82 protein-coding genes, 11 tRNA genes and 1 pseudogene (2 of these 94 cut by a window edge) are annotated in these 115,343 nt (G+C 63.0%); 35 read left to right on the forward strand and 59 right to left on the reverse strand.

From position 1 onward, the window contains the following. From Q8L25_RS25750 to Q8L25_RS25770, 5 genes are all read left to right on the forward strand, one after another. Positions 1 to 532, forward strand: the 3' portion of a protein-coding gene (locus tag Q8L25_RS25750) for a hypothetical protein (protein ID WP_308922106.1). Its footprint begins 359 nt before the window's first position; 532 of the gene's 891 nt are visible here — the last part of the coding sequence; its start codon lies beyond the left edge, outside the window; the stop codon is at positions 530 to 532. Between the two features lie 75 nt (positions 533 to 607). Further along, positions 608 to 1,786, forward strand: coding sequence for a class I SAM-dependent methyltransferase (locus Q8L25_RS25755; protein WP_308922107.1), 1,179 nt, complete (start codon positions 608 to 610; stop codon positions 1,784 to 1,786). Between the two features lie 46 nt (positions 1,787 to 1,832). Beyond that, positions 1,833 to 1,909, forward strand: a tRNA-Met gene (locus Q8L25_RS25760). Positions 1,910 to 2,014: 105 nt separating this feature from the next. Further along, entirely contained in the window at positions 2,015 to 2,563 is a 549-nt protein-coding gene (locus Q8L25_RS25765) for a hypothetical protein (RefSeq protein ID WP_308922108.1), read from the forward strand. Positions 2,564 to 2,569: 6 nt separating this feature from the next. Beyond that, positions 2,570 to 2,646: transfer RNA gene (locus tag Q8L25_RS25770), tRNA-Met, on the forward strand. A gap of 38 nt (positions 2,647 to 2,684) precedes the next feature. Here Q8L25_RS25770 and Q8L25_RS25775 read toward each other — a convergent pair. Further along, positions 2,685 to 3,365, reverse strand: coding sequence for a hypothetical protein (locus Q8L25_RS25775; protein WP_308922109.1), 681 nt, complete (start codon positions 3,363 to 3,365; stop codon positions 2,685 to 2,687). 178 nt (positions 3,366 to 3,543) lie between these two features. Between Q8L25_RS25775 and Q8L25_RS25780 the strand changes: the two genes are divergently transcribed. From Q8L25_RS25780 to Q8L25_RS25820, 9 genes are all read left to right on the forward strand, one after another. Further along, complete coding sequence (locus Q8L25_RS25780; RefSeq protein ID WP_308922110.1) at positions 3,544 to 4,062, forward strand: sigma-70 family RNA polymerase sigma factor; 519 nt, start codon at positions 3,544 to 3,546, stop codon at positions 4,060 to 4,062. Position 4,063: 1 nt separating this feature from the next. Then, positions 4,064 to 5,053, forward strand: a complete 990-nt coding sequence (locus tag Q8L25_RS25785; protein WP_308922111.1) for a FecR domain-containing protein — start codon at positions 4,064 to 4,066, stop codon at positions 5,051 to 5,053. Positions 5,054 to 5,163: 110 nt separating this feature from the next. Continuing rightward, on the forward strand, positions 5,164 to 7,656 hold the full coding sequence (locus Q8L25_RS25790) for a TonB-dependent siderophore receptor (RefSeq protein ID WP_308922112.1): 2,493 nt from the start codon (positions 5,164 to 5,166) through the stop codon (positions 7,654 to 7,656). A 118-nt stretch (positions 7,657 to 7,774) separates the two neighbouring features. Next, on the forward strand, positions 7,775 to 8,911 hold the full coding sequence (gene tssA, locus Q8L25_RS25795; RefSeq protein WP_308922113.1) for a type VI secretion system protein TssA: 1,137 nt from the start codon (positions 7,775 to 7,777) through the stop codon (positions 8,909 to 8,911). 11 nt (positions 8,912 to 8,922) lie between these two features. Continuing rightward, positions 8,923 to 9,201 (forward strand): DUF6150 family protein, encoded by a 279-nt coding sequence (locus Q8L25_RS25800; protein ID WP_308922114.1) that lies wholly within the window; start codon positions 8,923 to 8,925, stop codon positions 9,199 to 9,201. An 88-nt stretch (positions 9,202 to 9,289) separates the two neighbouring features. Continuing rightward, the gene (locus Q8L25_RS25805) at positions 9,290 to 10,942 is read left to right on the forward strand and encodes an acid phosphatase (protein ID WP_374694203.1); all 1,653 of its coding nucleotides are present in this window, start codon (positions 9,290 to 9,292) and stop codon (positions 10,940 to 10,942) included. Positions 10,943 to 11,159: 217 nt separating this feature from the next. After that, positions 11,160 to 11,399 carry a hypothetical protein gene (locus Q8L25_RS25810; RefSeq protein WP_308922115.1) on the forward strand — a complete coding sequence of 80 codons (240 nt, stop codon included), beginning with the start codon at positions 11,160 to 11,162 and terminating at the stop codon, positions 11,397 to 11,399. A 112-nt stretch (positions 11,400 to 11,511) separates the two neighbouring features. After that, entirely contained in the window at positions 11,512 to 12,942 is a 1,431-nt protein-coding gene (gene dbpA, locus Q8L25_RS25815; RefSeq protein WP_308922116.1) for an ATP-dependent RNA helicase DbpA, read from the forward strand. Positions 12,943 to 13,236: 294 nt separating this feature from the next. Continuing rightward, on the forward strand, positions 13,237 to 14,196 hold the full coding sequence (locus Q8L25_RS25820; protein WP_308922117.1) for an IS110 family transposase: 960 nt from the start codon (positions 13,237 to 13,239) through the stop codon (positions 14,194 to 14,196). A 41-nt stretch (positions 14,197 to 14,237) separates the two neighbouring features. Here Q8L25_RS25820 and cysS read toward each other — a convergent pair whose 3' ends face one another. Both cysS and Q8L25_RS25830 read right to left on the reverse strand, forming a co-directional pair. Then, positions 14,238 to 15,632, reverse strand: a complete 1,395-nt coding sequence (gene cysS / locus Q8L25_RS25825; protein WP_308922118.1) for a cysteine--tRNA ligase — start codon at positions 15,630 to 15,632, stop codon at positions 14,238 to 14,240. 233 nt (positions 15,633 to 15,865) lie between these two features. Continuing rightward, positions 15,866 to 17,104: an MFS transporter gene (locus tag Q8L25_RS25830; protein WP_308922119.1), complete on the reverse strand. Its 1,239-nt coding sequence runs from the start codon at positions 17,102 to 17,104 to the stop codon at positions 15,866 to 15,868. Between the two features lie 108 nt (positions 17,105 to 17,212). Here Q8L25_RS25830 and Q8L25_RS25835 point away from each other — a divergent pair, with 108 nt between their 5' ends. Then, the gene (locus Q8L25_RS25835) at positions 17,213 to 18,049 is read left to right on the forward strand and encodes a helix-turn-helix transcriptional regulator (protein WP_308922120.1); all 837 of its coding nucleotides are present in this window, start codon (positions 17,213 to 17,215) and stop codon (positions 18,047 to 18,049) included. 15 nt (positions 18,050 to 18,064) lie between these two features. Here the strand turns inward: Q8L25_RS25835 and Q8L25_RS25840 are convergent, their stop codons facing one another. The 8 genes from Q8L25_RS25840 to Q8L25_RS25875 form a co-directional block, all read right to left on the reverse strand. Next, positions 18,065 to 18,517, reverse strand: coding sequence for an Ivy family c-type lysozyme inhibitor (locus Q8L25_RS25840; protein WP_308922121.1), 453 nt, complete (start codon positions 18,515 to 18,517; stop codon positions 18,065 to 18,067). A gap of 92 nt (positions 18,518 to 18,609) precedes the next feature. Continuing rightward, positions 18,610 to 19,020 carry a hypothetical protein gene (locus tag Q8L25_RS25845; protein ID WP_308922122.1) on the reverse strand — a complete coding sequence of 137 codons (411 nt, stop codon included), beginning with the start codon at positions 19,018 to 19,020 and terminating at the stop codon, positions 18,610 to 18,612. 249 nt (positions 19,021 to 19,269) lie between these two features. Then, entirely contained in the window at positions 19,270 to 19,845 is a 576-nt protein-coding gene (locus Q8L25_RS25850; protein ID WP_034758247.1) for an elongation factor P, read from the reverse strand. A gap of 135 nt (positions 19,846 to 19,980) precedes the next feature. After that, positions 19,981 to 21,147 carry an elongation factor P maturation arginine rhamnosyltransferase EarP gene (earP, locus tag Q8L25_RS25855; protein ID WP_308922123.1) on the reverse strand — a complete coding sequence of 389 codons (1,167 nt, stop codon included), beginning with the start codon at positions 21,145 to 21,147 and terminating at the stop codon, positions 19,981 to 19,983. 81 nt (positions 21,148 to 21,228) lie between these two features. Next, a tRNA-Glu gene (locus Q8L25_RS25860) sits at positions 21,229 to 21,304 on the reverse strand. Positions 21,305 to 21,361: 57 nt separating this feature from the next. Further along, positions 21,362 to 21,437, reverse strand: a tRNA-Glu gene (locus Q8L25_RS25865). Between the two features lie 124 nt (positions 21,438 to 21,561). Then, positions 21,562 to 21,637, reverse strand: a tRNA-Glu gene (locus Q8L25_RS25870). Positions 21,638 to 21,766: 129 nt separating this feature from the next. Next, positions 21,767 to 22,297, reverse strand: coding sequence for a hypothetical protein (locus tag Q8L25_RS25875; RefSeq protein WP_308922124.1), 531 nt, complete (start codon positions 22,295 to 22,297; stop codon positions 21,767 to 21,769). A 450-nt stretch (positions 22,298 to 22,747) separates the two neighbouring features. Here Q8L25_RS25875 and Q8L25_RS25880 point away from each other — a divergent pair. After that, a pseudogene (locus Q8L25_RS25880) lies at positions 22,748 to 23,706 on the forward strand (IS110 family transposase). Positions 23,707 to 23,820: 114 nt separating this feature from the next. Here the strand turns inward: Q8L25_RS25880 and Q8L25_RS25885 are convergent. From Q8L25_RS25885 to Q8L25_RS25920, 8 genes are all read right to left on the reverse strand, one after another. Beyond that, positions 23,821 to 23,896, reverse strand: a tRNA-Ala gene (locus Q8L25_RS25885). Positions 23,897 to 23,974: 78 nt separating this feature from the next. Continuing rightward, a tRNA-Ala gene (locus Q8L25_RS25890) sits at positions 23,975 to 24,050 on the reverse strand. Between the two features lie 53 nt (positions 24,051 to 24,103). Beyond that, positions 24,104 to 24,179, reverse strand: a tRNA-Glu gene (locus Q8L25_RS25895). Positions 24,180 to 24,217: 38 nt separating this feature from the next. Next, a tRNA-Ala gene (locus tag Q8L25_RS25900) sits at positions 24,218 to 24,293 on the reverse strand. A 135-nt stretch (positions 24,294 to 24,428) separates the two neighbouring features. Beyond that, positions 24,429 to 24,504: transfer RNA gene (locus Q8L25_RS25905), tRNA-Glu, on the reverse strand. Positions 24,505 to 24,568: 64 nt separating this feature from the next. After that, positions 24,569 to 24,644, reverse strand: a tRNA-Ala gene (locus Q8L25_RS25910). 125 nt (positions 24,645 to 24,769) lie between these two features. Further along, positions 24,770 to 26,176: a glutamate--tRNA ligase gene (gene gltX / locus Q8L25_RS25915; protein WP_308922125.1), complete on the reverse strand. Its 1,407-nt coding sequence runs from the start codon at positions 26,174 to 26,176 to the stop codon at positions 24,770 to 24,772. Between the two features lie 81 nt (positions 26,177 to 26,257). Further along, positions 26,258 to 27,169, reverse strand: a complete 912-nt coding sequence (locus Q8L25_RS25920) for a LysR family transcriptional regulator (protein ID WP_308922126.1) — start codon at positions 27,167 to 27,169, stop codon at positions 26,258 to 26,260. A 102-nt stretch (positions 27,170 to 27,271) separates the two neighbouring features. Here Q8L25_RS25920 and lysA point away from each other — a divergent pair, with 102 nt between their 5' ends. Beyond that, a complete protein-coding gene (lysA, locus tag Q8L25_RS25925) occupies positions 27,272 to 28,510 on the forward strand; it encodes a diaminopimelate decarboxylase (RefSeq protein WP_308922127.1) in 1,239 nt (412 codons plus the stop codon). A 56-nt stretch (positions 28,511 to 28,566) separates the two neighbouring features. Next, the gene (locus tag Q8L25_RS25930) at positions 28,567 to 30,135 is read left to right on the forward strand and encodes a phospholipase D family protein (protein ID WP_308922128.1); all 1,569 of its coding nucleotides are present in this window, start codon (positions 28,567 to 28,569) and stop codon (positions 30,133 to 30,135) included. 58 nt (positions 30,136 to 30,193) lie between these two features. On the opposite strand, the gene Q8L25_RS25935 is transcribed toward Q8L25_RS25930, so the two are convergent. The 3 genes from Q8L25_RS25935 to apbC all read right to left on the reverse strand — a co-directional run bounded on the left by Q8L25_RS25935 (position 30,194) and on the right by apbC (position 35,586). Next, a complete protein-coding gene (locus Q8L25_RS25935) occupies positions 30,194 to 31,858 on the reverse strand; it encodes an alkaline phosphatase family protein (protein WP_308922129.1) in 1,665 nt (554 codons plus the stop codon). 138 nt (positions 31,859 to 31,996) lie between these two features. Continuing rightward, complete coding sequence (locus Q8L25_RS25940; RefSeq protein WP_308922130.1) at positions 31,997 to 34,159, reverse strand: TonB-dependent siderophore receptor; 2,163 nt, start codon at positions 34,157 to 34,159, stop codon at positions 31,997 to 31,999. 326 nt (positions 34,160 to 34,485) lie between these two features. Next, positions 34,486 to 35,586 carry an iron-sulfur cluster carrier protein ApbC gene (apbC, locus tag Q8L25_RS25945; RefSeq protein WP_308922131.1) on the reverse strand — a complete coding sequence of 367 codons (1,101 nt, stop codon included), beginning with the start codon at positions 35,584 to 35,586 and terminating at the stop codon, positions 34,486 to 34,488. Between the two features lie 170 nt (positions 35,587 to 35,756). Between apbC and metG the strand changes: the two genes are divergently transcribed. The 5 genes from metG to panC all read left to right on the forward strand — a co-directional run bounded on the left by metG (position 35,757) and on the right by panC (position 40,513). Beyond that, positions 35,757 to 37,925 (forward strand): methionine--tRNA ligase, encoded by a 2,169-nt coding sequence (gene metG, locus Q8L25_RS25950; RefSeq protein WP_308922132.1) that lies wholly within the window; start codon positions 35,757 to 35,759, stop codon positions 37,923 to 37,925. A 9-nt stretch (positions 37,926 to 37,934) separates the two neighbouring features. Then, on the forward strand, positions 37,935 to 38,414 hold the full coding sequence (locus Q8L25_RS25955; RefSeq protein WP_308922133.1) for a GNAT family N-acetyltransferase: 480 nt from the start codon (positions 37,935 to 37,937) through the stop codon (positions 38,412 to 38,414). A gap of 112 nt (positions 38,415 to 38,526) precedes the next feature. Next, positions 38,527 to 38,736 (forward strand): DUF3460 family protein, encoded by a 210-nt coding sequence (locus Q8L25_RS25960; protein WP_308922134.1) that lies wholly within the window; start codon positions 38,527 to 38,529, stop codon positions 38,734 to 38,736. A 20-nt stretch (positions 38,737 to 38,756) separates the two neighbouring features. Continuing rightward, positions 38,757 to 39,617, forward strand: coding sequence for a ScpA family protein (locus tag Q8L25_RS25965; RefSeq protein WP_308922135.1), 861 nt, complete (start codon positions 38,757 to 38,759; stop codon positions 39,615 to 39,617). A gap of 56 nt (positions 39,618 to 39,673) precedes the next feature. Then, positions 39,674 to 40,513: a pantoate--beta-alanine ligase gene (gene panC, locus Q8L25_RS25970; protein WP_308922136.1), complete on the forward strand. Its 840-nt coding sequence runs from the start codon at positions 39,674 to 39,676 to the stop codon at positions 40,511 to 40,513. Between the two features lie 340 nt (positions 40,514 to 40,853). Here panC and cheY read toward each other — a convergent pair whose 3' ends face one another. The 14 genes from cheY to flhD form a co-directional block, all read right to left on the reverse strand. Next, entirely contained in the window at positions 40,854 to 41,252 is a 399-nt protein-coding gene (gene cheY, locus Q8L25_RS25975) for a chemotaxis response regulator CheY (RefSeq protein WP_010396677.1), read from the reverse strand. Between the two features lie 157 nt (positions 41,253 to 41,409). Next, positions 41,410 to 42,489, reverse strand: a complete 1,080-nt coding sequence (locus Q8L25_RS25980) for a chemotaxis response regulator protein-glutamate methylesterase (RefSeq protein WP_308922137.1) — start codon at positions 42,487 to 42,489, stop codon at positions 41,410 to 41,412. Between the two features lie 44 nt (positions 42,490 to 42,533). Then, a complete protein-coding gene (gene cheD, locus Q8L25_RS25985) occupies positions 42,534 to 43,142 on the reverse strand; it encodes a chemoreceptor glutamine deamidase CheD (RefSeq protein ID WP_094444539.1) in 609 nt (202 codons plus the stop codon). Positions 43,143 to 43,150: 8 nt separating this feature from the next. Next, the gene (locus Q8L25_RS25990; protein WP_308922138.1) at positions 43,151 to 44,023 is read right to left on the reverse strand and encodes a CheR family methyltransferase; all 873 of its coding nucleotides are present in this window, start codon (positions 44,021 to 44,023) and stop codon (positions 43,151 to 43,153) included. 84 nt (positions 44,024 to 44,107) lie between these two features. After that, on the reverse strand, positions 44,108 to 45,838 hold the full coding sequence (locus Q8L25_RS25995; RefSeq protein WP_308922139.1) for a methyl-accepting chemotaxis protein: 1,731 nt from the start codon (positions 45,836 to 45,838) through the stop codon (positions 44,108 to 44,110). 157 nt (positions 45,839 to 45,995) lie between these two features. Next, complete coding sequence (locus Q8L25_RS26000) at positions 45,996 to 46,502, reverse strand: chemotaxis protein CheW (protein ID WP_065306418.1); 507 nt, start codon at positions 46,500 to 46,502, stop codon at positions 45,996 to 45,998. 27 nt (positions 46,503 to 46,529) lie between these two features. Then, positions 46,530 to 48,737, reverse strand: a complete 2,208-nt coding sequence (cheA, locus tag Q8L25_RS26005) for a chemotaxis protein CheA (protein ID WP_308922140.1) — start codon at positions 48,735 to 48,737, stop codon at positions 46,530 to 46,532. Between the two features lie 43 nt (positions 48,738 to 48,780). Beyond that, a complete protein-coding gene (locus Q8L25_RS26010) occupies positions 48,781 to 49,146 on the reverse strand; it encodes a response regulator (protein WP_065306416.1) in 366 nt (121 codons plus the stop codon). An 81-nt stretch (positions 49,147 to 49,227) separates the two neighbouring features. Then, positions 49,228 to 49,776, reverse strand: coding sequence for a chemotaxis protein (locus Q8L25_RS26015; RefSeq protein WP_308922141.1), 549 nt, complete (start codon positions 49,774 to 49,776; stop codon positions 49,228 to 49,230). A gap of 46 nt (positions 49,777 to 49,822) precedes the next feature. After that, positions 49,823 to 50,794, reverse strand: a complete 972-nt coding sequence (gene motB, locus Q8L25_RS26020) for a flagellar motor protein MotB (RefSeq protein ID WP_308922142.1) — start codon at positions 50,792 to 50,794, stop codon at positions 49,823 to 49,825. Between the two features lie 58 nt (positions 50,795 to 50,852). Then, the gene (motA, locus tag Q8L25_RS26025; RefSeq protein WP_308922143.1) at positions 50,853 to 51,713 is read right to left on the reverse strand and encodes a flagellar motor stator protein MotA; all 861 of its coding nucleotides are present in this window, start codon (positions 51,711 to 51,713) and stop codon (positions 50,853 to 50,855) included. 209 nt (positions 51,714 to 51,922) lie between these two features. Continuing rightward, complete coding sequence (locus Q8L25_RS26030) at positions 51,923 to 52,684, reverse strand: class I SAM-dependent methyltransferase (protein WP_308922144.1); 762 nt, start codon at positions 52,682 to 52,684, stop codon at positions 51,923 to 51,925. Positions 52,685 to 52,767: 83 nt separating this feature from the next. Then, positions 52,768 to 53,328 (reverse strand): flagellar transcriptional regulator FlhC, encoded by a 561-nt coding sequence (gene flhC, locus Q8L25_RS26035; RefSeq protein WP_308922145.1) that lies wholly within the window; start codon positions 53,326 to 53,328, stop codon positions 52,768 to 52,770. Positions 53,329 to 53,363: 35 nt separating this feature from the next. Continuing rightward, positions 53,364 to 53,681 (reverse strand): flagellar transcriptional regulator FlhD, encoded by a 318-nt coding sequence (flhD, locus tag Q8L25_RS26040; RefSeq protein WP_065306444.1) that lies wholly within the window; start codon positions 53,679 to 53,681, stop codon positions 53,364 to 53,366. Between the two features lie 604 nt (positions 53,682 to 54,285). Between flhD and kynU the strand changes: the two genes are divergently transcribed. The 4 genes from kynU (at position 54,286) to Q8L25_RS26060 (ending at position 59,627) form a co-directional block, all read left to right on the forward strand. Then, positions 54,286 to 55,536: a kynureninase gene (kynU, locus tag Q8L25_RS26045; RefSeq protein WP_308922146.1), complete on the forward strand. Its 1,251-nt coding sequence runs from the start codon at positions 54,286 to 54,288 to the stop codon at positions 55,534 to 55,536. A 51-nt stretch (positions 55,537 to 55,587) separates the two neighbouring features. Further along, positions 55,588 to 56,457, forward strand: coding sequence for a tryptophan 2,3-dioxygenase (gene kynA, locus Q8L25_RS26050; RefSeq protein ID WP_308925806.1), 870 nt, complete (start codon positions 55,588 to 55,590; stop codon positions 56,455 to 56,457). A gap of 99 nt (positions 56,458 to 56,556) precedes the next feature. Continuing rightward, positions 56,557 to 58,593, forward strand: coding sequence for a hypothetical protein (locus tag Q8L25_RS26055; RefSeq protein ID WP_308922147.1), 2,037 nt, complete (start codon positions 56,557 to 56,559; stop codon positions 58,591 to 58,593). Positions 58,594 to 58,595: 2 nt separating this feature from the next. Next, positions 58,596 to 59,627 (forward strand): hypothetical protein, encoded by a 1,032-nt coding sequence (locus Q8L25_RS26060; protein WP_308922148.1) that lies wholly within the window; start codon positions 58,596 to 58,598, stop codon positions 59,625 to 59,627. Between the two features lie 94 nt (positions 59,628 to 59,721). Here the strand turns inward: Q8L25_RS26060 and Q8L25_RS26065 are convergent, their stop codons facing one another. The 4 genes from Q8L25_RS26065 to Q8L25_RS26080 all read right to left on the reverse strand — a co-directional run bounded on the left by Q8L25_RS26065 (position 59,722) and on the right by Q8L25_RS26080 (position 65,426). Then, the gene (locus Q8L25_RS26065) at positions 59,722 to 60,750 is read right to left on the reverse strand and encodes a hypothetical protein (RefSeq protein ID WP_308922149.1); all 1,029 of its coding nucleotides are present in this window, start codon (positions 60,748 to 60,750) and stop codon (positions 59,722 to 59,724) included. 116 nt (positions 60,751 to 60,866) lie between these two features. Next, positions 60,867 to 61,835 (reverse strand): IS1595 family transposase, encoded by a 969-nt coding sequence (locus Q8L25_RS26070; RefSeq protein ID WP_308922150.1) that lies wholly within the window; start codon positions 61,833 to 61,835, stop codon positions 60,867 to 60,869. Between the two features lie 136 nt (positions 61,836 to 61,971). After that, positions 61,972 to 63,891: a molecular chaperone HtpG gene (htpG, locus tag Q8L25_RS26075; protein WP_308922151.1), complete on the reverse strand. Its 1,920-nt coding sequence runs from the start codon at positions 63,889 to 63,891 to the stop codon at positions 61,972 to 61,974. A gap of 92 nt (positions 63,892 to 63,983) precedes the next feature. After that, positions 63,984 to 65,426 carry a PLP-dependent aminotransferase family protein gene (locus Q8L25_RS26080; RefSeq protein ID WP_308922152.1) on the reverse strand — a complete coding sequence of 481 codons (1,443 nt, stop codon included), beginning with the start codon at positions 65,424 to 65,426 and terminating at the stop codon, positions 63,984 to 63,986. A 103-nt stretch (positions 65,427 to 65,529) separates the two neighbouring features. On the opposite strand from Q8L25_RS26080, the gene Q8L25_RS26085 reads away from it, so the two are divergent. The 3 genes from Q8L25_RS26085 (at position 65,530) to Q8L25_RS26095 (ending at position 69,345) form a co-directional block, all read left to right on the forward strand. Beyond that, the gene (locus Q8L25_RS26085; RefSeq protein WP_308922153.1) at positions 65,530 to 66,438 is read left to right on the forward strand and encodes a DMT family transporter; all 909 of its coding nucleotides are present in this window, start codon (positions 65,530 to 65,532) and stop codon (positions 66,436 to 66,438) included. 153 nt (positions 66,439 to 66,591) lie between these two features. After that, complete coding sequence (locus Q8L25_RS26090; RefSeq protein ID WP_308922154.1) at positions 66,592 to 67,785, forward strand: PLP-dependent aminotransferase family protein; 1,194 nt, start codon at positions 66,592 to 66,594, stop codon at positions 67,783 to 67,785. 216 nt (positions 67,786 to 68,001) lie between these two features. Further along, on the forward strand, positions 68,002 to 69,345 hold the full coding sequence (locus Q8L25_RS26095; RefSeq protein WP_308922155.1) for a diguanylate cyclase domain-containing protein: 1,344 nt from the start codon (positions 68,002 to 68,004) through the stop codon (positions 69,343 to 69,345). 225 nt (positions 69,346 to 69,570) lie between these two features. Here the strand turns inward: Q8L25_RS26095 and Q8L25_RS26100 are convergent, their stop codons facing one another. The 5 genes from Q8L25_RS26100 to Q8L25_RS26120 form a co-directional block, all read right to left on the reverse strand. Continuing rightward, positions 69,571 to 71,850, reverse strand: coding sequence for a TonB-dependent hemoglobin/transferrin/lactoferrin family receptor (locus Q8L25_RS26100; RefSeq protein ID WP_308922156.1), 2,280 nt, complete (start codon positions 71,848 to 71,850; stop codon positions 69,571 to 69,573). A 241-nt stretch (positions 71,851 to 72,091) separates the two neighbouring features. Further along, positions 72,092 to 73,657, reverse strand: a complete 1,566-nt coding sequence (locus Q8L25_RS26105) for an FGGY-family carbohydrate kinase (protein WP_308922157.1) — start codon at positions 73,655 to 73,657, stop codon at positions 72,092 to 72,094. Continuing rightward, entirely contained in the window at positions 73,654 to 74,025 is a 372-nt protein-coding gene (locus Q8L25_RS26110; RefSeq protein WP_308922158.1) for a hypothetical protein, read from the reverse strand. Before Q8L25_RS26110 ends, Q8L25_RS26105 begins: the two co-directional genes overlap by 4 nt. Continuing rightward, positions 73,992 to 75,569 carry a glycerol-3-phosphate dehydrogenase/oxidase gene (locus Q8L25_RS26115; protein WP_308922159.1) on the reverse strand — a complete coding sequence of 526 codons (1,578 nt, stop codon included), beginning with the start codon at positions 75,567 to 75,569 and terminating at the stop codon, positions 73,992 to 73,994. The genes Q8L25_RS26110 and Q8L25_RS26115 overlap by 34 nt, the downstream gene beginning before the upstream one ends. Continuing rightward, entirely contained in the window at positions 75,566 to 77,176 is a 1,611-nt protein-coding gene (locus Q8L25_RS26120) for an FAD-binding oxidoreductase (protein WP_308922160.1), read from the reverse strand. The genes Q8L25_RS26115 and Q8L25_RS26120 overlap by 4 nt, the downstream gene beginning before the upstream one ends. Positions 77,177 to 77,268: 92 nt before the next feature. Between Q8L25_RS26120 and Q8L25_RS26125 the strand changes: the two genes are divergently transcribed. The 3 genes from Q8L25_RS26125 to Q8L25_RS26135 all read left to right on the forward strand — a co-directional run bounded on the left by Q8L25_RS26125 (position 77,269) and on the right by Q8L25_RS26135 (position 81,127). Next, positions 77,269 to 78,336, forward strand: coding sequence for an AraC family transcriptional regulator (locus tag Q8L25_RS26125; protein ID WP_308922161.1), 1,068 nt, complete (start codon positions 77,269 to 77,271; stop codon positions 78,334 to 78,336). A 78-nt stretch (positions 78,337 to 78,414) separates the two neighbouring features. Further along, positions 78,415 to 79,197, forward strand: coding sequence for a 3-hydroxybutyrate dehydrogenase (locus tag Q8L25_RS26130; protein WP_308922162.1), 783 nt, complete (start codon positions 78,415 to 78,417; stop codon positions 79,195 to 79,197). A gap of 274 nt (positions 79,198 to 79,471) precedes the next feature. After that, positions 79,472 to 81,127 (forward strand): methyl-accepting chemotaxis protein, encoded by a 1,656-nt coding sequence (locus Q8L25_RS26135; RefSeq protein WP_308922163.1) that lies wholly within the window; start codon positions 79,472 to 79,474, stop codon positions 81,125 to 81,127. 24 nt (positions 81,128 to 81,151) lie between these two features. Here Q8L25_RS26135 and Q8L25_RS26140 read toward each other — a convergent pair whose 3' ends face one another. Both Q8L25_RS26140 and Q8L25_RS26145 read right to left on the reverse strand, forming a co-directional pair. Beyond that, positions 81,152 to 82,843 (reverse strand): methyl-accepting chemotaxis protein, encoded by a 1,692-nt coding sequence (locus Q8L25_RS26140; RefSeq protein ID WP_308922164.1) that lies wholly within the window; start codon positions 82,841 to 82,843, stop codon positions 81,152 to 81,154. A gap of 114 nt (positions 82,844 to 82,957) precedes the next feature. Beyond that, the gene (locus Q8L25_RS26145) at positions 82,958 to 83,539 is read right to left on the reverse strand and encodes a hypothetical protein (protein WP_308922165.1); all 582 of its coding nucleotides are present in this window, start codon (positions 83,537 to 83,539) and stop codon (positions 82,958 to 82,960) included. Between the two features lie 210 nt (positions 83,540 to 83,749). Between Q8L25_RS26145 and Q8L25_RS26150 the strand changes: the two genes are divergently transcribed. Then, positions 83,750 to 85,831, forward strand: coding sequence for a prolyl oligopeptidase family serine peptidase (locus Q8L25_RS26150; RefSeq protein WP_374694204.1), 2,082 nt, complete (start codon positions 83,750 to 83,752; stop codon positions 85,829 to 85,831). 210 nt (positions 85,832 to 86,041) lie between these two features. Here the strand turns inward: Q8L25_RS26150 and Q8L25_RS26155 are convergent, their stop codons facing one another. From Q8L25_RS26155 to Q8L25_RS26190, 8 genes are all read right to left on the reverse strand, one after another. Then, positions 86,042 to 88,096, reverse strand: coding sequence for an esterase-like activity of phytase family protein (locus Q8L25_RS26155; protein ID WP_308922166.1), 2,055 nt, complete (start codon positions 88,094 to 88,096; stop codon positions 86,042 to 86,044). Between the two features lie 74 nt (positions 88,097 to 88,170). Further along, a complete protein-coding gene (locus tag Q8L25_RS26160; RefSeq protein ID WP_308922167.1) occupies positions 88,171 to 89,121 on the reverse strand; it encodes an AraC family transcriptional regulator in 951 nt (316 codons plus the stop codon). 67 nt (positions 89,122 to 89,188) lie between these two features. Next, the gene (locus Q8L25_RS26165) at positions 89,189 to 90,079 is read right to left on the reverse strand and encodes a helix-turn-helix domain-containing protein (protein ID WP_374694327.1); all 891 of its coding nucleotides are present in this window, start codon (positions 90,077 to 90,079) and stop codon (positions 89,189 to 89,191) included. Positions 90,080 to 90,133: 54 nt separating this feature from the next. Next, entirely contained in the window at positions 90,134 to 91,609 is a 1,476-nt protein-coding gene (locus Q8L25_RS26170; protein ID WP_308922169.1) for a mannitol dehydrogenase family protein, read from the reverse strand. A 2-nt stretch (positions 91,610 to 91,611) separates the two neighbouring features. Next, the gene (locus Q8L25_RS26175) at positions 91,612 to 92,658 is read right to left on the reverse strand and encodes an ABC transporter ATP-binding protein (RefSeq protein ID WP_308922170.1); all 1,047 of its coding nucleotides are present in this window, start codon (positions 92,656 to 92,658) and stop codon (positions 91,612 to 91,614) included. Positions 92,659 to 92,680: 22 nt separating this feature from the next. Next, positions 92,681 to 93,499, reverse strand: coding sequence for a carbohydrate ABC transporter permease (locus Q8L25_RS26180; RefSeq protein ID WP_308922171.1), 819 nt, complete (start codon positions 93,497 to 93,499; stop codon positions 92,681 to 92,683). A gap of 10 nt (positions 93,500 to 93,509) precedes the next feature. Further along, a complete protein-coding gene (locus tag Q8L25_RS26185) occupies positions 93,510 to 94,370 on the reverse strand; it encodes a sugar ABC transporter permease (RefSeq protein WP_308922172.1) in 861 nt (286 codons plus the stop codon). A 97-nt stretch (positions 94,371 to 94,467) separates the two neighbouring features. Beyond that, positions 94,468 to 95,778, reverse strand: a complete 1,311-nt coding sequence (locus Q8L25_RS26190) for a sugar ABC transporter substrate-binding protein (protein WP_308922173.1) — start codon at positions 95,776 to 95,778, stop codon at positions 94,468 to 94,470. A gap of 313 nt (positions 95,779 to 96,091) precedes the next feature. Between Q8L25_RS26190 and Q8L25_RS26195 the strand changes: the two genes are divergently transcribed. After that, positions 96,092 to 97,396 (forward strand): carbohydrate porin, encoded by a 1,305-nt coding sequence (locus Q8L25_RS26195; protein WP_308922174.1) that lies wholly within the window; start codon positions 96,092 to 96,094, stop codon positions 97,394 to 97,396. A 170-nt stretch (positions 97,397 to 97,566) separates the two neighbouring features. Here the strand turns inward: Q8L25_RS26195 and Q8L25_RS26200 are convergent, their stop codons facing one another. From Q8L25_RS26200 to Q8L25_RS26215, 4 genes are all read right to left on the reverse strand, one after another. After that, positions 97,567 to 98,397, reverse strand: a complete 831-nt coding sequence (locus Q8L25_RS26200) for a sulfotransferase (RefSeq protein WP_308922175.1) — start codon at positions 98,395 to 98,397, stop codon at positions 97,567 to 97,569. A gap of 133 nt (positions 98,398 to 98,530) precedes the next feature. Then, positions 98,531 to 112,762: a YDG domain-containing protein gene (locus Q8L25_RS26205; RefSeq protein ID WP_308922176.1), complete on the reverse strand. Its 14,232-nt coding sequence runs from the start codon at positions 112,760 to 112,762 to the stop codon at positions 98,531 to 98,533. Between the two features lie 35 nt (positions 112,763 to 112,797). Beyond that, on the reverse strand, positions 112,798 to 114,453 hold the full coding sequence (locus Q8L25_RS26210) for a ShlB/FhaC/HecB family hemolysin secretion/activation protein (RefSeq protein WP_308922177.1): 1,656 nt from the start codon (positions 114,451 to 114,453) through the stop codon (positions 112,798 to 112,800). Between the two features lie 606 nt (positions 114,454 to 115,059). Next, on the reverse strand, positions 115,060 to 115,343 hold the final stretch of the coding sequence (locus tag Q8L25_RS26215) for an AAA family ATPase (RefSeq protein ID WP_308922178.1). It continues 856 nt past the right edge of the window; only the last 284 of its 1,140 coding nucleotides appear in the window; the start codon falls outside the window, past its right edge; it ends in the stop codon at positions 115,060 to 115,062.

Raw genomic sequence — 115,343 nt, forward strand, 5'->3', positions numbered from 1 at the left:
CGGCGCCGGCGGCACGCGCAATGCGGCCGCCTTCAGCCTGGCGGAAAACGCCCACTTTATCGGCAAGGGCACGATCACCACCGCCGATGGCCAGACCTTCGATTTCGAACTGGAAGTGCAGTACGAATCGAAGATCAGCGCCAGCGCGGCGTATGAAACCAGCAACGAAATACAGGATAGTCAGGACGCCGATGCCGATGCCGGCGAGGACAGCGGCCTGCCAACCCTGCAACTGCCCTCGATGAATTTTGCCGGCAGCCTCGGCGACCTGTTCAAGATGCTGGGCCAGCAGCTGCAAAGCAGCATCTACAATGCCGGCCAGGACAGTGTCGACCAGTCCAAGCCCGGCGACGGAGTCGGCAGCCTGAGGTTGCGCTTGCTCAATCTGCTGCAGCCGCCGAAGAACGTCGATGAAGCGGCAAAGCCTGCGGAAGTCCCCACCGATGCCGCGCCCGAGCTGACACCGGAAGCGCAGGCCCGCGCCCGCGCCGTGGCCGAAGCCTACGGCGGCAAGCCGGCGGCATCGGAGTAAGCACAGGGACGTATAATGGAAGACGGCCTGCGCAGGCGACCATGCCGCGCGCCCACCTTCTTTCGATTGAATCCCATGCCTGACACCCCTACTTCCACCGTTCATCCGCAGATCCACTGGAGCGAAAACGGCGTCGAACAATCCGCCCGCTGGCGCTCGGAAAGCGGCATGCCGCCACCCAAGCGCGTCGTCATCGCCGACGACCGCACGACGGCCGACCAGGCCTACCGCCTGGCCTGCGAAGGCACGGCCATGCTGTGGCGCGGCGACTTCCAGAACGCGCGCCAGCTGCTGCAGGCGCTGGCCCGCCGCGCCGACCACAAGAACGACAAGCCCAGCAAGAAAGCCCTGGCCGCCAAGCTGGCAAAGCCAGAACCCACCGCCACCGAAGCATTCCACTTGCATCGCCAGGCCCAGTCGCAGCGCGCCCGCACGCTGGCCATGCTGCTGCTGCCATTCGACGCCGACTACACGATTCCATTGCGCCGCGCACCCGACGTGAAACTCGCCTGCAATGAAGCCTATGGCCGTGGCGAAACGCCGTTTGTCGCCTCGCTGCGCGAACTGCTGGGCCTGATCGGCGCCCACGAATGGCGCCGCACCGGCGTCGAGCTGCCGGCCCTGGGCCAGCGCATCCACCCGCACTACGGCGTGTTCGCGCCGATCCGCGGCGAATACGTGGGCCTGGTGGCCGACGCGCCGCTGCCGCCGCGCGCCAGCCTCGCCTTCGATATCGGCACCGGCACCGGCGTGCTGGCGGCCGTGCTGGCACAGCGCGGCGTGAAGCGCATCGTCGCCACCGACCAGGACCCGCGCGCCCTGTCCTGCGCCCGCGAAAACCTGGCGCGCCTCGACCTGGCGGGCCAGGTGGAAGTGATCCAGGCCGACCTGTTCCCGCCTGGCCGCGCGCCGCTGGTGGTGTGCAACCCACCGTGGCTGCCGGCCCGCCCCAGCTCGCCGATCGAATACGCCGTCTACGACCCCGACAGCCGCATGCTGCGCGGTTTCCTGGCCGGCCTGAAGGATCACCTGGAGCCGGCCGGCGAAGGCTGGCTGATCCTGTCCGACCTGGCCGAACACCTGGGCCTGCGCCCGCGCGCGCAGCTGCTGGAATGGATCGCCGCCGCCGGACTGAAAGTAGTTGACCGCCTGGACGTGGCCCCCACCCACCCGCGCGCGCAAGACGCCACCGACAGCCTGCATGCGGCCCGCTCGAAGGAAATCACCTCATTGTGGCGCCTGGCGGCGGCCTGATCCCGGCAGCCATTGCGCAATGCAGCAAACCCCGCTATAATTCGCCTGCGGGGTGGAGCAGTCTGGCAGCTCGTCGGGCTCATAACCCGAAGGTCACAGGTTCAAATCCTGTCCCCGCAACCAATACCTGAAAGCCGCTGAATCTTGAAAAAGATCAGCGGCTTTTTCATTTGGCCCATGCCGCGCAGCCATGTTAAATTGCTACCTCCAATCGATACGGGCCACACCTTGAACGCATTTCGCACCACTACCCTGCTTGCCGCCATGTGCTTTTCCTGCGCGGCGCAAGCCCAGTCGCAGGCACAGCGCGATGCCGAATATCTGCAGGAGTTCGTGGTGCCGCTGGTCCGGCTGTCGCTGGAAAGAAGCGGCCAATTCCTGCCGATCGGCGCGGCCCTGGAGCGTACCGAAAAATTCGTGCTGATGCCAGTGCGCGAGTCCGACACCACGCTGTCGTCGCACGACATCATCAAGCTGCTGCAGGAAACGCTTGCGCAAGGCGCCGCCGACGGCGAGTACAAGACCACCGCGCTGGTGTATGACGCCACCATTCCCCTGCCCCCATCGGGCAAGCAGTCCGACGCGATCGCCGTCGCGCTCGACCATCGCGACGGCTATTCGGTGGTCACCTTCCTGCCTTATGAGCTGCGCGGCAGGAAACTGCACATCGGCACGCCGATCACGCGCCGGGGAACGGCCTCGGTTTTCCAGCAAAAACCAGCGCCGGAGGCAGGCGTAGCAAAGATCGTTCCCGCGATGCAGCAAACTGGTATATAATTCGCCTGCGGGGTGGAGCAGTCTGGCAGCTCGTCGGGCTCATAACCCGAAGGTCACAGGTTCAAATCCTGTCCCCGCAACCAATACCTGAAAAGGGCTGATCTCGCGATCAGCCCTTTTTTCATGGTGCCGGCACTTCCTTCATCATCCGTATCTGTTTCGCCGCCGCCTGCAGGCTGGCGGTGGCGCGCGCGAGCTTGTCGTCGCCGGTGGCCTCGGCGAGGGCGGCGAACGCGCCGATATGGAAGGTGGCCACCATCAGCGGCGCCATGCCGCATTCGAGCGCGGCGGCGCTCAGCTGCGTGCCCGCTTCCAGGTAGGCCTCGCTGCCCGCCTCGAATGCCTGCTTGGTTTCCAGCAGCTCCTGGCCGCCCTCGGCCCTGGCCAGGCAGTCATCGACCTTCTGCTGGAACACGGGCAAGGTGTCGGCCAGCGGCAGCGGCTCCGCGACCGGTTCCGGCTCGGGTTCCGGCTCTGGCGGCGGCGCCGGTTTGGGCACGGGTTCCGGCCGCGGCGCATCGTGCACCGTCAGCCAGCGCTCGACAGCCAGGTAATCCTCGAACGGCTCGCTGACTTTGGGGTTGACCAGCCAGACTTCGCCGGTACGCCAGTCGATCTTCGAGTTGCGCTCGTTCCTGGCCAGCAAAATATCGTTGCCGCCCGAGAGGTTCGACACCCGGCCGATATCGACCCAGTTCATCAGCTGGGCCTGGCGCGTCATGGCGCGCACACGATAAAAAAAAGCCAGCCATAAGAATGTGGCGATCAGGACCAACAGGATACCGCCAACCAGCCACATCATCTTCTTTACTCCGCAACGCTAGATCAACATGCATTTTCGCACACACAGGCTTGCCATCAAGGAACTTTGAAACTGATGCACCTCAGTGGCGTTTCCACAACGGGACACGGTTGCCAATTGCCGCTGGCACCGCTCTGCGCTACAATGAGAACAATTCTCATTTAGATCGCGCTGCGCCATGCTGTCCGCCCACCCTCCGCAGTCCGACATCCAGACCCTGTACAGCGAGCACCACGGCTGGCTGCTGCACTGGCTCAAGCGCCGCCTGCACGACGCGGGGCTGGCGGGCGACCTGGCGCAGGATACCTTCATCAAGGTGCTGGTGGCGCGCAGCCATGCCGACATCATTGCGACTCGCCCTTTCCTGGCCACCATCGCCAAGCGCCTGCTGGCCAACCATTGCCGGCGCGAGGAACTCGAACGCGCCTATGTCGACGCCCTGCTGCACCTGCCGCAGGCCAGCGCGCCGTCGCCGGAAAGCATGAGCATCGTGCTCGAATCGCTGCAGCTGATCGACCGCGCGCTGGGCAAGCTGCCGGCGAAAGCCAGGTCGGCGTTTCTGATGGCGCACCTGGAAGGCCTGAGCTACGCCGAGATCGCGGCCGAACTGGGCACCAGCACGCACTCGGTCAAAAAATACCTGACCAAGGCCAATCTGCTGTGCTTTTTTGCCGTGCCCGATTTTGCGGCCGCCTGACATGCGCAGTGCCCCGCAACAGGTGTACGCCGGCGGCCAGCCGATCGACCTGAAGATCGCCATGCAGGCCGCCGAATGGCTGACCACCATGATGAGCGGCCAGGCGACAACGGCCGAACACCACGCCTGGAGCCGCTGGCGCGCCCAGCATCCCGACCATGAGCGGGCCTGGACCCATATCGAAAAAGTCAGCGGCGGCTTTCGCGATCTCGATGCGCAGGCCAGCCGCAAGGCGCTCACCGCGCGTCCCGGCGCGCGCCGGCAGGGACTCAAGCTGGCCATGGTGCTGGCGGCATTCGGCGCGACCGGCGCGCTGGGCCTGCGCACGCAGCCCGCGCGCACCGCGCTGGCCGACCTGTCCACCGGCGTCGGCCAGCGCCGCGAACTGCTGCTGGCCGACGGCAGCCGCCTGCACCTGAACGCCTACAGCGCCGTCAATCTGCATTACAGCGCCAGCGAGCGGCGCCTCGAACTGCTCAAGGGCGAAGTCTTTATCGCCACCGCAAAGGAGCACGGCCGGCCCTACCGTCCCTTCCTGGTCGAGACCGCGCACGGCCAGGCGCAGGCGCTGGGCACGCGCTATTCGGTGCGCCAGGAAACCGACCACACCCTGGTCGCCGTCGAACAGGGCGCGGTGCGCTTGAGCGCGCGCGACAGCGGCGCCAGCCAGGTGATCCAGGCTGGCCAGGGCGCCCGCATGACGGCGCAGCGTGTCGACGCCGCGCAAGCCGTGTCGCCCGACGTGTGGGGCTGGCGCCAGGGGCTGCTGCTGGCCGACGGCATGCCGTTGCGCGACTTCCTGCGCCAGCTGGGCCACTACCGCCACGGCCTGCTCGGCTGCGACGATGCGGTGGCAGGCCTGCGCATTTCCGGCGTGTTTCCGCTGCAGGACACGGAAGCGGTGCTGCAGTCGCTGCCCAACTCGCTGCCCGTGGATATTCACTTTCGCACGCGTTTCTGGGTGCGGGTGCAGGCAAGAACACGGCGCTGAAATTGATCTGACGATTATTTTCACCGTAGCGCAAAAAAAAGATTACCCGTTTTCGATTGTCGCGTGACCCGTAAAGGCAAGGCATTCGACGACTCAATCACAAGGTAACCATGTCCTCCTTTATCGCTTCCAAACGCACGCCGATGGCGTACGCCATTCACCTCGCCCTGTTCGGCGCCGCCCTGCTGCTGATCGAACCCGCCGCCGTCCAGGCCCAAGTGCTCGATGCCAGCACCCAGCAGGCCGTGCACGACTTCAGGGTGCCGGCCGGCGACCTGGCCGCCGCACTGCGCCAGGTGGCCAGCCAGTCCGGCGTGATCCTCAGCTTCACGCCCGAACAGACGCAGGGCAAGACCACCACCGGCCTGAATGGCCGCCACGGCGTGCAGTCGGCCTTGAACGGCGTGCTGGCCGGCACCGGATTAAAAGCCGAGCGCAGCGGCAGTGGCAGCTATGCGCTGCGCGCGGCGGATGCTTCCACGGAAAAACAGGCGCTGTCGACGATGCCGGAAGTGTCGGTCTCGGCACGCCAGGACGTCACCGAAGGCAGCGGCTCGTACGTCTCGACGGCAGGCACCGCCACCGCCACGCCCCTGGGCCTGACGGTCAGGGAAACACCGCAATCGGTCAGCGTGATCACCAAACAGCGCATGGAAGACCAGGGTATCACCACCATCACGCAGGCGATGGAGCAGACGCCAGGCATCAAGCAGTTCTCGCTGGGCAGCGAGCGCAGCGGCTTTACCTCGCGCGGCTATTCGATCACCAATTACCAGCTGGACGGCGTCAGCACCCACTCGGAAAACCTGGGCCTCAACGCCCTGCCCTCGCAAAGCCTGGCCGACATGGCGCTGTACGACCGCATCGAAGTGCTGCGCGGCGCTTCGGGCCTGACCACGGGCGCCGGCGACGCCTCGGGCGCCATCAATATGGTGCGCAAAAAACCGACCGTGCAAACCCAGGTCAAGGCCGAGGGCGGCATCGGCTCGTGGAACGACAAGCGCGCCATGCTGGACGCCGGCGGCCCGCTCAATGCGGCCGGCAGCCTGCGCGGCCGCGCCGTGGCGGTGCTGGAAGATGGCGACAGCGCCATCGATCATTACAGCCGCAACAAGAAAGTGATTTACGGCGTGATCGAAGCCGACCTGGCGCCCGGCACCTTGCTGACGGCGGGCGTCACGCACCAGCGCAACGTCTCGAAAGGCTCGATGTCCTACCTGGGCTTCCCCCTGTTTTACAGCAATGGCGTCATGACGGACCTGCCGCGCTCCTTCAATCCGGCCGCGTCGTCGAACCGCTTCAACACCAGGTCGACCGACGTGTTTGCCGCGCTCGAACACCAGCTGGGCAATGACTGGGTACTGAAAGTGGCCGCCAATCACCTGACCTCGTCGCAGGATGAACGCTCGGTGTTCCTGGGATCGAACGACCGGTTTGCCGACCAGGCCACGGGCGACGGCCTGCGCCTGAAAGCCAATGCGCGCAACTACAGCCTGAAGGTCAACAGCGCCGACATCAAGGTCAGCGGTCCCGTCAACCTGTTCGGGCGTCGGCACGAACTGGTGGCGGGCATGGACTACCACCAGTTCCAGAGCTTCACCGACGGCAGCTTCGACTGGAGCCTGAACGGCACGGCGGCCAATCTGTATTCCTGGAACCGTAATGTGGCGCCCGTGTACGGCGAGCGCTATACGACGTATGACAGCACGCGCCGCCAGGCCAGCGCCTATGCGGCCGGCCGCTTCGCCCTGTCCGACAAGCTGAAGCTCATCACCGGCGCCAAGGTGATGCGCTATGACGAAAATTATGTGACGGACTTCTACACCATCGATTACCACGTCCAGACGCCGGCCAAGGAAAGCCATGTCTTTACGCCATACGGTGGCCTGGTCTACGACATCAACGACGCCCACGGCGCCTACGCCAGCTACTCCACCATCTACCAGCCGCAGGCGGCGCAGGACCGCAACGGCGCCTTGCTGGCGCCGCGCGAGGGCAAGACGTTTGAAGCGGGTATCAAGAGCGCGTGGATCGACGGTCAGTTGAACACGGCGGTTGCCTTGTACCAGATCCGCCAGAAAAACCTGGCCGAATCGGACCCGGGCTACACCGTGCCCGGCACCACCGACCCCGCCTCGCGCACCATCAAGGGCGCCAAGACCGAGGGCCTGGACGTGGAAGCGACGGGCGCCATCAGCCGCGACTGGAACGTATCGGCCTCGTGGTCGTACAGCATTACCAAGAACCATACCGGCAAAGTGATCCAGACCACCTTCCCGCGCCACCTGGTGAAACTGTGGACCACCTACCGCCTGCCCGGCGACTTCAACCGCATGACGGTCGGCGGTGGCGTCAACTGGCAAAACACCGTGTATTCGGACATATCGGCATGGCAGATCGGACGCACCCTGCGCTGGGAGCAGAAAAGCTATGCGGTGGCCAGCCTGATGGCGCGCTATGACGTCAATGACAAGCTGTCGGCCACGCTCAATGTCGGCAACCTGCTCGACAAGAAATACACGGCCTCGATATCGGACTGGTGGTATTCGGGCATGCGCGGCCAGGGCCGCAATGCGGCGCTGAACCTGCGTTACCAGTTCTGATTGCGCGCGGTTCCTGCGCTGGGCGGTCCGCATCGAAAGGCCAAAAAATTGCTATTTAGAATTAAAATAGCCAGGCCTTCCCTTGCAGCGCCCGACCTTCAACCAGCACAGGAACCGTATGGATCAGACCGCAGCACTACGGCACATTGCCGTCACCTATTTTCAAGCATCATTGGGACTGTCTGTTGAACAGTTGCTGGCGCCCATAGCCGGCGACGATCCTGCCGGCAGGTCGATGCGCGGCACCCGTGAGTACAGCGCAATCCAGCACTCCCGCCGTGCCGACGATGCCAGCCTGCCGATGGGCGGGTGGGAACATGAACTGAAGCGTGCCGACTGGCATGCCGTCAGCCGCATGGCTGCCCAGGTTCTGCGCCTGCAAAGCAAGGATCTCGCCTGCGTGGCCTGGCTGTTCGAAGCGCGCCTGCACATCGATGGCTTTGCCGCCATCGCACCATGTTTGAGCCTGCTGGACACCTTGCTGCACCAGTATTGGGACAATATCCATCCACGATCGGACGTAGGCGACTTCGAGTCTCGTGCCAACCAGATCCGCTGGATCGCCGAAAAACTGCTGCCGGTCCTGCGTCTGACACCGATCACGGCCAGCCAGGACAACACACTGTACTGCTGGGCGGACTGGCAGCAGGGCCAGCGCAGCTCACAGCTCAAGGTGCGCACGGATGGTGCCCAGGAATTCGTCGAAAGCACCGAGCTGCGGCTGTTCCGGCAAGCCATGGCGGCCAGCAGCGTCGAGCATTTCCTGCAGCTCCACCGTGTACTGTCGGAGGCGCTGCGGGCACTCGATATGCTGCGCCTGACGCTGGACAAATACTTCGCGCCATCGGCACCCAGCCTGGCAGCGATGGCCGGCCTGCTCGAACAGATACACGATAGCTGTGACGCCGAGCTGTACCGGCACGGCGTGCGCCCTGTGCCGGCCAGCGTGCCTCCACCGCCATTGATGCCGCCTTTTTCGCCACTGCCGCCACCGCCGCCACTGCTGCCACCACTGCCGGCCAGCGATCCTGCCCGTGACCGCGACCATGCCTACGCGCGCCTGGCCGAACTGGGCGACTACCTGTTGCGAATCGATCCGCACAGCCCTGCGACGCACCTGCTGCGCCACGTCATTGAATTGGGCAAGCTCGATACGGCCCAGCTATACCAGGAACTCTTTATCCGCTCGAACGGCATGCTGAACGTCTTCGAAGTGATGGAGCTGGGAGTGGCGGACAATCGCCAGGAACAATAAGGAACACTTGCATGGCACGGATTTACAAAACGGCAGATTTGGGCGAAGCGCATGTACGGGTCGCCTTGGTGGAGGCGCGCGGCGAGGCGGATTTGCTGGTGCAGCGCGTCCACAGCTGGGGCCTGGCGATTGGCGATGAACGCTGGTTCATCACGGGCGACAAACAGGCGGCAAGCACCTGGGTGTATTTTTGCAGCGTCGGCATGGCGGAAGTGAAAATCTGCTTTGTCGACCATGATTTCGAAGCGGGCTGGCAAAAGCCCAGCCGCTACAAGAATCGTTTCCGCTAGCGCCGGCGGCCATCATGGACACAAACCTGACCGGCCGCAAACCAAGCTGCTACAATTTCCCCCTTTGATTTTTACCCCGGAGATCCGCGTGAAACCCAACGACCCGCAAGCCCAGTCCACCGACCTGCCAGCCAATCCCGCGCGCCGCCGCATCTTCCAGGCCGCCACCGCAGTGGGCCTGGCCGGCACCGGCCTGCCGGCCATGGCGGCGGCAAAACCGTCCGTGGCCAAGGGCTCGCTGGACGCCAAGCTGAAGGCGCACGTCAAGAACGTGGTCGTGATCTACCTGGAAAACCGCAGCTTCAACAACCTGTTCGCCAACTTCCCCGGCACCAGCGCGCCGCTGTCCGCCGTCACGCCGGCACAGGCGCAGCAGCTGGACCGCAATGGCCAGCCTCTGGCGACCCTGCCGAAGATCTGGGGCGGCCTGGTGCCGAACCAGCAGAATGTCGGCGGCATCGATTACCAGATCAAGGAAGACCAGATTACCGGCCTGGCCAACGCGCCCTACAAACTGAGCGACGCGGCCGGCAAGCCCCTGCCCGAGAGCATCATCACGCGCGACCTGGTGCACCGCTTCTACAACAACCAGATGCAGATCAACGGCGGCAAGAACGACGGCTTTGCCGCCTGGGCCGACAGCGGCGGGCTGGTGATGGGCCACTACGGCGAGACGTCGAAAAACCTCAACCTGTGGCAGATCGCCGAGCAGTACACCCTGTGCGACAACTTCTTCATGGCGGCCTTCGGCGGCTCCTACATGAACCACCAGTTCCTGGTGACGGGCCGCGCCAACGAATACTTCAACGCGCCGGAAACGGCGGCCAAGAAAAAGATCGCGGTGTTGTCCGACGGCCCGCAAGGCGTGCGCCTGGCGATCGCCGAAGACTGCCCGGCTTCCGCCTTGGACGGCAAACCGAAATACGTGAACGACGGCGCGATTACCCCGGACGGCTATGCCGTCAACACCATGGCGCCGCCGTATCAGCCCAGCTATATCCGCCCCGCCTACGACGGCGACCCGCTGCACGCCGATCCGGCGGACGCGAATACCCTGCCGCCGCAAACCTATGACACCATCGGCGACCTGCTGTCGCGCAAAGGCGTGTCGTGGGCCTGGTATGGCGGTGGCTGGCAGGCCGCACTCGACCACAAGGGCGGCGGCAGCAAGCCGAACTTCCAGTTCCACCACCAGCCGCTGAACTACTTCAAGCAGTTCGCGCCAGGCACCGCCGCGCGCGCCGAGCACCTGCGCGATGGCGGCACCGGCGACAGCCCGATCTCGAACAAATTCCTGGCCGCCGCCGTGGCGGGCAAGCTGCCGGCCGTGACGTTCTACAAACCGCAGGGCAACCTGAACCTGCACGCCGGTTATTCGGACATCGAATCGGGCGACCAGCACGTCGCCAACATCATCCAGCACTTGAAAGAGTCGCCGCAGTGGAAAGACATGATCGTGGTGATCACGTTCGACGAGAACGGCGGCTGGTGGGATCACGTGGCGCCGCCCAAAGGCGACCGCTGGGGTCCGGGCACGCGCATTCCCGCCATCGTCGTGTCGCCGTTCGCGAAAAAAGGCGCGGTCGACCACAGCTTCTACGACACCACCTCGATCCTGCGCCTGATCACGCGCCTGCACGGCCTGCCGCTGCTCGAAGGCCTGAAAGTGCGCAACGACGCGTTTGCGTCGCGCGGCGCGCTGCCGCCGGGTGATCTGACCGGCGCGCTGAGCTTCCGCTAAAGCGCCATAAGCCATCCCACGATGCGGCACGGCTGTGATACACTGCGTGCCGCACTTAAATCCGCAGGAGAGGTATTCCTGACGAGAGCCTCCACCATGAGCCCGACTCCAGTAGCCGGGCTTTTGTTTTGTGGCACAAGCGTACCAAGCACAGATAGAGCGGACAGATTGTTGCCCGCTCCCCGGCCTTGTTCGACCGGGGACCAGAGGTTCAGAAATGAGAGATAAAAAAGACAACGCCACCATCGACTTGCCCGGTTTCGGTCCGCCGCCGCCGGCGCCGGACGTGCCCGAGCAGGATGCCGAGCCGAAGCGCCGCGTGCGCACGCGCAAGGTGGCATTGAAACAGGTGCAGCTCGAACTGCTGGAGCCCACCGATACTTCGGGCCTGCCCGTCTGGACGCGCGACGAAGGCCTGGACCTGACCGGCTTGCCGATCTGGGCACCCGATAACTGAAACAAGACGGCGGCTGTTTGCCGCCAGCACCACCCGCAACATCACCCGCACAAGGGCGTAGAACGCCTGTAGACTGTGCCCATCCCACCCAGTTTTTTACCGGCCACGCCCCATGACATCGACCACCGACACCATCAGCACGGCTTTCTCCAGCCTGCCGCTCACGCCTGCTTTTCTCGCCAACCTGGACTCGCTCGGCTACCACGAGATGACCACCATCCAGGCGCAAAGCCTGCCGGCGGTGCTCGACGGCCGCGACCTGATTGCGCAGGCGAAAACCGGCAGCGGCAAGACGGCCGCCTTCGGCATCGGCATCCTGCACAAGCTCAACCCGGCCTGGTTCGCCGTGCAGGGCCTGGTGATGTGCCCGACGCGCGAACTGGCCGACCAGGTGGCCAACGAGCTGCGCCGCCTGGCGCGCGCGGCCGGCAATATCAAGATCCTGACCCTGACGGGCGGCGCGCCGATGCGCCCGCAGATCGCCTCGCTGGAACACGGCGCCCATATCGTCGTCGGCACGCCAGGCCGCTTGCGTGACCACCTGGGCCGCGGCACCATCAATTTGAACCACGTGCAGACGCTGGTGCTCGATGAAGCCGACCGCATGACGGACATGGGCTTTTACGAGGAAATCGCCGGCATCGTCAGCGCCTGCCCGGCACGCCGCCAGACCCTGCTGTTCTCGGCCACCTACCCGGAAGATATCCGCCGCGCCACCGCCTCCTTCCTCGTCAATCCGCTGGAAGTGACGGTGCAGGCGCAGCATGACAACGACAAGATCGAACAGCGCTTCTATGAAATCGGCTTCGACGACCGCAACAGCGCGGTGGGCAAGCTGCTCAAGCACTTCAAGCCCGAGTCGACGCTGGCCTTCTGCAACACCAAGGTGCATTGCCGCGAACTGGCCGAAGAACTGCGCCAGCAGGGCTTCTCGGCCCTGGCCCTGTACGGCGAACTGGAACAGCGCGAACGCGATGAAATCCTGGTGCTGTTCGCCAACCGCAGCTGCTCGATCCTGGTCGCCACCGACGTCGCCGCGCGCGGCCTCGATATCTCGGACCTGGGCGCCGTGATCAACGTCGACGTGTCGAAAGACACGGAAGTGCATATCCACCGCATCGGCCGCACGGGCCGCGGCAGCAAGAAGGGCCTGGCCCTGTCGCTGTGCGCGCCGAACGAAAAGAAATGGGTCAAACTGATCGAGCAGTACCAGAACAGCGCCGTCGAGTGGCATGACCTGAAAGAGCTGCCGGAAGACGACGGCACCGAAGCCTTGCCTGCGCCGATGGTCACGCTGTGCATCATGGGCGGCAAGAAGGACAAACTGCGTCCGGGCGACCTGCTGGGCGCCCTGACCGGCGACGCCAGGCTGACCAAGGAACAGGTGGGCAAGATCAATGTGTTCGAATTCATGACCTACGTGGCGCTGGACCGCACCGTGGCCGAAGCGGCCTTCAAGCGCCTGAACAACGGCAACTCGCTGGGCCGCGACTTTGGCAATATCAAGGGCCGCAGCTTCAAGATGCGGTTTATTGAGGCGTAATGTTGCGGTGGTGTCGGATTACGCGCTACGCGCCTCGGCGGCCCCGCTAATCCGACCTTGTATTATTCCTCTCATGCGGTTGGTGGTGTTGCGAACAACATCGACCGCTGTCAAAATTCTTGGTAGGCATATCAAGACCGGGTAACTGGATGCCGTATCCGCCCTTAGGCTCAAAGCCAGCGATGTAGATCTCGCACCAGTTACCCACCCTCCATGTCAAGATCGGACAGTATCTTTGGCACCGGCACGCCGGTTAGCCCGCATTCACAAGGTAGATCGCAAGAGGACCACAGCATGTTTAATTTAGGAATCGACGTTGCCAAGGCAAAGCTTGACTGCGCGCTGCGCCTGCCCAATGGCAAGCACCGTAACAAGGTAGTAGAGAATAACTACAAAGGATTTGTTGTACTGAAAGAATGGCTGCTCAAGCATGATGCCAGCAACCCGAGAGTGTGCATGGAGGCGACTGGCACCTATTGGGAAGGTGTTGCAGAATATCTGGCAGGACTTGGTATGGTGGTGAGCGTTATCAACCCTGCGCAGATCAAGGCCTTTGGCGCCTCGCGTCTGGTACGCACCAAGACCGATAAAGTTGATGCTCAGTTGATTGCTGACTTCTCCCATGAACGCCAGCCTGAGCCCTGGATCGCACCATCGCCAGCTGCACAAGCACTGCGCGCCATGGTGCTGCGCCTGGAGGCGTTGCAGGCGATGCGATTGCAGGAGACGAACCGGCTCGATGTCGCGCGTGAAGCGGTACGCCAAGGTATCGAAGAGCACATTGCGTGGCTCGATAGACAAATCAAGGAACTCATCGAGGCGATCAAACGCCATATCGATGACGACCCGGACTTACACGACAAGCGTGATCTGCTCGATAGCATTCCTGGCCTGGGAGAGCGTACGATTCCCGTCCTGCTGTCTTACTATGCCGACACGGAACGCTTCGATAACGCCAAGCAAGCCGTGGCGTTTGCCGGCCTCGATCCACGCCAGCACGAGTCAGGATCGAGCGTTCGTGGCAAGCCGCGCATGTCGAAGATCGGCCATAGCTTCCTGCGCAAAGCCCTGTATATGCCGGCTATGGTGGCCGTACACAGAACCGAGTGGGGTAAGCGTTTCGGTCAACGGCTTAACGCAGCTGGGAAGGCGCCGAAGCTGATCATCGGCGCCATGATGCGCAAGCTGGTGCATGTGGCATTCGGTGTGCTCAGGTCTGGAAAAATATTTGATCCGACCTTGCACAACGCTTGACGGGGATAACAGTATCTACCACGTACGCAACGCAGGTCGGATTAGGCCGCAGGCCGTAATCCGACAGGCACCGCCCGCGCCCCCTCTGCCGTATCCTCTATCTCATACCCCACCTCGCGTACCAGCGCGCGCAAGCCGTCGGCATCACCCCAGCGCCGCTCCTTGCGCGCCACTTCGCGCTGCGCCATCCACTCTTGTACGTGCTCGGGCACCGCCACCACCGCCGGCCGCCAGTTGGCCAGGTCCAGCCCCAATGCCGTATCGAAGCGCAGCACGGTCGCCTTTTTCACGCCATCGGGCAGGCCGCTTTTCAGCAGCTCCCACAGCACCGCCAGCGCGCGTGGGTAGTTCAGGTCGTCGTTGAGGGGCGCGGCAAACTTTGCCAGCCATGCATCATCGGCCTCGCCGGAAGTGTCACCCAGCCCATGCACCGAAGTGCGCAGGCGGGACAAACCGCTGGCCGCCGCGCGCAGCGCCTCGTCGCTGAAATTGAGGCTGCTGCGGTAGTGGGCGCTCAGGCACAGGTAGCGGTAGGCCAGCGGATCGACGCCCTGCTCGATCAGGCTTTGCAGGCGCAAAAAGTCGCCTGAGGACTTCGACATCTTCGCGTCCTGGGTTTTCAAAAACGCGCCATGCAGCCAGAAGTTGGCCAGCCGCGTGCCGTGGCGCGCCTGGGTCTGGGCGATCTCGTTGCTGTGGTGGACGGCCACATGGTCTTCGCCACCGCAATGGATGTCGAAATACGCGCCCAGGTGCTTTTCCGCCATCGCCGAGCACTCGATATGCCAGCCCGGAAAGCCCAGGCCCCACGGGCTGCTCCACTCCATCTGGCGCTGGCCCGGCGTGCCGCTGAACTTCCACAAGGCGAAGTCGCAGATATCGCGCTTGTCACCCAGCTCCACCCGTTTGCCCGCCTGCAGGCCGTCGCGATTCAGGCGGGCCAGCTGGCCGTAGTCGGGCTGGCGCGTGGTGTCGAAATAAATACCGTCCTGCGTGCGGTAGGTAAACCCCTTCGCTTCCAGGTCTTCGATAAACGCGATTTGTTCGGCGATATGGTCGGTGGCGCGGCACCAGACGGTGGGCGGCAAAATGTTCAGCAAGGCCAGGTCGCTTTCGAACGCCTGCGTGAACTGCGCGGCCAGTTCCCAGGCGGACTTGCCGCTGCGGACGCTGCGCGCTTCGAGCTTGTCGTCGCCGGTATCGGCGTCCGAGGTCAGGTGGCCCACATCGGTGATATTCATCACATGCCGCACCTCGTAGCCGTTGAACGCCAGCGCGCGGCGCAGCCCGTCGACAAACAGATAGGTGCGCAGGTTGCCCAGGTGGGCGTAGTCGTAGACCGTGGGGCCGCAGGCATATAGTCCCGCCTTGCCAGGCTCGATGGGATCAAACGGGCGCAGGCTGCGGCCATACGTGTCGTACAGGTGGAGTGTCATGCGGGTCTTTCGGAAGTGGTTCGGAAAAAGAAAATGGCCACAGGTTTTTCAACACTGTGGCCATCGGAATGAGGAGTAAAAGTTTAACGGCGCCGGGCCGCATCCTCACGGGGCCAGGTACAGGTACACAGCGCGGCAGCGGCGCCGGTGGTCATGACTGGAGGGAGGATGGAGGAGTTCATGGGTTTGACTATCGCATGGACACTGGCGGGCCGTCAAGCCCGCCTGGCCAATTACTTTTTCGGCGCCTGTTCGATATGCGGCAGCAGCACCGTCAAAATGCCCAGCAGCGGCAGGTAGGAGCATATCTGGTACACATACGCGATGCCGGAAATATCGGCGATATGGCCCATGGCGGCCGCCGCGATGCCGGACACGCCGAACATCAGGCCGAAGAAGATACCGGCGATCATGCCGACCTTGCCCGGCACCAGTTCCTGCGCAAACACGACAATGGCGGAAAACGCGGACGAGATCACGAAGCCGATGATCACCGTCAGCACGGCCGTCCAGAACAGGTCCACGTAGGGCAGCAGCAGGGTAAATGGCGCGGCGCCCAGGATCGAGATCCAGATCACGCGCTTGCGGCCGATGCGGTCGCCGATCGGGCCGCCCATAAAGGTGCCGGCCGCGACAGCCGCGAGGAACAGGAACAGATAGAGCTGGGCCGCGCCGATGCTCAGGTGGAATTTGTCGATCAGGTAAAACGTGTAATAGCTCGACAGGCTGGCCATGTAGATGTATTTCGAGAACACCAGCAGCGCCAGTACCGCCAGCGCCCCCATCACCTTGTTGCGCGACAGGTTGGTGACGTGGCCGCCCGCTTTCGGCTTGAAGCTGGCCAAATGGCCGCTATACCAGCGGCTGACGCTGTACAGCACGCCGATGGCCAGCACCGCCAGCAGGCTGAACCAGGCGATATTGCCCTGGCCACGGCCGACGATGACGGCCGCCGCCAACAGCGGACCCAGCGCCGAACCAACATTGCCGCCGACCTGGAACAGTGACTGCGCAAAGCCGTAGCGTCCACCCGAGGCCATGCGCGCCACCCTCGACGCTTCCGGGTGGAAGGTCGAGGAGCCGACGCCGATCAGGCCGGAGGCGATCAGCAGGGTCGGGAAGGTCGAGACGATGGACAGCATCAGCACGCCGGCCAGCGTAAAGCACATGCCGACCGGCAGCAAGAACGGCAATGGACGGCGGTCGGTGTACAGGCCGATCCACGGCTGCAGCAAGGACGCCGTGCACTGGAAGGTCAGGGTAATCAGGCCGACCTGGGTAAAGCTGAGGGCAAACTCGGCTTTCAGCATCGGGTAAATCGACGGCAGCAGGGCCTGGATCAGGTCATTGAGCAAGTGCACGAAGGCGACGGCGCCCAGGATGTGCATGGCCAGGCCGGATTGCTGCTGGGAAGGAGAAATGGTCTTGGCGGCCGCAACGGGCGTGGCCAGGGTATCGGTAGTGGTATGCATGGTGCTTTCAAGATCGTGCAGCCCCTGGAACGGGCCGGCAGGAAAGCCAGTATAGTATGGGCGTCGAACTGATCACTTCCAATAATCGTCGCCCAAGTGACAAACACCATGCAGACCAACCACCCCGCCTTGGCCGATGCCGACGGCATGACATTTACGCGCAGCAGCAATTCCGGCGATTACCAATATGTGCCGCGCCCGGTGGCGGTAATGTCCAGGCAATATGACGCCGCCGCCTACACGCCGCCACACAGCCATGTGCGCGCGCAACTGCTGTTCGCCACCGAGGGCGTGATGCGCGTGACCACCGAGCATGGCGTATGGATATTACCGCCGCGCCGGGCCTTGCTGATCCCGGTGGGCGTGGTGCATGAACTCGATATCCTGAGCGCCCTCAGCATGCGTACCGTGTATATCGATGCGCAGGCCGCCGCCGTGTTCGGCCCGGCCTGCAAGGTGGTGGAAGTGAGCCGGCTGCTGCGCGAGCTGATCCTGGCGCTGCTGGACGAAGACGTGCATTACGCGATCAACGGCCGCGGCGACTGGCTGGCCAGCCTGATCCTGTCGGAACTGGCGCGCGCCGACACGGTGCCGATCGCCATTCCCTGGCCGCGCGACCGGCGCCTGGTGGCCGTCTGCACTGCCATCATGGCGGCGCCCGGCAGCCGGCGCAGCATCGAAGACTGGGCCCAGGACGCGGGCGCCAGCGCGCGCACCCTGATCCGGTTGTTTCCGCGCGAGACGGGGCTGCACTACCGCCAATGGCTGCAGCAGGTGCACCTGGCCGAGGCGTTCTGCCGGCTGGACCGTGGCGAAGGCGTGGGCGCGATCGCCTTTGCGCTGGGCTACGCCAGCCCCAGCGCTTTTTCCGCCATGTTTCGCCGCATCCTGGGCCGCACGCCCCAGCACTACCTGAGCGAATGGCGCGGCGCCGACCAGGCTTGAAACTGCGGAGTCGCCTCAATTGCGCTTCAGCAGATCCATCTCGGCCATGCTGGGCTGGCCGAACACCACGGTGCTGACTTCGCCCGCCTTGTCCAGCCCCGTGTACGTGCCGGCCACGCTTTGCTCCTGCGGGTCATACACCAGCATGAAGCGGTGGCCGCAGTTGTGCGGCTCGCACACGCTGGTCAGCAGGCGCGGCGAGCCGTCGAGATCGACCGGCGTCAGCGGTGTCGCCACGCCATCGGGCACCCAGCGCGGACGACGGATATTGGCCTTCCTGAGTTCGACCAGGAAGGCCATGCGGAAGGCACGGTCATTTTTATAAACTTCAGGAAAATAGGGGCAGTCGGTGGCGTCGTGGCAGGCCAGTGCCTGTTCGATCAGCGATGGCGCAGGACTTTTGGCCCCGGCTGGTGTGGCGCACAGGGCCAGGCTCGTCAAGAGCAAGGCCAGCAAGCGGATAGGCATGGCAACTCCTGTGGAAAAACACGAGAACCAGCATAGCAGAATGTGCCGGTGGCCGGTGCCAGCCTGCCATATGGCACGCCTTATGGCAAGCCTTACAGCGAGCAGCGTATGCCGACCACGCCATTGACCTTGCCTTCGGGCCAATCGGTCTCGCGCCAGCGAAACACGCCGGGGGCCACGAAGATCAGTTGCCATTCGACCAACTTGCCATCGGCCGTACGGCGGTTTTCAGCGTCATAGCGCAGGGTCAGGCTGCGATCCGTTTCCGCCAGCACCGTGGCGGAAAACCGGTTGGTTTCGCCTAGCTTGCTGACCCAGGTGCGATCATTGAAAATGACCAGCTTTTGCCGATCGTCCGACAATTGCATGCGCGACAGGCGCCGCACGCCATCGCAAGCACTGTTGGCATTCACGCTTTCCGCCCAGCTGCCGGACAACTGCGTTTCATCGAAAGCAAGGGGTGCGGCAGTCACGGCGGCACTGAGCAGCAAGGTGGCAAGCATGGATGTCGGGAGTCGCTGAAAATAAAACAAGTTTACAGCATAGCAGTGTCTGAACAGAAACGTTGTTACATAGTATTAAATTCAGGTAAAAAAAAGCGCTGCCCGCAGGCAGCGCTTCTTGAGCAGTATGTAACGCCTGGCAAAACCGTAGCGAGCGGCGGCGAGTTGTGGCCGAGACGCGGAGCTGTGCGAATGCACAGTGAGCATCGCAGGCCGCAAATCGTGACGCGCAGTAGGTTTGGTCAGGTGTTAGTTACGGACGACGCGTTTGTATTCGTTGGTACGCGTGTCGATTTCGATCACGTCGTCTTGTGCCACGAACAGTGGCACTTGCACGGTGTGGCGATGTGCATCGATGGCGTTTTCGATCTTGGCTTCTTTCAGGACGTTGCCCGAAGTGTTGCCCTTGACCGCAGGCTCCGAGTACACGACCTGGCGTGCGATGGTGGTTGGCAGTTCAACCGAGATGGCTTTGCCATCGTAGAAAATGGCTTCGCATTCCATGCCATCTTTCAGGTAGTTCAGCGCTTCGCCCAGGTTTTCTTCTTCGATTTCGTACTGGTTGTATTCGGTGTCCATGAACACGAACAGCGGATCGGCGAAGTACGAGTAGGTCACTGGCTTTTTATCCAGAACAACAACGTCGAACTTGTCGTCGCCGCGGAACACGTTTTCCATCGGGGTGTTGGTCAGAAGATTTTTCATCTTCCATTTGTAGGTGAAGCCCGTGCGGCTCGAACCGTTGACATCAGAACGCAACACGATCATAGGCTTGCTGTCGACCATGATGATATTGCCAACACGAATTTCTTTTGCGGGTTTCATAGAAGTGTACGTAAAAAGTGGGTTGCATGAAGACCATCTGCCGCCGGTGCGCCATCGGCGCCGCAGGCTTGCGTTTGATCGGTTTAAAATCTGTCAGAATTAACCGGGCATTTTACCTTAATTTTGTGCCAGCGCCTATCCTGGCAAACGCGCGAACGACAGCAGGTTGCCGGCCAGGTCACCGTTGTCCAGCATCTGTCGCTGCCAGGCCCCTGCCCTCGCCGTCATGCGCGGCATATCCGCCCGCAAGGCAGGCCACAGGCCAAGCCAGCCCTGCCCTGCGGCACTTGCGCCATTCCAGTACTCGCTGGCGCCGGCCAGGCTGTCGATGACACCATCGGCGTCCAGCGCATAACGCTGCAGAAAGGCACGCAATTTGACGTGATGCAGGTTTTCATCCTGCGGATAGATATGCCAGATAAATGGCTTGCCGGCCCACTGGGCGCGCACGAAAGAATCCTCGCCGCGCACGAAGTTGAAGTCGCAGGCCCACAGCAATCTGTCGTAGTCATCCTGCGGCACGAAAGGCAGCACGCGCACGGTCAGTGCGCCAAGCGTGCGCGCCGCTCCCGCGACGGCATCGGCGCCGATAAAGCTGCCAACAGCATCGAACGCCACCCCTTCCGGCACCAGGCACAGCATGGGTTCGCCACCACCTTGCCAGCTGGCCAGCAGCTCGGCCACCGGCGCATGCGGATAGCAGAACAGCGATACTTTGGTCGCGGCCATCTCCTGCGCGGTGACGCCGAACTGCGCCAGGAAAGCCTGCATCGCCGCCGGATCGGCCTGGAATTGCCGACACCGCTCTTCCAGCCCCGCTTCGCGCAGCAGGCCACCGGTTTTACCGGTAAACCCCGGAAAGAAGAAATGCTTGATCATGCCGTGGCGCGGCGAGGTCAGCTTGTGGCAGCCTTCGACCCACTCTTCCGCCGTCAAACCCTCCAGGTTCAGCCAGGCGGGCTGCGGCTGCCGCTGCGCCATGGCCGCGATATAACCGGGTGGAATGTCGCAGGCAAAAAATTCGATGACGATATCGGCGACATCGCTTGCCGGAAACACGCCCTCCTGGTCGCGCCAGTGGCGCACGGTAACACCCGCCGCCTGCTGGGCGTCCAGCGCCACGTCGATTTCCGGGCAGATGCGCTTGAAACTGACGAGATCGTCGACCCACAAGGTGACCCGCACCCCATGTTCAAGCTGCAACTGGCGCGACAGGCGCCAGCAGATGCCGATATCGCCATAGTTGTCGACGACTTTGCAGAAGATGGCAAGAGAGGTGGCACGATCGGCAGGAAATGGCATGGGATCCGGATTTGGGAAATTAAAAAACAAAAAAGCCGCGCTGTTACCAGGCGGCTTTTTTGTTGGCTGAATCAGCCGGTCTGGCGTCCCCAAGGGGATTCGAACCCCTGTACTCACCGTGAAAGGGTGATGTCCTAGGCCTCTAGACGATGGGGACAGAAACTCTGTCCTGGATGCGCTGCTCTGCATCCGGCCTTGCTTTGCTACTCGAATCTGGCGTCCCCAAGGGGATTCGAACCCCTGTACTCACCGTGAAAGGGTGATGTCCTAGGCCTCTAGACGATGGGGACAGAAATCTGTCCTGGATGCGCTGTTACGCATCCTGACCCGGTACTACAGCAATATTGCAGAAACAAAAAAAGCCTGACTTGTCAGGCCCGTTCAGCACTGCAATTACTTTACTACTAAAAATCCTGGCGTCCCCAAGGGGATTCGAACCCCTGTACTCACCGTGAAAGGGTGATGTCCTAGGCCTCTAGACGATGGGGACCTGTGCTGGCTTTACTCTCAGCGGACTCTTCGTTGAAGGCTTTGCTTAGCCCCTCAAAAAAGCGTGCGCGAAGTATAGCACGGGGTGATTCACGAAATCAACTGCCGGCCTTCTTATTTTGAGCTTATTTCAAACCGGCCCGGAGCTAAGCGATTGCATCAGTTGTTCAATTTCTGAGGCGTCCATCGCCAAATCAATTTTGAATGGCGAATTGTCGGAACTGCTGACGACAAGATGGCGCCCGTCGCACGCTGCGAGCCTGATGCCAGCCAGCACCTTGACCACATCACCATGCGATTCAGGCGCGACCCCGAGCCTGGCCGCATGCTGGACCGAATGCGGGCCCGAACCCATGAACAAGCCGCTGTCCGGAGAGGACTCCTGCCACTCCTCCCGCCACAGCAATTCGATGGACACCACCACAAACGGCACTTCCAGCACCCGCCAGTCAAAAGCATAATCTTCATGCACCCGGTACAGGCAAATCGGAAATACCTCAAACCACTTCCCCACCGAAACTTCCTCAACAGCGAAATTGATCACCTCGCCGCCATCGAGCAGCAATGAGGCAAAACTGTATTCCGAGTGCAGCGCCGTGACCGTACATCCCTTGAGCTTTGCGGCGCCGTCATAAGAATTCACTATTTTCGAATAGGGCATGCTGTTCGTTTCCACTGAGATTAATTACAACGGGATGGATTCCCGGCCAACAATCCCAGTAGGATATCGCGATGAATTCGCAGACATAAAAAAGCCGCTCAGGGTGACCTTGATTATTGTGTGCATTCTGCGCTGCTGGCGGAGGTTGGCGGGAGGCCATGGATCTTTGATTTGGGTAAGTGGCATTGTCGGGTTACGCTACGCTAATCCGACCTTGTATTATTCCTCTCATGCGGTTGGTGGTGTTGCGAACAACATCGACCGCTGTCAAAATTCTTGGTAGGCATATCAAGACCGGGTAACTGGATGCCGTATCCGCCCTTAGGCTCAAAGCCAGCGATGTAGATCTCGCACCAGTTACCCACCCTCCATGTCAAGATCGGACAGTATCTTTGGCACCGGCACGCCGGTAGCCCGCATTCACAAGGTAGATCGCAAGAGGACCACAGCATGTTTAATTTAGGAATCGACGTTGCCAAGGCCAAGCTGGACTGCGCACTGCGCCTGCCCAATGGCAAGCACCGTAACAAGGTAGTAGAGAACAATCACAAAGGATTTGCTGCACTGAGCGAATGGCTGCTCAAGCATGATGCCGGCAACCCGAGAGTATGTATGGAAGCGACTGGCACTTACTGGAAGGGGTTGCCGAATATCTGGCCGGACTTGGCATGGTGGTCAGTGTCATCAATCCGGCACAGATGAAGGCCTTTGGCGCCTCGCGCATGGTACGCACCAAGACCGACAAGGTCGACGCGCAGTTGATTGCCGACTTTGCCCATGAGCGCCAACCGCAGCCGTGGACAGCGCCGTCGCCCGCCGCGCAGGCACTGCGCGCCTTGGTGCTGCGCCTCGAAGCGGTGCAAGCGATGCGGTTGCAGGAAACGAATCGGCTCGACGTCGCGCGAGAAGCGGTACGCCAGGGTATCGAGGATCACATTGCCTGGCTCGACAAAGAAATCAAGGAACTCATTCGCGCCATCAAGCGCCATATCGACGATGATCCGGATTTACGCGATAAGCGCGAGCTGCTCGACAGCATCCCTGGTCTGGGTGAGCGCACGATACCAGTGTTGCTGTCGTACTATGCCGATACCGAGCGCTTCGACAACGCCAAGCAAGCCGTGGCGTTTGCGGGACTCGACCCGCGCCAGCACGAGTCAGGATCGAGCGTACGTGGCAAGCCACGCATGTCGAAGATTGGTCACAGTTTCCTGCGAAAGGCGCTGTACATGCCAGCCATGGTGACCGTATACAGGACACCATGGGGTCAGCGCTTTGGTCAGCGGCTCAGCGCTGCCGGCAAGCCACCGAAACTGATCATCGGCGCCATGATGCGCAAGCTGGTGCACGTGGCATTCGGCGTGCTCAGGTCGGGAAAAATATTTGATCCAACCTTGCACAACGCTTGACGGGGATAACAGTATCTACACCATACCCTTCTCCCGACGGGTAAGGAGATAAATCTGCGGACGTAAAAAAAGCCGCTCAGGGCGACTTTGATTACCATGTGATTTCTGCGCTATTGGTGGAGGTTGGCGGGAGCTAACCGCTGACCTCTTGCATGCCATGCAAGCGCTCTAACAGCTAAGCCTAACTTCCCCTTGGCGAAGACACCACTGACGCAAACAAAAAAAGCCGCCAAAGGCGACTTTAATTATTTCGTGACTTCTGCGCTATTGGTGGAGGTAAGCGGGATCGAACCGCTGACCTCTTGCATGCCATGCAAGCGCTCTCCCAGCTGAGCTATACCCCCCGGGCGCAGAAACACTGCTACTACTTTTTACTACCAACAACACCAGACCGAACTGGCGTCCCCAAGGGGATTCGAACCCCTGTACTCACCGTGAAAGGGTGATGTCCTAGGCCTCTAGACGATGGGGACCTCGGAACTACAGTTTTGCTACTTTACTTCTGCGCTGTTGGTGGAGGTAAGCGGGATCGAACCGCTGACCTCTTGCATGCCATGCAAGCGCTCTCCCAGCTGAGCTATACCCCCCGGGCGCAGAAATAATAAAAGCCGCACTTGGCGACTTTGTTCCACTACTTGCCTTCCATCCAGAACCCGTCTTTTGACCGGCCTGAACTTACAACAATCAGTACAAACAACTGCCACTACTATACCACAACTACCTGGCGTCCCCAAGGGGATTCGAACCCCTGTACTCACCGTGAAAGGGTGATGTCCTAGGCCTCTAGACGATGGGGACCTCGGAACTTCTACAGCTACTGCACCACTTCAACGACTAACAAAACGATAAGCTGTTTTGCTGCTGGTGGAGGTAAGCGGGATCGAACCGCTGACCTCTTGCATGCCATGCAAGCGCTCTCCCAGCTGAGCTATACCCCCGTTGGTGCAGAAACAAGAGTATAGCAAAGAAGTTTCACTCTGCAAATACCCTTTTTCGCCCATGGCAAAGTTTTCATGGGGCGCGGTTTCCGCACCGTCATTTCAGCTTGATACGGCAGCGGCGATTACAGCCACTTTGCCAGGCGCGCCAGCACGGTCTCGCGGCCGAAGATCACCACCACCTGGTCGATGGCCGGCGTCTGCAATTGACCCGTCAGGATCAAGCGCAAAGGCATGGCCAGCAGCGGCATCTTGATGGTGTTGGCAGCCAGCACTTCCTTGATCATGGCGGCGACGGCTTCCTTGCTCCACTCCACCGTGGCGATGCGCTCGGCGAACTGCGCCAGCACCGGCTTGATCGCGTCGGTAATGTGCTGCGTCACCAGCGCTTCATCGGGCTGCGGTTCGCGGAAGAACAGCATCGAGGCCGCTGCCAGTTCATTGATGGTGTTGGCGCGCTCTTTCATCAGGCCCAATACCAGCGCCAGCTCGGGCGCGCCGTCGAACACCGCGCCGGCGTCCAGCATCTGCGCACGGGCCAGGTCGGCCAGGCGGGCGTTGTCCGCCTGCTTGATATAGTGATTGTTCAGCCAGGCCAGTTTTTCATTGTTGAACTGGGCGGCCGATTTCGACAGGTGGTTCAGGTTGAACCACTCGCAGAACTGCTCGGTCGAAAATACTTCATCGTCGCCGTGGCTCCAGCCCAGGCGCGCCAGGTAGTTCAGCATCGCTTCCGGCAGGAAGCCCTGCGCCGGATAATCCATCACGCTGACGGCGCCATGGCGCTTCGACAGCTTCTCGCCATCCGCGCCCAAAATCATCGGCAGGTGGCCGTACAGCGGCAGCGGTGCGCCGATGGCGCGCAGGATATTGATCTGGCGCGGGGTGTTGTTGACATGGTCGTCGCCGCGGATCACGTGGGTGATCCGCATGTCCCAGTCATCGACGGCCACGCAGAAGTTATAGGTCGGTGTGCCGTCCGGGCGGGCGATCACCAGGTCGTCCAGCTCGCGGTTCGAGATCGTGATGGTGCCCTTGACCACGTCGTCCCACGTCACGTCGCCGTCGAGCGGATTCTTGAAGCGCACCACCGGTTTGCGATCAAGGGGAATGGCCGGCAGGGTCTTGCCCGGCTCCGGACGCCAGGTGCCGTCATAGCGCGGCTTTTCGCCGGCGGCGCGCATGCGCTCGCGCATGGCTTCGACTTCTTCCGGCGACGAGTAGCAGTGATAGGCCGTACCTTCGGCCAGCATCTGCGCCACCACTTCACGGTAGCGGTCCATGCGCTGCATCTGGTAGAACGGGCCTTCGTCGTGGTCCAGGCCCAGCCACTTCATGCCTTCGATGATGGCCTGCACGGCTTCCGGCGTGGAGCGTTCCAGGTCCGTGTCTTCGATGCGCAGCACGAAAGTGCCGCCAAAGTGGCGGGCATACGCCCAGCTGTACAAGGCGGTGCGGGCGCCGCCCAGGTGCAGATAGCCGGTCGGGCTGGGAGCGAAACGGGTGCGGACGGGAGTAGCGGTTGTGGTCATCGAAGTAATCAGGCTTTAATAAGTAAAACGCCATTTTACTCTGTTGAACGTCCCCGCTCCACTTGCTCATTCCCTATTACCCTACAGCGCCAGCAAGCGCCTTTTAACCTCGTTCGCCTGCGCCTGCAAGGCCTGCTCGAACAGGGCGACCAGCTGCGACAGGGGCCGGTGCAGCGGCTTGACGATATTCACGGTGAACGGCAGCGACACACTGAAGCGGCGGATCTGCAGGCCCTGGCCCACAAAGTCCAGCGCCGTCAGCGGGTTGACGATGGCCAGGCCCACACCCTCGCGCACCATGGCGCACACCGACGCGGCGCTGTGGGTGTCGAGCGCCATGCGCCGCTCCACGCCGGCCTGGGCGAAGATGGCGTCGATCTGCTGGCGGTAGGGGTCGACTGCCGCCAGGCTGATAAACGGCAGCCCCGCAAAGTCTTCCGGCGCCAGGGTGGCCTTGCCCGCCAGCGCATGGCCATCGGGCAGCACGCACACTTCATCGACGGACATCAAGGTATCGAGCACGGTGCCGGGCGGCGCATTGCCCACCTCCGTCAGGCCGACATCATGGCGCTGGGCCGACAGCCATTCCTCCAGCAGCGGCGACTCCTGCGGCGTGATGCTGATGCTCACATTCGGAAAATCCGCCACGAACGATTTACAGGCCTGCGGCAGCAGCGACTGCGAAAACACCGGCAGGCAGGCGATCGACAGCTGGCCCTGGTCGAACTGGCGCAGGGCGGTGGCCGTGCTGACAATGCGCTCCAGGCCGAAATAGGCGCGCTGCACTTCCTCGAACAGCTGCAAGGCCTGGGCGGTGGGGCGCAACCGGCCGCGCTCGCGCTCGAACAAGGTCAAGCCCGTCAGGTATTCCAGGCGCGCCAGCTCGCGGCTGACGGTGGGCTGCGAGGTATGGAGCATGGCGGCGGCCGCCGTCACGCTGCCGGTGGTCATGATGGCGCGGAAAACTTCGATATGGCGCAGGGAGATGGACATAGTCCATATCATAAATGAATAAGGTGGCCTTAAATGGATATTTTATGTTTGGGCGATAAACCGCGATGATGTGGTTATTCTTCCCTCACACGAAAGCGCACGATGAAGCCCGTCAACGACCAGACCCTCGCCCAACTCGCCCAACAGCACGGCACGCCCTTGTGGGTCTACGACGCGGCCACCATCCGCGCGCGCGTCAAACAGCTGGCGCAGTTCGACACCGTGCGTTTCGCGCAAAAAGCCAACTCGAACATCCACCTGTTGACCTTGATGCGCGAGGCCGGCGTGCACGTGGACGCCGTCTCGCTGGGCGAGATCGAGCGCGCGCTGCAGGCTGGCTATACGCCGGCGCAGACCAATGGCGCGGCCGGCGTGGTGTTCACCTGCGACCTGTTCGACCGCGCCACGCTGGCGCGCGTGGTGGAGGCGAAGATCGAAGTCAATTGCGGCTCGGTCGACATGCTGCGCCAGCTGGGCCCTGTATCGCCCGGCCACCGCGTCTGGCTGCGCATCAATCCGGGTTTCGGCCATGGCCACAGCAACAAGACCAATACGGGCGGCGAAAACAGCAAGCACGGCATCTGGCACGAGGAGCTGCCGGAAGCGCTGGCCGTGATCCGCCAGCATGGCCTGCACCTGGTCGGCCTGCACATGCATATCGGTTCCGGCGTCGACTACAGCCACCTGGAAACCGTCTGCGGCACCATGGTCGGCCTGGTGAGGAACATGGGCCACGATATCGAGGCGATTTCCACCGGCGGCGGCCTGTCGGTACCGTATCGCGAAGGCGAGCAGCCGGTCGATACCGACCACTACTTCCAGCTGTGGGACGCGGCGCGCAAGCAGATCGAAGCGCACCTGGGCCACCCGGTGCACCTGGAGATCGAACCGGGCCGTTTTTTAGTCGCTGACGCGGGCCTGCTGGTGGCCGAAGTGCGCGCCACCAAGCAAATGGGCGGCAACCATTTCACCCTGCTCGACACCGGCTTCAATGAACTGATGCGTCCCGCCATGTACGGCAGCTACCATGCGATGACGGTGATCGCCCACGATGGCCGCGCACTCGATGCCCAGCGCGCCACCGTGGTCGGCGGCCCGCTGTGCGAATCGGGCGACGTATTTACCCAGCGCGACGGCGGCGTGGTGGAAACCCGCCTGCTCCCTGCCGCCCAGGTGGGTGACTATATGGTGTTCGAAGGCGCGGGCGCGTATGGCGCGTCGATGTCGTCGAACTACAATAGCCGTCCGCATGCGGCCGAATACCTGGTCGATGGTGACGCGTCGCGCCTGATCCGCCGCCGCCAGACGGTGGCCGAGCTGATCGCGCTCGAATCCCTGTAAGACGTCAGGCGCGGCGGGCTTCTGCTACCATCGGGCAACCCCGATGAAAGCCCGCCATGACCCGTATTACCCTGCCCTCGCGCCGCCTGACCGCACTGTTTTCGGCGGCGCTGCTGCTGTCCCTCCTGCTGGGTGGCTGCGCCGAACTGCCCTCGCTGGCGGGCCGCACGCACAGCGTCACCCTGCTTGATACTGCGGACACCAAACTGGCGCAGGCCATCATGCCGCTGGCCGCGCAGCATCCGGGCGTGTCCGGCATTTACGCGCTGTCCGACGGGCGCGACGCGTTTGCCGCGCGCGCCCTGCTGGCCGCAGCCGCCCAGCGCACGCTCGACGTGCAGTACTACATCTGGCACAAGGACATTACCGGCACCCTGCTGTTCGATGCGCTGCGCCAGGCGGCGGAACGGGGCGTGCGCGTGCGCCTGCTGCTGGACGATAACAACACGGCGGAACTCGACGACACCCTGGCCCTGCTGTCCAAACAGCCCAACCTGGAAATCCGGCTGTTCAATCCCTTCGCCCTGCGCTCGCCGCGCGCACTGGGTTTTCTCACCGACTTTTCGCGCCTGAACCGGCGCATGCACAATAAATCGTTCACGGCCGATAACCAGGCCACCATCGTCGGCGGGCGCAATGTGGGCGACGAATATTTCGGCGCAGCCGGCGACGTGCTGTTCGCCGACCTCGACGTGCTGGTGATCGGCTCCGTGGTGGGCGCCGTGTCGCAGGACTTCGACCGCTACTGGAACAGCCCTTCGGCCTACCCTGCGACCTTGCTGATCAAGCCGCCGAACAAGGGTGACGCCGGCGATATCGCGCTTGAAGCCGACCGCATCGACGACACAAAGGCGGCCGAAGAGTATGTGCAGGCCATGCGCACCTCGCCGTTCGTGCAGCAGCTGATCGAGCGCCAGTTGCCGTTCGAATGGGCGCCCACGCGCCTGGTCAGCGACGATCCGGCCAAGGTGCTGGACAAGGCGCGCCCCGGCTCTGGCGTGGCGGCCAACCTGAAGAATTTGCTGGGCGTGCCAAGCAAGGAACTCGATCTCGTCTCGCCCTATTTCGTGCCCGGCAAATCGGGCACCCAGGCGTTTGCCGAACTGGCGAAGGAAGGCGTGAACGTGCGCATCCTGACGAACGCGCTGGAAGCGACCGACGTGGCGGCCGTGCATGCGGGCTATGCCAAATGGCGCAAGCCGCTGCTGGAGGCGGGCGTGACCCTGTACGAATCGCGCCGCTCGTGGGATGAAGGCGATGCGCGCGAAAAAACCGGCCGCTTCGGCAGTTCCGCATCGAGCCTGCACGCGAAAACCTTTGCCGTCGACGACCGGCGCATCTTTGTCGGCTCCTTCAACTTCGACCCGCGCTCGATCGATTTGAATACCGAAATGGGCCTGGTGATCGACAGCCCGGCGCTGGCCGGCAAACTGGGCCAGGCCATGCGCGGCAGCATCCCGCAGCGCGCCTACCAGGTGCTGCTGCAGCCCGACGGCACGCTGTACTGGATCGCGCGCGACGCCCATGGCGGCATCACGCGCTACGACACCGAGCCGGGCACCAGCGTGTGGAAACGCATGGGGGTGGCTATCTTGTCGGTGCTGCCGATTGATTGGTTGTTGTAAAACGCGCCAACAATGTTGTCGGGTTAGCGCGCAGCGCGTAACCCGACACCACCACTTCTTACTTGACCGCCTCCGTCAACACCCGCCCTTCCGACGCCGACGGCTGGCGCAAGCGCAGCAGGTGCGCCAGGGTCGGCGCGATATCGACCACTTCCGCGTACTGGCCATAGGCGCCCGGCTTGATCCAGCGCGGGCCGTAGACCATCAGCGGCACATTGGTGTCATAGGTGTAGGGCGTGCCGTGAGAGGTGCCGCCCACACCCTTGCCGAAGTACCAGGCCGGTTTCGTCACCACCATCAGGTCGCCCGACAACTGGCGGTTCCAGGCGCGGCGCATCAGGGTGTCCATGCGGGTGGCCACTGCTCCCGTTTCCATCTGCGTGCGCGTGTAGACCTGCGCCAGGCCGTCGCGCTGCAGCAGGAAGCGCGCGGCCGCGTCTTCCAGCTCCACGCGGCTGGTGCCGTTCTTTTCGGCCAGCGCGTAGTCCAGATAGATGTTCGGCAGCGAGAACGTCGTCACCAGCTTGTCCACCCCCAGGGTCGCCGCCAGGTGGTCGTTGAGGTCCTTGACCAACTGCCCGCCATCGATGCGCTTGGCGGGAACACCGCGAGTCTCGTTAAATTCGGGGACGTTGGCAAAACCGTGGTCGGCCGTCAGCACCACCAGCACATTGTCCATGCCGACCTTTTTGTCGAGGTCGGCGAAGAAACCGGCCAGCATGCGGTCCAGGCGCTGCAGATGGTCGTGCGACATCTTGCTTTCCGGGCCGTAGGCGTGGTTCACGTAATCGTGCGCCGACAGGCTGACGCCGAGGATGTCCGGCACGCCGGCCGGATTGCGGCCCAGGTTTTCACCATCGACGGCGGCGCGCGCGAATTCCAGGGTCAGCTCGTCGAGGAAGGGACCGGATTTCAAACGGCTGTAGTAGTCGCCATCGAGGCTGCCGCTGTCGCTGTAGTAGGCAAACGGGAAGGTGTTGCGCGACCCAGGCTTGGCCGGAACGATATCGTCGCGCGCGTCGTTGACGTAGGCCGAATCGGCCAGCAGCGGCGTCCAGTTCTTGCCGTAATAGCGGTCCTGCGGCTTGGCCGCCTGGTAGCGCTGCACCCATTGCGGATGCTGCTGCATGTAATAGGTGGAGCTGGCGAAGTTGCCGGTCTTTTCCATGTACATATAGGCGGTACCGGTTTTCCCGGCCAGCAGGATGGCGCCACGGTCCTTGCCCGAGACGGTAACGACCTTGGCCTGGTTGCCGGTGCCGTAGCGCAGCTCGTCGCCCAGGGTCGTCACGCGCAGTTTCGCTGGCGAGGTGCCATCATCGGGCTTGGTCTCTTCGCCGATATATTTGTGCGCGCTGTCTTCGGTGCAGTAGACCGACTGTTTCGTGACGGGATCGATCCAGTTATTGCCGATCACACCATGCTGGTAAGGATAGGCGCCCGTCAGCACGGCCGAATGGCCGATGGCGGTCACCGTGATGCCGTGCGCCTGGTGCGCGTCGCTGAACCACGCGCCCTGCTCCAGCAGGCGGCGGAAGCCGCCCTGGCCGAACTGGTCGCGGTAGCGCGTCACTTGCTCTTGCGGCAGGCCGTCGACCACCAGCACGACCACCAGCTTGGGCTGCGCGGCAGGCTTTTGTGGCGCGGGCGCGGCATGTACGGAGAATGCCGCCAGTAACAAGGCAGGCACTATCTTGCGTGTCAGGGAAATCGTGAGTGTCATGGAGTAGGATCGATGGCTGGTTGATGTGCGCGGCGATCACGCCACGGCCCGCCCGGCAGCATACAGAGTCATGATGACAGGAGCATTACATCAGCATGACAGCGCGCCGGGACCGCTGCCATGCTCGTTCAAGCTTGCTTAAAAGTCAAACACGGCCTTCAGCACCGCCGTCCTCGGGTCGCCCAGCGGCAGCACATTGGCGTTCAGCACGCCGGCGTAATACTCCTTGTCGAGCAGGTTTTTCACGTTCAGGCTGAGCCGGTAGCCGCGCCCCTGGTAGGCCAGGCTGGCGTCCGCCACGGTGTAGCCGGCGACCGTGTAGTTGACCGACGGCCCCGTCTTGCCCGCTTCATGGCGCGCGCCCACGCCGGCCGTCCAGCCGTCCATCACGCCGCCACGGAAGCGGTAGTTGGCCCATACATTGGCGCTCTGGCGCGGCGTATTGAGCAGGCGGCGGCCCACCGTGCCGCCATTGTCTTCGGTCACGCGCGCGTCGAGCACGGTCAATGCGCCCTGCACGCTCCAGCCATTGCGCAGGTCCGCGCTGATCTCGGCTTCGAAGCCGCGCGTGCGCTGCTCGCCCGTCTGCACCTGGGCGCTGGACAGGATGGCGATGTGGGCCGGGTCCGGATCGGCCGTGGTGACGTTGGTCCGCGTCAGGTCATAGATGGCGACGGCGCCGTTGATGCGCCCGCCCGCGAACTGGAACTTGCTACCCACTTCCGCCTGGCGCCCTTCTTCCGGCTTGAACTGGACGCCGAAGAAATCGCTGCCGCTGACGGGCAAAAACGAGGTGGCATAGCTGACGTAGGGGATGATGTTCGGTGTCAGCACATACGACAGCGCCGCATTGCCGGTGGTCGACGAAGTGTCCTGGCGCTGGGTGACGTTGGTCAGGCCATTGAGTTCGCGGTTGCGCGCGCGGTCGTGGCGCACGGCCAGGTTGACCCGCCATTGCTCGTTCAATTTGATCTGGTCGCGCAGGTACAAGCCGGTCGATGACACGGTGGTGGTGGTCAGGCGGCTGACCGGCGGACACGTCACCAACGTGTTGTAGACGGGGTTGAGCACATTGAGCGCGCCGATGCGGCAAGCCTGGTTGGCGTTGCGCACGCGGTCGCTATTGAGATCGAGGCCGGCCATCAGATTGTGCTCCATGCCGCCCAACGCAAACGTGCGCGAGGCATTGGTGTCGAGGCCACGCGTAATGCCATCGACATCCTGCACCTGGGCCGAGCGCGACAGCAGCAGCTCGCTGGCGGACAGGCTGCCCAGCGACACGAAGCGGCCATCCATCGCCATTTTCTGCCAGCGGAAATTCTGCGCCACTTTCCAGCCATTCCCGAACCGGTGTTCCAGGCTGTAGCCGACCTGCTTCTGCGACGAGTCGTACGGGCCGAAACCGGGTTCGCCATAGAACTGATTGCGCTCCAGCCGGCCATTGCGGTTCGCCAGCAAGCTGCCCTTCACCGGCACGCCCTGGTTGCGCAGGTATTCGCGGCTGGTGTAAGACGTCAGTATCGTGAAATCCGTGTTCGCGCCCAGGTCCAGCGACAGCGATGGCGCCAGGTAGCGGTTCTTGAACCACACCTGGTCGGTCTGGTCGTCGCTGTGGGACCACAGGCCGTTGAGGCGGAACGCCGCCTTGCCGCTGTCGTTCAAAGGCCGGCCCAGGTCGAACGTCGCCTGCTTGTAGTTATAGCTGCCGACGGCAAGGCCGGCCTGGTTGAAGGCTTCCGCGCGTGGACGCTTGCTGACCATATTGACCATGCCGCCCGGCTGCACCAGGCCGAAGTTGATCGAGGCCGGGCCTTTCAGGATTTCGATGGTCTCGACGCCGGACACTTCCTGCGCCACGTAGTTGGACTGGTTCAGTTTCAGGCCGTCGACATAGATCGATTCCGACGCGCGCTGGCCGCGGATGGAAAAGTCATCCCAGCCGCGCTTGCCCCAGCTGCCCGACGACACGCCGGCCGACGTCTGGATCGCTTCGTTCAGGGTGGTCACCTGGCGCGAATCGAGCAGGTCGCGCGTCAGCACCGAGATCGATTGCGCCGTCTCGAACAGCGACAGGTCGGACTTGGTGGTCGTGCTGCTGGCGCGCGTGGCGCCAAAGCCCGAGTTTTCTTCGCGCATACTGGCCACGTGGACGGTCTGGATCGGGGCTTCGGCGGTAGCGGCATCGGCCGCAGTGCTGTCGTCAGCGCAGGCGGGGCCGTACAGCAGAGCGGAGGAAATGGTGATGCACAACAGGCGGACAGCAGCGGGGATGGGGCGTGAAGTCAGGAGGAATGGAGACATTGAGAATCTTTATCACATTGAGAATGATTCTTATTATTAAATGTAAATCCATGTAAAGACAATATGAAATTATTGTTTTGAGGTACTTTCCTGGCCTTTTGATCGGGGTTTTACGTGTTATCCCTTAATGGAATTTGTGGTTTTTGTTGATGATTGTGAAATTTTGGCAAAAAAAATGCCGCGTCCGAAAAGCGCGGCATGCGGCATAAAATTTGTAGGTCGGGTTAGCGCACAGCGCGTAACCCGACAACATTGTTGGCGCCGGCGGTGTTGTCGGATTACGCTACGCTAATCCGACCTACGCGACCCAATTCACGCCACGAGGATCAATCGTTTTTAATAACAATGCTCGGGAATTTGTTCGTCATGTCCTTGGCCTTTTCCGCCACCTTGATGGCGATGGTGCGGGCGATCTGCTTGTAGATCGCGGCCACCGGGCCGTCCGGTTCGGCCACCACGGTCGGCGTGCCCGAATCGGTCTGCTGGCGGATCGCCATGGTCAACGGCAAGGCGCCGAGGAATTCCACGCCGAAGTCGGCGCACATTTTCGCGCCGCCGCCGGCGCCGAAGATTTCTTCCGCATGGCCGCAGTTCGAGCAGATATGCGTGCTCATGTTTTCCACCACGCCCAGGATAGGGATGCCGACCTTCTCGAACATCTTGAGACCCTTGCGGGCGTCGAGCAGCGCGATGTCCTGCGGCGTGGTGACGATCACGGCGCCGGTGACCGGCACTTTTTGCGACAGGGTCAGCTGGATGTCGCCGGTGCCTGGCGGCATGTCGACGATCAGGTAATCGAGGTCGCGCCAGTTGGTCTGGTCCAGCAACTGCTGCAGGGCCTGGGTGACCATCGGGCCGCGCCATACCATCGGCTCGTCCGGATCGATCATGAAGCCGATCGACGACACTTGCAGGCCGTGGTTTTCCATCGGCTCCATGCTCTTGCCGTCCAGCGTTTTCGGCTGGCCACTGATGCCCAGCATCATCGGCTGCGACGGGCCGTAGATATCGGCGTCCAGCACTCCGACCGACGCGCCCTCGGCGGCCAGGGCCAGCGCCAGGTTGACGGCGGTGGTCGATTTGCCCACGCCGCCCTTGCCGGAGGCCACGGCGATAATGTTCTTCACGTTGCTCATCGGCTTCAAACCGCGCTGCACCGTGTGCGAGATGATCTTCGAGGACACGCCGACGCTGACATTGCCCACGCCCGGCAGCACGCGCAGCGCGGCCAGCACGGATTTGCGGATCAGGTCGATCTGGCTTTTGGCCGGGTAGCCCAGTTCGATGTCGAGCGAGATGTCGGCACCTGCGTCGCCTTGGTCGACTTTCAGATTCTTGACGGTTTTACTGGAAACGAAATCTTTTTGTGTATTTGGATCAATAACTTGCGCCAGGGCTGCCTTGACGTCTTCTGCTGTGATGCTCATGTGATTCTCCGTGTGTGATGCCCGCAGTTTAGCGCAAATGCGCGGGGCGGTCGCGATGCCCATGCAAAGACAAATGCACCACATGGCGCGGTTGCAACTGCTCGGCATCTGCTCATATTGCGTTTCCGCTGTTAAAATGCTCGTTTATCCATCCCAAAAGTGCATCAATCATGACTCGCAAGCTGTTCGTCACCACTGCCCTGCCTTACGCAAACGCCGCTTTTCACATTGGCCACATCATGGAATATATCCAGGCCGATATCTGGGTCCGGTTCCAGCGAATGCAACGCGATGGCGACGCCGGCCGTGAAGTGCACTTCGTGGGCGCCGACGATACGCACGGCACGCCGATCATGATCGCCGCCGAAAAGGAAGGCATCACGCCGCAGCAATTCGTGGCCAATATCGCCGCCGGCCGCGCCCAGTACCTGGACGGCTTTCATATTGCGTTCGATAACTGGTATTCGACCGACTCGCCGGAAAACGTCGAGCTGTCGCAAGCCATGTACCGCAAATTGCGCGATACGGGCCTGATCGTCACGAAAACCGTCGACCGCTTCTTCGATCCGGTCAAAGGCATGTTCCTGGCCGACCGCAATATCAAGGGCGAATGCCCGAAATGCGGCGCCAAGAACCAGTACGGCGACAATTGCGAAGTGTGCGGCGCGGCCTACCAGCCGACCGACCTGGTCAACCCGTTCTCGGTGTTTACCAATGCCACGCCGGTGATGAAGCCGTCGGAACAGTATTTCTTCAAATTGTCGGACCCGCGCTGCTTCGAGTTCCTCAAGGACTGGCTGAACACGCCTGGCCGCTTGCAGCCGGAAATGGTCAACAAGGTCAGCGAATGGCTGGGCGAAGCCGGTGAAAAGCTGGCCGACTGGGATATCTCGCGCGACGCGCCCTACTTCGGCATCCCGATTCCTGACGCGCCGGGCAAGTTCTTCTATGTGTGGATGGACGCCCCGGTCGGCTACCTGGCCAGCCTGAAAAACTATTGCGACAAGAAAGGCATCGATTTCGACGCCTTTCTGAACGACCCGAGCACCGAACAGATCCACTTTATCGGCAAGGACATCGTCTCCTTCCACCTGCTGTTCTGGCCCGCCATGCTGAAGTTCGCCAATCACCCGGTGATCGACAAACTGAAAGTCAATGTGCACGGCTTCCTGACGGTCAACAACGAAAAAATGTCCAAGTCGCGCGGCACCGGCATCTCGCCGCTGCGCTACCTGGACCTGGGCATGAACCCGGAATGGCTGCGCTACTACATCGCGTTCAAATTGAATTCGAAAGTGGAAGACCTGGACTTCAACGGCGAAGATTTCGTCGCCCGCGTCAATAGCGACCTGATCGGCAAATACGTGAATATCGCCAGCCGCTGCGCCGGCTTTATCGCCAAGCGCTTCGACGGCAAGCTGGCGCCAAGCTTGTCCGAAGGCGCGCAGACCTGGATCAACCGCGCGCTGACGCAGGACGTCAACGGTGTCGTCATCGAGCGCCAGGACAGCATCGCCAAGCACTTTGAAAACCGCGAATTCGGCAAGGCGCTGCGCGAGATCATGGAAATCGCCGACATCACGAACCAGTATGTCGACGAAAACAAGCCATGGATCCTGGCCAAGGACGCGGAAAAGACGGCCGAGCTGCACGACGTGTGCACCACCGCGCTGATCCTGTTCCGCCAGTTGACCATTTTGCTGTCGCCGGTACTGCCGGGCGTGGCCAAGAACGTGGCCTCCTTCCTCAACGACGCCGAGTTCACCTGGGCCGACACGCAGGTGTTCGGCGACGCCGTCTCGCAAAGCATGCTGGGCCGCACCATCGGCGCCTACAGCCATCTGATGACGCGCATGGATGCCAAGATGATCGAAGCGCTGTTCGATGCGCCGCAAGCCGTCGTGGCGGCCCCGGCTGCGGATGCGGCCAACGATGCCGCGCCGGCGGCCCCGGCCCTAGTGGCCAGCACGCCCGCCTCGGCCATCGAGGAACTGGCGCCAGAGATCAAGATCGACGACTTCCTGAAGGTCGACCTGCGCATCGCGAAAATCGTCAACTGCGAACTGGTCGACGGCTCGGACAAGCTGCTGCGCCTGACCCTGGACGCCGGCGAAGGCCGCCTGCGCAATGTCTTTTCGGGCATCCGTTCGGCCTACCAGCCGGAAGAGCTGATCGGCAAGCTGACCGTGCTGGTGGCCAACCTGGCGCCGCGCAAGATGAAGTTCGGCGTCTCCGAAGGCATGGTGATGGCGGCCTCCGCCGCCGATGAAAAGGCCAATCCGGGCATCTACATCCTGAACCCGTGGCCGGGCGCCGAACCTGGCATGCGCATTCGTTAAGGCGCCATCATGAATATCGTGGTGCGCGAAGCGGGCGATGAGGATGCGGCGTTGATTGCCGGACTGACCCGCGCCGCATGGGCGGGCAAGGTTGCCGCCTCGTCCAGCGGCCACCACGAAACGCCCGAGCAGGTGGCGCGCGCCCTGCGCAGCGGTGGCGGTTTCATCTTGCTGGTCGACGACATGCCGGCCGGCTCCGTGCGCTTCATGCCGCTCGACAGCGAACCGGCTGTCTGGGAAATCTCGCGCATGGGCATCTTGCCGGCCTGGCGCGGCAACCATTGCTCGCAGCACCTGCTCGAAGCCGTGATCCACCATGCGCTGTCCTGCCAGGCCGAGGAATTGCGGCTGGCGGTGCGCCTGGACCAGGGCAAGCTGATCGACTTTTATGCCGCCTTCGGCTTTGAACTGGCCGAAGAGCTGGAATATTCGCACGCCAACCCGGCAGAACCCCCGCCTTCCGTGATGCGGCGCATGCTGCGTTACTAAGTTACGTTATTAAGTTTTAGAAATTTCCATTGCAGGCCAGGCGACAGAATGTCCCACCGCGCTCCCCGGCGCGGTAAAATGTGGCCTGCTGACTTTTTATACAGAAAAGACCATGAAACTGCCTGCAAAACACATGAACTACGTTTCGGACCACACCCTGTTCATCGCCGAACTGAAAGCGAAGAACCCGGGCATTGAAGAAGGCCAGCGCGCCGGCCGCGCCCTGCTGTGGGACAAGCCGCCCGTCAGCCTTGACGAGCAGGACCGCCAGATGGCCTCGGCCGTCAAGCAACAAGCTTACGTGTACCAGAACAAGAACTAATTAGCGCTGGAACCGGCACGATGTTGCCTGAAGAACCGGCGGACGCGCCAGGCACGGCTGTGCCTGACGTGGCCGCGGTCATCGCGCCGCCCGCCCCCGATCCGCTGGCCATCGCCCGCCTGTATGGCGAGCCGATGCTGCGCATGCCGACGGATCTGTATATCCCGCCGGACGCGCTGGAAATCTTCCTCGAAGCCTTCGAAGGCCCGCTCGACTTGCTGCTCTACCTGATCCGCAAGCAGAATTTCAATATCCTCGATATTCCGATGGCGCAGGTCACCCTGCAATACCTGAAATACGTCGACCAGATCCGCGTGCGCAACCTGGAGCTGGCGGCCGAATATTTGCTGATGGCGGCCATGCTGATCGAGATCAAGTCGCGCATGCTGCTGCCCTCGCGCAAGAGCGAGGTCGAGGAAGATGGCGGCGATCCGCGCGCCGAACTGGTGCGCCGCCTGCTCGAATACGAGCAGATCAAGCTGGCCGCGTATGACCTGAACACCATCCCCCAGTTCGAGCGCGACTTCGTGCGCACCCAGATCTTCATCGAGCAAAGCCTGACGCCCACCTGGCCCGAGGTCGAGCCGGTGGACCTGCAGCAAGCCTGGCTCGACGTGCTGAAACGCGCCAAGCTGACCCAGCATCACCGCATCAGCCGCCAGGAATTGTCGGTGCGCGAGCACATGACGGCCATCCTGCGCCGCTTGCAGAGTACGCGTTTCGTCGAATTCGGCGAGCTGTTCGATATCGCCGGCGGCGTGCCGGTGGTGGTGGTCAACTTCGTGGCCCTGCTGGAACTGGCCAAGGAAACCCTGATCGAAATCACGCAAGCCGAACCGTTTGCGCCCATTTACGTCCGGCTGGCCTATTCGCCCGCCTGATATCATCTCCCTTTGTCACTGACCACCGTACAACGGGGCTTTAGCGAAAGCATGCAATGAAAATTATTTCCGACATCGATGAATTGCGCGACCAGCTCAGCGGACAGCTGCGCACGGCCTTCGTGCCCACCATGGGCAATCTGCATGAAGGCCACCTGTCACTGATGCGCCTGGCGCGCAAGCATGGCGACCCGGTGGTGGCCTCGATTTTCGTCAACCGCCTGCAGTTCGGCCCGAACGAAGACTTCGAAAAATATCCGCGCACCATGGCCGCCGATGTCGCCAAGCTGGAAAAGGAAGGCGTCTACGTGCTGTTTGCGCCGACCGAGAAGGAACTGTATCCGGAACCCCAGGAATACCGCGTGCGCCCGCCTGACGGCCTGGGCAATACCCTGGAAGGCGAGTTCCGCCCCGGCTTCTTCGAAGGCGTGTGCACGGTGGTCACCAAACTGTTTTCCTGCGTGCAGCCGCGCGCGGCCGTGTTCGGCAAAAAGGATTACCAGCAACTGATGATCATCCGCAACATGGCGCGCCAGCTGGCCATGCCGACCGAAATCATCGCCGCCGAAACGTATCGGGCCGAGGATGGCCTGGCGCTGTCGTCGCGCAATATGTATTTGTCCGACAGCGAACGCGCCGAAGCGCCGGAACTGTACAAGGGCCTGAATTTCGTGGCCGAGGAAGTCCGCAAGGGCAACCTGTCCGTAACGGAACTGGAACAGGCCGCCATGCGCCTGCTCGACGGCCGCGGCTGGAAGTCCGACTATATCTCGGTGCGCAAGCGCGCCAACCTGCAGGCGCCCGACGCGGCCGAACTGGCGGCAGGCGAGCCGCTGGTGGTGCTGGCGGCGGCCAGGCTGGGGCAGACGCGCCTGATCGATAATCTGGAGATTTAGCAGACATGCCGGTATCGTTCAGTTAGCGTCCCGCGCCACCAGCACACCGGCAAAACGAATTAAAACCTCAGTCGCCCGCACAGGTCCACCGGGCCAAGCGGGCCTGAAAAATGTCGAGGGCAAGGCGCAGCGACGAAGACAGTACGACTAGTACGGCAAGGAGCTGCAACGCAGCCATCGGCATTTTCTCAGGCGCGCGTCTCCGGCCCGCCATTTTGACGTTTTTGCGCCTTTCAATGCGTCGGACAGCGTAATTTAACGGCATCAGTTCAGACCCCGGATGTAAAAAAAGCTGCCAGTTCACACTGGCAGCTTTTTTATTGGATCAACCCCGGCAGTATCAGGCGCCGGCTTTTTCCAGTTTTTCGAAAATCTTGTTCAGCTTTTCATCGAGCGTCGCGGCCGTGAACGGCTTGACGACGTAGCCGCTGGCGCCCGCTTGCGCGGCAGCGATGATGTTTTCCTTTTTCGCTTCAGCCGTCACCATCAGCACCGGCAGCTTGGCCAGGGCCGGATCGGCGCGGATATGCTGCAGCATCGTCAGGCCGTCCATGTTCGGCATGTTCCAGTCCGAGACAACGAAATCATACGATTCCGCGCGCAGCTTGGCCAGGCCCATCACACCGTCTTCCGCCTCGTCGACGTTGGCATAACCCAGTTCCTTCAACAGATTCCGGACAATGCGACGCATCGTCGAAAAATCGTCAACGACTAAAAATTTCATCTTTGGATCAGCCATGAATAACTCCGTTGTTTCTGTAGCGGTTTGTTAATAATATCGACATGAATGCCGACATTATGGTCGACACTACGGCAGCAAGTCACAGGATAGCATTTTCGTTGCTTTTAAGCGAAAAAACTTGCCCTCTATCATAGGAAACCATAGGAAACGTGGCTTACACGCGTAAAGCGCGCATGCCATGCGCCGCCAGGTACCCAAGCACCATGCCAGGCAAAGCCGTCAATGCGCCGACCTCATGCGTGGCACCGACGGCGATCGCTTCGCGCGGCATGCCGAACACCACGCAACTGGCTTCATCCTGTGCGAAATTATACGCTCCCGCGGCCTTCATCTCCAGCATCCCTTGCGCGCCATCCTTGCCCATGCCGGTCAGGATCACGCCGACCGCGTTCTTGCCGGCGAACTGGGCGGCCGAGCGGAACAGCACGTCCACCGACGGGCGGTGGCGGTTGACGGGCTCGCCCTGGTCGATCTTGGTCATGTAGTTGGCGCCGCTGCGCGTCAAGGTCAGGTGCGAGTGGCCGGGAGCGATATACGCGTGGCCAGGCAGCACGCGCTCGCCGCCGGCCGCTTCCTGCACCGATATCTTGCACAGCGAATCGAGGCGGCGCGCGAACGAGCGCGTAAAACCTTCGGGCATGTGCTGGGTGATCAGGATGCCGGGGCAGTCCGACGGCATCTGCATCAGGAATTCGCGGATCGCCTCGGTGCCACCGGTCGAGGCGCCGACGATGATCAGTTTTTCCGACGACAGCAGCGGATTGCGCAGGATGGGCAAGGGCGCCGTGCCGGGCGCGGCCGGTGCGCCGGCCGGTGCGATGGTGCGGGCACGGATGCGCGCCTTGGAGGCGGCGCGGATCTTGTCGGCAATCATTTCGGTGTATTCGCGCATGCCGCTCTGGATCGAAATTTTCGGTTTGGTGACGAAGTCGACGGCGCCCAATTCCAGCGCGCGCATGGTGATTTCCGAACCGCGCTCGGTCAGCGACGACACCATCAATACCGGCATCGGGCGCAGGCGCATCAGCTTTTCCAGGAAGTCCAGGCCATCCATCTTCGGCATCTCGACGTCCAGCGTCAGCACATCCGGGTTGGTCTGCTTGATCAGCTCGCGCGCCACCAGCGGATCGGGCGCCGTGCCCACCACTTCCATATCGGGCTGGCTGTTGACGATTTCCGCCATCACGCTGCGGATCAGCGCCGAGTCATCCACGATCAATACCTTGATCTTCATTTATTCCCCTTCCAGGCCATACGGGCCTTTACTCATGATCTTTGTTAGAACAAATCTACTGATCCGCCCACGGGAGCGACTTTCAGGCGGCTGGCGTAATCGAGTTCGCGGCGGACCAGGGTGTCGTTGTGCGACTGCATCAGTTTCTTGACCAGTACCTTGCCGCTGCGCGGGAAGAAATACACCTTGCGCGGGTGGATGTCGTTCAGGTCTTCGGCCACCACGCGCATTTTTTCCGCCTTCAGGTAATTGATGACGAAGGCCGCATTGCGCTCGCCGACGTTGATCGCCGTAAAACCGCGCAGCACGGCGCCGCCGCCGAACACTTTCGCTTCCATGTTCTCGCGCCTGGCGCCCGCTTTCAGCAGGTCGTTGATCAGTATCTCCATGGCGTAGGTGCCATAACGCATCGAGGCCGAGATCGGGCTGTTGGTGTCGCTGCCGCCGTCGGGCAGCATGAAGTGGTTCATGCCGCCCAGGCCCGTGACGCGGTCGCGGATGCAGGCCGACACGCACGATCCCAGCACGGTGACGATCAGCATGTCCTTGTTGGTGAAGTAGTACTCGCCAGGCAGGATCTTGGCGGCTTCGCAGTTGAACGTCCGGTCGAAATAGACGTTGGTGGCGAATTGTTCTTTGGGTGCGAGGCTCATGGCTAATCTCAGGTACGTTGCGACGATGCTTTGGGTGCGGTGCTGCGCGACAGGTCCAGCTCATACACCGTCTTGCCACGCAGTTTCAAGGACTCCGACACGTACAGGAAATTTTCCGAGTGGCCCGCGAACAGCAGGGCGTCGGGTTTCATCAGCGGCACGAAGCGCGACAGGATCTTGCGCTGGGTCGCCTTGTCGAAATAGATCATCACGTTGCGGCAGAAGATCACGTCGAACTGCCCCGTCAACGGCCAGCCGTCGGCCAGCAGGTTCAGTGGCTTGAAGGTGATCATCTGGCGCAGCTCGGGGCGCACCCGCACCTGGCCTTCGCGGTCGCCCTTGCCGCGCAAGAAGAAGCGGCGCGCGCGGTCGGCCGGCATCTTGTCGAGCCGGTCCAGGTTGTAGACGCCATTGGCGGCCGTGGCCAGCACATTGGTGTCGATGTCGGTGGCGATGATGGTCACCGGCGGCGTGAGCGTATTGAAGGCCTCGCACACCGTCATGGCGATCGAATACGGCTCCTCGCCCGTGGAGGCGGCCGAACACCAGATGGTGATCGGTCCCTTGAGCTTTTTCACGTGTTCCGCCAACAGCGGAAAGTGATGGGCCTCGCGGAAGAACGAGGTCAGGTTGGTCGTCAGCGCGTTGGTGAACGCCTCCCACTCGTCAGCCATGCGGCCCGCTTCCAGGTCGTCCAGGTAGCGCACGAAGGACGAGATGCCGGTCGCGCGCAAGCGGCGCGCCAGGCGGCTGTAGACCATTTCCTGCTTGCTGTCGGCCAGCGCGATGCCGGCCCGCTTGTAGATCATGGCGCGGACCCGCTCGAAATCCTTGCCGGTAAAGTCAAATTCCTTGACTGAATCCGTTTTTGTTTGCGGCATTTGTTGATTACCTCTTCTATGACTGCTTTGTACAATGCCTTGCAAGTAATACCAGCGGGACCGGGAGCCGGGATCAGGCCAGGGTCAGAACTCTTCCCAATCGTCGCCGCTGGCCGCCGCCAGCTTTTTGGCCGGCGGCGGCGTGACCGCTTTGGCCGCCGGCGCCTGCGCCACTACCTTGACCTTGGCCTTGGCCACCTTCAGTGCCGGACGCGGTCCCGGTCCCAGTGCCGCCGTCACGGCGGCGCTGGCCACCAGCGCATCGCCCTCGCTGCCCAGCTTGAAGATGCTGACGGCGTCGGCCAGGCGCTGCGCCTGGTCCTGCATGCTTTCGGCCGCCGCCGCCGCTTCCTCGACCAGCGCCGCGTTCTGCTGCGTCATCTGGTCCATCTGCGCGATGGCCTGGTTGACTTCCTCGATGCCATGGCTTTGCTCCTGCGTCGCCGCCGTGATCTCGCCCATGATGTCGGCCACCTGGCGGATCGAAGTGACGATCAGCCCCATGGTCTGCCCTGCTTCATCGACCAGCCGGCTGCCCGCGTCGACCTTGTCGACCGAGTCGCCGATCAGGCCCTTGATCTCTTTCGCCGCGCCAGCCGAGCGCTGCGCCAGGTTGCGCACTTCCGACGCCACCACCGCAAAACCGCGGCCCTGCTCGCCGGCCCGCGCCGCCTCCACCGCCGCATTCAAGGCCAGGATATTGGTCTGGAACGCGATGCCGTCGATGACGCCGATAATGTCGACGATCTTGCGCGAGCTGTCCTTGATCGAGCCCATGGTGTCGACCACCTGCGCCACCACGCTGCCGCCCTGCTGTGCCACCGACGAGGCCGATACGGCCAGCTGGTTGGCCTGGCGCGCATTGTCGGCATTCTGTTTCACCGTCGAGGTCAGCTCTTCCATCGACGACGCCGTCTCTTCCAGCGAACTGGCCTGCGTTTCCGTGCGCGCCGACAGGTCGGCATTGCCGCTGGCGATCTCGCGCGAGGCGATCGTGATCGTCTGCGTGCCCTGGCGCACGTCGCTCACCGTGCGCACCAGGCTTTCGTTCATGTCCTTCAGGGCCTGCTGCAGGGCGCTGGTTTCGTCCCTGCCTTCGACCACCACGTGCGACGTCAGCTCGCCCGCCGCCACCTTCTGCGCCACCGCCACCGCGCCCGACAGCGGCTGGGTGATCGAGCGCGTGATGAACACCGCGCACCAGGCGCCCAGCGCCACGGCCGCGCCGCCCAGCACCAGCAGCACCAGCGTCAACTGCTTGTCATCGGCCAGCGAACCGGCCATGAAGCGCTGCTGGCTGGCGTGCTGCAACTGCAGCAGCTGGTTGATATCGGCCAGCATCTTGCGGTTCAAGGGGTCGATGCGGGTTGAGATCACCTTGGCGCCGCCTTCGCTGTTAAACGCCAGCACCTGGCCCATCGCTTCCTTGAAGGCGATGTCGACCTCACGGTCCAGCGCCGAAATATTCGCCACCAGCGCCTTTTCGGCATCGGACAGGCCCAGCTTGCCCAGCTTGTCACGCGCGCCATCGTACTGCTTGCGCTGCTCGCGTACCTTGCTTTCTTCCACCTGCATCAGGCCGACGTCGCCCTGCAAGCCGATATTGCGCATGGCGATGCCCATTTCCAGCATCGCGCTTTTCATGGTCGACGCCTGCGTGTTCTTCTCGCTGGCCAGTTCCAGCCCCGACAGCAGCTGGGCCTTGTTCCGGTAATTCAATGCCGTAGCCGCCACCACGACGATCACCAGGATCGCCAGGATGCATCCAAAGCCCAGCCCCAACCGTGTACCTATCTTGAAATTGCGCAAACCCATGACAGTCTCCTCCTATGTTTGATGACGGCGCGCACGATAGTCGTGTCGCGCCGTGCCTTGGCCTGGTCTCTGTGAACCTTGCGGCCTGCCGGCGCGCCTCTGCTCGCGCCGGGTCATGCTTTTGCTGTAGTGATGCAGGTGCTGGTACTGCTTGGCCTTATGCGGCCAGTTTGTCTATGAGGCCCATTTCGCTGCTGGACATCAGCTTGTCGATATCGACCAGGATCAGCATGCGCTCGTCGATGGTGCCCAGGCCGATCATGTAGTCGGTCGAAAACGCCGTGCCCATTTCCGGCGCCGGTTTCACCTGCTCGGGCGTCAGGGTGGTGACGTCGGAGACGCTGTCGACCACCATGCCGACGATGCGGCCGCCGATATTCAGGATGATCACCACCGTGAACTGGTCGTACACGGGCGTGCCCAGCTTGAACTTGATGCGCATGTCGACCACCGGAATGATGATGCCGCGCAGGTTGATCACGCCCTTGATGAATTCAGGCGCGTTGGCGATGCGGGTTACCGCTTCGTAGCCGCGGATTTCCTGGACTTTCAGGATATCGATGCCGTACTCTTCCGAGCCCAAGGTGAAGGCCAGGAATTCACGGCCGGCGATGTCCTTGCCGTCGCTGGTCTTGCTGGCGGATAGTTGTTGAGTATCTGACATGGTGCGTTCCTATCTGTGATAACGGTGTTACGAAAAAATATGGGACTCGTCGGCCAGCTGGCGCGAAGAGCGGATCAGGGCGGCGACGTCGAGAATCAGGGAGACGCCGCCATCGCCCAGGATGGTGGCGCCGGAGATGCCCACCACCTTGCGGTAATTCGATTCGAGGTTTTTCACCACCACCTGCTGCTGGCCGACCAGGTCGTCGACGAACAGCGCGGCCTTGCGCCCTTCCGTCTCGAGGATCACGCAGATGCCTTCGGACGGATTGGTGAAGCGCGGCGCGATGTCGAACATCTGGTACAGGGGGATCAGGGGCAGGTATTCGCCGCGCACCTTGACCACCTGGCCGCGGCCGGCGATCTCCTTGACATCCTCCACGGCCGGCTGCAGCGATTCGATCACGAAGCCCAGCGGCAAAATATATACTTCCTCGCCGACCCGGATCGACATGCCGTCCAGGATTGCCAGGGTCAGCGGCAGCGAGATCGAAATGGTGGTGCCGAAGCCCTTGGCCGAGCGGATGTCGACCACGCCGCCCATGGCGCTGATATTGCGCTTGACCACATCCATGCCCACGCCGCGGCCCGACACGTCGGTGACCGCTTCGGCGGTGGAAAAACCGGGCGCGAAGATCAGCTGCCACACTTCGGCGTCCGTCATCGTGTCCGACACGTCCATGCCCTGCTGCTGCGCCTTGGCCAGGATGCGTTCGCGATTCAGGCCGGCACCATCGTCCGATACTTCGATGATGATGTTGCCGCCCTGGTGGCTGGCCGACAGGAACAATCGGCCCGCCTCGGTCTTGCCGGCGGCCACGCGGGCGGCCGGCATTTCCACGCCGTGGTCGATGCTGTTGCGCACCAGGTGCGTCAGCGGATCGACGATGCGCTCGATCAGGCCCTTGTCCAGTTCCGTTGCCGCGCCATTGGTGATGAAGTCGACCTTCTTGCCCAATTTGCCGGCCAGGTCGCGCACCATGCGCGGAAAGCGCGAGAACACGAAATCCATCGGCATCATGCGGATCGACATCACCGCTTCCTGCAGGTCGCGCGTATTGCGCGTCAGGTGGCTGACGCTGTCGAGCAGTTTTTCATGCAGCATCGGATCGAGCGCGCCGGCGCGCTGTTCGATCATCGCCTGCGTGATCACCAGTTCACCCACCAGGTTGATCAGCTGGTCGACTTTTTCGATCGAGACGCGGATCGACGACGATTCGGCGCCGGCCTTGTCGGCTTCCTTCTTGGCCGGTTTTTTCTCGACTTCGGCATCGGCCGCGACCACCACTACCGGGGCGGCAACCACCGGCGCCACGCTGGCCGCGTTGGCGCGTATCTGTTCGAGCGGCTGGAAAAAACCGTAGCCGCGTTCGGCGTCCGTCTGCACGCCGGCGGCGGCGCGGATTTCATCGAGCGGCTGGAAGAAACCATAGCCCTGCTCGGCCTCGGTCTTCACCGCGCCGGGCGCGCCTGGCAGCGGATCGAAAAAGCCATAGCCCTGCGCCGCTTCCTGGGCCGCGCGCGCCGCTTGCGCGGTGGTCGCTTCGCCCGGCGCCAGCGGCGGCGCCTGGGTGATCACCATGTCGTCCGGGTTCAGCACGAACGAGCAGATGGCCAGGATATCGTCCAGGCTTTCATGGGTCGTCACTTCCAGAGAGCTGCGCGCATCGGGCAGCACGGTGACCGCGACGTCTCCCAGCAGGCCCAGTTCGGCCGCCAGCGCATCGACTTCGCGCTGCTCCATCTTCGGCAATTCAAGACGGAAGCGGTGGCCGCCGGCGTGGCTGACCGCGGCTTTTTCAGCCACGTGGAAGGCCGGCGCCACCGGCGTCAGGGCGGCCACCGGCACGTCCTGCGAGAACGACTGCAGCATCATGCGCACGTTGGCGACCGCGTCCTGGTCCACTTCCGTGCCCAGGCGATGGCCGTCGAGCTGCATCTTGAGGATATCCTTGGCCGCCAAAAAGGCGTCGACGTGCTCGGCCGTCAGGGCCATCTGGCCCTGGCGGATACGGTCGAGCAGGGACTCGAGGATGTGCGTCACCTCGCTCATGTCCGAGAGGCCAAACGTCGACGCGCCGCCCTTGATCGAATGGGCGGTGCGGAAAATCGCATTCAGGTCTTCGGCGTCGGGCGCCGCAATATCGACGGCCAGCAGCAGCCGTTCCTTTTCAGCCAGCAGTTCCTCGGCCTCATCGAAAAAGACCTGGAAAAACTGGCTAATATCGATGGTCATAGGGTGACTCCGTCAATTGCATCGTTGTGCTGCGCGGCTGGCATCAGCCGATCACCTTCTTGACCACTTCGATCAGGCGCTGCGGATCGAAGGGCTTGACCAGCCAGCCATTGGCGCCGGCGGCACGGCCTTTCGATTTCATTTCATCGGACGACTCGGTCGTCAGCATCAGGATGGGCACCTTCTGGTACGCCGGCAGCTCGCGCAGCAGCTTGATCAGCTCCAGGCCATCCATGCGCGGCATGTTCTGGTCCGTCAGCACCAGGTCCACGGTTTGCAGCTTGGCTTTTTCCAGTCCGTCCTGGCCGTCCACGGCCTCCACCACCTGGTAACCGGCGGCTTTCAGGCTGAACGCCACCATCTGGCGCAATGAGCTGGAATCGTCCACTGCAAGTATCGTTTTGGCCATCTTTGCTCCCACTTATACCGGGCGTCGTGCCCGGCTTGTTTATTGAATTGATCCATGCAACCGCAAGCGTTCCGCACTCGGCTAGAACAACTCGATGTCGCCGCTTTCCAGATGCTGTTGGCTGACAGCCTTGCGCAGCACGCTGCGCAATTCCAGGCTTTGTATCGCCAGCGCCATGCTGACGCGCCCAAGCAAGGCCACGATTTCCTCGTTATCGCTTTCCGGCAGCATTTCGGCGCCGTGCGACCCGAGGGTGCCAAGAAACTCGCGCAGCCCCGTGACCCGTTTCAGGGTACGGTCGATCAGCTGGCTGGTCATGTCCTGGAACTGCATGCTGGTGATGGCGGCATTCACGTAACCCCCCACCTCGTCCTGCAGCGCCAGCAGCTTTTCACGCTGCTCGGCGGGCGGCACGCCGCCCTCGAGCAGCAGGGCGATCGTGTCCTGTTGCGCAGACACCGCCGCATGGATGGCCATGAAGTTGAAGGAGAGTTTCTCGATCGCCTCTTCCAGCAAGATGCCGGTCTGCACCAGGTCGGTTTCCACCTCCGTCAGGTGCTTGCGGCCATGGTCCGACACGCCGGACAACAGGCGCTTTACATGCGAGCCAAGTATTTTCTTTCTTGTCATAGAGATCTCATTGTTTTACTACGATGCGCACGCTGGCCATGCATGCCTATTTCTTTGCCGCCGCAGGTGCCGCCGGAGGTGCTGCCGGCGCCGCGCCAGCCGCCAGCCCCGAAGAGATGGCGGCCGCCGCGTCGTTCACCGGCAGTTCGATCGCGGCGCCGTCGCGCAGGACGTTTTCTTCCGTGCGCTTGTTCATGACGATGATGCTGATGCGGCGGTTGATCGGATTGAAGGGGTCGAGCTTGTCCAGGTTCGCGGCCGAGCCCAGGCCCACCACGCGCAGCACTTTTTCTTCCTTCATGCCGCCGATCACCAGCTCGCGCCGCGAGGCGTTGGCGCGGTCGGCCGACAATTCCCAGTTGCTGTAGCCGGCGTCGCTCATGTAGGGCGTCGAATCGGTGTGGCCGGACAGGCCGACCCGGTTCGGCACTTCATTGAGCACGAAGCCGATGGCGTGCAGGATTTCCTTGGTATATGGCTGCAGATTGGCGTTGGCCAGCGCAAACATGGGACGATTCTGTTCGTCGACGATCTGGATCCGCAGGCCTTCGCTGGTGATATCGAGCAGCAATTGATTCTTGTATTTTTTCAGCAGCGGATTGGCGTCGATGGTCGCCTCGATGCGCGCCTTGAGGGCCTGCAGGCGGCGCCCTTCTTCGCGCTCGAGCGCGGCCTTGGCCGAATTGAGGTCGAAGGATTTGCGCTGCTGCTCTTCCTGCGCCTTGCGCACCTGGCCATCCTGGCGCGACAGGTCTTGGCCGCCGCCCTGGATCACGGAATTGCTTTCGCCGCTGCCGGAACCACCCGCCATCGCCACTTTCAAGGGCGTCTTGAAGAATTCGGAAATGCCGTTCAGGTCGCCCTTCGAGGTCGAACCGAGCAGCCACATCAGCAAGAAGAAGGCCATCATCGCCGTCACGAAGTCGGCGTAGGCGATCTTCCATGCGCCGCCGTGATGGCCACCGGCCACCTTCTTGACGCGCTTGACGATAATCGGGCGCATGCCTTCATCGGCCATGGCGTCCCCCTTCCCTGTGCGGCGATAAACTCATGGTGTGCAAACGTGACCTCACTGCTTACTTCGTTTTCGATTTCTTGATGTGATCTTCGAGCTCGTTGAAGGTCGGACGCTCGGTCGAGAACAGCACCTTGCGGCCAAACTCCACCGCCAGCGCCGGTGCATAGCCGTTCAGGCTGGCCAGCAGGGTCACTTTCACGCACTGGAACATCTTGCTCGACTCTTCCAGCTTCTGTTCGAGCAGGCTGGCCAACGGCCCCACGAAACCGTAGGCCAGCAGGATGCCGAGGAAGGTGCCGACCAGCGCGTGCGCGATCAGCATGCCCAGCTCGGCCGGCGGCAGGCCCACCGACTCCATCGTGTGCACCACGCCCATCACGGCGGCAACAATACCAAAGGCGGGCAAGCCGTCGCCCACCTTGGCGATCACATGGGCCGGCACGGCGCCCTCGTGGTGATGGGTTTCGATCTCGTTGTCCATCAGGTTTTCGATCTGGAAAGCGTCCATATTGCCCGACACCATCAGGCGCAGGTAATCGGTCATGAATTCGACGATATGGTGGTCGGCCAGCACGGCCGGATACTTGGAAAACAGCGGACTTTCCTGCGGGCTGTCGATATCGCTTTCGATCGACATCAGGCCTTCCTTGCGCACCTTGCTGAGCACTTCGAACAGCAGCGACATCAGCTCCATGTACAGGTCCTTGGTGTAGCGCGAACCCTTGAGCAGGCTGGGCAAGGCGGCCAGCGTCGCCTTGATGGCCTTGTTATTGTTGCCGACCAGGAAGGCGCCCGCCGCCGCACCGCCGATCATCAGCAGTTCCAGCGGCTGGAACAGGGCCGCCAGATGGCCGCCCGCCAACGCGAAACCGCCGAACACCGAGGCGCAAACGATGATGTATCCGAGTATGACTAACAAGTGCTGTGACTCCCAAGGTGGCCGGGCATGCATACCCGTAGTGTTCTGGCAAGCTTGCATGAAGTTTAGCTACCATGGCACGCTGCTGCTGCGCTAACCGGAAGTAGCTGGAAACGGACCACATTTCAAGCTACTTCCAGCAAAGTGCCGCGTGGAACTACAATAACGTGAGATTGTGCTGTCGGCAAGCAAATAACGCAGACAATTGCCTAAAAGCACCATACGTAAAGTAAAGGGCCACGCTCTGTGGCGGCAATGGTCTTATCGGGCGCACGCGCGGCGATCTTGAATTCGTAACTAAGAAGCATACTTCCCGGCAACATTTGCTTTTCGACCTGCATCCACAGCGCCGCCATGGCGGCCGGCGACAGGTAGGCAAACACCACATCGTAATCGGCGAAATCGAGCGCCACATAGTCGCCCCGAACAAACCGCGCAGGGTTGCCCACCAGGCGCGCGCGCAAGCTGCTCACCAGCCACGGCAGCGGCGCCAGCTCGATGCCGCAAAACTGGCCATCGGGCCGGCGCCGCGCCAGGTCCAGCACCAGGCCACCGAGGCCGCTGCCGATATCGATCAGTTTCACGCCCGGACGGTCGGCGATCAACTGCGCCACTGCGCGCCACACGGCCGGCCCCGACGGATAGAACGGCACTTGCGTGCGAAAGGTGGACCAGTACAGGCCCAGCAAAAAAATAAAGACCAGCAGGAACAACAGCGGCGGCAGCTCCAGCGCGCTGGCCGCCAGCAGCGCCGGCGCGAACAGCAGGCCGATCGCGCACCACCAGCGCGCCAGCCCGGTGCGCCAGGTGATCAGCGCCGCCAGCACTCCCTGCAGCAGGGCCACCGAGAACAAGGTCATGCCGACCCCGGCGCGTGCCAGCAGATACACCAGGCCCAGCATCAAGGGAAACGCCAGCGCCTGGATCAGGACCGCCTTGAGCGCGGGCGCGCGCAGGATTTGTTGCAGCATGGAGCTAGTATGAGTGGAAACAGTGGTGAAAACGCCAGCGTTGGCGGCGGTGCGGCATCCCGACTTTGTCTGACACGCGCCGGTCAGCCAGCGCTGCCGGATGGCGCCGCAATCGCTTCGTCGCGGGCTTTCTTGGTCTTGCCGGCGCGCGAAGGCATGTGGCACAGGCCGCACACATAATCGGCGTTCAGGTCGAGGCAGTTGACGACGAACTTGCCGCCGCACTTGCCGCAGGTGGCCATGGCCAGCATCTTGCTGCTGAAAAAGCGCACCAGCGTCCAGGCGCGCGTCAGCGACAGCAGCGGCTCTTCGCCCGGTTCGGGGGGCATTTGTTCGAGGTAGAGCTTGTAAGCCTTCATGACGGCTTCGATGCCGGTGGCGCCGGCGTGTTCCACGAGGAAGTGGTGGATATTGATGAACAGCGAGGAGTGGATGTTCGGTTGCCAGGTGATAAACCAGTCGGTCGAAAACGGCAGCATGCCTTTCGGTGGCGACACCCCTTTCAACTCCTTGTACAGGTTGAGCAGGCGTTCGCGCGACAGCGATACTTCGGTTTCCAGCAACTGCAGGCGGGCGCCCAGCTGTATCAACTCGATCGCAAGCTGTATTTCCTGTGCTTCCGAGACGACACTCTTTTTGGCCATGCTACTGCTCCCGTCTGATTGACTACGGGTACAGTTTACACGATTTCTTCGACGCCCTGTCCGGCCATCAGGATGGCGGCGTGCGACTGCGCCAGCGAGCGGTCCTTATTGTAGTTCGTCAACATGCCCAGGATGGCGCTGTCATCGAAGCGGAAGCGGGCCAGCATCATGTTGCCGCCAGCCAGTTTCAGGATCTGGGCATTGCTCATGCCTTCGATCAGTTCGGCGATTTCCGCCGACACGCCAAGACGGAAGATGGCCGTTACCTTGTCCGCGCGGATCATCTGCTGGGCCAGCATCAAGTAGCTCAGGTTAGCGTCGCGAATCTCAGCCATCATGTCGTTAGCAGTCATTTCCATCTCCTCAATCCGTTAAATTCTTCAACTGGAGCACTTCGTGTTTCCAGTGAGATACATTCTGAAGGAGCAACAGAAAACGGCATAGAGGTGCGACGCTGTATTTTTGGCCGGACAATAGAGGATGGGACCGTAGGTGTTTGTCTTACAAACACGGTACGATCATGGCCGCACGCCTGTAAAAGCGTGGAAAGAGGAGCGCTGAACAATCAAGTGTGATGACCTTCTGCAGAAAAACGGCTATCGCTTTTTTACAACGGCTTGACTTGCATCAAAATACCCATACTGCCTGTTACGGCAGCGGCGCCGAGAACTTGAGGACTTTTTTAAAAATTTATGAAAAAAATTCTGAAAAAAGTTTTCATCTCTTCTTATGTAGTCTTTTACGACGCTTGCCATGGAAACTTTAGGGTCTTTTGAAAATATTTTGAAAAAAAGCGAAATTTTGTCGCGACGCCCGGGAAAACCGCTCTTTTGATACTGGTTTCAAGTAGGAAAATAGTGCATGACAGCCAAGACTTGCTACACTGCCGTTCCCGTTCGGTACGTTTTGCCGAGCCGATCACATGCATCCAAAACAAGTATCGACATGAAAGCCAACATGATTTCCCGACAAGATTGCATAACACTCGACCACGACGACGCGCTGGCGCCGCTGCGCGCCCAGTTCGACCTGCCGGCCGGCGTGATTTACCTCGACGGCAACTCGCTCGGTGCCCGTCCGAAAGCGGCCATGGCCCGCGCGCGGCAGGTGATCGAGGCCGAATGGGGCCATGACCTGATCCGCAGCTGGAATACCAACGGCTGGTTCGACCTGCCGAAACGCCTGGGCAAGCTGTTGTCTCCGCTGCTAGGCGCCACCGACGGCGAAGTCGTCATTACCGACACCACCTCGGTCAACCTGTTCAAGGCGCTGGCCGCCGCGCTGCGGATGCAGGCGTCGGCCCCTGCCTGCGCCGCGCGCCGCATTATCGTCAGCGAACGCAGCAATTTCCCGACCGACCTGTATATGGCGCAGGGACTGGCCGCCTGGCTCGATCGCGGCTACCAGCTGCGGCTGGTCGACGACCCGGCCGAGCTGGCGCAGGCGATCGATGGCGACTGCGCCGTGGCCATGCTCACGCACGTCAACTACCGCAGCGGCTACCAGCACGACATGGCTGCCATCAGCGCCCACTGCCACCAACAAGGCGCGCTGGCGCTGTGGGACCTGGCCCATTCGGCCGGCGCCGTGCCGCTGGACCTGAACGGCGATGGCGCCGACCTGGCCGTCGGCTGCACCTACAAATACCTGAACGGCGGACCCGGCGCGCCGGCCTTTATCTGGGTGCCGAAAAAGCACCAGGCGGCCTTCCGCCAGCCACTGTCCGGCTGGTGGGGCCACAGCGCGCCGTTTGCCATGGACCCGGCCTTCGCACCCGCCGACGGCATCGCGCGCGCCCTGTGCGGGACGCAACCCATCGTGTCGCTGGCGCTGGTCGAATGCGGCCTCGACATCTTTGCCCAAACCACCATGCAGGCGATCCGCGCCAAGTCGCTGGCGTTGACCGACCTGTTTATCGCATTGGTGGAACAGCGCTGCGCCAGCCATCCATTGGGCCTGGTCACGCCGCGCGAGCATGCGCGGCGCGGCAGCCAGGCCAGCTTCACGCACCCGCATGGCTATGCAGTGATGCAGGCCCTGATCGCGCGCGGCGTGATCGGAGACTACCGCGAACCGGCCATCATGCGCTTCGGCTTCACGCCGCTGTACACCAGCTTTGCCGAGGTGTGGGATGCGACGGAGATCCTGCGCGAGATCCTTGACACGCAAGCCTACGATGTCAAAGCCCGCCGCGACGCGGTGACCTGAACTACCAGAGACGACGACATGAACGAGAACACACCAGGCAACGGCTGCCCCATGCATGCCGGCGCACAGGATGCAAAAGACGCGCAATGGCACGGAAAAGACGCGCAATGGCACGGCGCGCAGATGGACTTCAGCGAGTCGATGAGCTATGGCGACTACCTGGCACTGGACCGCATCCTGACGGCCCAGCATCCGCTGTCGCCGAACCATAACGAGATGCTGTTCATCGTGCAGCACCAGACCAGCGAACTGTGGATGAAGCTGATGCTGCACGAAATGCACGCCGTGCGCGCCAACCTGCAAAGCGGTGACCTGCCACCGGCCTTCAAGATGCTGGCCAGGGTGGCGCGCATCATGGATCAACTGGTGCACGCCTGGGACGTGCTGGCGACCATGACGCCGCCCGAATACACGGCCATCCGGCCATATCTCGGCGCCTCGTCGGGCTTCCAGTCCTACCAGTACCGCGAGATCGAATTCATTTTGGGGAACAAGAACGCGGCGCTGCTGAACGTGCACACCACCGCGCCCGAATCGTACGCCGTGCTGGAGGCCGCCCTGCGCTCGCCGTCCGTCTACGACGAGTCGGTCAGGCTGCTGGCGCGCCATGGCCTGCCGATTTCGGCGGCCCGCCTGAACGCCGACTGGACTTTGCCCACCGCCAGCGACGATACCGTGAAGGCGGCCTGGCTGGAAGTCTACCGCGACCCGTCCAAATACTGGGCCCTGTACGAGCTGGCCGAAAAGCTGGTCGACCTGGAAACGGCGTTCCGCTTCTGGCGCTTCCGCCATGTCACCACGGTGGAGCGCATTATCGGCTTCAAGACCGGCACCGGCGGCACGGCCGGCGTCAGCTACCTGCGCAAGATGCTCGACGTGGTGCTGTTCCCGGAATTGTTCGCGCTGCGCACCGAGCTCTGATCGTCAAAGGCGCGCGCACGATAGGCGCGTATTTGCCCTATGGGAAGAAGTTAGGCAGTATCGATGCCTTTCCCTAGTGGGCAACGCGCCTGTCACCCGATGAAACGCCTTTTTTTACCACTGCTGCTCTGCACAGCCCTCGCCCACGCCGCACCATTTTATGAAGGCAAGCCGCTGGCCCATCCGGTGATTGCGGCCTCGCAGGACAGCGGCCTCGATATCGTCTTTCTCAAGGAGGCCGGCGGCGTCAACGCGTACTACTGCGAGTGTGCAAAGGCCGGCGCAAAACCGCAACGGCTCGACGAGTTCGGCCATGCCGTGATCCGCTCCGTGTTCTACGCGCCGCTCGACCACAAGCCCGAAATCCCCACCCTGCTGGTGCTGTTCCGGCTTGACGGCAAGCAGGGCTTGCGCGCCTACCGGCATGATCACAGTTCGGGCAGATACGTGAAGCTCACCCGCCTGCAGCCGGCGCTGGACCGCATCGTGGCGCAAACCGCCACGCCGAACGCGGGCCAGGTCAAGACAGCGCTGTCGAAGTTATCGCCGATGGATTACAGCGTCGCGCGCGGCAAGAGCGGCAATGCCGACTTCGACGCGATGGACCATACGCAAGGCACGGTGGTCGGCTTTTTTGACAATCAGGGCCGCCCCGTGGACGCCGCCAGCAAGGACGCCATCAGCTACAAGAAAACCTTCCGGAAAAAAGGCGCGCTTCTCCTGACCGCCAGCTACACCCTGTATGGCGACGGCGGCACGGGCGAGCTGCCCAATTACCGCCTGTGGCAGGTGGGCTGGGAAACGGCGCCGCAGCAATTCACGGGCAGCATGCAGGGGCCGTCCGTCATCTACAGCCTGGCCTGGGACGATGGCTCGGTGGTCGAACGGGGCGAATACGCCAACGGCAAGCGTACCGGCATGTGGACACGCAGCAGCATGCATGAAGGGTCATCGAAAGGCGCGTATGTCAACGGCCTGCCCGACGGCCCCTGGCATATCGAGGAGCCGAAACAGACCGAGGACGGCGTGTACCGCGCCGGCCAGCGCGAAGGCCGCTGGACCGTCATCAACTACGCCGACCAGGATGAAGTGACGGGCTTCGACACCTACGCGGGCGGCCAGCTCAATGGCCCTTCCGAACGCAGCATGGGTGGCAAGCTGCAGGCGCGCGGCAACTACGTCAATGGCACGCGCCAGGGCACGTGGATCACGAGCGACGGTGAAGGCAGCTATCTCGACGGCTTGCGCGACGGCCCCTGGACACTGAAGCTCAAGGACGGCGCCAGCCTGCGCGTCCCTTTCGTCAAGGGCAAGAAGCACGGCGAGGCAACCGAGACCGACGCCAGCGGCAAGCTGCGCCTGCGCGAACATTATGCGATGGACGTGCCCGACGGCGAGCGCACGCGCTATCTGCCGGACGGCACCGTGGTCTACCAGGCGACATTGCGCAACGGCCAGCTCGACGGGCGCGAACGCGCCTGGGATGACAACAAGATCCTGCGCCTCGACACGCAATGGGATAACGGCAAGAAACAGGGCATGGACGCGCGCTACTATGCCAGCGGCAAGCCGGAACGCCTGACCGTGGTCGAGCGTGGCCGGCTGGCGGCGCATCTGCGCGAGTATGCCGAAGACGGCCTTCTTATCAACGATATCCACCGCTGCACCTTTACCGAATATGGCCGGGAACGCGACGACGTGTGCGACTACCACCGCCTCAATTTCGCCAGCGGCCAGCCACAGTACGATTACCAGTTCCAGTTCGGCCAGCGCCAGGAAGGCCGTTCCTGGTATGCGAACGGCAAGGTGATGGATGAACTGCTGGTCGACCGCGCCAAGGACACCTCGGTCTACAACACCTATTTTGAAAGCGGCCAGCTCAAATGCACGGAGCCGCGCCGTGGTCACGCCACGCGCACCGTCAACGGCCAGACCTACTTCAGCTATGCTTCGGCTGACCGCGACGGCGACGCCATCTGCTATCACCCGAACGGGAAGGTGGCCAGCATCCGCAGCTACCGCCAGCGCATCGCCGTCGATTGCGGCAAGCAGTTTGACGATACCGGCAAGCAGATATCGCCAGGGCCGGAAGGCTGCCCCGTGCCGAAAAAAGTCCCGTTTATTTTTGGAGAATAAGAATGGAACACATCACGCTGACGATCCAGAATCCGGCCGAACTTGACGCCGCAGAAATCGGCGCCGCCATCGCCGCCGGCCGGCAGGTGCTGGTGCAGTTCGATACCCTGGGCGAGCCCGAACCGCTGCTGCCTGAACTCGATGCACTGGCGGCCACCCATGGCGCCGCGCTGACCATCCGCATCTACGGCTACGATCCGCGGGTGTTCGATACGCGCATCCTGCGCGCGCTGCCGCATGTGGCCAGCCTGTCGATCGACTGCCACCGCAATGCACTGTATCTGGAGACGCTGGGCGAACTGCACCACCTCAAGCGCCTGGACCTGGGCGTATATGAGCTGGCGCAAACCGATATCCTGCAGCTGGAAAACCTGCACGGCCTGGAACACCTGTCCTTGGGCGAGTCGGCCAAAAACAATATCGACCTGGCGCCGCTGCGCCACTACACGCGGCTGTCTACACTGGCGATCGAAGGCCATGCCGGTCATATCGACACGCTGGCCGGTTTGCCGGCATTGACCAGGTTGTCGCTGTACCGCATCAAGAACAAGGTAGCGCTCGATTTTATGTCCGGCATCGCGCAGCTTGATCGCCTGCTGCTGCAGTTGGGCGGGCGCGAATCGATCCAGGAGATCGACGCGCCACGATTGAACAAGCTGGAAATAATCCGCGTGCGCGGGCTGGAAGACTTGGGCGACCTGGGCCGGTTTCCGCTGCTGCGCCAGCTGTGGCTGGAAGACCAGATCAAGCTGACGCAACTCGATGTGCGTGACAATCCGCTGCTGGAACGGCTGCATCTGCTGACGTGCAAGGGGCTGGAGCGGCTCGATGGCCTGGCTTTACTGCCCGCGCTGCACACATTGACCGTGTCGGAAACCCGGCTCGATTTTGATGCGCTGCTGGCAGGCGGACTGCCGGCGGCGCTGACCGATATGCGATTCAGGACGGGGAAGGTCAGGCGCGACGAGGAGATCAGGGCGATGCTGGCGCTGGCGGGCCATGGTGGTGATGTCGGGTTACGCGCTGCGCGCTAACCCGACCTACGATCCTGCATCCCTCACGCAGGTCGGATTAGCCCTTGCGGGGCCGTAATCCGACAACATCGCCGGAGTGAACAATGGTGTCGATTTATTGCCCCGCCGCCAGCTTTTTCTGCCACAGCGCCACGTCAATCATCACGCCGTCAAAGCCCGTATTGCGGATATACACGCGGTAGCTGCCCTGCCCCAGGTCGCCATGCAGGTAGGCGGTGCGCTCGTTGCGCTGCAGCCGGGCGCCCTTGATGGTCTTGCGGTACAGCTCGACCACGCTGTCGAAGCTGGCATAGCTGCGCAGCGCCACCTCCAGGTCGCGCGGCGGCCGGCCTTCCGCCTCGTCGAGCACATTGTTCTGCTTCTTGCCCTTCAGCGACAGCGGAAACGTGAACACGCCGGCGCCGGCCGACGTGAGCACCGTCGATTTGTCGAGCAGCAGCGGCAGCAGCGCCGACGGAAAACCGGACGGCAGCTGCGCGCGGTTCCAGCCAGGTAGCGCCGGCTGCGCCAGCACGTATTCGACCGTGGCGATTCTTTGCCCATCGCCGCCCGCTTCATCGTCGGCGGCGATCAGCGCCAGCATCGGCGGCAATTGCCGGGCCCAGGCCAGCAGGGGCGCGGCCTCGTCGACCAGCATGCCCTTGCGGTGGAACACCGTCAGCACGGCTTGGGGATCGGGCTTGCAGACCTTGGCCAGCGGCTGGCCCTGCAGGCGGCAATGGCCGTTGACCAGGCCAAAGGCGATGATGGCACCGCGCTTGTCGAGCAGCATGGCGCCCCGTTCGCGGCCCTGCTTGCGGTCATTCATGGAGGCCAGCAGCACGCGCCCGTCCGGCAGCACATTGCGGGTGGCGTCGCGCCGCTCGCTGACGGCTTCGAGCGCCTGCTCCAGCAGCAGCGCATCGTCATCGGTATAGCTGCCGCGCGCATAACCGAAGAACTCGAACAGCGCGGCGCGTACCTGCGGCTCTTCGCTCAGGCGCGGCAGTTGTCCGGCCGGCAGCACGATGGTCCGGGGCGCGATCGCCGGCGCGGACCTGGCGGCCGCAATGGCCGGCAAGGCCGCGCAAGCGGCCCATAACAGCATGCCGCCAAGGCGGCGACAAGTCGATAAAGTAGTCATGATTCCATCTGCCCAGGGTCTACCCGTGAATGCGGCCACGCTTGGCACGTCGGCGATTCTAGCATGCTCGCGGCGGCGCGCTGCGCACGGCGCCCGGGCGGCCGGCGTAAAAAAGGCTATGTCACCATCAAATGTGGGAACGACCCCAAAGTGGCCCTGAGCAAGCTTTCGGGGGACAATATTCTCCTGGCGTCCAGTATCCAGCGCCAACCCAGGTAGTTGGGCAGATAGCGCGTCGCCACGCCATGAAAGGCGCGCAGCCAGCCACGCAGCCGGCTGTGATACGCGTTGACGTTCTGCACGTGCACCGCACCGCGCACGCGGATGCCGGCACGCAAGTTGACGGCTTCATGCTGGATGCCGAGCTCCCTGGCAAACACGGGATAGGCCGGATGGCCATCACTGACCAACAAAATGTCGCGGTCGATCACCGCTGGCAGGCAGGCGTGCAGCCTGGCTTTGGTGAGCTGGCCCAGGCCAGTGATGAAATCGACGGTTTGCCCGGTGCGGTCACGCGCCACCAGGACACATACCTGTTCACTGGAAATGCCGCGTTTGCCTGCGCGGCCACCACGTCTGCGTGCCGGCCGCGTCAGGTGCCGTGAACCTTTTTGCGACTCCAGCACATATAGTTCGTCGGCCTCGGCGATGCCGTGCAGGCAATGTGGCCGGTCGGTCTTGGCCAGCGCGAGAAAACGATGGCGCCAGCGAAAGCTGGTGTTGCGATGGATATGCACTTGCAGGGCTGCCTTGCGCACCGAAAACGAGTTGAGCAGGCAATCCGCATAGGCCAGCCATCGTTCCTTGTGGTGCAAATGTGCCAGCGGCGTGCCGGTCAAGGCATTGAAAGTTTTGCCACAAGGAACACAGCGATAGCGTTGCAAGCCGTGGGCCTGGCCGTGGCGGTGGAAATGGGTCGATTGGCAGGCGGGGCAATGCAGTTGCGCCTGTGCTGTCTGCTCAATCAGGGCGACAGCCGGATCCTGCGGCGCGCGCATGCGCAACAAGCTGCTGCTGGCAATACGCTGGCGATACGATAGTTGTGAAAATTGGTCGGCGAAAATCTGCCACTGGGTGGTGTCCACGATCGGCTCCTGGAAGGAAATACCTGATCAGTTAGACTTCCGCAACGGCTGGGCGTTCCCACTGCTTTCGGTGACATAGCCTAAAAAAAGCCGGCCCTTTCTGGCGAAAGGGCCGGCCTGGCGAATGACAAGCGACTTATTTTGCCGAATTGAGCAGCAATTCGTTCAGGCGTTTCACGAACGTGGCCGGGTCGGCCAGCGAACCGCCTTCGGCCAGCAAGGCCTGGTCGAACAGAATATTGGCCCAGTCGCCGAACTTGCCGCCTTCGGCGTCTTCATATTTCAGGCGCGTCACCAGCGGGTGGTTCGGGTTGATTTCCAAAATCGGCTTCGATTCCGGCGCGCTCTGGCCGGCCGCTTTCAGCATGCGCAGCAGGTTGCCCGACAATTCGTTCTCGTCGGCCACCAGGCAGGCTGGCGAATCGGTCAGGCGGAATGTGACGCGCACGTCCTTGGCCTTGTCTTCGAGCGCGGCCTTCATCTTGCCGACCAGGTCGGCGTACGAGGTTTCGGTTTCTGCGTGCTCTTTCTTTTCCGCTTCGTCTTCCAGCGCGCCCAGGTCCAGGCCGCCCTTGGCCACCGACACCAGCTCCTTGCCTTCGAAGTCCTGGATAAACGACAGCATCCATTCATCGACGCGATCGGTCAGCAGCAGCACTTCGACGCCTTTCTTGCGGAAGATTTCCAGGTGCGGGCTGTTTTTCGCGGCGGCGTAATTGTCGGCCGTGACGTAATAGATCTTGTCCTGGCCTTCCTTGAAGCGCGCCACGTAGTCGGCGAACGACGTGATCTGTTCATCGCTGTCGTTGGCGGTCGAAGCAAAGCGCAGCAGCTTGGCCAGGCGTTCCTTGTTGCCAGCATCTTCGCCGATGCCCTCTTTCAGTACCTGGCCGAATTCCTTCCAGAACGTGACGTACTTGTCTTTCTTTTCCGGCTCGTCGGCGTTCGCCAGTTCTTCCAGCATGCCCAGCACGCGCTTGGTCGAGCCTTCGCGGATGACTTTCACGTCGCGCGACTCCTGCAGGATTTCACGCGACACGTTCAGCGGCAGGTCCGACGAATCGATCACGCCCTTGACGAAACGCAGGTAGGTCGGCATCAGCTGCTCGGCGTCGTCCATGATGAAGACGCGCTTGACGTACAGCTTGATGCCGCCGCGCTTGTTGCGGTCCCACATGTCGAACGGCGCCTTGGCCGGAATGTACAGCAGCTGCGTGTATTCGCTGCGTCCTTCGACGCGGTTGTGCGTGTGCGTCAGCGGCGCCTGGAAGTCATGCGACACGTGCTTGTAGAATTCCTCGTACTGTTCCGGCGTGATGTCGGACTTGCTGCGGGCCCACAGGGCGCTGGCCTGGTTGACGGTTTCCGTGTCGTCCTTGACCACGGTTTCCTTCTTCTCGTCGTCCCATTCTTCTTTCTGCATCACGATCGGCAGCGAGATATGGTCGGAGTACTTGCGAATGATGGATTTGATCTTCCAGCTCGACAGCAGTTCGTCTTCGCCTTCGCGCAGGTGCAGGACGATGTCGGTGCCGCGACTGGTTTTTTCGATGGGCTCGATGCTGTAGTCGCCTTCGCCGGCCGACTCCCAGCGCACGCCTTCCGATGCATCCGCGCCGGCGCGGCGGGTGTCGACGGTGATCTTGTCGGCCACGATGAAGCCGGAATAGAAGCCCACGCCGAACTGGCCGATCAGGGCCGCGTCCTGCTGCTGGTCGCCCGACAGTTTGCCGAAGAATTCCTTGGTGCCCGACTTGGCGATGGTGCCCAGGTGCGAGATCGCCTCGTCTCGGGTCATGCCGATGCCGTTGTCGGAAATGGTGATGGTGCGCGCTTCCTTGTCGAAGCTGACCTTGATCTTCAGTTCATGATCGTTGCCGTACAGGGCGTCATTGTCGATCGCTTCGAAGCGCAGCTTGTCGGCCGCGTCGGAGGCGTTCGAGATCAGTTCGCGCAGGAAGATTTCCTTGTTCGAGTACAGCGAATGGATCATCAGATGCAGCATCTGCTTGACTTCGGTCTGGAAACCCAGTGTTTGCTTTTCGGAGACAGCCATGTTTACCTCATAGTCTTGTGAATGGGACGAGTGTCAGCTAGTTGGAGATGCTGGCGGCGATTTCAAGATGCCAACATGCAAATTTTCGGGCATCAAGCGCCCAGCATGCGATCGAAAAATTCCCACACCGGCTCTTCCTGCACTGTCGCCAGGTTCAGCCGCATATGGGTCGACGGCAGCTGACGCGGCGAAAACAGGCTGCCGGGGCCCAGCACCAGGCCTTCGGCCAGCGCCTGTTCGGCCAGCACATTGGTGTCGCGGCCCGTGTCGGCCCAGACAAACATGCCGGCCTGCGCCGGTTCGAAGCGCAGGCCGGCCCGCTCCATGCGGCGATACGTGCTGTCGCGCACCTTGTCGAGCCGCGCGCGTAGCCGTTCGGCATGCTTGCGGTACAGGCCCTGCGACAATATCTTGTAGACCACGCGCTCGCCGATATCGCTGGTGGTAAGCGTGGCCAGCATCTTGCGGTCGGCCAGGCGCTGCGCCCGCTCGGGCGAGGTGGCGATAAAGCCCACGCGCAGGTTGGCAGCCAGGCTTTTCGAAAAACCGCCCAGGTAGATCACGCGGCGCAACTGGTCCAGCGCGGCCAGCCGCGTGGCCGGCTGCACCGTGCTGGCCGAACCAGGATGCATGTCGCAATAGATATCGTCCTCGACCACCAGGAAATCGCGCAGCTCGGCCAGGCGCAGCACCTGGAACGCCTTGGCGGCGGACAGGGAAGTGGAACTGGGGTTGTGCAGCACCGAATTGATCACATACAGCTTGGGGCGGTGGACCGCCGCCAGTTGTTCCAGCACGGCGATATCGGGGCCGTCGGCGAGGCGCGGAATGCCGATCACCTGCACGCCCATGGCGGCAAAGGCGCCGAACATCAGCCAGTAGGCGGGATCGTCGACAAAGATGGTGTCGCCGGGACGGGCGAATTCGCGCGCCACCAGGTCCAGCGCCTGCATCACGCCCACCGTGGTGACGATCTGTTCGGGCGGGCAGGCGATTTCCAGGCCGGCCAGCTTGAGCTGCAGTTGCTGGCGCAGCGGCAGGAAGCCCTGCGGCAGGCCATAGCTGATCATGGCCGCGCCCGGCTGGCGGCTGACGTCGCGCAGCGCGCGCGCCACCAGTTCGCCGTCGAGCCATTCGGGCGGCAGCATGCCCGAGCCGGGCGCGGGATGAAACGGCGCCTGGCGGAACATATTGCGGATCAGCCAGACCACGTCCATCGGCTGCGGCGCACCGGGCGCCGGCGTACTGCCAGCGGGCAGCGGCGCATGCAGTGTCGCGCGCTCGCGTACATAAAAGCCGGCGCCGCGCCGCGATTCGAGGTAGTCGCGCGCCACCAGCTTGTCGTAGCTGGCGACGATGGTGGCGCAGGAGACGTCCAGGCTGGCCGCGCACTGGCGGATCGACGGCATGCGCGCGCCGCCGCGCAGCAGCTTGTCGTCGATGCGCGCGGCCAGCGAGCGCACGATCTGGTCGATCAGGGTTTCGCCCGAGCCGCGCGTCAACAAATGAGGAAAGCCGTCCGGTGTATTGCTCATGTGACCATCACAGTATCGAAAATTATGCGGGAAAGTGTATTTGTACTGTACTGCCAATGAAGTCTAGGATAGCACTGACTTACACTACTGGACAGGAAAAATCATGCCGCCCGCCACCGCCCTCGCCACACCCCTGCCCCGCCTGGGCGACGACCGCAAGGGCCTGCTGCTGGGCTTGATCGCCGTTGCGCTGTTCAGCCTGACCCTGCCGATGACCCGCCTGGCGGTGGCGGAACTGCCGGCCGTGTTTGTCGCACTGGGTCGTGCGCTGGTGGCCGCCTGCCTGGCGGCGCTGTGGCTGTGGCGTCAACAGGCAGCCCTGCCAAGGCGCGCGCAATGGCTGCCGCTGGCGCTGGTGGCGGCCGGCTGCGTGGTGGGCTTTCCCTGGCTGACCTCGGTCGCCATGCGCAGCCTGCCGGCCTCGCACGGCGCGGTGCTGGTCGGCATTTTGCCCCTGGCCACGGCGGTGTTTGCCGTGCTGCGCGGCAAGGAGCGTCCCTCGCCCGCATTCTGGCTGATGGCGCTGACCGGCACCGCGCTGGTGATGGCGTTCGCGCTGCGCCAGGGCGGCGGCAGTTTTCATCTGGCCGACTGGCTGATGTTCGCCGCCGTGCTGCTGGGCGCGCTGGGCTATGCGGAAGGCGGCCGCCTGGCGCAGGCCATGCCGGGCCAGCAGGTGATCTGCTGGGCGCTGGTGCTGGCCGCCCCGTTCGTGCTGCCGCTGGTGCTGTGGCAGGGCTGGCCGCAGCGGGCCATGCTGGCGCAGGCCGGCGCGCAAGCCTGGCTGGGCTTTGCGTATATCTCGGTGTTTTCCATGTTTATCGGCTTTTTCTTCTGGTACCGCGGCATGGCGCTGGGCGGCGTGGCGAGGGTCGGCCAGACGCAGCTGCTGCAGCCCTTCCTGACCTTGCTGGGCGCGGCCGTGCTGCTCGGTGAACCGCTGGCGAGCGACAGCCTGCTGTTTGCCGGCGCCGTGATCGCCGTGGTGGCGGCCGGGCGCAAGCTGAAATAAGACGGCCGCGGCACCACAGTGGGTTTACTCACAAGTCCGTCGTACAATACCGCAGCAGTTTGGGCGGTGCCTATCCGGTGGCGCCCGTAAAAGGCCGCCACAAGCGGACCATACAACCAGCCGGCGCAGCTCGGCATCTTCTGTGAGACACGCATGAAAATTGAAAACCCGAATCCGATCCAGTGGCGCTTTGCCGAACGCGCGGAACAGCTGCAAAGCTCGTTCATCCGCGAAATCCTGAAAATCACGCAACGCCCCGACATCATTTCCTTTGCCGGCGGCCTGCCTTCGCCCGCCACCTTCCCGGTCGACGAAATGAAGGTCGCCTTCGACAAGGTGCTGTCGAACAACGGCAAGGTGGCGCTGCAATACGGCCCGACCGACGGCTATCTGCCGCTGCGCCAGTGGATCGCCGATTCCCTGTCCACCAGCGGCAGCATCATCGCGCCGGAACAGGTGCTGATGACGTCCGGCTCGCAGCAGGCGCTGGACTTGCTGGGCAAGGTCCTGATCGACGAGGGCAGCCGCGTGCTGGTCGAAACCCCGAGTTATCTGGGCGCGCTGCAGGCGTTTTCCGTGTACCGCCCGCAATTCATGTCGGTCGACACCGATGATGAAGGCCTGGTGCCGTCGTCGGTCGATCCGGTCGCCGACGGCGCGCGCCTGCTGTATGCGCTGCCGAACTTCCAGAATCCGACCGGGCGCAGCCTGTCCGTGGCGCGCCGCGTGGAACTGGTGGAAACCTGCGCCCGCCACGGCCTGCCACTGATCGAGGACGACCCGTACGGCGCCCTCAGCTACAGCGGCGAGCCGTATCCGAAAATGCTGAACATGAATCCGGACGGCGTAATCTACATGGGTTCGTTCTCCAAGGTGCTCACGCCCGGCATCCGCCTCGGTTACGTGGTGGCGCCGCCGCCGCTGGTGCGCCGCCTGGAACTGGCCAAGCAGGCGGCCGACCTGCACACGTCGCAGCTGACGCAGATGGTGGTGCATGAAGTGATCAAGGATGGCTTCCTGGCGCAGCATATTCCGAAGATCCGCACCCTGTACGGCGACCAGTGCCAGGCCATGCTGCATGCGCTGCAGGAGCACTTCCCGGCCGGCGTGACATGGACCCGGCCCGAAGGCGGCATGTTCATCTGGGTGACCCTGCCGAGCCATATCGATGCAATGAAGCTGCTGGACGAAGCGATCGAAAACAAGGTCGCCTTCGTGCCCGGCTCGCCGTTCTATGCGAACGCGCCGGAAACCAACACCCTGCGCCTGTCGTTCGTGACGGTGCCGCCAGAGCGTATCCGTGAAGGCATCGCCATCCTGGGCAAGCTGATCGCCGCCAGGCTGTAAGCCGTTTCGCCATATTTCCGCCGCGCTGGCACAGTGGCGGAAATAGCATTATTGCAATGCTTTCCACAACATAAAGCTTAAATTTTTCACCAAAAAAATTGCCGAAGCGGTATGATCTGTATCAAAGTGTAACTTTAAGATCAGGTCAGACTCTTGCGGCATTGCTGGCCTGTGCTCCCCATCAGATAGAGGCCGGCAGCAATGAGTCCAGGCAGCATGGCATATGCGCAACGGCGCGTAGCCGCGATATTGATCGTCGATGATGCGCCGGCCAACCTGGAGCTGCTGCGCAAACTGATGAGCGAGCAGGGTTACCAGGTGTATGTCGCCCTGTCTGGCGAGCGAGCGCTCGCTATTGCACAGCGCGCCCAGCCCGACCTGATCCTGCTCGACGTGATGATGCCCGAGATGGATGGCTTCGAAACCTGCCACCAGCTCAAGCAAAATCCCCTCACGCAACGCATTCCCGTCATCTTCATGAGTGCCAGGACCGACACCGACGACGTGGTGGCCGGCTTCGACATCGGCGCCGTCGACTACATCGCCAAGCCCCTGCGCATGGCCGAAGTGTGTGCACGCGTGCGCGCCCAGCTGCAAATCCGCAGCAACAGCGAAACCCAGGAAGAGCAGGCCGAGCGCCTGCGCACCATCGTCAACCATATGGCCGAAGGCTTGCTGATCATCGAGGCGGATGGCCGCATCCAGTACACCAATCCGGCGTGCGACCACTACCTGGGCTACCGCGAAAACGAACTGGCCGGCCACTCGATCGCCGAACTGCTCAGCCCCATGGTGACGCAGGAATACCTCGATTATTTCGCCATGCATGCGGCCAACCCGGACACCGCGCACAATCACGGCACGCGCGAAGTGGCGATCCGCCACCGCGCTGGCCACGCGCTGAGCATGGACCTGACCCTGACTCCCATGTATTTGCGCCAGCCGCTGTATATCGGCCTGCTGCACGACATCACCCACCACAAGCAGTCCGAAGACGCGCTGCAGCGTGCCGCCTACCTCGACCCGCTGACGAAAATCGCCAACCGCCGCCATTTCGACAGCTTCCTGGAAAAAGAATGGCAACGCGCCGTGCGCAACGGCGGCGTGCTGTCGCTGGTGGTGCTCGACGTCGACCATTTCAAGCTATATAACGACAGCCTGGGCCACCCCGCCGGCGACACCTGCCTGCAGCAAGTGGCGCAAGCAATCGACTCCCACGCCTGCCGCCCCGGCGACTTGGCGGCGCGCTACGGCGGCGAAGAATTCGTGATGCTGTTTTCGGAAACCGAAGCGGAAAGCGCGATGGACCTGGCGGAAACCATCCGCGCCAACATCGAAGCGCTGCGCCTGCCCCACCCGCGCTCAAACACCTCGTCCTGGATTACCGTCAGCATCGGCGTCGCCACCATCCGCCCCCATCAACTCGACAACCGCGAAGCCCTGTTCGTCGCCGCCGACCGGGCCTTGTATGTGGCGAAAGAAGCCGGCCGCAACCAGGTGCGCGCGACAAGTTCGGGGAGTACGGCGTGGGAGACGGTGAAGGCGTTGATTTTGCGCTGATAGCACAAAAGAGAAAAAGCGAAAAAGCGAAAAGCAAGCAGGCCCGAGACCTATGAAAACAGCCCAAGACCCAGGCAAGGGATCTCGGGCCAAGCGGGCCTGAAAAATGTCGAGGGCAAGGCGCAGCGACGAAGACAGTACGCATGTACGGCGAGGAAGCTGCAACGCCGCCATCGGCATTTTCTCGGGCCCGCGTCTCCGGCCCGCTGTTTTCAGGTTTTAATATCAGAATTTCCTCGACACACTCAGCTTGGCATTGCGTCCCACGCCGGTGACTGCCTCACTCAGATACGGCATGTAATGACGGTTAAGCACATTATCAACAGTCAACCGCACCTCAGTGCCGCGCCAAATCCCATTCACCCCATTCCACGACGCAAACAAGGTATGCAGCGCATACCCCTTCGAAGGCGGCAAACGATACACGTTACCAACCGGCAGTACGCGATCCTGCTTGGCAACAAACCGACCCTGCCACCCAACCGTCGCCCCAACATCGGGAAACCGCCACCCCAGCCCCGTCATCACCTTGTCCGGCGCAATCGTGGAAACCGGTTCATTCTTGCCCCACGGATCACGCTGCGCGCCGCGGCGCGAGCCGAATTGCGACGACAAAGACGCGCTGGCAAACAAACGCGGCGAATTGTAATACGATTCGATCTCCACACCCTCGGTGCGGAAACCGGCAAGATTACGATAGGAAGACAAGCCCGGCGGCAAGCCCACGCCGCTGCCTGAAACATAGCCTTCGACCAGGATGCCCAAGCGCGGGCCGATATTGTCTTCGACCCGGTTACGGTAAGCCGTCACGCGCAATTGCGCATCGTCGCGCTCCTGGAAAAGCCCTTGGCGATGCAGCATCACGCCCAGCCGCGCGGCCGTCACGCGCTCGACCGCCAGGTCACGGCTGGTACCCGGCGTGTTCGAACCGAGGCGGGCCGACACATAATATTCATTCGAATACATCTCGTCGATGGTCGGCGCGCGCCAGGTGCGGCTCAAGTCGCCAAACAGCGCCAGCGCGTTGCTGGCCTTCCAGAACAGGCCCAAACGCGGCGACCAGTCTTCATGCGTTTTTTCGCTGAAGTCGTGGCCTGCCGCCGGCAATGGGCTGTTGTAGCGCGAGGCCACGTTCGGCACGCCTTCGGACACCACGCGGTCATGGCGCAGCGCCGCCGTCAGGGTCACGTCGCCATAGGTCATCGCGTCCTGCAAATACAGGCCGCGCGTTTCCTGGCGCCCGGACGGCATGTAATAGGGCTGGAAATAGCCATAGTTATAGCTCGGGTCTTTCAGCGCGGTCGACGACGGGTAATACATCAGGGTGTCGCGCACGTTCTTGTGCCATTGCAGGCCCGTCATCAGCACGTGCGATACCGCGCCGGTGGTAAAGACGCTTTCATTGCGGATCTCGGCGATACGGTCCACATACGAGGCCCAGCTTTCATTGCCCAGCGAACCCAGGTAGGAGCCCAGCGAGGCCGAAGCCAGGCGCTTGTCGTGCTGGTCGGTGTGCGAATAGCCGGCCGTGGCCGTCAGCTTGACCCAGGGATTGTTGGCCGGCGCGTACTGCCATTTGACGGAATAGGTATCGTCGTTCTGGTCGCGGTAGACGGCCTTGCGCTGCCACGCTTCTTCCAGGCCGTAGCGCTTGATCTCCGCTTCGGTCGGCGTCGGCACGTCTTCGCCCATGGCGGCGAACGGCCCCCAGCCGGTGCTGCCGCTCTTCATGGCCGTCAGGGTCAGCAGTTGCTCTTGTGTGAGGCGCACATTGAGCTTGATCAGGTGCGATGGCGCGTCGATGGCGGAAAAGCGGAACGGCTTGCCGTCCGGCTTGCGCAGGTCGTCCGACTTGCGCTGGGTGGAAAACGCCATCACGTCAAAGCGGCCGTCTTCCGTGCGGCCATATGCGGCGACCGTGACATCATCTTCCGCGTTATTGCTGTGGCGCGAGTACTTCACAAAAGCGCCCAGCCTGGCGTCGCCTTCGAGCATGTCCTTCGCATCCTTGGTCTCGACCGTGATCACGCCGCCAAAGCCGCCATTGCCATACAAGCTGGTATGGGCACCCTTGTTCACTTCGATCTGCTTGATCAGTTCCGGCTCGATGAAGATCGAACCCTGGCGGTATTTTTCAAATCCCTTGGGCACGCCGTCGAGGATGACTTTCACGTCCTGCACCTTGTTGAAGCCCCAGATATTGAGGCTTTGTCCGCTCGGGCGCGCCGTGCCGGCCAGGTCCACGCCGGGCAAGGTGTCGAGCAGCGAGGCCACGTTGTCGGCCTGCTGGCGTTCGATATCTTCGCTGTTGATATACGAGCGCCCGGCCGTGCTGGCGCTGATGGCGTCGCCGAACACACTGATGGCGGGCATCCGGGTGTCATTCGAGGCGTCGCCGGCATCAACCGCCCAGGCGTTGCCAACGGCGCCCAGCGCCAGGGCCAGTGCGGCCGCCATCGGGGTCAGTGCGCCTGCGCGCGACGTATGCTTGTTACTCGATCTCATTGCTGTCCTTGCCTGGTTCTTCATGCTTGTGGAATGAAAAAGCGCTGGGCAGAGGGGTGCGTCATGCACTGTTCAAGCGGCGGCGTTGAAGGGAGCGTTGCGGCGGCGTTCTGCCCGCGCGGGACAAGCCGCCGCGCATGGGCGAGCGGCTTGTTGCATCACCGGGATAAGTTGCCTTGGTGAAATGCGATGCACATCATATAACAGATGCGAATGATTCGCAATAACATTTGAAGCATGATCAACCTGGGTAGCCGGTGATCTCGGCGATATCGCGATACAAGGGCTGCAGCCGCGCATACATCTTGCGGTAGACGCGCCGGTACAGCTGGTCGTAGATGCGCACCTGGTCGGCATGCGGCTGGAACACGCGGCCCTGGCGCGTCATCGCGCGCACGGCGGCCGGGAAGTCGGCGTGGTAGCCCAGCCCGACGGCGGCGCAAATCGCCGCGCCCAGGCCCGAACTTTCATACACGTGGGCGCGCGCGGCCGGCATGCCGAAGATATCGGCCGTCAGCTGCATCGCCGCATCGCTTTGCGAGCCGCCGCCGGCCACGCGCAGCACGGTGATAGTCACGCCGCTTTTTTTCTCGATGCGCTCCCGGCCTTCGCGCAGCGCATACGCCAGGCCTTCCAGGATGGCGCGGTACATATGGGCGCGCGTATGCACGTCGCCAAAGCCGATCATGGCGCCCTTCGCTTCCGGTCCCGGCACCTTGATGCCGGGGCTCCAGTAAGGCTGCAGCATCAGGCCCATGGAACCGGGCGGCACGCTGTCGACCAGGCGGTCGAACAGCGCTTCGGCCGGCAAGCCCGAGCCGTTTTCGGCGGCGGCCTGGCGCTCGCGGTCGCCGAACTGCTCCTTGAACCAGTTGACCATCCAGTAGCCGCGAAAGATCTGCACCTCGGTGCTGTAGGCGCCCGGCATGGCGGCCGGATACGGCGGAATGAAGCGCGTCACTTCCAGATAACGTTGATTGGTGGTGTTGATGGTGGCCGTCGTGCCGTAGCTGAGGCAGGCCACGTGCGGTTCGACGCAGCCGGCGCCCAGCACTTCGCAGGCCTTGTCGGCGGCGGCCGCCAGCAAGGGCGTGCCTTCCAGGATGCCGGTAGCCAGCGCGGCCGCGGCCGTGATGGCGCCCATGCGGCTGCCCGGCGCCACCAGTGCGGGCAGCATGGCCGGCTTGATGGCCAGCGCCTGCCACTTCCAGTCGTGGCGCCCGGCCCAGGCATGGCGCTTGTAGTCGAAGGGAATATACGCCACCTGCGAGCCGGTCGAGTCGATGAATTGCCCGCACAGGCGATGGTTCAAAAAGCCCGACAGCAGCAGGAATTTGTGGGTGCGCCGCCAGATGTCCGGTTGCTGCGCGGCGATCCAGTTGATCTCGGCCTCGCGGCGAAAATAGCCGATGGTGCCGTCCAGGCGCGCCAGGCGAAACGCCGCCCGCCACCAGGGCGCCAGCGGCGGTATCTGCCGCGTCTGGCGCTGGTCCAGCCAGGTGATGGCGGGCCGCAGCGGCACGCCCGCTTCATCGACATTGACCACCGTGCCGCGCTGGGTGGTCACCGCCACGCCTTTTACCTGCGCCCTGTCGATGGACGTGGAACGCCACAGCTGCCGGCACGCCTCGCACACGGCCTGCCAGTAGCCGTCGGCGTCATGCTCGGCCCAGCCGGGATGGGTCGAAAAATACGGCTCCAAAAACACCTGCGACTTGGCCGCCAGGTTGCCCTGCACATCGAACAGCAGCGCGCGCACGCTTTGCGTGCCGTTGTCGATCGCCAGCAGATACGGACCCGCGCTCACCGCTCGCCCGACCGCGCCAGCGCGGCACGCAGGCAGGCCAGCAGCGCCTGGGGACTCGTCGCCGGCTGTGCGCTGAATATCGGCGCCTCCCAGTCCTGGCCGCGCACCGTCACCACGCGCAGGCGGCCCGCCTCGTTCCAGGCCGGATACCAGCCGACGTCGACGATATCGCCATTGTCGCAGGCTATCTGCAGCAAGTCTTCGCCCAGGTCCTCGACGATGGCGGCCACCGGCTGCGCCAGGTCCAGCGGCGACAAAGTGTCATAGGTAATGCGGGCTTCGCCCAGTTCCAGTATTTCGCCAAACAGCAGGGTATCGATATTGTTCTCCTTTTTTATGGTGCGGGCACGCTGTAATGCCCGCGCCACAGCGCCAGGTAGCGCGCCTGTTCTTCTTCCCAGCGTGCGTCGCTCCACCCCAGTTCATGCTGGCAGATGGCGCGCACGCCCGGCAGGATCGCCAGCGCGCCACCGGCCAGCTGCAAACCCAGCCGCGTGCGTCGCAGCAGCAAGTCGTCCAGGTGTTCCACGCATTCCATGCGCGCGCCCCAGCGCAGTTGCGCCCACACGGTCTGCGTGCCCGGGATCATCGCCAGCTCGCCGTCCTGCGCCGCGTCGCACACGGCCTGCGCCTGCGCGCCGTGGCGGCCCAGCAGGCGCAGCCGCTGGTCAAAGTCCAGCTGCATGGCCGATCCCGTCAATGGCGCCACGGCCGTAAAGACCGGCCGCTTGCGCAAATCGGCGCGCCAGTGCGGCAGCAGCGGCGCGGCCATGCGCAACGCCTGCAGCGCGATGGCACGGAAGGTGGTCAGCTTGCCGCCGGCCACCGTCAGCAAGCCCTGCTCCACCCACAGCGCATGTTCGCGCGCTTCCCGCGACGGGTCAAGCGCGCCGCTGGCCACCACCGGCCGCACGCCGGAAAAAGTGGCGATCACGTCGTTCTCCACCAGGTCCAGCGCGGGAAACTGCCAGCGCAGCGCGGCCAGCAGATAATCGAATTCGCCGCGCGTGATGGCCGCCTCGGCATCGAGGCCGGCGCCGTGGTCGACATCGGTGGTGCCGACCAGGGTCACGCCCTCCCACGGATAGGCGAACACGGGCCGGCCGTCCTGCGGATGCATCAGACTGACGGCCTGCGCCAGCGGCAAGCGCCAGGCCGGCAGCAGCAGATGGCTGCCGCGCAAGGGCCGCAGCCTGGGCAGGCCGCCGACCTGGCCGCGCAAGCCATCGGCCCAGGCGCCGGTGGCGCTGATCACCAGCCGCGCCCGCACGCGGTAGTCCCGATGGCCGATGGCGTCATGCAGCAGCGCGCCGTCGACTGTGTCTTGCGTACGCAGCAAGGACGCCACGCCGAGGTAATTGACGGCCATGCCGCCATGCTGGCGCGCCTCCTGCAGCACGCGCAGCACCAGGCGCGCGTCGTCCGTCTTGGCGTCCTGGTACAACATGCCGCCTTGCAGGCCGGCGCGCGCCACGTGCGGCGCCAGCATGGCAAATTCATCGGCCGACAGCAGGCGCCGCGTGCGCCGGCCCGCCATCCAGTCATAGAGGGCCAGCCCCAGCATGAACTGGCGCCGGCCAGGTTTACGGCCAAGGTAGTCGCCAAAGGCAAAGCCCTGCGGCTCGACCAGCCCGGCCGCGTCGCGCAGCAAGGCTTGCCGCTCGTGCACGGATTCAAAGGTCATGCCCAGCCGGCCCTGCTTCAGGTAGCGCAGGCCGCCATGCACCAGTTTCGAGGAACGGCTCGACGTGCCCCAGGCAAAATCCTTCTGCTCGACCAGCAGCGCCGCCAGCCCGCGCCGCGCCGCTTCCAGCAAGATCCCCGCGCCGGTAATCCCGCCGCCGATAATCAAGAGGTCCCACTCGCGCGCCAGCAGCGCTGGAAGTTCCTCGCGCCGCGTGTCCCCGCTCATGGGGCCCCTTTCGCATCCTGCAGCAGTTTGCCGGGATTCATGAAGCCCTGCGGGTCGAACTGGCGCAGCAGCGCGCCCATCGCCGCCAGTCCCAGCTCGCCCTTTTCGGCCAGCAGATACGGCGCATGGTCGGTGCCCACGCCGTGCTGGTGGCTGATGGTGCCGCCATGCGCCACGATGGCGCCGCTGGCCGCGTCCTTCAAGGCGCGCCAGCGGGCCATGTTCTCTTCATACGTGGCAGCCAGGCGATACACATAGGTGGTGTACACGCTGGCGCCCTGCGCATACAGGTGCGACAGATGCGTGTAGGCGTGCACGCGCTCGCCAAAATTTCCCAGCGCGGTGGCAGGCGCCGCTTCCAGCGCCGCCATCATGGCCGGCACGCGCGGCCAGTCGACCGCCGTTTCCACCGTGTCGATCACATAGCCGTGCTCCCAGGCCGCATTGCGCAGGTAGACATTGCGAAAGCGGCCCTGCTTCCATTTGTCGCCCATGCGGCGCCCCACATGCACGCCCTGGTGCTGGCGCGCCAGCGCCAGGGCGGCGCGCATCGCCGCACGCACGGCCGCCGCCTCGCCGCTGGCGCCGACCATCAGCATGCACTTGCCCTCGCCGCAGCCGCGCAGGGCCAGGTAGCGTTCCAGCCAATGGACCTGGCGCGCATGGCCGGCCAGCGCCAGCATGGTCTGCGTTTCGGCCGCGTTCGACAGGCGCAGCAAACTCAAAGGCAGGCGCGCCTGCGCCAATGCGCGCACGGCGGCCAGCGCCTGCGCCAGGCCGGCAAAGAACACGGCGTGAAAGGCTTCGCGGGCCGGCAGCGGAGCGACGCGCACGGTCGCTTGGGTGATGATGCCGATGCGCCCTTCCGAACCGAGCACCATTTCGCGCAGGTCGATGCCGGCCGCCGAGGCGGGAAAGGTCGGCAAGGCCAGCGTACCGGCCGGCGTTTCGACCACGCCGCCGGCAAACAGCTGCTCGATGCGGCCATAGCGCAGCGACTGCTGGCCGGACGAGCGTGTGGCGATCCAGCCGCCCAGGGTCGAATACTCGAACGATTGCGGAAAGTGGCCCAAGGTGTAGCCGTGCGCGCGCAGCTGCGCTTCCAGGTCGGGGCCAAGGATACCCGCGCCAAAGGTGGCCAGCTGCGCCTCGCGGTCCAGGCTGTACAGCGCGCACAGCCGCCGCAGGCTGAGCGACAGGACCGGGCGGTCACCGTCAGGCACGGTCAGGTGGCCGGCCACGCTGGTGCCGCCGCCGTGGGCAATGATGACGATGCCGTGCGCGCGCGCATACGCCAGCAACGCGCGCACCTGTTCCGCGCTGTCGGGAAAAGCCACGCCATCGGGCACGGCGCCGATGCGGCCATGGCGCAGCTTGAACCAGTCGGGCAGACTTTGCCCCAGCGCATGGCGCACGCGCAGCGCCGGCGCGGTATCGATCAGCGCATGCGGCGCCAGACGCGAGGCGGGCACCAGCGCGCAGACGGCCTCGAAGCTGGCGTCGGTGATCGCCTGGCCCGGCCCCAGCCTTTCGTGCAAAAAGCCCAGCGCCTCGGCATTCAAGGCATGGACGACACCATCATCGCCCCATCCATTCCAGCGTCGCATCGCCTGTCTCCCAAGATATACTGTCTGACGGCCAGCATAGGCCGCCACCATCACGGGGTATTGGTTTTTCATGACAATCGCATTGTTCCATCATGCCAGGCACTGACACCGTCGCCGCCGCCTATGTGCAGCCGCTGCTGGAAGCGGCCGGCGCGCACGGCATCGACGGCGCCACGCTGGCCAGTGCCGCCGGGCTGCCGGAAAACGGCCTGTCGCCGCTGCCGGCCACCCTGCCCGCCGCCACCTATGTGCGCCTGCTCGACGCGGGCGCCATGCTGGCCGGCGATGCGCATTTCGGCCTGCATGTGGGCGAGCGCGTGCGCATGGGCACCTACAGCGCCTACGGCCTGGTGCTGCTCAGTTGTGCCAGCGTCGGCCAGGCGCTGGAACAGACGGCCCGCTATGAAGTGCTGGCGCACGACCTGGGCCGCTCGTCGCTGCGGCGCGACGGCGACCGCTTTCAATACCGCTGGATCAGCCATTATCCCGACGCCAGCCGGCACCTGGTCGACAGCGTGTTTGCCGGCATACGCGTCTGCGGCGACTGGCTGGCCGGCATGCCCCTGCCGCCCGGCGAGCTGGCGTTTGCCCACGATGGCGGCGGCGAGGCCCTGCTGCGCCATGCCGGCCACCGCGACGAATATGTGCGCGTGCTGGGCAGCCTGCCGCGCTTCAACGCGGACGCCAACACGGCCACCATGGACGCGCGGGTACTGGACTGGCCCGTGCCGAACGCCGACACCAGCCTGTATCCGCTGCTGCGCCAGCATGCCGAGCAGCTATTGGCGCAGCGCTGCAGTGTGGACGAGACAGGGACCGGGACCGGGACCGGCATCGAGGCGCAGGTACAACTAGCCATCGCGGCCGGCCTGCGCCAGGGCGCGGTGCGCCTGGCCGGCGTGGCCGGCGAGCTGGCGATGACGCCGCGCACCCTGCAAAGAAAACTCGGCGACGCCGGCACCAGTTTCCAGGCCCAGCTGGACCAGGTGCGCTACCGCCAGGCCTGCGATTATTTGCGCCAGCCCGAGCTGTCGCTGGTCGATATCGCCTTTTTGCTGGGCTACCAGGAGCAAAGCGCCTTCAACCACGCGTTTCGCGCCTGGGCCGGCACCAATCCGGGCGCCTGGCGCTTGCAGGCGCGGCTTGATGCGCGTGAATGATCTGCGATCCTGTTTCTGGCTATACTGGCAGCGGCAAGTTAATTTGTATCCTCCCACCTGCACCGCAAAGGATGAATAATGCAACTCAAGAACAAAGTCGCACTGATTACCGGCGCCGCCAGCGGCATCGGCAAGGAAATGGCCATCGAATACGCGAAACAGGGCGCGAAGGTCGTGATCGCCGACCTGGCGCTCGATGCCGCCAGCAAGACGGCCGATGAAATCACGCAGGCCGGCGGCGAGGCGTTCGCCGTCGCCATGGACGTGTCGAGCGAAGAACAGGTCGACAAGGGCGTGGCCGACGCCGTGGCCCATTTCGGCGGCATCGACATCCTGATCAGCAACGCCGGCATCCAGATCATCAGCCCGGTGGTCGACTATCCGTTTGACCAGTGGAAGAAAATGCTGGCGATCCATATGGACGGCGCTTTCCTGACCACCCGCGCCTGCATGCGCGCCATGATCCAGGGTGGCCGCGGCGGCGCCATCATCTACATGGGTTCGGTGCATTCACACGAAGGCTCGCCCTTCAAGAGCGCCTACGTGGCGGCCAAGCACGGCCTGGTCGGCCTGGCCAAGGTGGTGGCCAAGGAAGGCGCGAAAGACGGCATCCGCGCCAACGTGATCTGCCCCGGCTTCGTGCGCACCCCGCTGGTCGACAAGCAGATCCCGGAACAGGCTGCCCAGCTGAACATCAGCGAGGAAGACGTGATCAAGAAAGTGATGCTGAAAGACACCATCGACGGCGAGTTCACCACCACCCAGGACGTGGCGCAAACGGCAGTGTTCCTGGCGGCGTTTCCGTCGAATGCGCTGAGCGGGCAGTCGATCGTGGTCAGCCACGGCTGGCATATGCAGTAACAGCTGAAACCCACCAGCAAGCGCCGGGGTCAGTCGCTTCGCGATCGGAATACATCCCACTGGGACGTATTCCCCCGACGAGTCTGACCCCGGATTTTCTCCCGCATCCACGTAAAAGATAGCAACTTTCCAAAGCAAAAAAGAGACAAAAGCCGTTAGTTAACAACAGTTAACTTTTGCCGTACGGCAACATCGCGTTACAATTCGGGCCATTTGTCCGATCTGGCAACATTGCTTGCCATCTACGCTTTCCTCTTCTTTCCCCGAAAACGCTATGACTATACGCAATCTCCGCATAGGCGCCCGCCTCAGCCTGGGTTTTGGCCTGGTGCTGGCCCTGATGGCCCTGATGATACTGATCGGCGTGGTGCGCCTGCAGGATATCGGCAACGCCACCCACACCATGGTCGAGCGCGACCTGGTACGCGAACGCATCGCTTCCGAATGGATCGGCATTATCGAAAGCAATGGCGCACGCAGCGCCGCCGTGGTGAAAAGCAATGACCCGGCCGTGCAGGATTATTTCAAGAAGCAGATGGCCTCGTACTCGCAGCGCGCCTCGGCGATCCAGAAGCAGCTGGAAGACAGCGTGACGGGTCCGGAAGACCGCAAGGTGCTCGATGCCATGCTGGCCCAGCGCAAAGTGTTCAACGATATCCGCAACGACGTCTTCAAGATGAAGGAAGCGGGCAATGACGAGATGGCCAACGCGGCGTACGACAGCAAGATGGCGCCCGCCACGCAAGCGTATTCGGACAGCATCCGCGCCCTGGTGAAATTCGAACAGGGCGTGATCGACGGCGCCGCCGCCAGCATCGACGGCAGTTTCCGCTCGGGCCGCAGCCTGCTGCTGGCCCTGGGCGCGGCCGCGCTGCTGATGGGCGTGATCGCCGCCTGGCTGATGGCGCGCAGCGTCACCGTGCCGCTGGATCACGCGGTGGAAGCGGCCAGGGCCGTCGCCAGCGGCGACCTGAGCCGTACCATCGCCATCGACAGCAGCGACGAGATCGGCCAGCTGCAGCAGGCGCTCAAGGAAATGAACCAGAGCCTGCGCAATACGGTGCGGGAAGTGCGCACCGGCGCCGACACCATCGCCACCGCTTCGGCCGAAATCGCCAGCGGCAACCTGGATCTGTCGTCGCGCACCGAAGAGCAGGCCAGCTCGCTGGAAGAAACCGCGTCGGCCGTCGAACAGCTGTCGTCGACCGTGCACCAGACGGCCGACAACGCGCGCCAGGCCAGCACCCTGGCGCAGTCGGCGTCAAACGTGGCGCAGGACGGCGGCGCCGTGGTGCGGCAGGTGATCGCCACCATGGGCGAGATCCATGTCGCCTCCAACCGCATCGTCGACATTATCGGCGTGATCGACGGCATCGCCTTCCAGACCAATATCCTGGCGCTGAACGCGGCCGTCGAAGCGGCGCGCGCCGGCGAGCAGGGGCGCGGCTTTGCGGTGGTGGCCACCGAAGTGCGCAGCCTGGCGCAGCGCTCGGCCGCGGCGGCGAAAGAAATCAAGACCCTGATCGGCGACTCGGTCGGCAAGGTCGGCGAAGGCACGCAGCTGGTGGAACAGGCCGGCAAGACCATGGGGCAAGTGGTGGAAGGCGTGCAGCGCGTGACCGATATCGTCGCCGAAATCAGCTCGGCGGCGCAGGAACAAAGCACCGGCATCGCCGAAGTCAACCATGCGATCACGCAGATGGACCAGGTGACGCAGCAGAACGCGGCGCTGGTCGAGGAAGCGGCGGCCGCCGCCAATGCGCTGCAGGACCAGTCGGCGCGGCTGGCCGAACTGGTCAGCACCTTCAAGCTCGACGAGACCACCCAGCGCAATGTGCGGCATGCGGTGGCGCGGGCGAAGGTGGCGGTCAAGCCGGCTGCCGTGACACTGGCGCAGCGGGTCAGCAATAGTGAATGGGAAACCTTCTGAGGCACACTACAAAGGTGCTGCCGTTTACCCCGCTGCGGGATGACTGCGCGCTGCTGGCGCAATTGCCGCCCGCCTCGCCCCCGCTGGCTTTCCTGGTGCCCGCCGTGCCCTTCCTGGCCCTGTCCGAGCGGCTGTTGTAGCGCCGGCGCGCCGCTCGAGCCGGAACAGCGCCATCGCCTGTTCCAGTTGCAGCGCCTGGTCCTGCAGCGAGCTCGATGCGGCCGCCGATTCCTCCACCAGCGCCGCGTTCTGCTGCGTCACTTCATCCATTTGCGTGACGGCCTGGTTGACCTGGCCGATGCCGTGGCTTTGCTCGCGCGAGGCCGAGGCGATTTCACCCATGATGCCGTGCACGCCCTGCACCGCGCCCAGCATGTCCTGGCTGCTGGCGCCGGCCTGCGCGGCCAGCCGCGTGCCCTCCTGCACCTGCTGCAAGGAAGCAGTGATCAGCTGCTTGATCTCGGTGGCGGCGGCCGCCGAGCGCTGCGCCAGGCTGCGCACCTCGCCCGCCACCACCGCGAAGCCGCGCCCCTGGTCGCCGGCGCGCGCCGCTTCCACGGCCGCGTTCAGCGCCAGGATATTGGTCTGGAACGCGATCCCTTCGATGATGCCGGTGATGTCGCCGATCTTTTTCGACGAGGCGTTGATCTCGTCCATCATGGTGACCACCTGGCCCACGATCCCGCCGCCATGCCCGGCCAGTTCATGCACTTTGCCCGCCATCGCGCTGGCCTGTTCCGCGTTGCCGCTGTTCTGCTGCACGGTGGCGGCCAGCTGTTCCATGCTCGACGCCGTTTGCTGCAGGGCCGACGCCTGAGCTTCGGTGCGCCGCGACAGGTCCATATTGCCGGCCGCGATATCGGCGCTGGCCGCGCTGATGCGCAAAAAATTGCCGCGCACATCGCCGACGATGGAATGCAGGTTCACGCGCAGCTGGCGCAAGGAGCGCAGCAACTGCCCCATTTCGTCGCGCCGCGTGGTCTCGATTTCGCCCGTCAGGTCGCCGCCCGCCATCACGTCGCAGGCCTGGCGCGCCTGCCGCAGCGGCACGATCACGGTGCGGTGCAAGATGTTCCAGAAATACAGGGTGGACAATAGCGCCAGCACCGACAGGGCCGTCAGCCAGTGCCCCGCGCTTTCCGGAAACAGCTCGGCGTGCCAGGCCAGCTGCGCCAGCAATGCCAGGCTCAATAGTCCCAGGTTCCAGGCTATGCGCTTGGCCAGCGGCAGGTCGCGCAAGTTCAGCACTTTCGCCAGCACGCCGGTGCGCACGGCCGCGCCCTGGCTGATCGCCATGCCATCGGCGTGGCCGGCCTTGATGCGCGCGTACAAGATAGAAGCCTCTGTCACTTGCTGGCGTGACGGCTTGGTGCGCACCGACATGTAGCCGATCGCCACCCCATCCTCGACCACCGGCGTGACGTTCGCCTGCACCCAATAATAGTCACCATTCTTGCAGCGGTTCTTGACCATGCCGCTCCACGACAGGCCCGAACGGATGGTGCTCCAGAAATCGGCAAAGGCCTCGGCCGGCATGTCCGGATGGCGCAGGATGTTTTGCGGCGCGCCGATCAGTTCCTCTGCCGTATAGCCGCTGATGGCGATGAAATACGGATTCGCATAGGTGATATTGCCTTGCAAATCGGTAGTCGAGACGATGGTTTCGGTGTCGCTGAGGGTGATTTCGGTGTCGGTAACGGGAAGATTCAAGCGCATGGTTGCATCCTCGAAAGGGGCCTGTCCCCATGGAGGACAGGCGCAATACAAGCCCCAGGCATGCCGGGGCGACGCATTTATTCTAGTATCTTCTTGTTAAGTACCAGAAATTAATTATTTGCGCGGCACATAGCGCCAGGCGCCGTTCTCGAAGGCATAGCTGAACTCGGCCTTGATATCGCCGCTCTGGCTTGGCGTGCTCAGGACGGTGTCGCACGCCAGGTGGCCCGTCTTGCGTTGGACTTCGCAATTGGCCAGCGATTTGATCTGCATGGTGGTGGCCGCTTCCTGCATCTGCTTGTCCTTGGCCGCTTCCGGGTCCCTGGCCATTTCCTCCCTGGCCCAGGCGCGCAGCAGCGCCATGGCTTCGGCCGTCGACGGGCCGGGAAATTGCGCGTCCTTGCGCTCGACGCCCACCCACACGCCGGCGTCCTGGCGCAGCGGCAGCACCATGAAGCCATCACGCATGCCGGCGCTCATGCCGACCAGGCAGACGGTTTCCTCTTTCACTTCCGGCGACGGCAGGCAGCCCGACAGGCTGGTGACCTTGACGGCGATCGGCATGCTGGACCTGGTTTTCGCCACGCCCGCATCGACGGCGGCCTGGATCTGCTCCTGGGTCGGCGTGGTGGCGGCATGGACAGCGCCGGCGGAAAACACAGTGGCAAAGGTAAGGGCAAAAATCGTCAAACGCATGGCGGCATACTCATATGAAAAAAGAAACGTAGTCTAACAGCTACCCCATGTACCCCTGTTTCGATTGGCAACAGTTTCCAACAACCAAGAGGCTGAGGGCCCTCGGCCACCGGCGGTCAACTCCGGCGGCAAGCGCCGCTTTGTTGCTATCATGTCGGGCTGCCGGCGGTACTGCCGGCCAGATCGATCTTGAACATAACGGGAGTTTGAATGAGTTTACGTCTGCTGCTCTTGGGAGCATTCAGTTCCGCCATGGCCACCACCGCCGCCATCCCGGCGCTGGCCGCGCCGCGCGGTTTTACCGTCGAAGACATGGTTGCCATGGAACGTGTCGGCAGCCCGGCGCTGTCGCCGGACGCCACGCGCGTGGTGTATACCGTGCGCAGCACCAACCTCGACAAAAACCGCGGCAACACGCAGCTGTGGATGATCGACCTGCGCGCGCCGGACAGCGCGCCGCGCCAGCTCACGCGTGGCGAGGCCAGCGCCAGCGATCCGCAATGGTCGCCCAAGGGCGATGCCATCTATTTCCTGTCCGGACGCTCGGGCTCGTCGCAAGTGTGGCAGTTGCCCCTGAACGGCGGCGAAGCGTCGAAAGTCACCGACCTCGCGCTGGACGTCGACACCTACCGCCTGTCGCCGCAGGGCGACCGCCTGGCCTTCAGCATGGGCGTGTATCTCGATTGCGCCGACATCGCCTGCAGCAGGAAGCGCCTGGACGACAAGGCAAAGAACAAGGCCACCGGCATGGTCTACGACCAGCTGTTCGTGCGCCACTGGGACACCTGGGCCGATGGCCGCCGCAATGTGCTGTACTCGGCGCCGATCGACGCGGCCGGCAAGGTCAGCGCCACGCCCGTCAGCCTGAGCGGCACGCTCGATGGCGACGCGCCGTCGAAACCGTTCGGCGACAACGGCGAATACCATTTCAGCCCGGACGGCAAGACGGTGGCCTTCTCGGTGCGCGTGGCCGGCCGCACGGAATCGTGGTCGACCAACTTCGACGTCTACACGATTCCCGCCATCGGCGGCGAAGCGCCGCGCAACCTGACTTCCGACAACCCGGCCTGGGATGCCAAGGCGACGTACTCACCGGACGGCCGCACGCTGGCGTACGTGGCGATGACCAAGCCCGGTTTCGAGGCGGACCGCTTCCACCTGGTGCTGATGGATGTCGCCACCGGCAAGAAGCGCACCGTGGCCGACGACTGGGACCGCTCGGTGGCCGATTTCCGCTGGACGCCGGACGGCAAGGCCTTCCTGGTCTCGGCCGATGACGTGGGCCAGCACCGCCTGTTCCATATCGACGCCGCCAACGGCAAGGTGTCGGCCCTGACCGGCAAGGGCGCGGTCGGCGAGTTCGACGTGCGCGGCAATACCATCGTGCTGACGCAGGCCAACCTGGCCTCGGGCGCGCAGCTGTACCAGCGTAAACTCGACGCGAAGTCCGAATCGGCACCGATGGTGCAGCTGACGAAGCAGAATGCGGCCGCGCTGGCCGACGTGCGTTTCGGCGAATACGAGCAGTTTTCGTTTGCCGGCGCGAATGGCGAAACCGTCTACGGCCACGTGATGAAGCCGTGGAACGCCAAGGCCGGCGAAAAATATCCGATCGCCTTCCTCGTGCACGGCGGTCCGCAAGGCAGCTTCGGCAACAGCTGGAGCTACCGCTGGAATCCGCAAGTGTATGCGGGCGCCGGCTACGCCACCGTCTTCATCGACTTCCACGGTTCGACCGGCTACGGCCAGAAGTTCACCGATTCCATCAGCGGCGACTGGGGCGGCAAGCCACTGGTCGACCTGCAAAAAGGCCTGGAAGCGGCCACGCAGAAGTTCGCCTGGCTGGACCGCGAACGCAGCTGCGCGCTGGGTGCGTCGTATGGCGGCTACATGATGAACTGGATCGCCGGTAACTGGCCGGACGGCTTCAAGTGCCTGGTCAACCACGACGGCGTGTTCGACAACCGCGCCATGTACTACTCGACCGAAGAACTGTGGTTCAACGAGTGGGAAAACGGCGGCACCTACTATGACGCGGCGGCCAGGCACGAGCAGTTCAACCCGGTCAACTACGTGAAGAACTGGAAAACACCGATGCTGGTGGTCCAGGGCGACCTGGACTTCCGCATCCCGACCACCCAGGGCCTGGGCACCTTCACCGCGCTGCAGCGCCAGAACGTGCCGAGCAAGCTGCTGGTGTTCCCGGACGAGAATCACTGGGTACTGAAACCGGCGAACTCGCTGCTGTGGCATCACACCGTGCTGGATTGGTTGAATACCTATACCAAATAACACCTGACCAAACCTACTGCGCGTTGCGCTTTGCGGCCGGCGATGCTCACCGGCTCGGCGCCCCCGTACTAAAGTACGGCTGCGCTTCTCGGCCACAAATCACTGCCGCTCGCTACGGTTTTGTCAGGTGTCGAGGCATTGTGGTTTTCAGAAAAAATTAAAAAGCCGCGCATTCATGCTGCGCGGCTTTTTTTCGCCTGTCAAACTGCATCAATATGTATTGAGCGCCTTGGCAAACTTCACGATCCATAACCGGGCTGGCCGTTCGCGGTCTTCGCCGCGCGCCACGCGGATGGTGTTGGCGGCGTTGCAGCCCACGGCGGTGCTGGTGACGATCACGCCATTCGCGTCCACCACGCATTTGGTCACATCGGCGCCCGCCACTTCCACGCCGGCCGCGTCAAACACCTTGGTCTTCATGCCGAAGTCGTTGTCGTTGGCCAGCGCGATGGTCGAACCGTCGACCAGGGTCAGGCCTTCGGCTTTTTCCGCCGCCCAGCCGATCGCGTTCAGGTCGAGCAGCAGGGTCTTCTTCATCGGCTTGACCTGCGCCCAGTCGGCGCCATTGACAGCCATACCGGCCATGCTGCTCTTTTCCAGGTCCGAGCTGGTGGCGTTGTAGGCGGCGGCCGAGATATCGGTGGCCGCGTTCAGGTCGACCAGCATCAGTTTGTTGAACACCTTGCCCGAGGGCGCGGCGCCCTGCTCGATCACGAGGAACTTGCCGCCGCCCAGCGCCACCACGTCGCCCAGCTTGGCGTTGCCGGTGCGTCCGTCCTGGTAGTTGGCCGCATCGAGCGGATAGGCGAAACTCCTGCCGCTGGTCCCAAGCGTCGGGTCGAATTCGATCCAGCGCGTGAAGCGCGCATAGCGCTCGATCAGTTCGGCTTTTTTGGTCACCGCATAGGTGGCGCTGCCGTCCGTCAGTGGGCTTTGCAAAAAGGCGTACAGCTTGTCGTTGGACGTGTCGAGCGTCATGCCTTCCATGCCGCGGTTGGCGCGGCGCTTGGAGAACAGCGCAGGCAGGCCCTTGCCCGGCTCATACTTGGCCTGGATCACGCCCGTGGCCGCATCGAGCTTGATGATGAAGGGGCCGTATTCATCGGAGACCCACAGCGCGTTGCGCTTCTTGTCGACCACGATGGCTTCCGAATCGAGGCCGCCCGCATTGAAGACGGCCTTGCCGCTGGCGTCATACTTCATCACGTCCATCACGGGAATTTCGGCCGAATTGCCGACCGCGCCCACCGGCACCGGCAAGCCGGAAGTATTCACCGTGGCGCTCACCTTGATCGGCGTGGAGGATGCCAGCACGGCGCCGTTCTTGCCCACGGTGATCACGCCGAACGCGGGCGCAAAGCTGGGCGACGGGAAGATCTTGCTGCCGATGGTGGCGCCCTTGACGTTCGGGTCCGGCACCAGCGGGCCGTCGCCGTTCGGGCCGCGGTCGGTCAGGCCATAGAATTCCAGGTCGCCATTGGCCGCCGTGCCCTTGAAGGCCAGGCCGGAGCCGTACGATGGCAAAAAGCCGCCCGGGAACTCGCTTTTCACCTTTGCGTTGCTGCCCTCGTACGGCACGTAGAAACTGTTGGCGGCCTGGATCTGGTAGCGCGTGACGGTGACCTTCACTTCGCCCAGCGGGGTGGTTTGCGTCAGCGCCTCGTTGAGGGGCGTGCCCACTTTCGACGCCAGCGTGTCTTCAAAATGCTCGCGCACCAGGGCACGGCGCTCGGTATCGACCGTGCGCGCGGCGAATGTGGCGCCCAGGGTGGCCAGTTGCGCGGACAGCGCCGTATTGAAGGCGGCGGGGGCGGCGGCAAAGTCCAGCGTCTTGCCGGCCAGCGCCGTCCTGACTTCGCTGGTGATCCTGATGCCGTTCGACGGGTCGCTGTCGTCGTCCAGCAGTTGCAGCGCCAGCAGGCGGTTGACGACCTTGTCGTCGGCCACGCTGGTGCTGGCCGCCAGCGTCAGCGGCGTGACGACGGGGTTGCACAGCGTAGAACCCAGCACCACGCCGCCGGCGCTGAAGGTGACGGTGTCGCCCGCGTTGCAAACGAATTCGCCCTTGGCATTGGTGCTGGCCTTGGCGGCGCTGCCGGCCACATACTCCAGGCCTTCGACGGCGCCGTCGAGGAACACCCCGGTCATGGCAACCGGCTTGGCGGCTTCGTCATGACTGTCGCTGCCGCCGCAGGCGGCCAGGCACAGGCCGGCGGCAAGCGCCAGCAGGCTCAGTTTCGGGAGGGTGTTCAGGGGGTGGTTCATCGGCTTCCTCGGGGTGGGTTGGATCAGAACCGGGAAGCCTACCGTGTCGAAATGACAAGCGTATGACAGCATTGTCAAGAAAGATGCGCCGATGCGACAGATTGATCGGGCGGACCGCCGATACCGCCAAAACGGCCATCGGCCTGGCGCCGGAACTCCTTCGGCGTGACGCCCTTGACCTGCAAAAAGCGGCGGTTAAAATTGGCCACGTTCTGGAAACCCACGTCATAGCAGACGTTGGACACATACTGGTCGGTGTCCATCAGCAGCTGGCAGGCCTTGTTGATGCGCAGCCGGCTGATAAAGTCGGTGAAGCTGTTGCCGGTCGCCTTGCGAAAAAAGCGCGAGAATTTACTGAGCGACATGCCCACCTGCTCGGCCAGCATTTCCGCCGAAATCGGCTCGCGGTAGTTTTCCGTGATGTAGTTGAGCACCGCATTGACCTTGGCCAGGGTGGCGTCGTCGTCGTAGGAACGCAGCGAGGCGGTTGACAGCAGCCGATAATTGGCGGTGCGCGCCAGCGCCACCATCAGCTGCACGAAGTGGCCGAAGCGCTCGGCGCCGTGGGTGGCGCGGATGCAGGCCAGGTGCCGCTCGGCCTCGGTGCCCATGTCGAAGAATTCCACGCCATAGCTGGAGCGTTCCAGCAGCGGCAGCAGTTCGCGCAGCTCGGGGATCACGCGCGCGGCGCCGGCCAGCGGCGCATGCGAAAACTGCACGATCATGTCGCGCAGCGGCACCCCGCCTTCGGGCACCACGGTCGAGATCCAGTTGTGCGGCAGGCGCGGCCCTGTCAGCACCAGGTGGCCGGGCGAGAATTCGCCGATATAGTCGCCCACGAACAGGCGCCCGCTGGTGGCGACGATCAGGTGCAGCTCGTATTCTTCATGGCAGTGCCAGCGCACGCGCGAGCTGGGATAGCCGTGTTCCAGGTAGTTGATGATGCCGTCGTAGCTTTCGCGCTCCAGCTCGGGCGGCTTGCGCTCGATCTCGCGCTGCGCGTCCTTCAGCCATGTCTGTTCCATGCTCGTCTCGTTTTTGTATGGTCAGCTGCCAGTGCATGCAATGTACCGCAAAACGGTGGCAAAGTCGCTACCCCTGTTCACCGAAGCGGCCCAGCGCCTGCTGGCGGAATTCCTTCGGCGTCATGCCTTTCAGTTCCAGGAAGCGGCGGTTGAAATTGGCCACGTTGTTGAAGCCGGCCTCGTAGCAGATATTGCTGACGTAATGCTCGGTCTCCATCAGCAGCTGGCAGGCTTTGTTGATGCGCAGGCGGTTGACGAAATCGGTAAAGCTGTTGCCGGTGGCGCTGCGAAAGAAGCGCGAAAAAGTCCGCTCCGGCATGTCCACCTGTTCGGCCAGCTGCTTGAGCGAAAACTGGCTGCTGTAGTTGTGGACGATGAAGTTGATGGCCGAACTGATGCGCGCCAGCGCCGCATCGTCGTCGCTCGACTGCATCGGAACGGTCGACAGCAGCTGGTAGTCGCTGGTCTGCGCCAGTTCACCCAGCAGTGTCAGGAACTCGATCAGGCGCGGCAGGCCGCTGCTGTCGCGGATGCGCTGGAAGCGCCGCAGCGACAGCTCGCTGACGTTGAAGAACTCGACGCCGTGCAAGGCCCGCTGCAGCAGCGGGAAGATGCCCTTCAGCTCGGGGATCACCGCGGCCATGGCGGCCAGCGGCGGATGGGCGAACTGGATCACCATGTCGCGTAAGCGAAGCCCTTCGGGCGGCGTGTCGAGCGAGACCCAGTTGTGCGGCACGCGCGGTCCCGTCAGCACCAAGTGGCCAGGCGTGAACTGGCCGATATAGTCGCCGACGAAGACCTTGCCCGAGCTTTCCACGATCAGGTGCAGCTCGTACTCGTCGTGGTAATGCCAGCGCACCAGCGAGTTCGGAAAGCCGTGCTCCAGGTAACGGATAAAGCCATAACTGCCCTTGGGCTCGAAGCCCGGCGTGGCATCGCGCTGCTGCTCGTGCTCCATCTGCGGCAGCGGATACTCGGCCTTTTTAGGCGTGGCGCGCACCTTGCGGCTGCCTCAGGCGACGGCCTGGTCGAGCGCCAGGCGCGCGCCGAGGTCGTACAGGCTGGCCAGCGACAGCCTGACCGCCTGGGTAAACGCCGGCGTGTCGGACAGGTCGCCGAACAGCTCGCGCATCGACAGCAGCGCGGTGGCGTCCGCGCCGCCATGCAGGGCCAGCTCGCGCAGGCGCACCGCATGGGGGTCGTTGAGCGGCATCTCGACGCCGTCTTCGTCATGGCCCTCCAGGTAGCGGAACCAGCAAGCCACCGTGAACGCCAGCAGCTTGATCTCGCTGCCCTGCGCCAGCGCTTCGCGCACGGAAGGCAGCACGAATTTCGGGATGCGCGCCGAGCCTTCGGTGCCGATGCGCGCCAGCTGGTCGCGCACGGCGGGATTCGAAAAGCGTTCGATCAGGGTGTCCTTGTAGCTGGCCAGGTCGATGCCTTCCACTTCTTCCAGCAGCGGCGTGACTTCGACGTCCATCATGCGCCGCACCAGCTGGCGGATGCCGGCGTCCGCCATCGCTTCATGCGCGTAGGTGTAGCCGAGCAGCATGCCGATATAGCACAGCGCCTGGTGGCTGGCGTTCAGCAGGCGCAGCTTCATTTTTTCATACGGCAGCACGTCGTGCGTCATCTGCGCGCCGACCAGTTCCCAGGCCGGACGGCCGTGCGGAAATTCGTCCTCGATCACCCACTGGCGGAATGGTTCGCACACCACCGGCCAGGCATCGATAATGCCGAACGAGTCCGTCACCAGCGCGCGGTGCTCGTCGGTGGTGGCCGGCGTGATGCGGTCGACCATGCTGTTCGGGAACGCGCAGCCGGCCTCGATCCAGCTGGCCAGTTCGCCGTCGACCAGGCGCGCAAACGCCAGCAGCATGCCGCGCGTGACGTCGCCATTGTTTTGCAGGTTATCGCAGGACATGATGGTAAACGGCGCCAGGCCGCGCGCGCGGCGCAGGGCCAATGCGGCCAGCAGGTAGCCGAACGAGCAGCGCGGCGCTTGGGGGTGGGCCAATTCGTAAACGATGTCCGGGTGGCCGGCGTCGAATTCGCCCGTGCCCTGGTTGACGTAGTAGCCGCCTTCGGTAATCGTCAGCGAGACGATGCGGGTGGCGGGGTCGGCCAGCTTTTCCAGCACCGCCTGCGGGTCCGCCGGCGCGTACAGATACTCGCCGATGCAGCCGATCACGCGCGCCGTGTCGCCCTGCGCGCTGCGCTCGACCACCGTGTACAGGCAGTCCTGCGACTGCATGGCGTCGCGCATGGCGGCGTCGTGCGCCAGCAAGCCCACGCCGCAATAGCCCCACTGCTCATGGCCCGGCAGGGCCAGCAGGTCATCGAGGTAGACGGCCTGGTGGGCGCGGTAAAAGCCGCCCACGCCGATATGCACGATGCTGGGGGTGAGCGTGCCGCGCGCGTAGGCCGGCACCTGGATGGCTGCCGGCAGCTGGGCCAGCGTCTCTTGTTTCAATGCGATGGCATTCATGGTCAAGCTCCCTTCGCGCCGGCATAGGTCTTGCCGTCGCGGTCAAAATAATGGACAAATCCCGGTTCAAACGTCAGCTGCGTCTGCTGGCCCGGATGCAGGCTGCTGCGCTCGGCGCCGCGCGACACCACCTGCACGTTGTTGGCCAGGCGTACATAGGTCAGGGTTTCCACGCCCAGCGACTCGACCAGCTCGACGGTGACGGGCACGCTGCCCGGCTGGGCCGCGCCCAGGTGCACGTGCTCGGGGCGGATGCCGACAAAGCCGTCGGCCTTGGCCGCGCTGCCCGCCTGCGCCAGCAATTGCGGCGCGGCGTCGGCCGGCACCACGTTCATGCTCGGCGTGCCGATGAACTGGGCCACGAAGCGGTTCGCAGGCCGGTCGTACAGCTCCAGGGGCGAGCCATGCTGTTCGATCTGGCCGTCGCGCAGCACCACCACCCGGTCGGCCAGGGTCATCGCCTCGACCTGGTCGTGCGTGACATAGATGGTGGTGGCGCCCAGTTCGCGGTGCAGCTTGGCGATCTCGATGCGGGTCTGCACGCGCAGCGCCGCGTCGAGGTTCGACAGCGGTTCGTCGAACAGGAACACTTTCGGATCGCGCACGATGGCGCGGCCGATCGCCACGCGCTGGCGCTGGCCGCCGGACAGCTCTTTCGGCGTGCGTTCCAGGTAGCGGCCCAGGTCGAGGATGGCGGCCGCCTTGTCGACTTTTTCGCGGATGATCTTCGGATCGACGCCGGCCAGTTTCAGCGCGAACGACATGTTCTGGAACACCGTCATGTGCGGGTACAGCGCATACGACTGGAACACCATCGCCAGGTCGCGCTTCGACGATGGCAGGCCCGTGATGTCGCGCCCGTCGAGCGACAGCTTGCCGCCGTCGATCGGTTCCAGGCCGGCGATCAGGCGCAGCAGGGTCGACTTGCCACAGCCCGACGGGCCGACAAACACGACGAACTCGCCCTGCTTGATTTCCAGGTCGATGCCCTTGATGGCGCGGTGCTCGCCGAAGAATTTTTCGATATTGCTCAGTTGAAGATAAGCCATGATATGTGTCTCTATTCTGTAGTTATTTGACTGCGCCGAAGGTCATGCCTTGTACTAACTGTTTCTGGCAGAACCAGCCGAGGGCCATGATGGGCGCGATCGCCATCAGGGACGCGGCCGACAATTTGGCCCAGAACAGGCCTTCGGGGCTGGAATACGAGGCGATCAGCCAGGCCAGGGTGCCGGCGTTCGAGGCGCCCAGGTTCAGCGACCAGAATGATTCGTTCCACGACCACACCATGCACACCAGCGCGGTCGAGGCGATGCCACCCACCGACAGCGGCAACACCACGTGGCGGAACTCGTCCCAGACGGTGGCGCCGTCCATGCGCGACGCTTCCAGGATTTCGCGCGGCAGTTCCTTCATGCTGGTGTACAGCAGCCAGATCATGATGGGCAGGTTCATCAGCATGAACATGATGGTGAGACCGACGCGGGTATCGAGCAGGCCGAAGTACTGGTAGCAGATATAGATCGGCATCAGCGCGCCCACGCCGGGCATGTAGCGCGAGCTGAGCATGAACTTCAGCAGGCCGATGGTGCCGCCGGTCGGGAAAAACGCCATCGAGTAGGCGGCGGGAATCGCGATCAGCAGGCCGATGGCGGTCGAGACCACGCTGGTAAACAGCGAGTTCCAGGCGTAGCCAAAGTAATTGTCGCGCGCCAGCACTTCGCGGAAGCTGTCCAGCGTGGGCCCGAAGAACAGCAGCGGCGGCGTGGAAATGGCCTGCCCTTCCGTCTTGAAGGCCATCAGTCCCAGCCAGAAGATGGGAAAGAACAGCAGCAGCGCGAACAGCCAGGCGGCCACCGTGCGGCCATACAAAGCAAATTTATTGTGCATGGTGGTCTCCTTATTTCGACAAGTTCTTGCCGATGACGCGCATCAGGAAGAAGGCGGCAATGTTAGCGATCAGCACGGCGAACAGCGCGCCGGCGGAAGCCGCTCCGATGTCGTAGGACAGCAGCGCTTGCTGGTAGATCATGAAGGTGATGGTGGTCGTGTCGAAGCCCGGCCCGCCGCCCGTGGTGGTAAAGATTTCGGCAAACACCGACAACAGGAAAATCATTTCGATCATCAGCACCACCGACACCGCGCGTCCCAGATGCGGGATGTACAGGTAGCGCAGCTGCTGCAGGTAGTTGGCGCCGTCCATGCGCGCCGCTTCCAGCTGTTCGCGGTCCATCGATTGCAGCGCCGTCATGAAGATCAGGCAGGCAAACGGCAGCCATTGCCACGACACCATCATGATGATCGACACCAGCGGATGGGCCGACAGCCAGTCGACCGGCGCGGCGCCGAAGAAGATGCTGATCTGCGCGAACAGGCCGTAGATCGGGTTGAGCAGCATGTTCTTCCACATCAGGGCATTGACCGCCGGCATTACCAGGAACGGCGAAATCAGCAGCACGCGCACGATGGCGCGGCCCGGGAACGCTTCATTGATCAGCAGCCCCAGCGCGGCGCCCAGCAGCACCGTGATCAGCATCACGGAAAACAGCAGGGTAAACGTATTCTGCAATGCCGGCAGGAAGGCGGCATCGGTAAAGAAGAAGTGGAAATTGTCCAGGCCATGGAAAGGATGGCCGCTCGGATCGAGCATGGAATAACGCACGAAGGCGTAATACAGCGTGATCAGCAGAGGAATGACGGAAATGACGGAGACGGCAACGACTGCCGGCGTCAGCAAGGTCCGGGGGATAATGCGTTTCATAGGAGTTCTCTTGGGGCGTGGGAGGTGATAGCACCGGCTTGCGCCAGAGCTATCACCTCGCCTGTTTTACAAAGCAAACTACAAGACCAGGACGGTCTTATTTGTAGTAGCCGCCCTTGCGCATCTCACGCTCGGCTGTCTGCTGCGACAGTTCCAGCGCCTGGTCCACCGTGACCTTGCCCAGCAGGGCGGCAGCCATCTGCTGGCCGGCTGCCACGCCGATCACCTGGAATTCGGGGATCGAGGCGAACTGCACGCCCACGTAAGGCGATGGCAGCAAGGTGCTTTGCACGTTGCGGGTCGTGGTCAGGGCCTTGCCTTCGGCGGCGGCAAATTTCGCCACTTTCTGGAACTCCGGATTGGCATAGGTCGATTTGCGCGTGCCGGTCGGCACGTTGGCCCAGCTGGTTTCCTTGGCGACCAGCTTGACATAGTCAGGCGAAGTGGCCCAGTTGATGAAGCGCTGCGCTTCATTCACATGCTTGGTGCTTGCCGGAATTGCCAGCGACCAGATCCACAGCCAGTTGGCGCCGCGTTCGGTGGTGCCGACCGGCGACTGGGCAAACGCCACCTTGTCGGCGACCTTGCTCTGTTTCGGGTCGGTAATGAACGACGCGGCGATGGTGGCGTCGATCCAGATGCCGCACTTGCCCTGGTTGAACAGCGCCAGGTTTTCATTGAAGCTGTTGGCGGCGGCGCCCGGCGGACCGTATTTTTTCATCAGGTCGACATACATGGTGACCGCGTCTTTCCATGGCTTGCTGGTAAATTGCGGCTTCCATTTCATGTCGAACAGCTGGCCGCCGAACGAATTGGCCATGGTGGTGATCAGGGCCATGTTGTCGCCCCAGCCCGGTTTGCCGCGCAGGCAGATGCCATACACGCCGTTGGCCGGATCGTGGATCTTGGCGGCCACGTCGCGCAACTGGTTCCAGCTTGGACGGTCTTCGATCGTCATGCCGGCTTTTTTCACCAGGTCGCTGCGGTACATGATCATCGAGCTTTCGCCGTAGAACGGCGACGCGTACAGCTTGCCGTCGCCGGACAGGCCTTCGCGGATCGATGGCAGCAGGTCGTCGATGTCGTATTTGGCGTCAGGCTTGATCGGGATCAGCCAGTTTTTCTTGCCCCAGATCGGCGTTTCATACAGGCCGATGGTCATCACGTCGAACTGGCCGCCCTTGGTGGCGATATCGGTCGTCATGCGCTGGCGCAGGATGCCCTCTTCCAGGGTCACCCATTTCAGTTTGATATCGGGATTGGCCTGCTCGAAGAACTTGCTGAGCTTTTGCATTTCGATCATGTGACCGTTGTTGACGGTAGCGATGACGAGGTCGGTGGCGGCAGCGGCGGACGTGCTGATGGCGAAGGCGCCGGCGCACAGCGCGGCAATGGCGATACGTTTCATGTTTGTCTCCAGTGTTTTTTGTCGTTGGTCATGCCAGGAAATCGACTGCATTGGCACCACGACCACAATGTATCACCGTACTTTGATACTTTCTGATACTCCGAAACCGCAATTCAATACTCTTTTGCAGCTTGTCAATGCGCGAGAGTATCGACATTTTCAAAAAACAACACTTTGAAAGAAAGTATCAACACTTGTAGCTTTTGTATCAGGGTCGCAAAAAAAGCGCTGCTAGACTTTGTTTGCGGCATGAGACCGCGCAACGTACCGGGGACACCCCTGTCGCGTTCAACATAGTGACCTTGGAGACAGCATGAATCGCACTGCAATGAAATCCCTGCCGGCCGCCCTGACCCTCGCCCTGCTGGCCATCGCCAGCGGCTCGGCCATGGCGGACCCGATGTACCCAACCGATTCCGAAGGCTTCCACGGCTACCTGCGCGCTGGCGCCGGCAGCAACACCTCCAGTGACGGCGGCTCACAAGGCTGCTTCGGCCTGGGTGGCAACACCATGAAATATCGTCTGGGCAATGAGTGCGACGCCTATACCGAATTCGGCTACACCAAAGCCATCGCCAAATCCGGCGACGTGACCTACATGGCCACCGTCTGGGTCAACGCCTACGCACCAAACTCCGATTTCGGCGACAACAAGGTCGGCATCGTCAAAGCCTACGTCGAAGCACAGGGACTCGATTTCCTGAACGGCGGCACGGCCTGGGTCGGTAAACGTTTCTACTACCGTCCTGACATCCACATGCTGGATCTGCAGTACATCAACATGAACGGTACCGGCGCCGGCCTGGACCGCATTCCTGCCGGCCCGGGCAAGTTCTCGTACGCCTTCTTCAAGGACAACGACATTGCCCAGTTCGATGATGCCCAGGGTTCGAAGAGCGGCACGCCAGGTGTCTACCTTGGCAACCGTTCGGCCGTGCGCCAGAACTTCATCTACGGTGAAATTCCGGTCAACACCAACGGCACCCTGGACCTGGCCGCGACCTACATCATCGGCGAAGGCAAGGACAACGATTTCTTCGGCAAGAAAAACAACGGCTGGCAGCTGTCGGCATTCCACCGTCAAGGCAAGGTCTACGGCGGTGGCAACACCTTCGGCGTGCAGTATGGCGTCGGTCCTGGTACCGGCAACGGCGCCCAGTTCGGCGCATCGGGCAGCACCTCGCTGGGTTCGGACGTCAAGCGTACCCGCGTGTTCAATGACATGGCGATCCAGCCGATGGAAAACTTCGGCATGGAACTGGTCGCCCTGTGGCAAAAAGACGAGTCGAAAGCTGCCGGCTCCTCGACCTGGACCTCGGTTGGCGTGCGCCCTGTCTACGCTTTCACCAACAACCTCAAGCTGATTGGCGAACTGGGCACGGACCGCGTGACGCAATCGGGCGGCCCGACCAAGCGCCTGACCAAGATCACCATCGCACCGGCGATTTCGGCAGGTCCTGGCCTGTGGTCGCGTCCTGAACTGCGCGCCTTTGTCAGCTATGGCAAATGGAACGATGCGGCCACCGCGTCGGTCAACGCGTCGAACAACGGCGGCCCGATCTACAACAACAACACCAGCGGCACCTCGTATGGCTTCCAGGTTGAAGCCTGGTTCTAAAACATACGATCAAACCTACTGCGCGTCGTAAGTCGTGGTCTGCGATGCTCACTGTACCTTCGTACAGTTGCGCTTCTCGACCACAACTTACTTCCGCTCGCTACGGTTTTATCGAATGTTTTAAATGAAAAAAAGGCGGAACTTCGGTTCCGCCTTTTTTTTGCCTGGTGTCAGCCCTTTGCGGCGACGCGCGGATAATACATCTCGTAAAACCAGCCGTAGGCGCTCTCGATCTGCTGCTGGATGCGCGGCGGTATCGCATGCGGCTGCGGCGCACGGATGCTGGCAAATTGCCGGTGCGTATATTTCATGCGGTAGTGACTGTCGCTTTCGCGCAAGCCCACGCGCAGATTGTCCGGATCGATCTGGAACGGCGCCAGACCCAGCCAGGCATACAGATGCGACATGCATTCGCCTGGCCGCGCCATCAAATCCTCGAAACGCACCACATACAGTTTTTGCTGCACCGCCAAAGGCAAGTCCAGCACCGCCTGCAGGGCGTTCAAGGGGGAGCCGATGGTGCGGTCCTTGGCGAACAGCATGTCGGCCCGGCCCAGCCGGTCATAGTCGCCCAGGTGATCGATAAAATCGAGCAGGATGGTGCGCTGGTGCTGGGCTTCGACCGAACCATACACCTGCCCCAGTTCACGCACGCAAACGATCAGCTTCGCTTCCGGCGCCAGCTGCAACAGCATTTCCACCGCGTGCAGCCAGGCGCGGTTCTTGTCGACCACGGCCAGCTTGCCGCAATCCTGGTACCAGCCCCGCAGAAAGCCTTGCATCGCCGTCTTCAGGTGGGCATAACTGGCGTCGAAAGCGGTATCGAGCTGGGACAGGAAAAACGGATCGTCGCTGATCGTGCGCCGCATGTTCTGCAGGGCACTGCATACGGGGGAACTGTTGCCTTCGCTGTGGACGTCCGGATGCTGCGCCAGCAACTGGCACATCAGGGTGGAACCCGCACGCGGCAAGCCGCTCACGCCGATAAAATTGGGGGTCATTGCATTCCTGTCAGATTGAAGATGTCCATGGGCTGATTATAGATGGCCGGCAGATGGCGGGACGGCAAAAAAAATGCCGCTTCGCATGGTTCGCGAAGCGGCACTTCAACCGGCAAGCCCGGCTAGCCCATGCTTACTGGCTTTCGATGCTGGTGCTGCCAGTCTCCACCGGCAAGCGCAGGCCCGTATCGATCACATTCAGGCGCAAGCCCGGCAAGACATTGCTGTTCACCGAGGCCGTCGTCTGCACCACCGGCGCGCTGCCCTGCTGCTGCGGCTGGCTGCCCTCCACCGCCACCTGCACCGCGTCCTCCTTGCTGGTGACGGTTTCCCCTTTCGCCACCACCTCGGCCTGCACCATATTGCCTTGCGATGGCGCCACATTGACCGCCGCGATCACGCTGGCCACCGCGCTTTGCAGCGCTTCGGTCGGATTGACCGTCAGCACGCCCGGCGTGTAGGTCAGCGCATAGTTGGTCGATGCCTGGCCGGCAGCCGACACCACATAGCTGCCCGATGGCGAGCCGGTGGTCGCCGGCGTGGTGAAGGCCAGGTTGCCGCTGACTTCGTTCGCCAGCGTGTCGCCGCCCAGCAAGCCCGTGTAGCTGGCCGTGAAGGCCGGGTTGGCGCGGCCCTGGTCTTTCTCGGCATTGTCCACTTTGACACCCAGCCCCGCCTGCGTGATGCTGGCCGTGGTGGTCGCCGTCGTGTTGACAATATAGTTGCCCGCATCCGCGCCGCCGAGCGCAATGCCGTTCACCGTCACCGTCTTGTTGGCGCCGGCGTTCTTGTCGGCAAAGCTGGCGCCGCTGTTGCTGATGGTCAGCACGTCGCCGGCGATACGGTTGTCGCCCAGGGTCACGCTGGCGTTGGTGGTCGTGTCATACACGCGCGACGCGGCGCCCGTGGCGCGCACCAGCAGGCTGGCCGGCGTGATGCTGGCCGTCAGGCCGGTCGGATTGCTGACCGTATAGTTGCTTGCCAGGCCGGTGCTGGTATCGACCAGGGTCGTGCCGGTCACCGTCACCGCCTTGGCGGTGGCCGCGTTCTTGTCGGCAAACGTCGCCGTCTGACCCGCCAGGCCCAGGCTTTCGCCCGCCACCAGGCCCGCCAGCACGCCGCCGGACAATTGCGCCGCCGTCGTGCCGTCATACACCTTGTTGGTGGCCAATTGACCGGCCACCGTCAGGGCTTTCGGCGTGATGCTGGCCGTCAGGCCGGTCGGATTGCTGACCGTATAGTTGCTGGCCAGGCCGGTACTAGTGTCGACCAGGGTCGTGCCCGTCACCGTGACGGCCTTGGCGGTGCCGGCGTTCTTGTCGGCAAACGTTGCGTTCTGGCCACCGATCACCAGGGTTTCACCAGCGACCAGGCCGCTCAAGGCGCCGCCGGACAGGCTGGCTTGCGCCGTGCCGTCATAGACCTTGTTACCGGCCAGCTGGCCCGTCACCGTCAGGGCCTTGGCCGTAATGCTGGCCGTCAGGCCGGTCGGGTTGCTGACCGTATAGTTGCTGGCCAGGCCGTTGGCGGTATCGACCAAGGTTGTGCCAGTCACCGTCACGGTCTTGCCATTGGCCGCGTTCTTGTCGCTGAAGACGGCGTTCTGGCCGCCGAAGGCCAGCGTCTCGCCCGCCACCAGGCCGCTCAGTGTGCCACCGGACAGGCTGGCTTGCGCATTGCCGTCATAGACTTTATTGCCCGCCAACTGGCCCGTCACCGTCAGGGCCTTGGCCGTGATGCTGGCCGTCAGGCCGGTCGGGTTGCTGACCGTATAGTTGCTGGCCAGGCCGGTGGCGGTGTCGACCAGGGTGGTGCCGGTGACCATTACCGCTTTGCCATTAGCCGCGTTCTTGTCGCTGAACACGGCGTTTTGACCACCAAAGCCCAGCGTTTCGCCCGCCACCAGGCCGCTCAATGCGCCGCCGGACAGGCTGGCTTGCGTATTGCCGTCATAGACTTTATTGCCCGCCAGTTGGCCGGTCACCGTCAGGGCCTTGGCCGTAATGCTGGCCGTCAGGCCGGTCGGGTTGCTGACCGTATAGTTGCTGGCCAGGCCGGTGGCGGTATCGACCAGGGTCGTGCCCGTCACAGTCACGGCCTTGGCGGTGCCGGCATTCTTGTCGGCAAACGTCACGTTCTGGCCACCGATCACCAGGGTCTCGCCAGCGACCAGGCCACTCAGGGTGCCACCGGACAATTGCGCCGCGGTATTGCCGTCGTAGACTTTATTGCCAGCCAGTTGGCCGGTCACCGTCAAGGCCTTGGCCGTAATGCTGGCCGTCAAGCCGGTCGGGTTGCTGACCGAGTAGTTCGATGCCAGGCCCGTGGAGGTATCGACCAGGGTCGTGCCGGTGACCGTCACGGTCTTGCCATTGGCCGCGTTCTTGTCGCTGAACACGGCGTTTTGACCACCAAAGCCCAGCGTTTCACCGGCAATCAGGCCGTTCAAGGCGCCGCCGGACAGGCTGGCGACCGTATTGCCGTCGTAGACTTTATTGCCCGCCAGTTGCCCCGTCACCGTCAGCGCCTTGGCCGTAATGCTGGCCGTCAGGCCAGTCGGGTTGCTGACCGAGTAGTTCGATGCCAGGCCCGTGGCGGTATCGACCAGGGTCGTGCCGGTCACCGTCACCGTCTTGCCATTGGCCGCGTTCTTGTCGCTGAAGACGGCGCTCTGGCCGCCAAAGCCCAGGGTTTCACCGGCCACCAGCCCGCTCAAGGCGCCGCCGGACAGGCTGGCTTGCGCATTGCCGTCATAGACCTTGTTGCCGGCCAACTGGCCCGTCACCGTCAAGGCCTTGGCCGTAATGCTGGCCGTCAAGCCGGTCGGGTTGCTGACCGAGTAGTTCGATGCCAGGCCCGTGGAGGTATCGACCAGGGTCGTGCCGGTGACCGTCACGGTTTTGCCATTGGCCGCGTTCTTGTCGCTGAACTCGGCAGTTTGACCTGCAATGCCTAATGTCTCACCGTCCACCAGGCCGCTCAGCGCGCCGCCGGACAGGCTGGCAACGGTATTGCCGTCATAGACCTTGTTGCCCGCCAGTTGGCCCGTCACCGTCAGCGCCTTGGCCGTAATGTCGGCCTTGGCGGTGGCCGTGGTGCTGTCGAGCGTGTAGTTACCCGCGTCCACGCCACCGAGCACGATGCCGCTGATATTGACGGTCTTGCCGGCCGCCGCGTTTTTGTCGCTGAAGGCGCCACTGGCCGAGGCATTCAAGCTGTCGCCCGTGACCAGGCCGCCGAATGTCGCGCTGCCGGTATCGAGCGCCGCAGCGGTGCCGCCATCGTAGACCTTGTTGCCTGCGGTAATACCACCGACCGTCAGCTGTTTCTGCGCGATATCGGCTTTGACGCCGGTCGCATTGCCGACCGTGTAGTTGCTGGCCAGGCCCGCCGTGGCGCCCGAGCCCGCATTGCCCAGGGTGGCGCCGCTGACCGTCACGGTCTTGCCACTGCCGGCATTCTTGTCGCCAAACACGCCGCTCTGGCCGGAGAGGCTCAGGGTTTCCGTGCCGACCAGGCCATTCAAGGTACCACCCGACAACGAGGCCGCCCGCGTGCCATCGTAGGTCTTGTTGCCTGCCGTCACGCCGCTCACCGTCAGCGCCTTGGGCGTGATGGCCGCCGTCAGGCCGGTCGGATTGTTCAGCACATAGTTGCCGGCCAGACCGCTGCCATCGTTGAGAGCAACCGTCACGGCCTTGCCGGCCGCCGCGTTCTTATCGGCAAATGCCGCCGACAAGGCCAGGGTTTCGCCGTCCACCAGGCCATTCAGGGCGCCGCCGGCCAGCGCTGCCACCGTGTTGCCGTCATAGATCTTGTCGAGCGCTGTGGCACCGCTGACCGTCACTGCTTTCTGTGCGATATCGGCTTTGACGCCGGTCGCATTGTCGACCTTGTAATTGCTGGCCAGGCCAGCCGTGGCGCCAGAACCCGCATTGCCCAAGGTAGCGCCGTTGACCGTCACATCCTTGCCGATGCCCACATTCTTGTCACTGAACACGCCACTCTGGCCGGACAGGCTCAAGGTTTCCGTGCCCACCAGGCCATTCAACACGCCACCGGTCAACGTCGCCTTGTCGTTACCGTCATAGGTCTTGTTGCCTGCCGTGACACCCGTCACCGTCAGTGCTTTCTGATCGATAGTTGCCGTCAGGCTGGTTGGATTGTTCAGCACATAGTTGCCGGCCAGCCCGCTACCGTCGTTGAGGCTCACTGTCACCGCCTTGCCGGCCGCCGCGTTCTTGTCGGCAAATGCCGCCGTCAAGGCCAGGGTTTCGCCGTCCACCAGGCCATTCAGGGCGCCGCCCGCCAGCGCTGCCACCGTGTTGCCGTCATAGGTCTTGTCGAGCGCCGTGGCACCGCTGACCGTCAGCGCTTTTTGTGCGATGTTCGCTGTCACGCCGGTCGCATTGCCGACCGTATAGTTGCTTGCCAGGCCCGCCGTGGCGCCCGAGCCTGCATCGCCCAAGGTGGCGCCGCTGACCGTCACGGTCTTGCCGATGCCGGCATTCTTGTCGCTGAAGACGCCGCTCTGGCCGGACAGGCTCAAGGTTTCCGTGCCCACCAGGCCATTCAAGGTACCACCCGACAACGAGGCCGCCAGTGTGCCATCGTAGGTCTTGTTGCCAGCCGTCACGCCACTCACCGTCAGCGCCTTGGGCGTGATGGCCGCCGTCAGGCCGGTCGGATTGTTCAGCACATAGTTGCCGGCCAGCCCGCTGCCATCGTTGAGAGCGACCGTCACGGCCTTCCCGGCCGCCGCGGCCTTGTCGGCAAATGCCGCCGACAGGGCCAGGGTTTCGCCGTCCACCAGGCCGTCCAGGGCACCGCCGGCCAGCGCTGCCGCCGTGTTGCCGTCATAGGTCTTGTCGAGCGCCGTGGCACCGCTGACCGTCAGCGCTTTTTGTGCGATGGTCGCTGTCACACCGCTCGCATTGCCGACCGTATAGTTGCTGGCCAGGCCAGCCGTGGCGCCCGTGCCCGCATTGCCCAAGGTGGCGCCGCTGACCGTCACCGTCTTGCCGATGCCCACATTCTTGTCACTGAACACGCCACTCTGGCCGGACAGGCTCAAGGTTTCCGTGCCCACCAGGCCATTCAACACGCCACCGGTCAACGTCGCCTTGTCGTTACCGTCATAGGTCTTGTTGCCTGCCGTGACACCCGTCACCGTCAGTGCTTTCTGATCGATAGTTGCCGTCAGGCTGGTTGGATTGTTCAGCACATAGTTGCCGGCCAGCCCGCTACCGTCGTTGAGGCTCACTGTCACCGCCTTGCCGGCCGCCGCGTTCTTGTCGGCAAATGCCGCCGACAGGGCCAGCGTTTCGCTGCCTACCAGGCCATTCAAGGCACCGCCGGCCAGCGCTGCCACCGTGTTGCCGTCATAGGTCTTGTCGAGCGCCGTGGCACCGCTGACCGTCAGCGCTTTCTGCGCAATATCGGCTTTGACGCCGGTCGCATTGTCGACCTTGTAATTGCTGGCCAGGCCAGCCGTCGCGCCCGAACCCGCATCGCCCAAGGTGGCGCCGCTGACCGTCACGTCCTTGTTAGTCCCCGCATTCTTGTCGCTGAAGCGGCCGCTCTGGCCGGACAAGCTCAAGGTTTCCGTGCCCACCAGGCCATTCAAGGTACCGCCAGACAAGATAGCGGTGTCGCTACCGTCATAGGTCTTGTTGCCTGCCGTGACACCCGTTATCGTCAACACTTTTTGGCTGATGCTGGCGCTCAGGCCGGCACTGCTGGCGACGATATAGTTACTGGCCAGTCCGCCATTGGTACCATCGCTCAGGGTACCGCCGGTGATACTCACGTCCTTGCCGCTGCCTGCATTCTGGTCGGCAAACTTGCCGGCCAGGCTAGCCAGGCCGACCGTTTCATCCTTGACAAAGCCAGACAGGGCACCGCCCGTAAAACTGGCGCCCACCGTACCATCATAGGTTTTGTCGAGTGCCGTTACGTTACCGACCGCCAGTTCTTTCTGCGCAATGTTGGCCTTCATATCCATCGGCACGCTGACGGAATAATTGCTGGCCAATCCGGTACCGTTGGTCAATTCCAGGGTTTGCACGCGCACGTCTTTGCCCAAGCCGGCGTTCTTGTCGGTAAATACGCCGGTCTTGCCGGTGATGGTGATGGTTTCGTCATTCACCAGACCCTGCAAGGTACCACCCGACAAGACCGCATCGAACGTTCCGTCGTACACCTTGCCGCTGGCGCTCATGCCGCTGATCGTCAGCGCTTTTTGCGTGATATTGGCTGCCACGTTGCCCGGATTACTGACCGTGTAATTACTGGCCAGGCCGTTGGCGCCATCGGCCAACTGCGCGCCGCTGACTGTCACCACGATATTATTGCCGGCATTTTGAGTGGCAAAACTGCCGCTCAGGCCCGACAGCGTCAGGCTTTCGCCCGTCACGACGCCACTCAGGCTGCCGCCACTCAGGGCAGCGGCCTTGGTGCCATCGTAGTCGCGGCTGGCCGCCGTCACGCCCGTCACCGTCAACGCTTTCGGCGTGATATTGGCCAGCAGGCCGGTCGGGTTGCTGATCGTGTAGTTGGCCGCCAGGCCGCCGTTGACGCCGTTGACCAGGGATGCGCCGGTGGCCGTCGCCGTCTTGCCGGTGCCGGCGTTCTTGTCGTCAAACGTCGCCGACAAACCGGTCACGCCGATGTTTTCCGAACCGACCAGGCCGACGACCGAGCCGCCCGCCAGGGTGGCCTTGGTGGTGCCGTCATAGACCTTGTTGATTACCGACATGCCGCTGATCGTCAGTGCCTTCGGCGTGATGGTGCCGGTGCCGGTCGCCGTGCTGCTGGCCAGCAGGTAGTTGCCCGCATCAGTGCCGCCCAGGGTCAGGAAGGAGATGGTGACCGCCTTGCCGGTGCCGGCGTTCTTGTCGCTGAACGAGGCCTTGGTGGCGCCGATCGCCAGGCTGTCACCGCTGAGCATGCCGTTGAAGGTGGCCGTGGCCGAGCCGAAGGTGACAGCGGTGCCGCCATCGTAGGCCTTGCTGTCGGCCACCACATTGGTCACCGAGCTGATGGTGGCCTGGTTGATATTGGCCGTCACGCCGGTCGGGTTGCTGACCGTGTAGTTGCTGGCCAGACCAGTGCCGTCGGCCAGCGTCGCACCACTGATGGTGACCGCCTTGGCGGTGCCGGCGTTCTTGTCCGCAAATGTACCCGACAGGCCGGACAGGCCCAGGGTTTCGCCGCCGACCAGGCCGCTCAGCGTGCCGCCGGTGACGGTGGCCTTGGTGGTGGCGTCATACACTTTATTGGCGGCCGCCACGCCGGTGACCGTCAGCGCTTTTTGCGCGATGCTGGCTGTCAGGCCCGTGACAGGGCCGACCGAGTAGTTGCTGGCCAGGCCGCCGTTGGTGCCGTTGGACAAGGTGCCGCCGGTGATGCTGACGGCCTTGCCGCTGCCGGCATTCTTGTCGGCAAACGCGCCGGTGAGGCTGGCCAGGTTGACTGTTTCACCGCCGACAAAGCCGCTGCTGTCGAGCGTGCCGCCCGTCAAACCGGCGGCGACACTGCCGTCATAGGTTTTGTCGGCCGCCAGCGCGCCGGTGACCGTCAGGGTCTTCTGCGTAATGGTGCCGGTGACGCCGGTCGGATTGCTGACCGTGTAGTTGCTGGCCAGGCCCGTGCCGTCGGCTATGCCCACGCCCGTGACCGTCACCGCCTTGCCCGTGCCCGCGTTCTTGTCGGCGTACGCGCCGGTGCCGCCGGACACCACCAGCGTTTCACCGCTGACCAGGCCGCTCAGGCTGCCACCCGACAGCGTGGCCGCCAGGGTGCCGTCATAAGCGCGCGTGGTGGCCGTCACGCCCGTCACCGTCAACGCTTTCGGCGTGATATTGGCAAGCAGGCCGGTCGGATTGCTGATCGTGTAGTTGGCCGCCAGGCCGCCGTTGACGCCGTCGACCAGGGACGCGCCGGTGGCCGTCGCGGTCTTGCCGGTGCCGGCGTTCTTGTCGTCAAACGTCGCCGACAAGCCGGTCACGCCAATGTTTTCCGAACCGACCAGGCCGACGACCGAGCCGCCCGCCAGGGTGGCCTTGGTGGTGCCGTCATAGACTTTGTTGATCACCGACATGCCGCTGATCGTCAGTGCCTTCGGCGTGATGGTGCCGGTGCCGGTCGCGGTGCTGCTGGCCAGCAGGTAGTTGCCCGCATCGGTGCCGCCCAAGGTCAGGAAGGAGATCGTGACCGCCTTGCCGGTGCCCGCGTTCTTGTCGCTGAACGAGGCCTTGGTGGCGCCGATCGCCAGGCTGTCGCCGCTGAGCATGCCGTTGAAGGTGGCCGTGGCCGAACCGAAGGTGACACTGGTGCCGCCATCGTAGGCCTTGCTGTCGGCCACCACATTGGTCACCGAGGAAATCGTGGCCTGGTTGATATTGGCCGTCACGCCGGTCGGGTTGCTGACTGTGTAGTTGCTGGCCAGACCAGTGCCGTCGGCCAGGGTCGCGCCGCTGATGGTGACCGCCTTGGCGGTGCCGGCGTTCTTGTTGACAAACGTACCGCTCAAGCCGGACAGGCCCAGGGTTTCGCCGCCGACCAGGCCGCTCAGGGTGCCGCCGGTGACGGTAGCCTTGGTGGTGGCGTCATACACCTTGTTGGCGGCCACCAGGCCGCTGACCGTCAAGGCCTTGGGCGTGATGTCGCCCGTCACGCCGGTCGGATTGCTGACCGAATAATTGCTGGCCAGGCCAGTGCCATCGACCAGCGTGGTGCCGGTGACCGTCACGGCCTTGCCGGTGCCGGCGTTCTGGTTGGCAAACGTGCCGGTCAGGCCGGATACGCTCAGGCTTTCGCCGCCCACCAGGCCGTTCAGGGTGCCGGCCGTCAGGCTGGCCTTGGTATTGCCGTCATACACCTTGGCGCTGGCCAGCACGCCGCTCAGCGTCAGCGCCTTGGGCGTGATGCTGGCAAGCAGGCCCGTCACGGCGCCCACCGTATAGTTGCTGGCCAGGCCAGTGCCGTCGGACAGCGCGCCGCCGGTGACCGTCACGGTCTTGCCGCTCCCCACATTCTTGTCGCCGAATACGCCGGAGAGGCTGGACAGGCCCAGCGTTTCCGAGCCGACCATGCCGCTCAAGGTGCCGCCGCTCAAGACTGCCGCCAGGCCGCCATCATAGACCTTGTCGGCCGCCGTCACGCCGCCCACCGTCAGCGCTTTTTGCGTGATATTGCCGGTCACGCCGGTGGCATTGCTGACCGTATAGTTGCTGGCCAGGCCGCTGCCATCGGACAGCGTGGCGCCGCTGACCGTCACGGCCTTGCCATTGCCCGCATTCCTGTCAATGAACACGCCCGTCTGGCCGGACAGGCCCAGCGTTTCGCCGCCGACCAGGCCGTTCAACGTGCCGCCCGACACCGTCGCGCTTGTGTTGCCGTCATAGGTTTTGCTGCCAACGGTGACGCCGGTGACCGTCAGCGCTTTTTGCGTGATATCGGCCGACAGGCCCGTGATGCTGCCGACCGTATAGTTGCTGGCCAGGCCGCCGTTGCTGCCGTCGCTCAAGGTGCCGCCGGTGACCGTCACGGCCTTGCCGGTGCCGGCGTTCTTGTCGCTGAAACTGCCGGACAGCGCCCCCAGGTTGATCGTTTCCGAACCGACCATGCCACTCAGGGCGCCGCCGCTGATGGTGGCGGCCGTGTTGCCGTCGTAGGCCTTGTTGCCGGCCGTCGCGCCGGTCACCGTCAAGGCTTTGGGAGTGATGCTGGCCGTCACGCCAAAATTGGCAACCGTATAGTTCGATGCCAGGCCGCCAAAGTTGCCGTTGCTCAGGGTCGTGGAGACCGTGACGGTCTTGCCATTGGCGACGTTCTTGTCGGAAAATTCACCGCTGTTGACCGCGGTCAGCGTTTCCTTGTCGACCAGGCCACTGAGGGTGCCGCCGCCGACGATGGCGCTTGTGAGGCCGTCATAGACTTTATCACCCGCCGTCACACCGCCCACGGTCAGGACCTTGGGCGTGACCGTGCCCGTGATGTCGGTCGGTGCGGCGAGCGTGTAATTGCTGGCCAGGCCGGTGTCGTTGCCCAGCGCGCCCAGCGTGACGGTCACCGCCTTGCCGGTGCCGGCATTCGCGTTGTCGTAGGTACCGCTGGACGTGCCGAGCGTCAGCGTTTCGCTGCCGACCAGGCCGTTCAATGTGCCGCCCGTCAGGACGGCCTGCCGGCTGGCATTGTATTGCCGGTCGGTGGCGGTCATGCCGGAGAGGGAAAGCTCCTTCGGCGTGATCGTGCCGGTCAGGCCTGCTCCGCTGGCCGTGATCGTGTAATTGCCGCCGGCGGTGCCGCTGCTAACCAAGGTCACGGTCTTGCCGGTGCCGGCGTTACTGGTGTCAAAGTTGCCGCCGGTGGCCGTGACTTTGCCTTTATCCACCGTCAGGATGCCGCTCAGTATGCCACCCTGGATAGTGGCCGTGGTGGTGCCGTCATACACGCGATCCTGAACCAGCCCGCCGTTCAGCGTCGCGGCCAGCTTGTTGATGGTCAGCGTCGCGGCGCTGCTGTTGATGGCGTAGCCGCGCTGGCCCGAATACAGGCCGCCGGCCGTAATGGCGTAAGTGCCGGCGTTGACGGCGCTGCCCGCGGCGCCATAGTTCAGGGTACCCTGCAGCGCCGCATAGGCAACCGAGTTTGAACTGGTCACGCCCGGCGCCGTCCAGCCGGTGGTGGTGGCGTTATAGGTTTTGCTGGCGTTCGCGGCAAACGTCACCTGCAGCGGCGTCATGAAGGCGCGCAGCAAGGGATAGGTATTGGTGTCGTAGACGATCCACGTGCTGGTCAGATCCCAGCCCGCGCCGGTGTAGACGGACAGCAATTTCATTTGCGCGGTGCTCAAGCCGGTGCCGATGCCGCTGGCATTGGCGTTGGTCGCCAGGTTGCTGGTGGTGGTATCCCAGAAATTGCCGCTGGCGGTGCCGTTGTTGGAGCCCGTCACACCACCCAGGGTAATGCCGCCGGTGACAGTGCCGCTGGCATAGTTGTTGGTCAGCGTGCCGTTGTTCGTGCCGACCAGGCCGCCGAGAGTGCCGGTGCCGGTGACGGCGCCGCTGGCGTAGCTGTTGGTGACGGTACCTCCCGTGAGGTTCGAGCCGACCAGGCCGCCGACCTGGGTGCCGCCCGTCACGCTGGCGGTGCTGTAGCTGCCGCTGACGCGACCCAGATTGCTGCCGACCAGGGCGCCGGTGGCATCCATGCCGGTAATGCTGCCGCCTTCCAGGCCGACATTGCGCACGATCGCGGTGCTGGACGTGGCGCCGAACAGGCCGGCGGAATTCGTGCCGGGACGGTTGATGACCAGGCCGGAAATGACATGGCCGGTGCCGTCGAAGGTGCCGGTAAACGGGGTGCCGGTGCTGGCGCCGACCGGTACAAAGGTGGCGCCGTTCCACACATCGCCGGTGGTGCCGGTGCTGGCGGCGTTGATATCCTGCTTCAGCGTGTAGTTGCCGGCCAGGTTCATCGCCATCAGCTGCAACTGGTGCGAGGAGTAGATATTGGTGCTGTACTCGGCCGACAGCATCGGCCAGGTGGCGCCGGTCTTGTTGCCCGCGCCGTTGAGCGTGCCGTCGGTATTGACCATCACCCAGTTGTTGCCGGTTGCGCCAGCCTTGGTCGTGAAATTGAAGCCCTCGAAATTCGATCCGGTCTGCATTTCTGACGACGTCAGTCCCCTGGTCACCGAGACTGTCCCGCCGATGGTATTGGTGCCGACCTCCGCGATGGCCGGATTCACGGTCGTATTGTAAAAGCCGTTGGCGAGCGTACCCGTAGTCGCGCTGATCAAGCCGACCACGCCGCCCATCGTGCCGGTGGCGCCAGATTTCAGGCTCACTGTGCCGGACGAATACACCCTGGCGACATTGCCCGCTACGCCGAGCAAGCCGACCACCCCGCCCACCCCGCTATTGGTGCCCACCGTCGAGCCGCTGGCGCCTATCACTGCGCCGGTCGCGTAACTGTCGGAGAGCACGCCCTTGTTGGCGCCGATCAGGCCACCGGTGGCGGTGTTGGCCGAAGAGGCGACACCCAGGCCCTGGGCGGTGACGGTACCGGTGGAATAACTGTTGCTGGTCACGGAAGCGGCGAACCCGCTACCGTTGGTATACGTCTGCGACACCAGCCCCCCCACAAAGGCGCCGCCGGAGACGGCGCCGGTATTGTAGCTGTTGGTAATGACGCCGCCGGCCCGATTGTGGACCACCAGTCCACCGACATCGTTTCTGCCTGTTATCACGCCGGAATTGAAACTGTTGCTGATACTGCCCTTGTTGTTGCCGACCAGCCCGCCTGTTGCGATCAGGCCGGTTACGCTGCCGCTGTTATAACTGTTGGTGATATTGCTGGTGGCTTCGGCCTCGCCCACCAGGCCACCCAGCCAGCCACCCGTATTGGTTCCGGTCCGGGACACCGCGGCATTATTGTAGCTGTCGGTGATGGTGCCTTGATTGAGTGCCACCAGGCCACCGGTATGTGTCCTGTCGATGCCCGATACCGTGCCGCTGCCGACAAACGCGTTGCTGATGATGCCGCTATTGATACCCACCAGGGCCGCCGTCTGGCCATACAAGCCGCTGGCGATATTGCCGGTAATGGCAACGTTCGCCAAGCCGATGTTGCGCACGCTGGCCGTGGAGCTGGTCGCGCCGAACAGCGCGGCAATGCCGCTGGCCGTGGTATTGGTAATGCTCAGACCATGGATGGTATGGCCCAGGCCGTCGAACTGGCCGGTGAATGGCGTGGCGGCGGAGCCGATCGGCGCAAAGCCGTTGGCGCCCCAGATTCCCGTGTTCGCCGTGATGCTGGCATCGATATTCGCGCCCAGCACGATATTTTCGCCGAGTACGTTACGCAAGCCTTGCAGATCGGTGCCGGTCATGCTGCCGGCGGCGCCCAGGCTGTTGACCACCGTATACACCGTCGTCGCGCCATCGATGCCCAGCAAGGTGCTGAAGTTCTTGCCGGACGGCAGGTCAATCTCGGCCTTGACGTTATAGGTCGCCAGGTTGCCGGCAGCCGGCGCGCTCTGGCCATAGCGCAGCGCCAGGGTGGCCGTGCCCGAACCGCGCAGCGGCGCATTGATATTGATATTGTTGTGCGCCGTCAGCTTGAGCTGGTTGGCCGACCACAAAATCGTGTCGTTGACGTTGATATTGCCCAGGCCTGCGCCACTGGCGACCGTCTGGATATGCACGTCGGTAGTCTTCAGCGCATTCGTGTAGAACGCGCCGGTCTGGTCGCCGCCGGAAGCGGCAATCGTGAAGTCGGTCGGATCGATCAGCCAGGTGCCGGTCAAGCCCTTGCCTGCCACGGCCGAGGTGGTGATCTTCAGCGCATCGGCCATCTTGACCTTGGCGGCCGAGGTTTCGATAAAGCCGCCATTGCCGCCCGTCGGCGCGCTGGCGTCCAGCGTGCCGGACGCGTTCACCGTGCCGGTCTGCATATCGCCCAGCAGCTTGATGGTGCCGCTGCGCGTATCGATGGTGTGCGCCTCGATCACGCCGGTATTGTTGACCACGGTTTTCAGCAGGTCGCCGGCGGCCTGGGCCGTGAGCAGCACGCTGCCGCCATCGGCCTGGATCAGGCCGCCATTTTGCACCAGCGCGCCCACCGCCCCCTGGTCCACCGCCACGTTCAGCAAACCATCGCCGGCCACGTCCAGCGTGATGGCGCGGCCCGCCGCCAGCGCCACCGAACCGAGGCGCGCATTGATCGTGCCCTCATTCGACACATTCGCGCCCAGCAAGGCGACATAGCCGCCCGGCGCGCTGATGCTGCCCTGGTTCAATACCTTGCCCGTGCCGTTGCCGGAAAACTTATAGCTGCCCGCCATGAAGTCGGCGTTATTGATATCGAGCATGGAGGCCACCAAGCCGGCCGTATTGACGGACGCACCCTGGCCGAACAGGATGCCGTTCGGGTTGACGATAAACACCTTGCCGTTGGCCGACAGGTTGCCCAGAATCGTGGTGCCATCATTGCCCAGCACCCGGTTCAAGGCCACCGCATGGCTGTTCGGCTGCACGAACTGTACCGACTCGCCCTGGTTGATATTGAAGTTGGCCCAGTTGATCACCGCATTCTGGCTGCCCTGCTTGATCACCGTCGAGCCCGGCGCGCCGGTAATGTTCGCCTGGCCCGCCACCACCGTGCCGCCCGTCGGCCCCGCCAGCGCCAGACTGCCGTAGCCCAGCATCAGCGCCGCCGCCATGCTGGTCAAGGCCAAATGCGCGCCGCCGCCGGCACTGCCGGGCATCGAGCGCTTCCCGGCCGATTTGACGTTTTCGGAAACAGCTGCGTAGGCACCGGTGGCCTGGTTCCAGATGGAGCGGTAGATGCGATTCATGGCGGGTCCTGAAGTGTGAACGTGTCGATGTTAGATCAGAAATACTTGACTGCTTGCAACCAGAAGCGGCCGGCGGAATCCGGTGCGGAGGTCGCCTTGGCATTGCCCAGCTTGTGCGCGTAATACCCCTTGACGATCAGCGCATTGGCGCCGGTCCAGGAGACGCCGACGCCGGCGCCGCTCAAGGTGCGGCGGTTTTCGCCCGCGCTCCAGGCATGGCGGTTGAGCTTGACCGTGCCCGTATCGGCAAAGCCGACCAGTTGCAGCTGGCCGGCCACGGCGGTGAAGGCCGGCAGGTTTTGCCGCAGTTCCAGGTTCAGCACATAACCCTGGTCGCCATATGCCTCGCCGCCCGGATAGGCGCGCACGCCGCCGACGCCGCCCAGGCCCATTTTTTCCGAGGCGTCGAGGTTTTTCGACGCCGTTTGCGCGTTGACGATGCCGAAGAAGCTGGTCTCGCCACCCAGGCTTTGCAGGCGCGAGGCGGTCAGGCCCAGCTTGTGGAAGCTGCCGTGGGTGTCCACCGTCAGCATGTCGATCAGGCGCGCCACCGGCGTTTCGATGTCGATCTTGCCGGTGGTATAGGTCAGCGAATAATTGCTGATGCCGCCGCCACCGAAAGCATCCTTGCTGTCGCCATTCAGATTGAACAGCCAGATCTTGGCTTTCTTGTCATTCACGCTGCCGGTCGATTCGGTCTTGTCCTGCAAATCCTTGCTGTCGTAGTTCACTTGCGCGTACAGGCTACCGGCGCGCGCGCGGATCAAGGGGTAGCTGCCATACACGCTGGCAATTTTTGCCGTGCCCTTCGCTTCCAGCACGGCAAATTCCTTGCCCAGTTTGTAGTCCATATGGGTGTAGGCCGTGCCCAGGCGCAGCAGGCCGGCCTGGGCCTGGTAGGCGGCGCGCACATAGTTCAGGCCGTCGGTCGAGGTAAACGCGCGCACGGTGGCGACGTCGCCGATGCCGGCCAGCTCATTGATATTGACGGTGGCGCCGATGCGGTTGCGGCCCGTGTAGCGGTTGCCCTGGTTGTCGACATCGACGCTGCCGTTGAAGCGCGCGCCGGGCTGCACGTCGACGATCAGGTCGGAAGCGCCCAAGGAGGCGCCCGGCGCCAGGGTCGAGCTGACCTGCACGCCCGGCAGGTCCGACAGCAGCAGCAAACGGCGTTCCAGCGGCGCGGTGGCGACCACTTCGCCATCGAGGCCCGCCAGGATATTGCCGGCCAGGCCGTCGGACAGATTGCTCTTGTTACGCAGCTGCACTTGGCCGTACTGGCCCGGCATCACGGTGATCTGCACCACGCCATCCTTGATGTCCTGCGCCGGCAAGTAGGCCTGGGCCAGGAAGTAGCCGCGCGTCTGGTAATAGCTGGCAATCTTGCTGGCCAGGCCGCGCAGTTCCGTCAGGGTCAGCTCGCTGCCCGGCACGAAGCCGCTGGCGGCGACCAGCTCGCTTTCCGCGAATACCGGCGGCGCGGCGATCTGCAGGCGCTCTACCTTGATGCGGGTGCTGTCGCCGACGATGGCGGCCGGCACATCGCCGCGCTGCACGCGGATGGCGGGCGCCGCTTTCGGCAACTGGGGCGCGACAGGAATTTGTTGCAGCTGGCTGCCGGCGGTCGGTTGCTGGGCGTAGGCGCCCTGGATCAGCAGCAGCAAGGTCAGGGGTAGAAGTTTGGAGCGCAAAAGTATCCTCTCGATCACATAAGCACAATAAGCGGCACGGCAACAATGTTGCCATATAATAATTTAATAGTTTCTATATTTTAACATTGCTCATTTAAAACTTGATTATCTTTATTTGCTTCAAGCCAAGATTTTTATAAATGAATTATTCTCTACTACGCGATATCTGGTGCAGTTAGCTTACACATTTTCCCTACAGAATTAATCTCAGATAATCACCGCCACGCCTCGCGCAGCGCCACACAGTGGCCATCTGACGCTTACAGCATCTGAAAAGCCAGCCTTGAAATTTCCATAAGGAAACAATAAAACATTGTTTTATATTATCCAATATGTGTTCACCATTAATTTCCAGCATATTAAAAATTTTAATTAAATCATTATTTAACAATTACACCGATAACCCGGCAGTAAAAGACACAATTACCGCGCCTTGCAAGCAAAAGCTTGCTAATCCGGCCATGGCCGGCAAAACCGTTGCCGGCACAAGCAGCAAGTCAATCGCCGTTCAGGCTCGGCTTTACCGGCAAGAAAAACGTCGCTGAATAATTTCAGAAAACCCTGAAATTGTTGCTCCCTTACAACACCAACGCGCTCGACATGGCGTCAAGCCACGTCATGGCGGACCAGGTGTGCCTCCTGCGGCAGTGGAATTTCCCAGTTCCACAACATCGTTTGCAGCTTCTTGTTACTCAAGGAGGTATCGCGCTGGCCATTGCGGCGCAGCAGTTCCTTGCGCGATTGCTCCAGGTACACCAGCTCAACCTGCGCATGGTATTTGTAGAGCAGATTGAGCGTTTTTTCGCGCATCAGCGCCGACAAATGGGTCGCGTTCCACACAAAGGGCAGGCCCTTGCGCAGCAGTTCACGCGCGCGCTCTTCCGCATAAT

The organism is Janthinobacterium sp. J1-1 (assembly GCF_030944405.1).
Taxonomy (GTDB): domain Bacteria; phylum Pseudomonadota; class Gammaproteobacteria; order Burkholderiales; family Burkholderiaceae_D; genus Janthinobacterium.

Excerpts from the sequence above, each read along its gene's own strand:
- Q8L25_RS25755 (WP_308922107.1), top strand. The coding sequence starts at position 608 with ATGCCTGACACCCCTACTTCCACCGTTCATCCGCAGATCCACTGGAGC.
- Q8L25_RS25775 (WP_308922109.1), bottom strand. The coding sequence starts at position 3,365 with ATGATGTGGCTGGTTGGCGGTATCCTGTTGGTCCTGATCGCCACATTC.
- Q8L25_RS25780 (WP_308922110.1), top strand. The coding sequence starts at position 3,544 with ATGCTGTCCGCCCACCCTCCGCAGTCCGACATCCAGACCCTGTACAGC.
- Q8L25_RS25785 (WP_308922111.1), top strand. The coding sequence starts at position 4,064 with ATGCGCAGTGCCCCGCAACAGGTGTACGCCGGCGGCCAGCCGATCGAC.
- Q8L25_RS25790 (WP_308922112.1), top strand. The coding sequence starts at position 5,164 with ATGTCCTCCTTTATCGCTTCCAAACGCACGCCGATGGCGTACGCCATT.
- tssA (WP_308922113.1), top strand. The coding sequence starts at position 7,775 with ATGGATCAGACCGCAGCACTACGGCACATTGCCGTCACCTATTTTCAA.
- Q8L25_RS25800 (WP_308922114.1), top strand. The coding sequence starts at position 8,923 with ATGGCACGGATTTACAAAACGGCAGATTTGGGCGAAGCGCATGTACGG.
- Q8L25_RS25810 (WP_308922115.1), top strand. The coding sequence starts at position 11,160 with ATGAGAGATAAAAAAGACAACGCCACCATCGACTTGCCCGGTTTCGGT.
- dbpA (WP_308922116.1), top strand. The coding sequence starts at position 11,512 with ATGACATCGACCACCGACACCATCAGCACGGCTTTCTCCAGCCTGCCG.
- Q8L25_RS25820 (WP_308922117.1), top strand. The coding sequence starts at position 13,237 with ATGTTTAATTTAGGAATCGACGTTGCCAAGGCAAAGCTTGACTGCGCG.
- cysS (WP_308922118.1), bottom strand. The coding sequence starts at position 15,632 with ATGACACTCCACCTGTACGACACGTATGGCCGCAGCCTGCGCCCGTTT.
- Q8L25_RS25830 (WP_308922119.1), bottom strand. The coding sequence starts at position 17,104 with ATGCATACCACTACCGATACCCTGGCCACGCCCGTTGCGGCCGCCAAG.
- Q8L25_RS25835 (WP_308922120.1), top strand. The coding sequence starts at position 17,213 with ATGCAGACCAACCACCCCGCCTTGGCCGATGCCGACGGCATGACATTT.
- Q8L25_RS25840 (WP_308922121.1), bottom strand. The coding sequence starts at position 18,517 with ATGCCTATCCGCTTGCTGGCCTTGCTCTTGACGAGCCTGGCCCTGTGC.
- Q8L25_RS25845 (WP_308922122.1), bottom strand. The coding sequence starts at position 19,020 with ATGCTTGCCACCTTGCTGCTCAGTGCCGCCGTGACTGCCGCACCCCTT.
- Q8L25_RS25850 (WP_034758247.1), bottom strand. The coding sequence starts at position 19,845 with ATGAAACCCGCAAAAGAAATTCGTGTTGGCAATATCATCATGGTCGAC.
- earP (WP_308922123.1), bottom strand. The coding sequence starts at position 21,147 with ATGCCATTTCCTGCCGATCGTGCCACCTCTCTTGCCATCTTCTGCAAA.
- Q8L25_RS25875 (WP_308922124.1), bottom strand. The coding sequence starts at position 22,297 with ATGCCCTATTCGAAAATAGTGAATTCTTATGACGGCGCCGCAAAGCTC.
- gltX (WP_308922125.1), bottom strand. The coding sequence starts at position 26,176 with ATGACCACAACCGCTACTCCCGTCCGCACCCGTTTCGCTCCCAGCCCG.
- Q8L25_RS25920 (WP_308922126.1), bottom strand. The coding sequence starts at position 27,169 with ATGTCCATCTCCCTGCGCCATATCGAAGTTTTCCGCGCCATCATGACC.
- lysA (WP_308922127.1), top strand. The coding sequence starts at position 27,272 with ATGAAGCCCGTCAACGACCAGACCCTCGCCCAACTCGCCCAACAGCAC.
- Q8L25_RS25930 (WP_308922128.1), top strand. The coding sequence starts at position 28,567 with ATGACCCGTATTACCCTGCCCTCGCGCCGCCTGACCGCACTGTTTTCG.
- Q8L25_RS25935 (WP_308922129.1), bottom strand. The coding sequence starts at position 31,858 with ATGACACTCACGATTTCCCTGACACGCAAGATAGTGCCTGCCTTGTTA.
- Q8L25_RS25940 (WP_308922130.1), bottom strand. The coding sequence starts at position 34,159 with ATGTCTCCATTCCTCCTGACTTCACGCCCCATCCCCGCTGCTGTCCGC.
- apbC (WP_308922131.1), bottom strand. The coding sequence starts at position 35,586 with ATGAGCATCACAGCAGAAGACGTCAAGGCAGCCCTGGCGCAAGTTATT.
- metG (WP_308922132.1), top strand. The coding sequence starts at position 35,757 with ATGACTCGCAAGCTGTTCGTCACCACTGCCCTGCCTTACGCAAACGCC.
- Q8L25_RS25955 (WP_308922133.1), top strand. The coding sequence starts at position 37,935 with ATGAATATCGTGGTGCGCGAAGCGGGCGATGAGGATGCGGCGTTGATT.
- Q8L25_RS25960 (WP_308922134.1), top strand. The coding sequence starts at position 38,527 with ATGAAACTGCCTGCAAAACACATGAACTACGTTTCGGACCACACCCTG.
- Q8L25_RS25965 (WP_308922135.1), top strand. The coding sequence starts at position 38,757 with ATGTTGCCTGAAGAACCGGCGGACGCGCCAGGCACGGCTGTGCCTGAC.
- panC (WP_308922136.1), top strand. The coding sequence starts at position 39,674 with ATGAAAATTATTTCCGACATCGATGAATTGCGCGACCAGCTCAGCGGA.
- cheY (WP_010396677.1), bottom strand. The coding sequence starts at position 41,252 with ATGGCTGATCCAAAGATGAAATTTTTAGTCGTTGACGATTTTTCGACG.
- Q8L25_RS25980 (WP_308922137.1), bottom strand. The coding sequence starts at position 42,489 with ATGAAGATCAAGGTATTGATCGTGGATGACTCGGCGCTGATCCGCAGC.
- cheD (WP_094444539.1), bottom strand. The coding sequence starts at position 43,142 with ATGAGCCTCGCACCCAAAGAACAATTCGCCACCAACGTCTATTTCGAC.
- Q8L25_RS25990 (WP_308922138.1), bottom strand. The coding sequence starts at position 44,023 with ATGCCGCAAACAAAAACGGATTCAGTCAAGGAATTTGACTTTACCGGC.
- Q8L25_RS25995 (WP_308922139.1), bottom strand. The coding sequence starts at position 45,838 with ATGGGTTTGCGCAATTTCAAGATAGGTACACGGTTGGGGCTGGGCTTT.
- Q8L25_RS26000 (WP_065306418.1), bottom strand. The coding sequence starts at position 46,502 with ATGTCAGATACTCAACAACTATCCGCCAGCAAGACCAGCGACGGCAAG.
- cheA (WP_308922140.1), bottom strand. The coding sequence starts at position 48,737 with ATGACCATCGATATTAGCCAGTTTTTCCAGGTCTTTTTCGATGAGGCC.
- Q8L25_RS26010 (WP_065306416.1), bottom strand. The coding sequence starts at position 49,146 with ATGGCCAAAACGATACTTGCAGTGGACGATTCCAGCTCATTGCGCCAG.
- Q8L25_RS26015 (WP_308922141.1), bottom strand. The coding sequence starts at position 49,776 with ATGACAAGAAAGAAAATACTTGGCTCGCATGTAAAGCGCCTGTTGTCC.
- motB (WP_308922142.1), bottom strand. The coding sequence starts at position 50,794 with ATGGCCGATGAAGGCATGCGCCCGATTATCGTCAAGCGCGTCAAGAAG.
- Q8L25_RS26030 (WP_308922144.1), bottom strand. The coding sequence starts at position 52,684 with ATGCTGCAACAAATCCTGCGCGCGCCCGCGCTCAAGGCGGTCCTGATC.
- flhC (WP_308922145.1), bottom strand. The coding sequence starts at position 53,328 with ATGGCCAAAAAGAGTGTCGTCTCGGAAGCACAGGAAATACAGCTTGCG.
- flhD (WP_065306444.1), bottom strand. The coding sequence starts at position 53,681 with ATGACTGCTAACGACATGATGGCTGAGATTCGCGACGCTAACCTGAGC.
- kynU (WP_308922146.1), top strand. The coding sequence starts at position 54,286 with ATGATTTCCCGACAAGATTGCATAACACTCGACCACGACGACGCGCTG.
- kynA (WP_308925806.1), top strand. The coding sequence starts at position 55,588 with ATGCATGCCGGCGCACAGGATGCAAAAGACGCGCAATGGCACGGAAAA.
- Q8L25_RS26055 (WP_308922147.1), top strand. The coding sequence starts at position 56,557 with ATGAAACGCCTTTTTTTACCACTGCTGCTCTGCACAGCCCTCGCCCAC.
- Q8L25_RS26060 (WP_308922148.1), top strand. The coding sequence starts at position 58,596 with ATGGAACACATCACGCTGACGATCCAGAATCCGGCCGAACTTGACGCC.
- Q8L25_RS26065 (WP_308922149.1), bottom strand. The coding sequence starts at position 60,750 with ATGACTACTTTATCGACTTGTCGCCGCCTTGGCGGCATGCTGTTATGG.
- htpG (WP_308922151.1), bottom strand. The coding sequence starts at position 63,891 with ATGGCTGTCTCCGAAAAGCAAACACTGGGTTTCCAGACCGAAGTCAAG.
- Q8L25_RS26080 (WP_308922152.1), bottom strand. The coding sequence starts at position 65,426 with ATGAGCAATACACCGGACGGCTTTCCTCATTTGTTGACGCGCGGCTCG.
- Q8L25_RS26085 (WP_308922153.1), top strand. The coding sequence starts at position 65,530 with ATGCCGCCCGCCACCGCCCTCGCCACACCCCTGCCCCGCCTGGGCGAC.
- Q8L25_RS26090 (WP_308922154.1), top strand. The coding sequence starts at position 66,592 with ATGAAAATTGAAAACCCGAATCCGATCCAGTGGCGCTTTGCCGAACGC.
- Q8L25_RS26095 (WP_308922155.1), top strand. The coding sequence starts at position 68,002 with ATGGCATATGCGCAACGGCGCGTAGCCGCGATATTGATCGTCGATGAT.
- Q8L25_RS26100 (WP_308922156.1), bottom strand. The coding sequence starts at position 71,850 with ATGAGATCGAGTAACAAGCATACGTCGCGCGCAGGCGCACTGACCCCG.
- Q8L25_RS26115 (WP_308922159.1), bottom strand. The coding sequence starts at position 75,569 with ATGAGCGGGGACACGCGGCGCGAGGAACTTCCAGCGCTGCTGGCGCGC.
- Q8L25_RS26120 (WP_308922160.1), bottom strand. The coding sequence starts at position 77,176 with ATGCGACGCTGGAATGGATGGGGCGATGATGGTGTCGTCCATGCCTTG.
- Q8L25_RS26125 (WP_308922161.1), top strand. The coding sequence starts at position 77,269 with ATGCCAGGCACTGACACCGTCGCCGCCGCCTATGTGCAGCCGCTGCTG.
- Q8L25_RS26130 (WP_308922162.1), top strand. The coding sequence starts at position 78,415 with ATGCAACTCAAGAACAAAGTCGCACTGATTACCGGCGCCGCCAGCGGC.
- Q8L25_RS26135 (WP_308922163.1), top strand. The coding sequence starts at position 79,472 with ATGACTATACGCAATCTCCGCATAGGCGCCCGCCTCAGCCTGGGTTTT.
- Q8L25_RS26140 (WP_308922164.1), bottom strand. The coding sequence starts at position 82,843 with ATGCGCTTGAATCTTCCCGTTACCGACACCGAAATCACCCTCAGCGAC.
- Q8L25_RS26145 (WP_308922165.1), bottom strand. The coding sequence starts at position 83,539 with ATGCGTTTGACGATTTTTGCCCTTACCTTTGCCACTGTGTTTTCCGCC.
- Q8L25_RS26150 (WP_374694204.1), top strand. The coding sequence starts at position 83,750 with ATGAGTTTACGTCTGCTGCTCTTGGGAGCATTCAGTTCCGCCATGGCC.
- Q8L25_RS26155 (WP_308922166.1), bottom strand. The coding sequence starts at position 88,096 with ATGAACCACCCCCTGAACACCCTCCCGAAACTGAGCCTGCTGGCGCTT.
- Q8L25_RS26160 (WP_308922167.1), bottom strand. The coding sequence starts at position 89,121 with ATGGAACAGACATGGCTGAAGGACGCGCAGCGCGAGATCGAGCGCAAG.
- Q8L25_RS26165 (WP_374694327.1), bottom strand. The coding sequence starts at position 90,079 with ATGGAGCACGAGCAGCAGCGCGATGCCACGCCGGGCTTCGAGCCCAAG.
- Q8L25_RS26170 (WP_308922169.1), bottom strand. The coding sequence starts at position 91,609 with ATGAATGCCATCGCATTGAAACAAGAGACGCTGGCCCAGCTGCCGGCA.
- Q8L25_RS26175 (WP_308922170.1), bottom strand. The coding sequence starts at position 92,658 with ATGGCTTATCTTCAACTGAGCAATATCGAAAAATTCTTCGGCGAGCAC.
- Q8L25_RS26180 (WP_308922171.1), bottom strand. The coding sequence starts at position 93,499 with ATGCACAATAAATTTGCTTTGTATGGCCGCACGGTGGCCGCCTGGCTG.
- Q8L25_RS26185 (WP_308922172.1), bottom strand. The coding sequence starts at position 94,370 with ATGAAACGCATTATCCCCCGGACCTTGCTGACGCCGGCAGTCGTTGCC.
- Q8L25_RS26190 (WP_308922173.1), bottom strand. The coding sequence starts at position 95,778 with ATGAAACGTATCGCCATTGCCGCGCTGTGCGCCGGCGCCTTCGCCATC.
- Q8L25_RS26195 (WP_308922174.1), top strand. The coding sequence starts at position 96,092 with ATGAATCGCACTGCAATGAAATCCCTGCCGGCCGCCCTGACCCTCGCC.
- Q8L25_RS26200 (WP_308922175.1), bottom strand. The coding sequence starts at position 98,397 with ATGACCCCCAATTTTATCGGCGTGAGCGGCTTGCCGCGTGCGGGTTCC.
- Q8L25_RS26205 (WP_308922176.1), bottom strand. The coding sequence starts at position 112,762 with ATGAATCGCATCTACCGCTCCATCTGGAACCAGGCCACCGGTGCCTAC.